Annotated in this window: 83 protein-coding genes, 3 tRNA genes, 3 rRNA genes and 1 pseudogene; 50 read left to right on the forward strand and 40 right to left on the reverse strand. The window is 46.9% G+C overall.

Translation table 11 applies throughout. The features are described 5' to 3' along the window. Window positions 1–302: 302 nt before the first annotated feature. The 21 genes from ONB37_11845 to ONB37_11945 all read left to right on the forward strand — a co-directional run bounded on the left by ONB37_11845 (window position 303) and on the right by ONB37_11945 (window position 30,463). Window positions 303–590, forward strand: a complete 288-nt coding sequence (locus tag ONB37_11845; protein ID MDZ7400850.1) for a hypothetical protein — start codon at window positions 303–305, stop codon at window positions 588–590. A 2-nt stretch (window positions 591–592) separates the two neighbouring features. Continuing rightward, window positions 593–913: a type II toxin-antitoxin system MqsA family antitoxin gene (locus ONB37_11850; GenBank protein ID MDZ7400851.1), complete on the forward strand. Its 321-nt coding sequence runs from the start codon at window positions 593–595 to the stop codon at window positions 911–913. Between the two features lie 673 nt (window positions 914–1,586). After that, window positions 1,587–3,740, forward strand: a complete 2,154-nt coding sequence (locus tag ONB37_11855; GenBank protein ID MDZ7400852.1) for a S46 family peptidase — start codon at window positions 1,587–1,589, stop codon at window positions 3,738–3,740. 213 nt (window positions 3,741–3,953) lie between these two features. Beyond that, the gene (locus ONB37_11860) at window positions 3,954–5,999 is read left to right on the forward strand and encodes a S9 family peptidase (protein ID MDZ7400853.1); all 2,046 of its coding nucleotides are present in this window, start codon (window positions 3,954–3,956) and stop codon (window positions 5,997–5,999) included. A gap of 1,185 nt (window positions 6,000–7,184) precedes the next feature. Beyond that, window positions 7,185–8,882, forward strand: a complete 1,698-nt coding sequence (locus ONB37_11865) for a type IX secretion system membrane protein PorP/SprF (GenBank protein MDZ7400854.1) — start codon at window positions 7,185–7,187, stop codon at window positions 8,880–8,882. 57 nt (window positions 8,883–8,939) lie between these two features. Further along, complete coding sequence (locus ONB37_11870; GenBank protein MDZ7400855.1) at window positions 8,940–9,854, forward strand: MotA/TolQ/ExbB proton channel family protein; 915 nt, start codon at window positions 8,940–8,942, stop codon at window positions 9,852–9,854. A gap of 210 nt (window positions 9,855–10,064) precedes the next feature. Beyond that, a complete protein-coding gene (locus tag ONB37_11875; GenBank protein MDZ7400856.1) occupies window positions 10,065–11,444 on the forward strand; it encodes a VWA domain-containing protein in 1,380 nt (459 codons plus the stop codon). Between the two features lie 88 nt (window positions 11,445–11,532). After that, on the forward strand, window positions 11,533–12,828 hold the full coding sequence (locus ONB37_11880) for a VWA domain-containing protein (GenBank protein ID MDZ7400857.1): 1,296 nt from the start codon (window positions 11,533–11,535) through the stop codon (window positions 12,826–12,828). Between the two features lie 222 nt (window positions 12,829–13,050). Beyond that, window positions 13,051–15,027, forward strand: coding sequence for a DUF3344 domain-containing protein (locus ONB37_11885; protein MDZ7400858.1), 1,977 nt, complete (start codon window positions 13,051–13,053; stop codon window positions 15,025–15,027). Between the two features lie 192 nt (window positions 15,028–15,219). After that, window positions 15,220–15,624 carry a biopolymer transporter ExbD gene (locus ONB37_11890; protein ID MDZ7400859.1) on the forward strand — a complete coding sequence of 135 codons (405 nt, stop codon included), beginning with the start codon at window positions 15,220–15,222 and terminating at the stop codon, window positions 15,622–15,624. 11 nt (window positions 15,625–15,635) lie between these two features. Next, complete coding sequence (locus ONB37_11895) at window positions 15,636–16,028, forward strand: biopolymer transporter ExbD (GenBank protein MDZ7400860.1); 393 nt, start codon at window positions 15,636–15,638, stop codon at window positions 16,026–16,028. Beyond that, window positions 16,012–17,112: a hypothetical protein gene (locus tag ONB37_11900; GenBank protein ID MDZ7400861.1), complete on the forward strand. Its 1,101-nt coding sequence runs from the start codon at window positions 16,012–16,014 to the stop codon at window positions 17,110–17,112. The genes ONB37_11895 and ONB37_11900 overlap by 17 nt, the downstream gene beginning before the upstream one ends. 230 nt (window positions 17,113–17,342) lie before the next feature. Continuing rightward, window positions 17,343–18,845, forward strand: coding sequence for a hypothetical protein (locus ONB37_11905; GenBank protein ID MDZ7400862.1), 1,503 nt, complete (start codon window positions 17,343–17,345; stop codon window positions 18,843–18,845). Continuing rightward, complete coding sequence (locus ONB37_11910; GenBank protein MDZ7400863.1) at window positions 18,838–19,491, forward strand: hypothetical protein; 654 nt, start codon at window positions 18,838–18,840, stop codon at window positions 19,489–19,491. The genes ONB37_11905 and ONB37_11910 overlap by 8 nt, the downstream gene beginning before the upstream one ends. A gap of 524 nt (window positions 19,492–20,015) precedes the next feature. After that, on the forward strand, window positions 20,016–21,305 hold the full coding sequence (locus tag ONB37_11915; protein MDZ7400864.1) for a P-loop NTPase: 1,290 nt from the start codon (window positions 20,016–20,018) through the stop codon (window positions 21,303–21,305). A 364-nt stretch (window positions 21,306–21,669) separates the two neighbouring features. Beyond that, a complete protein-coding gene (locus ONB37_11920) occupies window positions 21,670–23,013 on the forward strand; it encodes a glycerate kinase (protein ID MDZ7400865.1) in 1,344 nt (447 codons plus the stop codon). Window positions 23,014–23,451: 438 nt separating this feature from the next. Next, on the forward strand, window positions 23,452–25,812 hold the full coding sequence (gene lon, locus ONB37_11925) for an endopeptidase La (protein MDZ7400866.1): 2,361 nt from the start codon (window positions 23,452–23,454) through the stop codon (window positions 25,810–25,812). Window positions 25,813–26,193: 381 nt separating this feature from the next. Beyond that, window positions 26,194–27,174, forward strand: coding sequence for a dipeptide ABC transporter ATP-binding protein (locus ONB37_11930; GenBank protein MDZ7400867.1), 981 nt, complete (start codon window positions 26,194–26,196; stop codon window positions 27,172–27,174). A 65-nt stretch (window positions 27,175–27,239) separates the two neighbouring features. Continuing rightward, window positions 27,240–28,292 (forward strand): DHH family phosphoesterase, encoded by a 1,053-nt coding sequence (locus ONB37_11935; GenBank protein MDZ7400868.1) that lies wholly within the window; start codon window positions 27,240–27,242, stop codon window positions 28,290–28,292. Between the two features lie 4 nt (window positions 28,293–28,296). Further along, window positions 28,297–29,088, forward strand: a complete 792-nt coding sequence (locus ONB37_11940) for an inositol monophosphatase (protein ID MDZ7400869.1) — start codon at window positions 28,297–28,299, stop codon at window positions 29,086–29,088. Between the two features lie 388 nt (window positions 29,089–29,476). Continuing rightward, on the forward strand, window positions 29,477–30,463 hold the full coding sequence (locus ONB37_11945; protein MDZ7400870.1) for a peptidylprolyl isomerase: 987 nt from the start codon (window positions 29,477–29,479) through the stop codon (window positions 30,461–30,463). 129 nt (window positions 30,464–30,592) lie between these two features. Here ONB37_11945 and ONB37_11950 read toward each other — a convergent pair whose 3' ends face one another. The 6 genes from ONB37_11950 to ONB37_11975 form a co-directional block, all read right to left on the reverse strand. Then, window positions 30,593–30,832 (reverse strand): MoaD/ThiS family protein, encoded by a 240-nt coding sequence (locus ONB37_11950; GenBank protein ID MDZ7400871.1) that lies wholly within the window; start codon window positions 30,830–30,832, stop codon window positions 30,593–30,595. A 283-nt stretch (window positions 30,833–31,115) separates the two neighbouring features. Further along, window positions 31,116–31,319, reverse strand: a complete 204-nt coding sequence (locus ONB37_11955) for a hypothetical protein (GenBank protein MDZ7400872.1) — start codon at window positions 31,317–31,319, stop codon at window positions 31,116–31,118. Window positions 31,320–31,351: 32 nt separating this feature from the next. Further along, a complete protein-coding gene (locus ONB37_11960; GenBank protein MDZ7400873.1) occupies window positions 31,352–32,374 on the reverse strand; it encodes a M14 family metallopeptidase in 1,023 nt (340 codons plus the stop codon). After that, entirely contained in the window at window positions 32,371–32,823 is a 453-nt protein-coding gene (locus tag ONB37_11965; GenBank protein ID MDZ7400874.1) for a hypothetical protein, read from the reverse strand. Before ONB37_11965 ends, ONB37_11960 begins: the two co-directional genes overlap by 4 nt. Before the next feature lie 500 nt (window positions 32,824–33,323). Then, window positions 33,324–34,208: an aldo/keto reductase gene (locus ONB37_11970; protein MDZ7400875.1), complete on the reverse strand. Its 885-nt coding sequence runs from the start codon at window positions 34,206–34,208 to the stop codon at window positions 33,324–33,326. Window positions 34,209–34,434: 226 nt separating this feature from the next. After that, complete coding sequence (locus tag ONB37_11975) at window positions 34,435–35,604, reverse strand: metallophosphoesterase (protein ID MDZ7400876.1); 1,170 nt, start codon at window positions 35,602–35,604, stop codon at window positions 34,435–34,437. Window positions 35,605–35,874: 270 nt separating this feature from the next. Here ONB37_11975 and ONB37_11980 point away from each other — a divergent pair, with 270 nt between their 5' ends. The 3 genes from ONB37_11980 to ONB37_11990 all read left to right on the forward strand — a co-directional run bounded on the left by ONB37_11980 (window position 35,875) and on the right by ONB37_11990 (window position 40,198). Continuing rightward, on the forward strand, window positions 35,875–36,258 hold the full coding sequence (locus ONB37_11980) for a 4Fe-4S dicluster domain-containing protein (GenBank protein ID MDZ7400877.1): 384 nt from the start codon (window positions 35,875–35,877) through the stop codon (window positions 36,256–36,258). Between the two features lie 183 nt (window positions 36,259–36,441). Continuing rightward, entirely contained in the window at window positions 36,442–38,355 is a 1,914-nt protein-coding gene (locus ONB37_11985; GenBank protein MDZ7400878.1) for an aldehyde ferredoxin oxidoreductase family protein, read from the forward strand. Window positions 38,356–38,632: 277 nt separating this feature from the next. Continuing rightward, entirely contained in the window at window positions 38,633–40,198 is a 1,566-nt protein-coding gene (locus tag ONB37_11990) for a hypothetical protein (protein MDZ7400879.1), read from the forward strand. A gap of 457 nt (window positions 40,199–40,655) precedes the next feature. Here ONB37_11990 and ONB37_11995 read toward each other — a convergent pair whose 3' ends face one another. The 8 genes from ONB37_11995 to ONB37_12030 form a co-directional block, all read right to left on the reverse strand. Then, window positions 40,656–48,212, reverse strand: coding sequence for an SDR family NAD(P)-dependent oxidoreductase (locus ONB37_11995; protein ID MDZ7400880.1), 7,557 nt, complete (start codon window positions 48,210–48,212; stop codon window positions 40,656–40,658). Window positions 48,213–48,901: 689 nt separating this feature from the next. Beyond that, complete coding sequence (locus tag ONB37_12000; GenBank protein ID MDZ7400881.1) at window positions 48,902–50,185, reverse strand: hypothetical protein; 1,284 nt, start codon at window positions 50,183–50,185, stop codon at window positions 48,902–48,904. 35 nt (window positions 50,186–50,220) lie between these two features. Continuing rightward, complete coding sequence (locus tag ONB37_12005; protein ID MDZ7400882.1) at window positions 50,221–50,949, reverse strand: outer membrane lipoprotein-sorting protein; 729 nt, start codon at window positions 50,947–50,949, stop codon at window positions 50,221–50,223. A gap of 314 nt (window positions 50,950–51,263) precedes the next feature. Continuing rightward, window positions 51,264–52,493 (reverse strand): FtsX-like permease family protein, encoded by a 1,230-nt coding sequence (locus ONB37_12010; protein MDZ7400883.1) that lies wholly within the window; start codon window positions 52,491–52,493, stop codon window positions 51,264–51,266. Window positions 52,494–52,539: 46 nt separating this feature from the next. Further along, on the reverse strand, window positions 52,540–53,343 hold the full coding sequence (locus ONB37_12015; GenBank protein MDZ7400884.1) for an ABC transporter ATP-binding protein: 804 nt from the start codon (window positions 53,341–53,343) through the stop codon (window positions 52,540–52,542). Continuing rightward, window positions 53,340–53,996, reverse strand: a complete 657-nt coding sequence (locus ONB37_12020) for a hypothetical protein (protein ID MDZ7400885.1) — start codon at window positions 53,994–53,996, stop codon at window positions 53,340–53,342. Before ONB37_12020 ends, ONB37_12015 begins: the two co-directional genes overlap by 4 nt. Before the next feature lie 583 nt (window positions 53,997–54,579). After that, the gene (locus ONB37_12025; protein ID MDZ7400886.1) at window positions 54,580–55,422 is read right to left on the reverse strand and encodes a geranylgeranylglycerol-phosphate geranylgeranyltransferase; all 843 of its coding nucleotides are present in this window, start codon (window positions 55,420–55,422) and stop codon (window positions 54,580–54,582) included. Window positions 55,423–55,599: 177 nt separating this feature from the next. Next, complete coding sequence (locus tag ONB37_12030; protein MDZ7400887.1) at window positions 55,600–57,486, reverse strand: thioredoxin family protein; 1,887 nt, start codon at window positions 57,484–57,486, stop codon at window positions 55,600–55,602. 533 nt (window positions 57,487–58,019) lie between these two features. On the opposite strand from ONB37_12030, the gene ONB37_12035 reads away from it, so the two are divergent. From ONB37_12035 to ONB37_12105, 15 genes are all read left to right on the forward strand, one after another. Continuing rightward, window positions 58,020–58,937, forward strand: a complete 918-nt coding sequence (locus ONB37_12035) for a proline dehydrogenase family protein (GenBank protein MDZ7400888.1) — start codon at window positions 58,020–58,022, stop codon at window positions 58,935–58,937. A gap of 305 nt (window positions 58,938–59,242) precedes the next feature. Further along, on the forward strand, window positions 59,243–61,165 hold the full coding sequence (locus ONB37_12040) for a TonB-dependent receptor (GenBank protein MDZ7400889.1): 1,923 nt from the start codon (window positions 59,243–59,245) through the stop codon (window positions 61,163–61,165). A gap of 77 nt (window positions 61,166–61,242) precedes the next feature. Next, window positions 61,243–62,073, forward strand: a complete 831-nt coding sequence (locus tag ONB37_12045) for a DUF1848 domain-containing protein (protein MDZ7400890.1) — start codon at window positions 61,243–61,245, stop codon at window positions 62,071–62,073. Between the two features lie 654 nt (window positions 62,074–62,727). Then, the gene (locus tag ONB37_12050; protein ID MDZ7400891.1) at window positions 62,728–63,708 is read left to right on the forward strand and encodes a polyprenyl synthetase family protein; all 981 of its coding nucleotides are present in this window, start codon (window positions 62,728–62,730) and stop codon (window positions 63,706–63,708) included. 1 nt (window position 63,709) lies between these two features. Further along, complete coding sequence (locus ONB37_12055) at window positions 63,710–64,414, forward strand: PTS sugar transporter subunit IIC (GenBank protein ID MDZ7400892.1); 705 nt, start codon at window positions 63,710–63,712, stop codon at window positions 64,412–64,414. Window positions 64,415–64,462: 48 nt separating this feature from the next. Continuing rightward, entirely contained in the window at window positions 64,463–65,215 is a 753-nt protein-coding gene (locus ONB37_12060; protein MDZ7400893.1) for a PTS system mannose/fructose/sorbose family transporter subunit IID, read from the forward strand. 1 nt (window position 65,216) lies between these two features. After that, complete coding sequence (locus ONB37_12065) at window positions 65,217–65,483, forward strand: HPr family phosphocarrier protein (GenBank protein ID MDZ7400894.1); 267 nt, start codon at window positions 65,217–65,219, stop codon at window positions 65,481–65,483. A gap of 8 nt (window positions 65,484–65,491) precedes the next feature. Then, window positions 65,492–67,264, forward strand: a complete 1,773-nt coding sequence (ptsP, locus tag ONB37_12070) for a phosphoenolpyruvate--protein phosphotransferase (protein ID MDZ7400895.1) — start codon at window positions 65,492–65,494, stop codon at window positions 67,262–67,264. Between the two features lie 27 nt (window positions 67,265–67,291). Next, complete coding sequence (locus tag ONB37_12075; protein ID MDZ7400896.1) at window positions 67,292–68,341, forward strand: bifunctional phosphoglucose/phosphomannose isomerase; 1,050 nt, start codon at window positions 67,292–67,294, stop codon at window positions 68,339–68,341. After that, window positions 68,334–69,272, forward strand: a complete 939-nt coding sequence (locus tag ONB37_12080; protein ID MDZ7400897.1) for a hypothetical protein — start codon at window positions 68,334–68,336, stop codon at window positions 69,270–69,272. Before ONB37_12075 ends, ONB37_12080 begins: the two co-directional genes overlap by 8 nt. A gap of 130 nt (window positions 69,273–69,402) precedes the next feature. Beyond that, window positions 69,403–70,536: a methionine adenosyltransferase gene (metK, locus tag ONB37_12085; GenBank protein ID MDZ7400898.1), complete on the forward strand. Its 1,134-nt coding sequence runs from the start codon at window positions 69,403–69,405 to the stop codon at window positions 70,534–70,536. Between the two features lie 563 nt (window positions 70,537–71,099). Next, the gene (gene ahcY / locus ONB37_12090; GenBank protein MDZ7400899.1) at window positions 71,100–72,368 is read left to right on the forward strand and encodes an adenosylhomocysteinase; all 1,269 of its coding nucleotides are present in this window, start codon (window positions 71,100–71,102) and stop codon (window positions 72,366–72,368) included. Between the two features lie 73 nt (window positions 72,369–72,441). Further along, the gene (locus ONB37_12095) at window positions 72,442–72,978 is read left to right on the forward strand and encodes a hypothetical protein (GenBank protein MDZ7400900.1); all 537 of its coding nucleotides are present in this window, start codon (window positions 72,442–72,444) and stop codon (window positions 72,976–72,978) included. A gap of 101 nt (window positions 72,979–73,079) precedes the next feature. Further along, on the forward strand, window positions 73,080–74,207 hold the full coding sequence (locus ONB37_12100) for a DUF3524 domain-containing protein (GenBank protein ID MDZ7400901.1): 1,128 nt from the start codon (window positions 73,080–73,082) through the stop codon (window positions 74,205–74,207). 154 nt (window positions 74,208–74,361) lie between these two features. Beyond that, on the forward strand, window positions 74,362–76,332 hold the full coding sequence (locus ONB37_12105) for an ABC-F family ATP-binding cassette domain-containing protein (GenBank protein ID MDZ7400902.1): 1,971 nt from the start codon (window positions 74,362–74,364) through the stop codon (window positions 76,330–76,332). Between the two features lie 161 nt (window positions 76,333–76,493). Here the strand turns inward: ONB37_12105 and ONB37_12110 are convergent, their stop codons facing one another. The 7 genes from ONB37_12110 to ONB37_12140 form a co-directional block, all read right to left on the reverse strand. Beyond that, window positions 76,494–77,426 carry a DUF72 domain-containing protein gene (locus tag ONB37_12110; GenBank protein MDZ7400903.1) on the reverse strand — a complete coding sequence of 311 codons (933 nt, stop codon included), beginning with the start codon at window positions 77,424–77,426 and terminating at the stop codon, window positions 76,494–76,496. A gap of 283 nt (window positions 77,427–77,709) precedes the next feature. Beyond that, window positions 77,710–79,677, reverse strand: a complete 1,968-nt coding sequence (locus ONB37_12115) for a Na+:solute symporter (GenBank protein MDZ7400904.1) — start codon at window positions 79,675–79,677, stop codon at window positions 77,710–77,712. A 95-nt stretch (window positions 79,678–79,772) separates the two neighbouring features. Then, complete coding sequence (locus ONB37_12120; GenBank protein MDZ7400905.1) at window positions 79,773–81,638, reverse strand: MFS transporter; 1,866 nt, start codon at window positions 81,636–81,638, stop codon at window positions 79,773–79,775. Between the two features lie 628 nt (window positions 81,639–82,266). Then, window positions 82,267–82,842: a bifunctional nuclease family protein gene (locus ONB37_12125; GenBank protein MDZ7400906.1), complete on the reverse strand. Its 576-nt coding sequence runs from the start codon at window positions 82,840–82,842 to the stop codon at window positions 82,267–82,269. A 369-nt stretch (window positions 82,843–83,211) separates the two neighbouring features. Beyond that, on the reverse strand, window positions 83,212–84,111 hold the full coding sequence (locus tag ONB37_12130) for a hypothetical protein (GenBank protein MDZ7400907.1): 900 nt from the start codon (window positions 84,109–84,111) through the stop codon (window positions 83,212–83,214). 124 nt (window positions 84,112–84,235) lie between these two features. Beyond that, on the reverse strand, window positions 84,236–85,840 hold the full coding sequence (locus ONB37_12135; GenBank protein MDZ7400908.1) for a SpoIID/LytB domain-containing protein: 1,605 nt from the start codon (window positions 85,838–85,840) through the stop codon (window positions 84,236–84,238). Between the two features lie 471 nt (window positions 85,841–86,311). Next, window positions 86,312–86,394: transfer RNA gene (locus ONB37_12140), tRNA-Leu, on the reverse strand. 141 nt (window positions 86,395–86,535) lie between these two features. On the opposite strand from ONB37_12140, the gene smpB reads away from it, so the two are divergent. The 11 genes from smpB to ONB37_12195 all read left to right on the forward strand — a co-directional run bounded on the left by smpB (window position 86,536) and on the right by ONB37_12195 (window position 99,558). Continuing rightward, complete coding sequence (gene smpB, locus ONB37_12145; protein ID MDZ7400909.1) at window positions 86,536–87,003, forward strand: SsrA-binding protein SmpB; 468 nt, start codon at window positions 86,536–86,538, stop codon at window positions 87,001–87,003. 18 nt (window positions 87,004–87,021) lie between these two features. Beyond that, a complete protein-coding gene (gene tyrS, locus ONB37_12150; protein MDZ7400910.1) occupies window positions 87,022–88,257 on the forward strand; it encodes a tyrosine--tRNA ligase in 1,236 nt (411 codons plus the stop codon). A gap of 242 nt (window positions 88,258–88,499) precedes the next feature. Further along, window positions 88,500–90,061: ribosomal RNA gene (locus ONB37_12155) — 16S ribosomal RNA — on the forward strand. Window positions 90,062–90,290: 229 nt separating this feature from the next. Beyond that, window positions 90,291–90,366 (forward strand) — tRNA-Ile (locus tag ONB37_12160). Between the two features lie 101 nt (window positions 90,367–90,467). Next, window positions 90,468–90,540: transfer RNA gene (locus ONB37_12165), tRNA-Ala, on the forward strand. Between the two features lie 108 nt (window positions 90,541–90,648). Further along, window positions 90,649–93,676 (forward strand): 23S ribosomal RNA (locus ONB37_12170). Between the two features lie 80 nt (window positions 93,677–93,756). Then, a 5S ribosomal RNA gene (gene rrf / locus ONB37_12175) occupies window positions 93,757–93,873 on the forward strand. The 16S, 23S and 5S rRNA genes sit together here with 2 tRNA genes alongside, the layout of an rRNA operon. A gap of 544 nt (window positions 93,874–94,417) precedes the next feature. Next, window positions 94,418–96,583: an SUMF1/EgtB/PvdO family nonheme iron enzyme gene (locus tag ONB37_12180; GenBank protein ID MDZ7400911.1), complete on the forward strand. Its 2,166-nt coding sequence runs from the start codon at window positions 94,418–94,420 to the stop codon at window positions 96,581–96,583. 280 nt (window positions 96,584–96,863) lie between these two features. Then, a complete protein-coding gene (gene tnpA / locus ONB37_12185) occupies window positions 96,864–97,481 on the forward strand; it encodes an IS200/IS605 family transposase (GenBank protein MDZ7400912.1) in 618 nt (205 codons plus the stop codon). 164 nt (window positions 97,482–97,645) lie between these two features. After that, window positions 97,646–99,115 carry a glycosyltransferase family 39 protein gene (locus ONB37_12190; GenBank protein ID MDZ7400913.1) on the forward strand — a complete coding sequence of 490 codons (1,470 nt, stop codon included), beginning with the start codon at window positions 97,646–97,648 and terminating at the stop codon, window positions 99,113–99,115. After that, window positions 99,112–99,558 (forward strand): GtrA family protein, encoded by a 447-nt coding sequence (locus ONB37_12195; GenBank protein MDZ7400914.1) that lies wholly within the window; start codon window positions 99,112–99,114, stop codon window positions 99,556–99,558. The genes ONB37_12190 and ONB37_12195 overlap by 4 nt, the downstream gene beginning before the upstream one ends. Before the next feature lie 802 nt (window positions 99,559–100,360). Here the strand turns inward: ONB37_12195 and ONB37_12200 are convergent. The 19 genes and pseudogenes from ONB37_12200 to ONB37_12290 all read right to left on the reverse strand — a co-directional run. Beyond that, window positions 100,361–101,887, reverse strand: coding sequence for an NADH-quinone oxidoreductase subunit N (locus ONB37_12200; protein ID MDZ7400915.1), 1,527 nt, complete (start codon window positions 101,885–101,887; stop codon window positions 100,361–100,363). Between the two features lie 311 nt (window positions 101,888–102,198). Beyond that, window positions 102,199–103,818 carry an NADH-quinone oxidoreductase subunit M gene (locus tag ONB37_12205; GenBank protein ID MDZ7400916.1) on the reverse strand — a complete coding sequence of 540 codons (1,620 nt, stop codon included), beginning with the start codon at window positions 103,816–103,818 and terminating at the stop codon, window positions 102,199–102,201. A gap of 97 nt (window positions 103,819–103,915) precedes the next feature. Then, the gene (locus tag ONB37_12210; protein MDZ7400917.1) at window positions 103,916–104,182 is read right to left on the reverse strand and encodes a DUF2283 domain-containing protein; all 267 of its coding nucleotides are present in this window, start codon (window positions 104,180–104,182) and stop codon (window positions 103,916–103,918) included. Continuing rightward, entirely contained in the window at window positions 104,163–104,555 is a 393-nt protein-coding gene (locus ONB37_12215; protein MDZ7400918.1) for a type II toxin-antitoxin system VapC family toxin, read from the reverse strand. The genes ONB37_12210 and ONB37_12215 overlap by 20 nt, the downstream gene beginning before the upstream one ends. Beyond that, window positions 104,552–104,767, reverse strand: coding sequence for a hypothetical protein (locus ONB37_12220; protein MDZ7400919.1), 216 nt, complete (start codon window positions 104,765–104,767; stop codon window positions 104,552–104,554). Before ONB37_12220 ends, ONB37_12215 begins: the two co-directional genes overlap by 4 nt. Window positions 104,768–104,844: 77 nt before the next feature. After that, window positions 104,845–105,150: a DUF2442 domain-containing protein gene (locus tag ONB37_12225; GenBank protein MDZ7400920.1), complete on the reverse strand. Its 306-nt coding sequence runs from the start codon at window positions 105,148–105,150 to the stop codon at window positions 104,845–104,847. A gap of 10 nt (window positions 105,151–105,160) precedes the next feature. Further along, a pseudogene (locus tag ONB37_12230) lies at window positions 105,161–105,421 on the reverse strand (DUF4160 domain-containing protein). Window positions 105,422–105,526: 105 nt separating this feature from the next. Next, window positions 105,527–107,476: an NADH-quinone oxidoreductase subunit L gene (gene nuoL, locus ONB37_12235; protein MDZ7400921.1), complete on the reverse strand. Its 1,950-nt coding sequence runs from the start codon at window positions 107,474–107,476 to the stop codon at window positions 105,527–105,529. Between the two features lie 6 nt (window positions 107,477–107,482). Then, complete coding sequence (nuoK, locus tag ONB37_12240; protein ID MDZ7400922.1) at window positions 107,483–107,815, reverse strand: NADH-quinone oxidoreductase subunit NuoK; 333 nt, start codon at window positions 107,813–107,815, stop codon at window positions 107,483–107,485. Further along, complete coding sequence (locus ONB37_12245; GenBank protein ID MDZ7400923.1) at window positions 107,808–108,359, reverse strand: NADH-quinone oxidoreductase subunit J; 552 nt, start codon at window positions 108,357–108,359, stop codon at window positions 107,808–107,810. Before ONB37_12245 ends, nuoK begins: the two co-directional genes overlap by 8 nt. A 45-nt stretch (window positions 108,360–108,404) precedes the next feature. Next, window positions 108,405–108,782 (reverse strand): DUF5615 family PIN-like protein, encoded by a 378-nt coding sequence (locus ONB37_12250; protein MDZ7400924.1) that lies wholly within the window; start codon window positions 108,780–108,782, stop codon window positions 108,405–108,407. Continuing rightward, the gene (locus ONB37_12255) at window positions 108,779–109,021 is read right to left on the reverse strand and encodes a DUF433 domain-containing protein (protein MDZ7400925.1); all 243 of its coding nucleotides are present in this window, start codon (window positions 109,019–109,021) and stop codon (window positions 108,779–108,781) included. Before ONB37_12255 ends, ONB37_12250 begins: the two co-directional genes overlap by 4 nt. 37 nt (window positions 109,022–109,058) lie before the next feature. Next, window positions 109,059–109,235, reverse strand: coding sequence for a type II toxin-antitoxin system HicB family antitoxin (locus ONB37_12260; protein ID MDZ7400926.1), 177 nt, complete (start codon window positions 109,233–109,235; stop codon window positions 109,059–109,061). 52 nt (window positions 109,236–109,287) lie between these two features. Then, window positions 109,288–109,845, reverse strand: a complete 558-nt coding sequence (locus tag ONB37_12265; protein ID MDZ7400927.1) for an NADH-quinone oxidoreductase subunit I — start codon at window positions 109,843–109,845, stop codon at window positions 109,288–109,290. 324 nt (window positions 109,846–110,169) lie between these two features. Beyond that, the gene (locus ONB37_12270) at window positions 110,170–111,366 is read right to left on the reverse strand and encodes an NADH-quinone oxidoreductase subunit H (GenBank protein MDZ7400928.1); all 1,197 of its coding nucleotides are present in this window, start codon (window positions 111,364–111,366) and stop codon (window positions 110,170–110,172) included. Between the two features lie 22 nt (window positions 111,367–111,388). Continuing rightward, on the reverse strand, window positions 111,389–111,721 hold the full coding sequence (locus ONB37_12275) for a hypothetical protein (protein MDZ7400929.1): 333 nt from the start codon (window positions 111,719–111,721) through the stop codon (window positions 111,389–111,391). Continuing rightward, window positions 111,696–111,962, reverse strand: a complete 267-nt coding sequence (locus tag ONB37_12280) for a DUF2281 domain-containing protein (protein MDZ7400930.1) — start codon at window positions 111,960–111,962, stop codon at window positions 111,696–111,698. The genes ONB37_12275 and ONB37_12280 overlap by 26 nt, the downstream gene beginning before the upstream one ends. A gap of 51 nt (window positions 111,963–112,013) precedes the next feature. Further along, window positions 112,014–112,214 carry a DUF433 domain-containing protein gene (locus ONB37_12285; GenBank protein ID MDZ7400931.1) on the reverse strand — a complete coding sequence of 67 codons (201 nt, stop codon included), beginning with the start codon at window positions 112,212–112,214 and terminating at the stop codon, window positions 112,014–112,016. A 36-nt stretch (window positions 112,215–112,250) separates the two neighbouring features. After that, window positions 112,251–113,426, reverse strand: a 1,176-nt coding sequence (locus ONB37_12290) for a hypothetical protein (GenBank protein MDZ7400932.1), incomplete at its 5' end; no start/stop codon positions are given.

Below are 113,426 nucleotides of genomic sequence, written 5' to 3' on the forward strand. Positions count from 1 at the left end.
ACATCGTTTCCCCATTCATTCGCTTAGGTTGACGCTTATGGCCAACTGGCGGATCGAAATGACTGAGAGGTGAGTTTTCGTTCAGGCACTTGATAGCAAATACACAACCCATTCTGAACGCCGTTAGGGGTAAAATGTGATACAAATATAGAGTATGTTTGCCTGATTAACTTTTGCTTGACATTCTTTACTTTTTTTGTATATTTATAAAAGCTGAGCTTCAGATGCAGTAATACTGAGGGGTGCTTTAAATATGATAGTTGGCTATAACTATTACGTTTTAATTAAGCGAGCAAATAACATTGGAAGTACCGCTTATCATTATCAAACTTGTGGCTAAGAATAAATTTGGATTTTCTACCAAAGCGTTTAATCAGCTCTATACCGGACGATATGATCTGGAAGATTTGAAAAATTCCATACTTTATGGGAGACTCATAAAAAAAGAGCGAGATGAAACAGGATTGACCCATTATAAATATATCATTATCGGCCCGTCTAAAGCGGGGGAATTAATTTATTCCTGTGGCAAGATAATTCGTCGTGACGATATCGAATATTTTATCATTACCTTTCATGAGGTTCATTGAATATGAAGCAACAGAAGACATACAAATGTCCTTTTTGTGGACAGGGAAAAATGATTACCAAAATTATAGATCACGAAATCGTTGATGGTACTGGTAATACAGTGGTCATACCCAATATTGAAGTCGATATTTGTAATCATTGTGGTGAAAAATTTTTTGGATACGAAGCGGCATTAACGCTGGAACAGGTCAAGAAAAACGCCAATCAGGTTATATTGAATCTGAAACCAGAACTGTACCAACGAATCTCCAGCCTGGCTGAGAAGCATAAACGCAGTTTTAATGATGAAGTCAACTATCTTCTGGAATCAACGCTCTCATAAATTACAGGTTTTGTTTTGATACGTGACCGTCATCCAACAATTAGCCTTTGGCGCCAACCTAACAACCCCGAAGAGGTGAAATATTTATAGATAGTGCTGGAACGAAAACTATTAAATTTTTAGCATCCATGTCATTCCGAACGAAGTGAGGAATCTGGTTGCATTGAGATCATTTCATTTTCAGATTTCTCTCCGCCAACTGGCAATTGGCGTCGACCTAAGAGGGAAATGTCATTCTGAGCGACCGCAGGGAGCGAAGAATGCCTTGATTTATCGAAAATATGTGCGTTTCGCGAAAGGATTCTTCGTCGCTTCGCTCCTCAGAATGACATCGTTTCCCCATTCATTCGCTTAGGTTGACGCTTATGGCCAACTGGCGGATCGAAATGACTGAGAGGCGAGTTTTCGTTCAGGCACTTGATAGCAAATACACAACCCATTCTGAACCCCTTTAGGGGTGAAATGTGATCCAGATAATGATAAGATTGTGTAGATTTGTTGCAAAAATCCCGTTCAAACATGCCACTCCTACGGAGTTGAGAAGCTTAATCAAACATTTTTCTATAAACATTCTGCTCCTAACGGAGTTGAAAATCGTTGAGCCATGCTTAAGTTGACGCCAATGGCCCATTGGCGGGTAACGGTTACATTGGTCAGAAAAGAGGAGTTGCTAATGAACAAATTTTTCCCTTTCATTCTGTTGCTTTTTCTCATTTTCATCATTCCAGTCCATGCCGACGAAGGCATGTACCCCATCAGCGACATCCAGAAATTGGATTTGAAAGCCAAAGGATTGCAACTCGAGCCGCTGGACATTTTCAATCCCGATGGCATCAGTCTGGTGGATGCCATCTGCAAGGTGGATGGCGGCACTGGCTCGTTCGTCTCTCCCGACGGCCTGATTCTGACCAATCACCATATTGCATTTGGCGCGGTGCAGGCGGCCAGCACCCCGGAACACGATTATCTCAAAAATGGCTTTCTGGCGAAAAATAAAGCAGAGGAATATCCAGCTAAAGGCTTCACCGTGCGCATCACCGAATCGTATCAGGACGTATCGGACGAGGTGCTGAGCGCGGTCACCGACCAGATGGAGCTGGCTGAGCGCAGCAAAGCCATAGATAAGAAGATCAAGGAAATTGTCATCGAAGCGGAAGAGTCCAATCCTGGCAAACGGGCCGAAGTCGCTGAGATGTTCATCGGCAAGACCTATGTGCTGTTCATTTACACCTATTTGAGAGATATTCGGTTGGTCTATGCCCCGCCACGCGGCATCGGCAATTTCGGAGGCGAGGAGGATAATTGGACCTGGCCGCGTCACACCGGCGATTTCTCATTCATGCGGGCTTACGTGGCGCCAGATGGCACGCCTGCAGATTATTCGCCAGACAATGTACCCTATCGTCCCAAAAATTATTTAAAGATCGCGCCCCAGGGCGTTGATGAAGGCGATTTCGTGTTCATCCTGGGTTATCCGGGCCGAACCTATCGGCATCAGACTTCGTTTTATCTGGCCTATGAGCAGGAAGTCCGCATGCCCTACGTGGTGCAATGGTATCAATGGCAGATCGAGCTGATGCAACAGCTCAGTCGCGGCGATCGGGCGATTGCATTGAAGCACGATGGCCGCATCAAATCGCTGGCCAATGTTGAGAAGAATTATCGCGGCAAGTTGCTTGGCATGAGGCGGCTGAATCTGGTGGAGAAAAAGCGCGCCGAGGAGCGGGAACTGCAGCAATTCATCGAGGCCGATTCGACGCGAAGGGCAAAATATGGGAATCTGCTGAACGAGATCGAAGCCATCTATCAGCAGATGCGAAGTCAGGCTGAGCGAGATCTGGTATTGACCTATCTGCTGCGAAGCTCGACAGCATTGAACAATGCTTACACGGTTTACGAGGCGTCCATCGAGCGCCAAAAGAAGGACCTGGAGCGAGCCAGCTCCTATATGGATCGCAATTTTGATCGCACCAAAGAGCGGCTGTTTTTGAACCTCAGAGAATATTATGAGCCCAGCGACCGGGCGATTTTCAAAGCGATGCTGCTGCGGGCGGCCCAATTGCCAGCAGCGCAACAGATCCCAGCGATCAAGAAATTGTTCGGCACCAAGAATCCCGAGCAAGCGATCGATCGTTTTTTGGATAAAGCCTACCTGCAAACGGTGATGACCGATGAGAAAGCGCTGGCGGATTGTTTCAAACGGTCGCCGGATGAGATTAAAAAGATAGATGATCCGTTTATCAAGTTGGCGATGGACCTGTATCCTACATATAAACAGCGGGAGGAGCAGAACCGCAGCCGCCAGGGCGCTATCGACAAGCTGTACGCCCAACTGATCGATGTGAAGAAGGATTTTCTGGCCAAAGATTTCGTCCCGGATGCCAATGGCACCTTGCGGCTCACGTATGGTTACATTCGGGGCTATTCCCCGCGCGATGCCATCTATGCCGCCCCGATCACCACGGCGACTGGTATTCTGGAGAAGGCCACTGGCGAGGAGCCGTTCGATGCGCCGCAAAAATTGATCCATTTGATCAATGCACAAGATTTCGGCCGCTTTGCGCATCCGAAATTGAACAGCGTTCCTGTGGCCATTTTGTACAACATGGACACGACCGGCGGGAATTCTGGCAGTCCAGTTTTAAATGCTCGGGGTGAACTGGTAGGCCTCAATTTCGATCGAGCGTTCGAAGCGACCATCAATGACTATGCCTGGAGCGAAGCGTACAGCCGTTCCATTGCGGTGGACATCCGCTACGTGCTCTGGGTGACGGAGAAGGTAGCGGGAGCTGAGCACCTGCTACAAGAGATGCAGGTAGCGGATTGATGGAGCGAAGGATGATGCACTGGAGTTAAGCATTGGAGTTAAGCCGTAAGGCTTTTAGGAAGAACTATGAACCAAAATTTGAAGGAGCTTCACTGAAGTTAAGCCGTAAGGCTTTTAGACAGAAATATAAACTAAAATTTGAAGCAGTTTCACTGGAGTTAAGCCATAAGGCTTTTAGTCAAAAATATAAACCAAAATTTTAAGGAGTTTTCCATGCGTCGGTTTTTCTTTTCTGTACTCGTTGGAATATTTGTCACAACAACTCTGACTTGTTCGTTTGCTTCGGAAACGCATCCATTTTCGGTACACGACATGCTGGCGATGGATCGGATTTCAGAGCCCCAAGTGTCGCCCGATGGCAAATGGATCGCGTTCACGCTGCGCAAGACCGATCTGGATGCCAATCGGGGACGCACGGATGTTTGGCTGGTCGATGTTGAGGGCAAAAATTTGAAACAATTGACCTCGCATGCGGCTGGGGATTTCAATCCGCAATGGTCTTCCTGCGGGAAATATATCTGGTTTCTGTCGACCCGCTCCGGTTCATCCCAAGTATGGGGGATCGGTATTGATGGGGGGGAAGCGCGGCAGTTCACGGATTTGCCGCTGGATGTGAGCAATCTGAAGGTCTCGCCATACAGCAAGCACCTGGCATTCACCATGGAGGTGTTCGTGGGGCTATCTCCTTCGCAAACCAAAGCGCGATTGGATGAAATGGAAAATCGCAAGGCCAGCGGCCGTATTTACGATCGGCTGTTCGTTCGGCACTGGGACACCTGGAAGGATGGTCGGCGCTCGCATTGGTTTGTGATGCCCATCAGCGGCGGCGAGCCAGTCGATGTGATGGCCCAGATGGACGCGGATGCACCGTCCAAGCCGTTCGGCGGTATCGAAGAAATGGCGTTCACGCCCGATGGCAAGGGGATCGTATTTGCGGCCAAAGATGTGGGCAGGGAAGAGGCCTGGTCCACCGACTTCGATCTGTATTATGCGCCGCTGGATGGATCGCAGCCGCCGAAATGTTTGACCGAGGCCAATCTGGCCTGGGATACGCAGCCAGTCTTTTCGCCCGATGGCAAAACCATGGCCTATCTGGCCATGTCCCGTCCCGGTTATGAAGCCGATCGCTTTCGCATTGTGCTGTACAATTGGTCAGACGGCTCTACAAGGGTACTCACCGAAAGCTGGGATCGTTCGCCATCATCGATCTGTTGGTCCAGCGACGGCAAGACCATCTTCGCCACAGCGGATAATTTAGGACAGACCTCGCTGTTTGCCATCGATGTCAAAACTGGAGCGGTGAGGACCGTGGTGAGAGATGGCACGGTTGGCTCGCCCAGCGCGGCAGGGAAGCGGATCGTCTATGCGCTTGACCATCTGAAATCCCCAGTGGAGCTTTGGTCGGTCAATCCCGATGGCAGCGATGCGAAGCCGATTACTCGCATCAACGCCGAGAAACTGGCCAAAGCGCGCATGGGTGATTTCGAGCAATTCACTTTCAAAGGTTGGAACGATGAGACGGTCTATTGCTACGTAGTGAAGCCAGTCGATCTCGATCCCTCGAAGAAGTATCCGGTGGCGTTTTTGATCCATGGTGGCCCTCAAGGATCGTTCGGCAATCATTTTCATTATCGCTGGAATCCCCAGGCGTATGCTGGTGCCGGCTATGCCGCGGTAATGGTGGATTTTCACGGTTCCACAGGCTATGGTCAGGCGTTCACTGATGCGATCCGTGGCGACTGGGGGGGCAAGCCGCTGGTAGATTTGCAAAAAGGTCTGGCCGCAGCCCTGGCACGCTATCCCTGGATGGATGGCGATCGAGTCGGCGCTCTGGGCGCGTCGTTCGGCGGTTATATGATCAACTGGATCGCCGGCAACTGGAACGAGGCGTTTAAATGTCTGGTGAGCCACGACGGCAACCTGGATGAACGGATGGCCTATTTCGATACTGAGGAGCTTTGGTTCCCAGAATGGGATCATGAGGGCACGCCCTGGACCAATCCCGAAGGATATGAAAAGCATAATCCCATCAATTTTGTCAAGAATTGGAGGACGCCGATTTTGGTGATCCATGGCGCGCTGGATTTTCGCGTCGTGGAAACCCAGGGTATCTCAACATTCACTGCAGCCCAGCGATTGGGAATTCCCAGCAAGTTTCTGTATTTCCCGGATGAAAACCATTGGGTATTAAAGCCGCACAATTCGATTTTGTGGCACGAAACGGTCATTGGCTGGTTGGATCAATGGCTCAAACAATGATCGCTTCGGAGCACCATGATAATTTCTGGGATGGATTTTTGTAAGCGGGATGATTGTTTAGCTGGCGATTTTTTCAAGACGATCTATGGCAGTATGATTGCCAGCGAGATGATTCGAAGCTGATTAATTTTGCGGCAGGAACGGCGAAGAGCTTTCCTGCCGTTTTTTATTTTAAAATTGAGACTTCAACTTGTGAAAAAAATATCGAAAATCTTTATGTCAGTAATGGGAACGCTGGAGTTTTTTAATTTTGATAGATACCAGGTCAAAAGATGCCTGGTTTCGCAGGCATGACAGGTAATTTTGATGTGTTTGAGTTTTTCAGACCTCTATTAGAAAAACTAATAGAGCATTGTGCTATAAGATAAGGTCCATTGCTCTCTTTATTTTTGATGGCCGATTAATATAGCACGCAAATTGAACCTAAGGCTTTCAACCCCGCGGACTTGGAGTGGCGCTACTGTCGCCTGAAATTCCAAACTATAAAATGATCTACTCCCAATAATCCGGTCGTATCAATATCAGAATGAAGTACCCGAAAGGACGATTCGTCATGCCATTGGCGGACAGTTCTTCAAAATGACAACCTTTTCTCTCCTGCTCACCTGAAAAGTTAGTGGGATTCGCTGCGATGAATTCATTTTATGAAGCATTGGTTGTTGTGCTAAGAACGATCGATTGAGCCATTTCCAATTACCCCCTTTTCCAATTACCCGATTTTGTAATTCTACTTTCAAATTTGTGACCTGATAGGCAATTTACCACGGTATTTCCATGTTATCGCTTGCAGAACTTGGTATTATTTTCTTTCGGTAGCGGCGTTGCTAATTAATGGGATTTTTATGGCTTAATGAGGACTCAAAAAGTTATCAATTCATCATAATCTTGATCTGAGAGTCGCTGATGGCGATGTGGTATTGATCTTGCAAAGAATTGATTAGCAGCGGATCGAGATAAAAAGCCAACTTTCGATCGCGCGAATGACTGAGTTACAAAACGATTAGTTTAAAAAATAAGCTGAATTGTGGCCCTCTGAGGTTTTGACCAGCGGCTTCATTAACGTAGCACCATGGAAGGGGCATGGTCACGGGGGAAAGCAGGGCCGAAAGAAAGAACCTTGGCGTGGCGAAAGAAACGCAAAGGGGGCAACAAATTCGCCACGACCGTAATCCGAGAGAATGAACCATGAAAAACATTTTTTTCAAACGACCAGTATTTTATCTCCTGCTCTTCTATTATTTCATTGGGCTGGGAGTCCAGGGGGTTGAGGTCAGCCTGGCACAAGGGTTCAATATTTATCATCCAGCGGAGGTCATTCATCCTTGGGTATCGGAGATCAATCCTGCGGTGATTTCCGCTCAATTTACTCGAGTGGCCGTTGGGCTGAAGGTTTTTCATCTCGGTTTTCTGCCGGGACAAAGCCTTGCCATGCGAGAAAGCCGGATCAATGCCAGTTTTCCGTTCTATCTGCCGTTGGATCTAGGGACTGGCTGCGACTTGCGGTATTTTTCGGCGGGGATCTATTCTGAATTAACCGCTTCTCTAATGGTAAGTCGACGCATTCTCAGCAATCTCTCTTTGGGAATGAAGATAGGCGTGGGGCATTATGGATTTGCCAGAGAAGATTTTCATTTGGTGGACCTGAATGATCCACTCTTGGCAGGCGGTCTCGGGAAAACCAGCTTGAACCTTGGTTTCGGGCTGTTCTATAACCCGGGAAACTGGACAATGGGAATCGGTCTCGATCATTTGAATCGGCCTGATGTGGGTCGTCAGACCAGTGCGCCATTGCCCATGGAGATCAGTACCGCGGTGGGTTATCAGGTGGGGCGATTTATACCGAGCCTGCTGTTGCATCATGATGGCACCTATGTGCGCTATGGGGTTGCGATCGCTGCGCGGCAGGAACGGTTTGGGCAGGTCCGACTCTCCTTCGAAAGCACCATGCCGTTTAAAGTGGAGGCTCAGTTCCAATTGTCGCGCGACAATAGCTTGCACTATGGAGTAGACCTTCCGACCGATGAGCTCAGCAGTGTGTCGCTGGGATCGCATGAGATTGTGTTTACTCGGATCTTGGATCGAGGGCCAGACATCGGTCAACCGACAATGCGGCTTTCGACCGATTCCATGCGCATCCACGAAGAGACCGTCGTGCGCAGCATGTCCCCAGGGTTAACCTCCTGGCAGATCAGCTCTATCAGCGGCTTAGTGCCCGAGTTCTTGGATGTGAACGGTTCTGGTCAAAACATGCTGGTCATCCCCACTGGGCCTTTGAGCCGCTATGAAACCGATGCAATTCGGAAACAGCGCTATGCTCGACTGGGGCAAGAAATCAAACAGAAACTTCAGGAGCATCCTGAGGTGAGCTTGATCTTGCAAACCGATGATCAGTCACTGGGAGATGCCCGTTCTCTGAAACAATATCTTGTGCAAACCGGCATTTGCAAGGCAGAGGCGGTGGGAATCGCCCGGGTGAATTCATCAGGAAAACTGAAATTAGATGGATTTGAACCAGGGCAAATGACGCAGACGCGCAAAAAGGCGAAATGCTCCGATGAGAAATTGGTGATCAATTTAGAATTGCCCGGCAAAATCAAAAAAGTAAAAGAATGGAGCTTGTTCATCAAGAATCACAAGCAGGAGGTGGTGCGGACGATTAAGGGGATCGAACGATTGCCAGAGATGATCGAATGGGATTGGAAGGATGAATGGGGCGTTCTGGTCTCTCCCGGGCAATATAGCTGCCATCTGGTCGTGAAATCTTTGACAGGGCAGGAGCGGCTGGCTCAATCGATACCAATTCATGTATCACGGACCAGCCGTACCGTGTACCTCCGCTTCAGCCCAGAGAAATCAGTCCATGCGTCGAAATTGAATCCGTAAGATCGAACGAAGCTCTGAAAATGAGAATCAATGGAAAATGAATAGAGGAGAATAGCTGTGATTCATAAAAAAGAAATAGCAATAGGGGTAAAGGATTGGCGAAAGGCCGTCATCGCGGGGGTGATATTCATCGCAACAGGGATGCTTTGGTTGGATGTTTGGGCAGTTCCTCCGAGCCAGACACCGGCCCTGGCTTCGGCAGGTCAAATGGCCCAATCGGGATCGAGATTGGAGCGGCTGACAGCTTGGGATATCATCCAAATGAACGACTGGTTTTTATGGCCATTTGTGCTAATTACTGGAGCGGGTATCATGCTCAATGTTCATCGGGTGTTGTTTGAGTATCGCGATCGGACGCGGTCGCAGGCGCTGTTACATGGGAAAATTCAGGCCAATGGGATCCGCAATCTGGTGCAGATGGTGCGTTCCAGTCGGACTGGCAGCTCCAGCCGGGCGGCACGATTGTTCTATCAGATCATCGCCACATTTGATAAGACCAATCAGGCGCAGCCAATTAATGATGACATCAATCATTTTTTGTCCGCGGAGCGGGAGACGTTCGAGCGGTTCAGCCGAGTGAATGGCTTCCTATCAGAAGCCGCTGGGGCGCTCGGTCTGCTGGGCACGGTCTGGGGCATCTTTGTCACTTTTTACACGGCCAATTTCGATGGGCCATCGATTTTGCGAGGCATGAGCATCGCATTGGTGACGACGTTAACTGGATTGATTATCAGTCTGCTGCTCAATTTCAGCGGTACCTATTGTTATACCATGTTCAATCGGCAGATCAATTTGCTGATGAACAAGGCCGAAGAACTGCGGCAAGCTCTGCTTTATTTGGAAAAGAAGTCCAATGGCAATGGGACGCCAGCGCCGGTGAGAGAAGAGCCGGTCGGTTATCGTGTCCCAGAGCCAGATGCACCGCCAAAAAGGCCAGCCCAGGTTAGGCCGGCAATCGATTTCAGCTATTAATGAATGAGTGAAAAAGGAGGATCTGATGCTAGAATCAAAATGATGGGGGGTTCCGATGGCAAAAACGTGCTAGAACTCCTCAAATTAAGTATGCAATTTCAATGCGGAATGTGTGTTCCGAAACGGGGGTTAACAGGACATGACAGAATATTCAATTATAATCCACCAAGAATCTAAGGTTGAGATGAGCAGAAAAATCGGGTGGTCGATATGGATCGGGATAAAAAAAATATCGCAGCCGGGGGAGTCAAACGTGCGACGGGGGGAAGGAGTTATAGCTGGCGAGTTGGACCCTGGCTATCGGGTCGTATTCGATTCACCATTTTCATGGCGGTCTTGGCGCTGCTTTGCAGCCTCACTTCGGGGTCTGTTTCGGACTGCGCAGCCAGCCATTCTGGAGCGAGTAGCCAAGATAGTATTAGACTGGTTTATGATCAAATTAACGCTGGTAATTTTCCGCGGATTGTTTCCCTGGTTTCCGTGTTGAACAACGCCGGTCTGGTCATCGGCAAGCTCGATGAAAATAATTTCATCGTGCATGAGGATGGTGTCCGAGAGCTTCCCATCGAGGTGATCGAATTGCCGTATGCCAAGGATGGGATCAATGTGGTGTTGACCATTGACCGGAGCAGCAGCATGACTGGCAAGCCGCTGGCCGATGCCAAAGCGGCGGCCATCAAATTTGTTGATCTGATGCAGGGGAACGATCGATCGGCCGTGGTGAGCTTTTCCAAGACAGCCTGGACCGAGGTCGGTTTTACCAGCAATAAGGACTCACTTAAGGCGGCCATTTCAAGCCTTGTTCCGTTCAATTGGACCGCGGTTTATGATGCTGTGATCCATTCCGTGGAATTAATTACCGATGATTTGAAGAACCGGGCGATCATCCTCTTAACAGATGGAGGGGATAATTCCAGTGTTCATTCGTATCAAGAAGCGCTGAACGCTTGTTTGAACAATGAGATCCGGGTGTTTTGCATTGGCTTGGGCCTGCAGCCGAATAGCGATGCCGAGAACGTGTTAAAACATCTGGCAACAAATACGGGCGGTCTGTACTTTCGTAGCCCCACCTCGAGCGATTTGGAGGCGATTTATCAAGCTATTTCAAAATTGTTGCATCATCGGTATCAGGTGTCTTATACCACGCACAATCCGGCCAAGGATGGCACATGGCGACATGTGAAGATCACGGTTATGGTCAATACCAACACCAGTGCCGATACGGCGCGTTATTTGGCCCCCTATGAACCAGATCCAGTCGATCCCATTGACGATCCCGTGGACCCAATCGATACGGTGGTGGTTCGGCCGCCAGATCCGGTCTTTGAGGTAAAACCCAATCCATTCACTCCCAATGATGACGGTTATAACGATTATGTGGAGTTCAAAAACGGCGATGAGCCGCCGATGGAATGGAGCATCACTATTATGGATCGAAGTGGTCGATTGGTTCGGCAGCTTCTGCCAGGACAGAATGTCTGGGACGGTCGGGATAAGTCTGGTGCAATGATGCTGCCCGGAACTTATTTGTTCCTGGTTTCCAATAAAGATCAATTGATCCACCGCGGATTCATTCAATTGATTCGATAGAAAAGTGGAGTTCAAATTTGGGTAAACCAATTTTGAGAGAACAAATTGAATTTTAGAAAAAAGAAATTGATGCAAGCGGGGAATTAAGATGATTATTGAAACGAGACGATCTGGCCGTACGACGGTAAGGGCGGAAGTGACCGCAAGAGCTTTAAGCTTGATGATTAGATTGCTGCTATTTTTCACATGCTCGGTCATTTGGGCAAATCCCAAGTCACTGGGGGAGGCCGCTCAAGACAGCATGAAGCTGAATTACAACACGATTGACGCTCGGGGATTCCCGCGCATCGTTTCCATTGTTTCCATCATGAATCAATTCGGTTTTGTGGTGGGCAAGTTGGATGAGAACAATTTCATCGTTCATGAAGATGGAGTGCGAGAGCTTCCGATTGAGGTGGAACAGCTCTCTGGTGGGCAAATGGACATCAGCGTAGCGTTGGTGATCGATCGAAGCGGCAGTATGAGGGGAAAGCCGATTGAGGATGCGAAGAACGCCGCGTCGATCTTTGTGGGGCTGATGCAGCGGGAGGATCGGTCAGCGGTGGTAAGCTTTAACCACGAGCCACGAACCGACTGTCCATTCACCAAAAATATCGATTCGCTCAAGGCTGCCATTTCCAAAATTGAGTCGCTCGGCGGTACAGCGATCTTCGATGCCCTGATCCATGCGGTCTATTTGATGAATCCCAGCCTCAAGAATCGGGCGATCATTTTGTTGACCGATGGAGCGGACAAAGATAGCTATCACACTTTTCAACAAGCCCTAACGACACTGATCGCCAATGAAGTGCAGACTTTTACGATCGGTCTGGGATTGAATCAAAATAGCCCTGAGGAAAATGTGCTTAAAGAGCTGGCTTCGAGGACCGGTGGAATGTATTTCTACAGTCCCACCTCAGATGATCTGGAGGCGATCTATCGAGCGATCCACAAAATGCTGCATAGCCAGTATCGTATCACCTATACGACGCACAATCCCGCAAAAGACGGGACGTTGCGGCATGTGCAGATCGATGTGATCGTGCGTGGCAATACCAGTGCTGATACAGCCAGCTATCGCGCCCCCTATGAAGGCCGATTCGATCCAGTTGACACAGTTAAAGTTGATCATCCCAGCTTTGAAGTGGTTCCCAATCCGTTTACGCCTAACGATGATGGTTTTAATGATTATACCGAATTCAAACCAGGAGAAAGTGTTCCAGATCAGTGGACCATCACCATTTTGGATCGCAGCGGCCGGTTGATAAGACAACTAACCAATGGCGAGCGCGCCTGGAACGGTCGCGATGAGTCTGGGCAGCTTATGCTGCCAGGAACCTATCTGTATCTGGTGTTCGATCGGGACGCAGTGATCCACCGAGGCTTCATTCAGCTCATTCGATGAGCGATGGGAATAAGTGACGCAATTGATGCCTTGTATTGTAGTCTTTCATACGAAACGAATACAGGCGTCGACATCTTTAATTGTTGCGCGATGGATTGGTCAGATCATGAAATCCGATGGGTTTAAAAAATGAGGACCTTATTTCCATAGGTTGGCGGTGGGTAACAGTTGATCAATTATTAAATCACTAAATGTTGAACTAATGAATCAAGGAGAGTGCTTATGTCAAGACGGACAAAGGCAGTACCAGTGGGTCGGAAAGCTGGTAACGGACGGGGGATTTTATGGGGATTACTTATCGTTGTGTTATGTTTCTCAGCCGCCTTCGCTGATGGAAATGAAAAGTTGGCCGTTACATTGCCAATGTATCGCGGCAAGTATGATGTTGGGGTTGTGAGCCTTGGTTCCTTTGGCTTGCGGGGCGATGCCACTACTTTGATGAAAATTCCGGAAAATGCCCAGATCATCGCTGCATATGTGTATATGAGTGGCTACTCGAACCTTACTCCAGATCAACTGGGCGATATACTGGTGACCGTCAGCAATGGCCAAGATACCAAGACCAAAGCGGCTAAGTGCATTGGTTATTCGCAAGAGGGCGATAAGCAGCGGTTCACCTACCGCGCGGATGTGAGCGATGTGGTAACGATCGGCGAGAAGCGCTATCATGTGCAGAGCAAACAGTTGCCAGCTCAGCCCACCAGTGGCCGATTATACGGTGGTGGCTTGGTTGCGATTTACAGCTTGCCGAACTATCCTGAATCCGAGATCTGGATCGCGGATGGGCTGGACTTTTTTGCCGCTGGTCAAGGATATCCTGCGACCAGTACGGTGGTATTTCCATTCAGCGGGAATCGTTTTGAGCGATACGGTTCGGTGAAGATTTTTGCTGGCATGGATCAGCAGAATACCGCGTCGGCGATTTGGTATCAGGTGGGCCACGGCAATCCGCCTCAATCTGGGATCATCGATCAAACTGGTGCGGTGGATTACAACAATTCATCGAACTCCAATCCCAGCGTCGATACCGATCCCATTCAGGACGGCTTGGGCGTACGTCGCGCTTGGTCCATGGTAGAATTTATGATCCCCGTTGGCTCGGAGCAGGACTGGGCGGCGTTCCAGTTGGAATCGCAGACTGATAATTCCAACAAGCAGCCGATGAGCGGAGTTTGGAACATGGTGGCGTTCAAGCTGCCACTGGAGGAGACTGGGATCGGCGTCATCGGGGATCGGGTGTTCCACGATAAGAATAAGAACAAGGTTCGCGATCAGATGGAAGCCGGAATTCCCGCAGTGTTGGTCTCACTTTACCAAGATAATGGCGACAACACCTTCGATCCCAATAGCGATACCTTTGTCGATAGTGTCCGGACCAATCGGCTGGGCTTCTATATTTTCCAAAATTTGAAGTTTGGGACCTATTTTGTGGACATCTTCCATCCGCGGATGAATGAGAGCGGTGTTGAACTGACTACAAATAATGACCCGGCCGGTCCCATTCAAGTTGTCGATGGCAATGCGATCTTGGACGTCGATTTCGGGTTCTGCTACAGCGGGCAGCGCGGCAATCGACAATTGCAGTTCAATTCGTTTAATTTCCAGAGCGATACCAATGGGGTCTGGCTAAATTGGTCTACTTTCGCTGGCACCGAGAATCTGGGATTCGATGTGTTCCGCAGCTTATCGCAGATGGGCAACTTTACGCTCATCAATCCAGACGTCATCCCGGCGGCGAACAATCAAAATGGCTTTAATAATTACTCTTTCTTTGACCCAGATGTCGAGCCAGGCCAGACCTATTATTACAAAATCTCGGATGTAACTATTGATGGTGAGGCGACCGCGACCTACGGCCCTGTGGCTGTTACGGCTGGTACAACTCGAATTGCAGAAGAAACCTCAGCACTCAGAGCCCCTGTTGGCTATGAATTGGGAAATGCTTACCCCAATCCGTTTAATGGCCAAACCGCAATTCAGTACTCGCTGGCGAGGCCCGCTGATGTTTCGATTGCGATTTATAATTTGCAAGGCCAAAAGATTCGAACCTTATTGTCCGAACGCCAAACCGCTGGCAACCACACCGTCCATTGGAATGGCCATGATGAATTGAATCAGCCAGTCGGCAGCGGCGTTTATCTGTATCGAATCACTATTAATAACTCCAGCGAGGCAAAGCGGGTTGTCTATCTGAAATAGCTGACGTCAGAACCGATCTGGCACGGGGAATCCAGTTTTCACAAAATGAAAAATTGCAATTCGGTTTCCCTTTCGTCTGGATTCCAGCATGGGCAGAAGCCTCCCGATAGCAAAGAGCGCCGCTATCGGGAGGCTCTCCCTGATCGGACCAGCAATGAATTGACGAGACAAAACAATAAGGAGCGGTAAACAGTGGGGAAATACAATTTAATGATTCGGCTGATCGATGTGGTATTTATTTTGTTGTTCGGTTTTATTGCAATCTCGCAGATCGGCATAAGTGCTGCGATCGATCCGGCCAAGAGTTCCGAAGCGGATCAAAGCGGGCCTGATGCCCCGATCGAAGTGATCATTGGTGTCAGTTCGGATGGTAGCTATCCGGTCGAGGCGGGCAATTTGGTATTGCGGAATATCCGAGAGGTACGAGGCTATCTAGCGCAGAAGATGACCGAGGCAGCAGCGCGAGGAGTGCCGGTGGGAGTTCGAATTCGCGCAGCATGGGATTCATCGGTGGAGCACAGCCTAGCCGTGGCTCGATTGTGTCGCGAACTGGGAATTCCAAAGGGGCTGGATGTGATCAAAATGAAGACGGAATAGGAGCATGGGAGATGAATTCGAATTTAATGATCCGATTGATCGACGTGGCGCTAATTATTTTGATGGGGTTTATTGCTATCAGTCGGATACGGACCGAATATATTGATCTGCCATCTGCTGGCGAAAGCGAAACCAAGCTCCATCTGCCACATGAGGCGAAATTGGTTGTGGATAACAGCAGGTACAATTTTGAAGACAACGGTCGTCGCTGGAGTTGCAATAGCTTAAATGAGCTAGAGAGCTTTCTGGCCGACAAGAATCTTTACTATAAAGGACGAAACATGAAACTGGTGGTCACTATTCAACCGCGGCGATCGGTGATTATGCAGAACCTGGTGAATGTGTTGGATATTTGTCAACGACATCAAATTGAAAAGAATCTGGATTATGAAAACTATTATTAATTATCTGAAGAACGGTGAAGACCTGAGAACTTTATCAGGTGGAATCACCCTGGTGATTCTGTTGCTGATGTTCATTATTGCGCAGATTATAGCATTGACGAGTATGATCAATTCGCCGGTCTCCAATGAGCCGAAAATGGAACTGAAGGAGCTGGTGAGATTGGAGTTTCGGCCAAAACCAGAACGAGAAATCCCAAAGCAACTGAAGCTGGATGTCACAACGCAGCCGATTGTACCGCAACCGAAACCAGATATTCAGGCTTCGCCAGAGCCCCAGCAGCCGATAGTGGCAGCAGCAGCGGTGGCTCAAGGTTTTGATTTGAAAAAGCTATTGACCAGCGAGACCAACGCTGCAAAAAAAGGGAGTTCCAACCGATCCAATCCTCTGGTGGCCGGTGTTTCCACTGAAGTCAATCGAGCCGGCCGGACGTTGGATGATTTCGATCTGAGCGGGGTATTGGACAACCGAAATGCCTCATTTGCAGCGGGGAGACGATCAACCCCAGGCGGCTCGGATGGACCGAAGATCGGGATTGGTGGTGTCAGTGGCCTTGGCACTGGAGCCGGCTCAGGCGGAACTGGTTTGGCGCTATCGGGCCGAGGTACGAATCGCACCAGTCGGGGCGCTGGACTCGGAAATGGCAATGGCGGAGCCACGATATCTTTGCCATCCGGCAAAGGAGGCGGCAAGGCCACCTTGGATATTCACGCTTTGATCAGATGGATGAAGGCCCATCCCGGCATCATTCCCAAATTGGTCGCTTACGACATGGGTCATCAGCCTGATGATTTGTCATCAGCGGTGAATTTTACTATGAATGGACGGATTTACACGCTGTTTTTGTCCTGTAATGAGACCGAGCTGCTGTTGCGTATTTGTTTGGTTGAGGGGCAAGTGTTCACATTGCTCAAGGATAATGGTATTCGCGAAGAGAGCAACTTTTTAATCGTGGGCGATGTAGTGCGAAACGGGGCTGCCATTCAATCGCTCATTAGCTCCCGTCAGGCGCCAGGGGATCGCGCGTCTCATTTCTATCAAATCTTCTGGAGTTGGTGGCTGCAACAGCCAGAGAGCCGCAGTTAATGTCTATCACTGCTTCTTATAGGAACCTGACGACCAATGCGGCCGCGATCTCGAACCGAATATCTGGTGATCTTGGATCGTTTTGGGAGACACTTATCTTTGCTGTGAATCTTGGAGTTGAACGTCCGAGCATCAAATTTGATTTGGCGTAACCGTGGTTTCAATGGAAATTGTTCAAGGATCGCTTCAATTGCAGAGTATTAAAGTTAAAAACGAGGATGTGTAGCGATATGGGTTCGACCATGAAGTTTCGAATGGCGATTTTTGCCATGGGGGTCACAGGGCTGCTGTTGGTTGGTTGTGCGACGACCAGCCACAAATCCGCACAACGGCTGAAAGTGCCGCCCGGTCTGGATAGCACGACAGTGGTGAAATCGATTGAATTGGCCAAAAGTAGTTTTGTATCAGCGGACCAAGAGAAGCAGGCTGCTCAATTAACCACTGCTGGCAAAAAGGAATTAGATAAAGTAGACGAGTTCTGGGCTTATCTGGAACAAAGCGTCAAAAAAGGTAGCAACTTATCGGACACGGAGAAACAAGTGTTCGATCGCGAATACGATCTAGGGGCCCAGTATTTAGATCGTTTCAAAAAGCTCTCCGAGAACGGAACCAATGACAAGAAGGCTTTGGAGGTGCAAAGCTATTGCATTCAAGCCAAAGAGCATTTGGAAAAAGCAGTCACGATCAATCCGTTTGACAAGAATGCGCGGGCGCTTTTGGCCGTGGCTTATTATAATTTACAACACATGTTTGGGCTAGAGAAGCATTATGAAAAGGCCATTGAAATTTTAGAGCGGCTCACGCGGATTGAAAAAGGGGAGCACGAGCTGTTTCGATTGTTGGCAGAAAATTATCTGGCAGTGAAGGATTATGAAAAAGCATTGCAGAACATCCAGAAGGCCCAGATGGTGATGTTGAAAACGAACTTTGAGGGCGCACCGGATACATCTCGACTGTTTTATTACATGTACACCCAAGGAGATATTTACGCTCGGATGTATGATGCGGTCAAATCGTTCAAGTCGTTTCAGGTGGCTGAGAAGTTTGCCCGGACACCACAAGAAAAAGCCGATGTTGAAAATTATATTAAGTGGCTTAATTGGGATGGAGGCAATATCCGAGCCTCTGAGCTATGGGACAAAATTTTGATCCTCGAGAGCAAAAAGGACTTTGAGACAATGGCCAAGGCCTGCGACCAGTTGCTGCCCATGCTCAAGACTAAAAAAGCGAAATTGGCCGTCACTCACAAGCAGGCTGTGGTGGAATTTGAGATTTTGGGACGTAAAGCCTCAGCAGTTGAGAAAATGCGTCAAATTTATGATGCGTTTACGCAGGGCGAAATCGCTGCAAAGCCAGATGAATTTCAGCCATTCCTTAATAGCTATGGCGCCATGCTTTATCGTCTTGGCGTTGAGGCACTGCAAAAACAGGAGAAGAAATTAGCGTTGGCATACTTCACGAAAGCGGCTTCATTCGATTGGGATCAGGTGGCAAAGGCATACATTGAATTGGTAACGTTATTGTGGAACGATCCAGAAAAGGCGATCTATTATGGCAAGCGCGCCTTAGCGAAACCAAATGGCCTTTCCAATGAAGAATCGACCGAGCTATTATCGCTAATGGTGCGAGCACATAAGAGCGCTGGTTTGTACGATGAAGCACGAGAATATTACAAAAAGTGGAAACAAATGGAATCGAAGAAAACAGCAACAAGCGGAGCAGATCATGAATAACACGTCGAAAATGATGCAAATCGCTGGCACAATCCTGGCAATAGTAGTGGCTCTGATTCTCACCAAAGAGATCAAAGCGCAAACCAAAAGCGTGCTGGTAGACCAAACAATGGTTCAAACGACAACGGTTTTGAATCCGAAGCTAATTAATTTCTTTGTTGAAGAATTTATGATCCCTGAAAAGGAAGTAAAAAAGATGGTGATTTATGACTTGAACGGGGATGGTTTTGGAGATAAAGATATTGCGCGGACTTACCCTGGGGGAAGATTTTACGTGCTTTCACCCAGCAGCAAAGCGCAGAAGATCATGAATCTCTGGAGCTTTGGTGGGAACATCAAATTTACTGCCAATTCGAATGATTCCCCCGAACTGTTCGAGCATGCCCCAGATAGTGTACGGGCCCAAGGAGCGATTTTTGCTGAATTGCTGCGCGGGCTTAGGCGAAATTACAAGGGTGTTCCGTTCAAGCTGCACCTGGAACAGGATGATAAAGTGACCGCGGTCGAAATGTGGGGTTACGATCCCAATCTCATGCGCTATACGCCCCCACCCGTCAATAAAGTGCCAGAGCAAATCCCAGTCATGAAACTGATCTATCTTGAAAAGACCGTGGTCGACAGCGTTTATGTTAATCGCAATGAATAAAAGCGACCCAAAATGCTAACTGGTGCTTTGGCCAATAAGGTTTTGAGAAGACCACACAGCCTGCCCAGCGATTCAAATTCTGCGTAAGTGAATGCGCTGAATGGCGCATGAAACATTGCGCCAATCAAGTCGACCGAATAGCTTCAACCTCCAAATTGGCCCGCGAACTGGCAGACCCCATGAAAACATTAATAAAATTTTATCGGTGTAGATCTGCGCAATTCGCGGGCATTTTTGTTATGACAAATGGTGTTCAGCGGAAAGTAACCTATCTGTCTTCGACCTAATAGCCGTTTAAGGGTTTGATCCTCCAATCAGTTGTTTGCTCTCCGCAATCCAGATTGTAGTTCATTAAAAATAATGACAGGCAGTAGCCCCGTTTTTCCCATATTTAAATTTTCGACACATTGTCCGAATTTCAATGTCAGGGAACAAATGTTGCAATGTAACAGACCTTCTTTTGTTAGAGCATTGAATTGAACCAATGAAAAGTAAGGAAAATCACTAACAGAGAGGTTATACATATGCAGAATAATTTGCTGGTGCGTGTCAATGGAGAACATTTCGGACCATTCACGACATCTGAATTACGCGCTTTAGTACGAAAAGGGAAATTTAGTTTGAATGATTACGTATGGTCAGAAGATGACGATGATTGGATAAAAGCCGAGCAGTTGGATGAAGTAAGAAAACTTTTTCATCAGGAAACACTGGCTGATAGTGAACGTAAAGTGATGGCGATTGCCAGCGGCAAAGGTGGAGTGGGGAAGACAATTGTAACTGCGTCCCTGGGGGTTGGTTTGGCTGCCCTCGGCAAGGAAGTGATTCTCGTTGATGCCGATTTTGGCGGGGCGAATCTGCACACGTGTATGGGCTTTTTAGAACCCAAATATACATTTTTTGATTACTACACTATGGAGCGGGAGAGCCTCGAAGATATTGTACTAGATTCACCGATCAACAATTTGAAATTGATCAGCGGCGCGTGCGGCACGCTGGGAATCGCGAACCCCAAATACAGTCAGAAGCAGAAACTCATCCGCGATCTGAGAAATTTAAAAGCGGATTACGTCATCCTGGATTTAGGCGCAGGAACATCTTTGACGGTGATCGACTATTTTCTCGCAGTAGACATGGGGATCTTGTTGACCACTCCAGAGCCGATGGCAATTCAAGAGGCTTTTGATTTTCTCAAACTCTGCGTGTTGCGAAAGTTGCAACAGACATTTCGAAATGAGCCAGACGTGCTCAGCCTCTTGGACATCGGTGGATTTAATCAATTGACCCAACTGAACGCCCCGATGTTTGAATTACTCGATAAAGCGCGTCAGGTCAGTCCGGAGATCGCAGATCGGGTGAATGCAGAATTGGAAAGTTTCCAGCCGAAGCTGATAATGAATATGGTGATGGAACCTGATGAGGTGAGGGAGGGGATGGCGATCAAGACCGCAGCAGCAGAGTTACTGTCGATTCATGTGGATTATATCGGATACATTGAGTATGATGAAACGATGCGCCAGACCGTTAAAGAGATGCGACCATTTATTTTGAGCAACCCCCGTTCCCCGGCCTCAAGAAGCTTGGCGCGGATCATTACCATCAAGCTGCTGAACAAAAATCGGGTTGCGGCTTTATTGAAGAACTGGCAGATGCGGCGCACCGCCCGTGCGCAATCGGAAAACTATCCTATCACGGATCTCAAAGAAAGCGATATTATTTGTTCACATAAATGCTTTTATTGGGATGATTGTGAATATCAGAGCGGTGGCATGCCATGCCGAGTTCGCCATTTAGAACCGATGTTTAAATTTTAGAACAGTACCATTGCTCTTCTGATAAACTCCTCCAATTGAAATCGCCCTTTGAAACGGGGATGCCGCTTCAGTGGGCGATTGTTTTTTCTCCAAATTCCTAACCTCGTCCTGATTCTTGCTCGATATTCCAATTCGAAATGTGTCTCGAATGAACTATCTTCGATCACGGACTTTGTTATCTAGAGAGCTACGGGTTCAAAAATGGAAAAAAGAAGCTGCGATCCTTAACGCTGATCGATCAATGCACTTGAGGAAGTTAACCTTTTATCAATCCAATAAAAAAAATCTTTATTTTTACCAATTAAATGCTTAAATTAGCCGTCAAACGAAATTGGAGAAGAATTAAAAAGAGGCGAGGTCGATCATGGCAATGGATGCGGATTTGCGTGCAATGCGAAGCGATGCCCTGGAAATTTTTCAGACAGGATTGCGAGCGGTGGACCCTGTCAATGCGGTGAAGCGGTTCTTGAAGAAACAAGATCATCGGATCTTTGTAAAGGATGTCGAATATGATTTAAGGGACTATGAAGGGGTATATTTGATCGGATTCGGCAAGGCGGGTGCTTCCATGGGCCGGGCGGTTGAGGAAGTTTTGGGTGATACACTTAAGCAGGGAATTGTAACCGTCAAATATGGTCATTTGGATCGCGTATCGCCTAAGATCAAAATTTATGAGGCAGGGCACCCAGTGCCAGATAAGGCGGGTCTGGATGCCGCCAAAGAGATGGTCGATTTTTTGAGTCAGCGAAGCGCCAAAGATTTGGTCATCGCTGTGATTTCTGGTGGTGGGTCGGCGCTGTTGCCCTTGCCGGCTGAAGGGATCAGCTTATCCGAAAAACAGGAGATGACGCGATTGTTATTGGCCTGCGGAGCAGATATCAAGGAGATCAATGCCATTCGCAAGCATATATCCCAAGTGAAGGGGGGACAGTTGGCCAGGTTGGCCCAACCTGCAACATTGGTGACGCTGATCCTCTCCGATGTGATTGGAGATCCGCTCGATAGCATCGCCTCGGGACCAACTGCCCCAGATCAATCCACGTTTTCAGATTGTTGGGCGATCCTTCAGAAATATAACTTGCATGGAAAGGTTCCAGCAGCCGTCGAGCGCCACATTCAGAATGGATTAGAAGGCTTGCTTCCCGATACTCCAAAGAGCGGCGATCCTATTTTTTCGCGAACGCAGAATGTTATCGTAGCGAGCAACTGGGAGGCCGTCGCGGCTGCGCGGGCTCGAGCGCAGCAATTGGGGTATCATACCCTGATTTTGTCAACTTTTGTAGAGGGTGAAACCAAAGATGTGGCTCGGGTTCATGCCGCCATCGCCAAAGAGGTGCACAAAACTGGTAATCCGATTAAAAAACCATGTTGTATCATCTCTGGGGGCGAGACCACGGTCACGATCCATGGCAACGGCTTGGGAGGCCGAAATCAGGAATTCGTGCTTGCGGCTGCAATGGACCTGGCAGGTATGGAGAACACAGTGGTACTCAGCGCTGGTACTGATGGCAGTGACGGCCCAACCGATGCCGCCGGTGCCATTGCCGATGGTCAAACCATCGCCCGGGCCAATCAATTGCAGCTCAAAGCATTGCAATTTCTCCAGAATAACGACTCCTATCACTTTTTTGAACCGTTGGGCGATCTGATTAAGACCGGGCCAACAAATACCAATGTGATGGACATTCGAATCCTTTTGATGAAATAGCAGTTTTTTTGAGACCAGCACGTGCGGGCAAGCGTGCATTATTTAATCTCTAAACCGAGATCGGATTAAAGATGACTGATATCGTTCTTGTGGCTGGTATCGTTGCGTTTTGCTTCAGCCATAAGTCATGAAAGCGTGACCGTACCTCCAATCTAAGTGCAAAGGGGCCCGCCAATTTTCAAAATTCGTTCATTTGGCAGAACTCCATAAAATAGCCGCATGGGAATGTTAGCTGTCTGATCCTCGGTTTAACAAGTTTTTTTTTGGAGATCGATATAATTCTAATTGGGACAAATTTGAAATTTAATTTAAAATCTTTTGGGCTTTTGTTATATAGAGAATCGAGTCATTGTGAACAAATAGTTGGCGAACGGATTTTTGCAATGATTCGATTTATGTTATTCTGCCAAAGCCTGAAAAAATCCGTTGGAGTAGAATATGTTAGATGGCAATTTTGCGCGGCTTAAGGATCGGGATGAAGTTGAAAATATCGTCATTCCGGAACGGCTGCCAATCATACCGCTTCGTGATTTTATTGTTTTTCCATATATGGTCACCCCGCTGATCATCGCTCGTGCGAAATCAATGCGATTGATCGATCAAGTGATGGATGGGGATAAATTGGTGGGATTAGTTGCGCAGAAGCGTCCTGAAATTGAGGACCCTGATGCTGATAGTCTTTTTCATTTTGGGACTGCTGCCTATGTGTTGAAAGTACTGCGTTTTCCCGATGGCAGTTTGCGCGTATTGGTGCAGGGGTTATCACGGATCAAGATTTTAAAATATGTGCAGGAGAACCCCTTTTTTGTCGGTCGTGTGAAAAAACTTGAGGACCGTTTTGAGTTCAACCTCGAAGCGCAGGCGCTGCTTCGGAATATCTCTCATCAATTTCAACGGATCGCCATGTTAGTCCCCAATCTGCCAGATGAACTTCAGATTGCAGTAATGAACATGGATGATCCCAGTCGGCTCACTGATCTGTTGGCATCGAACTTGAATCTTTCACTTTTCGAGAAAGAAGATATTTTAGAGACGGTTGATGTCCGCGATCGTATGGAGAAATTGACCATTTTCTTGAATCGTGAGCTGGAGGTTCTGGAGATGGGGTCGAAAATCCAGAGCCAGGTTCAATCGGAAATGGGTAAAAATCAGCGGGAGTTTTATCTGCGCGAGCAATTGAAGGCGATCCAACGGGAGCTCGGTGAGAGCGATGAACGAACCGCTGAGATCAACGAGTTAAAGCAGCGGATCGCTGAGGCCCAAATGTCAGAGCAAGCAGAGAAAGAGGCGCTGCGAGAGCTGGACCGCCTGTCCAAAATGCCCCCTGGCGCCGCTGAATATACGGTGTCGCGCACTTATATTGATTGGTTGGTCAGCTTGCCTTGGGCTAAAACCACCGAGGACAATTTGGATATCAATGAAGCTGAGCGAATTTTGAATCAGGATCATTATGATTTGGAAAAAGTGAAAGAACGAATTCTTGAATATCTTGCGGTGAGAAAGCTGAAGCAGGATATGAAAGGGCCGATTCTCTGCTTCGTAGGCCCGCCGGGTGTGGGCAAAACCTCGTTGGGCCGCTCCATTGCGCGAGCACTGAACCGCAAGTTCATCCGAATTTCCCTGGGTGGCGTCCGCGATGAAGCTGAGATCCGAGGGCACCGACGCACCTACATCGGGGCGCTGCCCGGTCGGATCATCCAGGGGATTAAAAATGCGGGTTCTAATAACCCAGTGTTCATGCTGGACGAAATCGATAAGCTCGGAACTGATTTTCGTGGCGATCCTTCGTCGGCGTTGCTGGAAGTGCTCGACCCGGAACAAAACCATTCTTTCTCCGACCATTATCTGGATGTAGCGTTCGATCTATCGAAGGTGTTGTTCATTACTACTGCCAATTATCTCGATCCCATCCCTCCAGCGCTGCGCGATCGGATGGAGGTGATCGAGCTGCCGGGATACACCCTGGAGGAAAAACTCCAAATCGCCTTTCAATATCTCATCCCCAAGCAATTGGATGAGCACGGCCTCCCGCGCAAAAGCGTTGCATTCCAAAAGCAGGCGATCAAACATGTCATTTCAAATTACACCCGTGAAGCCGGTCTGAGAGACCTCGAGCGACAGATCGCCAAAATCTGTCGTAAAATTGCCCGACAGTTCGCTGCTGGCAACACGGATCGGGTGGTGGTTTCGAAAGCCACTATCGCCCAATTTCTTGGACCAGAAAAGTTCTTTGCGGAGGTGGCTGAGCGCATTACCGAACCTGGAATTGCCACTGGGTTGGCGTGGACGCCCTATGGCGGGGATATTTTATTTGTGGAATGCAGTCTCATCAAAGGTCAGAAAGGGCTGCTGTTGACAGGCCAATTAGGGGATGTCATGAAAGAATCGGCTCAAGCGGCAATGACCTACGTCCGCTCCCACGCTAAACAATTGGGCATTAAAAAGGATCAGTGCGATAATTGCGAGGTGCATATTCACGTTCCTGCTGGCGCTATCCCCAAGGATGGGCCGTCGGCCGGGATTACCATGGTCATTGCATTGATCTCATTACTAAAGAACGTCAAGGTCAAAAACAATCTTGCCATGAGCGGCGAGATCACATTGCGCGGCAAATTATTGCCGATCGGTGGCGTCAAAGAAAAACTGTTAGCGGCGCGACGCGCTGGGATCAAACAGGTCATTTTGCCTCGGAGAAACGAGAATGATCTCATTGAGCTCCCTGCTGAGATCAAAAATGACCTCACAATTCATTTGATCGATAACATCGACCAGGCTGTGGAAATTGTATTTGGAAGATGAACCATTTAGAATCGCAAAGTCATTTAGCCTTATTTGAACCAAGCGAAATCCCATGGTCCTCTGATTGAACAAAGATCGGTGGACCATGGAATCACGCGCAAAAATATGATTGGTCAGCTATGGCAAAGAATTGAACAAGTGACTGCTTAATTTCTCAATCGCTTTTGCAGGGCAACCCGATCAATTGATGTTATCCATATCCTATTGACGAATGCCATTCGGAACTCTCCTCGAATTTTACTTCACCAACTTGATTCCAGCCCACTCCAAGGCCGATTTTTTATTGAGCGAGCACAGAATTCTCCAGACCCATCGAACTATCGCTTGCATTTCTTAAAAAAAATGTTATATTATAAGCTCATTCATTTTTCTGGAGCCGGTATGCCAACAAAACAATCGATCCTGCTTCAAGTTCGAGATTTGAAAAAATATTTTCCCATCAAAGGGGGAATTTTCGGGTCGGTGAAAGGGTATGTCCATGCGGTGGATGGGATTAGTTTCGATTTGAAACGCGGCGAAACGTTGGGGTTAGTGGGTGAATCTGGTTGCGGCAAATCCACGGCAGCGCGATTAATTTTGCGGCTAATTGAGGCGACTTCTGGAGAGATCGTGTTCGATGGCCGAAATATTCGGGAAATGGATCACAAACAGTTGCAGCGGCTGCGCCGCGAGATGCAGATTGTGTTTCAAGACCCTTATTCGTCATTGAATCCGAGAATGACGGTGGAGGGCATCATTGGCGAAGCGCTCTCGTATCATAAGATCGCCCGTGGAACGGCGCGCCGGGATCGGGTCGTTTATCTCTTAGAGCGGGTGGGCCTCAGGCCCGAGCATCTGCGTCGTTATCCTCATGAGTTTAGCGGTGGCCAACGACAACGGATTGGCATTGCCAGAGCCCTCGCGCTCAATCCGCGGCTGATCATCGGCGATGAACCGGTTTCTGCCTTGGATGTCTCCATTCAGGCTCAGGTGTTAAATCTCCTATTGGAACTGCAGGAGGAATTTGAGCTATCCTATCTGATCATTGCCCATGATCTTCGGGTGGTTGAGCATATTTCCGATCGCGTGGCAGTGATGTATCTCGGTAAAATTGTCGAGCTGGCGAGTTCAGCCGATCTATATCGGAATCCCCAACATCCTTATACTGAGGCGCTGCTCTCCGCCATCCCAATTCCAGATCCACGGGCGAAAAAGCAGCGGATCCTGTTGCCAGGAGATCTTCCATCTCCTATTGATCCGCCAGCAGGCTGCCGATTTCATACCCGTTGCCGGTATAGAATGCCGATCTGCGAGCGGATCGAACCAGAATTTAAAATGATAGCACCTCAGCATTGGGCTGCTTGTCATTTGCGCGGAAATTAGATACAACAACTCGATATTCAACCCACAACAATTGTGTGGGTTGTATTGGCGATTGACAAATACGAATGAGTGCGATAGTCTCGAAAAAGAAAAATTCACTTGCCCGACTCACTCGGTTGCTTTCAGTTGTTCAAGGGAAAAAAAGCGCATTGATTGTCGGCCATACCAATCCAGATCCAGATTCCATCGCCAGCGCTCTGGGATTGCAATATCTGTTGCAAGAGCTTGGCAAGATCAAATCGACAATCGCTTTTGACGGAATAATTGGAAGAGCCGAGAATCGGGCATTGATCGAATATCTCGAACTGGAATACCAATTTTTAGAGAACATTCAGCCTGAGAATTGGGAGATCGTGGCCTTGATCGATACCCATACGGGCATGGGCAATAACCCTTTGCCGGCTCACGTCCCTATCACGATAGAAATCGATCATCACCCGAAAACTGGGGAACATCAGAAGGTGTTGTTCAGCGATATCCGGGAGAATTTTGGGGCGACAGCCACGATAATTGCAGATTATTTGCTTTCTGCTGGGCTAAAAATTGGGACCAAATTAGCCACGGCGCTATTTTACGCGATCAAAGCAGAGACGCAAGATTTGGGACGCGAGGCCAAATCTACCGATCGCCGCGTGTATTTGACGCTTTATCAGATCATTGATTTCCGGGCGCTCGCCAAGATTCAACGGGCGGAACTCTCGCCGCTTTATTTTCAAGATATGGGACGCGCCATCCGTCGCACCAGAATTTTTGATGATGTGGCCATTTCCGCGCCAGGAAAAGTCAATAATCCTGATATGGTCGCTGAACTTGCCGATACACTCTTGCGTTTAAAAGACATTCGTTGGGCAATTGTCATGGGGTGTTATCGGGGGAACATGTTTATCTCTGTACGATCCAATGATCCAAATCGAGATGCCGGTGAACTAATTAAAAAAGTGGTGGGGAAAATGGGCTCTGCTGGAGGCCATGAAACATTTGCCGGCGGCAGGATCCCTTGTGAAGATGATCCCAGAGCATTCTGGCGATTAAAAGAAATGATCCAGCGCCGGTTTTTAAGAGAATTGGGTTATGATCGAAGACGAAGAGGGAAAAAACTCATTTCATTAGACAGATAATACAATGACATTCAAACAATTGGCAATAGCAACAGCCAGACAGGCTGGGGCAATTCTTCGGGACAACCTCGGCCAATATGGCACATATCACGCAGAAAATAAAAGCCCGTTCGATTATGTCACTGAAGTCGACCGCACCTGCGAGCAATTCATTATCAATTCCATCACAGAGCATTTCCCAGATCACGAAATCCTTTCCGAGGAATCGGGGCGTAACAAGAATGATAATGAGTTCTGCTGGATTGTTGACCCCTTGGATGGTACAACCAATTTCATTCACGGCAATCCCCACATTGCGGTTTCCATCGCGTTGCAACATGCGGGCAAGATCATTTTGGGCGTTGTTTACGATCCATTTCGCGATGAAATGTATTCCGCCGAACGTGGGAAAGGCGCCTATTGTAACAACAAACCGATTCATGTCTCCCATTTAAATCAGATCAATCGTTGTTTGATTGCTACTGGTTTTCCGTTTCGCTGCAAAGAGCTATTGGACGAGTATTGGAAGGTGCTCTCGGCGATATTTATGGCGGTTAGTGGTATTCGACGCACTGGTTCCGCCGCTCTGGACCTCGCTTACGTGGCTTGTGGCAGATTCGATGGGTTCTGGGAACTACGGCTCAGTCCCTGGGATATTGCCGCGGGCTCGCTGCTCATCGAAGAGGCCGGGGGAAAAATCAGCGATTTCGAAGGCGAGGACAACCATATCTGGGTGGGCGATGTGGTCGCCTCAAATGGCATGATTCATGATTTCATTCTTAGTGAAGTAAAAAAAGTTTTTCCTTTGAACCCCTGACAAAAAGACCAAATTCATCAAATGCACAGCTTGAGCTCTATAGCTGGTTCGGCAGAGGGATCAATGCCGTCTTAATGACGAGCAAAGATGAATGGAGCTTCTCAAGCTAATTGCTGCGAATCTACACGACAGACGTTCATTGGATCGCGCTCATCAGTCGCCAAAATAAATCAGCAGCCTTAATATTTTATTAGCATCCATCAAATAGCCAACCTGACACGTCAGCGTTTGATTATGATCATCACGCTGATGGAAAATTTTTGGGTTCGTTGAATTTTAAAAAAGGCATTGGCATAAAAATTTATAAGATTTTTTTAGGAAATCAGGCTTTTTTTACTTATATTCGGCACATAATTCACTGGATTTTGATAGAACTCAGGAGATGTCTATGAAAAGACTCGTTGTGTTATTGTTGCTGCTTGGTGTTTGCATTTTGGCTTGTGGCAAAAAGGGTGATGTGATTAAGTTGCAGAAGGACACGCCGGCATACGCCTTGGCCAAGGCGTTGTCAGAGAAGCTGCCATTCCTCGATCCAGATAAAAACAATAAGCTAATTATCTGCAAAGCGTTCACAATAACGACCGGGGAGGTGATGCGCGCGATTTATGATAATTCTGGAAGTCGCGCTGAACAGCTTAAAAACATCGATGTGAATCGGGTCAAAGAAATCATCCTTCAAAGCGCAAGGGGGATTGCTGAGCAGAAACTGGTGCTAAATGAGATAAAGCGTTCACAGTTCGTCGCCTCCGAGCCAGAGATCGATAGCCTCATGAACATGCAATATCAACGTTACGGCGGCGAGGCCCAGTTCAAGCAATTGGTTACACAAAGTGGGGCGAACTACGAAAGCGTTAATCGCGATATGCGCAATGTATTCCTGATCGACCAGTACCTGGAATCGATCCTTGGTGACAAGCTCGATGTTTCAGAGGAAGAGGTTGCCTCGGTGAGGCACATTCTATTAAGTACTCAAGGCAAAAGCGAGGCGGAGAAGAAGGTCATTCACCAAAAAATGATGGTGGTGCTGATCCGCGCCCGCGCGGGTGAAGATTTTGCTGAACTGGTCAAAGAATACAGCGAAGACCCCGGCTCGAAGAACAATGGTGGCTTATATGAGAACTTTCCCCGAGGGACTATGGTGAAACCGTTTGAAGATGCTGCCTTTTCAGTCCCAGTGGGTGAGCTCAGCGATATCATCGAGACCAATTATGGGTATCACATCCTAAAGGTCGTCGATCGCAAGAAGATCAAAGAGCTCAATCCCCCCAATCCCGATTTGGAGGACCAGCTCAAAGCCAAAAAGAAGCCCCAATTGTTTCAAGAATATATGAAAAAGATAAAGGAAGAGCAGGGCTACAAGGAGATTGAATTTTGATCGAGATCAAAATGATCTATTCCATCAAATGAAACTGCTTGGTTTGAGCGAATTGGAGTAATGGAATTTATCATCGGGTGCATTTTAGCCGAGAAAAATCCCATTACTCCATCCGTTCAATTTTGTCGATCAGCCTCCTGAAACAGGTGGCTGCAAGGTGATCACCTGACCATCCTGCGGTTGGTAATCCAATCGCTTGAAACTTCCATCCACATAAGCAAAGGCGACCTGATCGTGAGGGATATCGAATCGCTCAAGGATTTGTTTCAGCGATAACCCTTCTTCAACCTCAATGCGTCGAGTATATTGATCGACATCGGGTTTTAGCTTCTCTCTCAGTTTTCCACCAGATTTCAGATAAATCACCATGGGTACTTTCCTGACTTACTTTGATAAAAGAAATGAACTTCAATGTTCAATTGGACTTTTTGAAAACAACCAGATAGTTTCTGAGCCGACTCGTTACTGGCGGGCGATTGTTCGTTGCATTGATCACTTGGCCCTTTATTCACTTGGTACCAATTGATCTATCCAAATATCAAATTGAATTCAACCAAAAGATCAGCAATTTCTCGGTTTTTTATTTTGGCTTCCTTTTGGATGATGGGAAATTAGTATGCAACCCAGAAGGGCGCCAAGCGATGCGTTGAAATTAATCAGATCGATCTTTTTCGTCCGTGATCACTGAGACGATCGCCTGAATATTTTTTTGAGCCAGAGATTTTTGAATCTCTTTGGCGATTTCCCGCTCAACCCGGGATTGAATATTCATGAAACGGGAGGCCAATTTAACGAGCCAGCGAGGGCGCTCTCGTTCTGCAATTTCTCGAGCATTGATAATAGTAATGGTTATCATGGCGATTTTCGAGTGAATGACTGAATTTATTTTCAATCTGCCATTGTCGTCTGATGTTGGATGGCCCAATTGATCAACGAAAGCGCTGCAGGAAGATTCTCCTCAAATGTTGGCCGGATCTCAGACTCAGGCAGTTCAAAGCCCGGATTATAGCTATCAGGACGTAATTCAATCGTGAATGCTGGGACGCCAAATAATCCATAGAGCCAATCGGTCGTATCGCCGCTGGCCAGGTACAGGGTCGAAGACTGTCCCGGCACATAATTTTTGCCATGGACAGCACGGATCTGATGGGCCAATGCGACAGCAAGGCTATCGAGCAAAGCCTTATCTGGCGCTGGTTGATTGGTAAAGCCCCACGGGTAGAGCACCAATTGGCTGTAGCTATGGTAACTGATCAGGGCCCGAGGAGATTGATGCTCCAAAAACGTCCGAATGGCCTGGGTTTCTGGCTCAGAAAAAGGAGCCGGACCGCGATAAACTTCCGAAAAAGTGTCGCCAGATGATCCAGGCCCACCCCATTGATACCCATAATTGCGGTTCAAATCCACACCGAAACTCCCATCGCCATTATTTCGGCGGTTCTTACGCCACAGCCGATCCGTCGTCACTGAGTGTTGATGCCCATCTGGGTTCACCATTGGGACCACCCAAATTTCGACTTGATCCACCAAGCGAGTCACAGTCGTATCAACACCATATTGTTCGATGAGAAACCTTGCGATCAGTAACGGGACCTCCACAGAGATCCATTCTCGTGCATGGTGGGCACCTAACAAGATTATGGCTGGTTCGGATTCATCGTTATCGACCTGATCGCTGATGTTCAGTGCCCAAAGCTCCCGGCCTTCGTGGGAGCGACCCAGGGAACTGAGCTGAGCGATAGCCGGGTGATTTTTTGCCAGATCCTGAAGTTCAGCCTCCAGTTCGGAATAAGTGTGATATAGCCCGGCATTCGGGTCTCCAGGGTTGCCATTCTGGCATAAGCTATTGCTCAGCAGAAATGCCAGCATCAGAATTAGGGACAATTTCACCAAATTAAGTCGGCGTTTCATCGAAAGTTCCCCTCCATGCTACTGGCTTTTTGGGCAATGATGTGAACCACAAATCCAGCCTCTCGAAGTCGCTCAATGTAAATATCGTAGGCCCGAGCAATAACCGTATCTCCAGCGACTTGCCAAAGATCAATTCCAGAATTAACGACCGTTTGAAGATCACTGGAATCTTTCAATAAAATCTCGACCAGTCGCTGTACCAGATCGGTTTCTTGGATGGGTTGTGGTTTGAAGCCAAAGTTCTGCACTCTTTTATCGGTCCGAATCACGACATAGTTTGGTTCCTGAACAATGATCTCGGCTCCAGCGCTGCGCAACCGCTGAATTTCTTCTGGATTCTTGTAATAGACTTTTTGCAGCCCTTGTTCCGGCGCTTGGCGCGGCTGCTGATTAGATTGGCAATAGGCCAATATTAAACATACCAGCATTAATACAGCCCCCTTCGACATAGAATAAATCCTCCCACGATAGTGTGAGCAAGTTATTTCCTTGAAAATGAGTTTCTAAATGCTCCTATGACAACGATACACAATAACAATTTACTGTCACAAGAGAAAAAATGACAAAAATTAACTAATCCCAAGTTAGACTGCACAGGTATGTCTTGATGCTTCCCTTGAAGTATTAGACCAAATATTTTGCTTCTTCAAAGATTGTTTATCTATTTGACTCAATCATAAGCTTGGTATCACAAATTTCGATCTTGTTGCTATTTTGGCTTTGACATATTCAGCGAGGATAATGACATTCCAAGCAACAAGAATCCATTTTTCGTTCCGCAACAGATCAGAAATTTTAATCATTGCTTTGAATTTTGGGCAACAGAAATTCATAATCTCACTGATTTCTATTCAGCGATCGCCCCAGCTTGCTGCATCAATGGAAAAGATGTTCAGCTAAAATTAAGCGATCAAGAAAAGCTGTTGGCGTCAAAAGGAAATTTGGAAGCTTAAGCATTGAACAACGGAATCGCACTTTGCATTTTGCTCTTCAAGGTATCCAATTCTGACTCTGTGATCGGCTCGAACTTCTGTGCAATGGTTACCGCTTTCCAGAAAAAGACATCTTCGCCAGGTGGAATTGCCGCAGTGGCGCCTTGGGATAAAGTAAATCGCAAAGCCAATGCAGCGAGCGTATCATCCTCCACTGGAAGATACCAAAGCTTTTGATATGGCTTTTGGGTTCCCGGAGGCACCGCCCCAAATGCCAATGCTTTGAGCGCCAGGATCCCCATCCCTTTTTCATGTGCGGCTGCAACGACTCGTGCACCGAAATTTCCTTTGAACCAGCACACGAAATTTATGGGGAACAGGATGGTATCGAAATCGAATTTCTGCATGGCTAAGAGCGCTGCTGTCTCGGAATGGGCTGAAAACCCTAAATAGCGTGTTTTGCCCTCCTGCCTCGCCTTGATGAGCAGCTCCATAGCACCATCTGGTCCAAACGCTCGCTCAACATCATCTTCCGTAGTCAATGCATGGAGCTGGTAGAGATCAAAGTGGTCGGTTTCTAACAATTTTAACGATTCGTTCAGCTCTCGTTCTGCCCCTTGTTTCGAGCGGTCCAAGGTTTTACACGCCAAAAAGCATCTGTTCCGATACGGTTTCAATGCAGGTCCCAATTGATATTGGGCATTGCCGTAAGTCGGCGCAATATCGAAATAATTGACCCCATGGTCAAAGGCGCGAGCAACGAGGTCGTTCGCTACGGTCTGTTCCATATTTCGCACCAGAATGCCACCAAATCCGATGATCGAAAGCATTTCTTCAGTGCGTCCTAATTTTCTTCTAGGTAATGCGACGGCTGCCTGCTTTTGCTTCGAACTACAATTCATCAATGAGAACAGTGTAAATCCCGCTCCCCCTAAAAGGCTAGTCTCAATAAACTGTCGTCGGTTCATAGCGCTCCTTTCAATTTTTGGCATTTGATTTCTGCACAACCAAAGTTTTTGTGTTGCTTTGAACAGGCCTGAAATCCAGCTCACGCAGGAGAGCAAATAACATTTTTCCCATTTCGAAGTATTTGATTAGGAGACACATCGGGCACAAGTCAGATGGCTCTCATTGATTTTTTGAACTGGATGCAAACTCCAATTTGATATCCAGAATTTCGGGTCGATTGCCAAGTCGTGCTGGCGGTCCCCAGGTGCCCACGCCACAAGAAACGTAGATGTGGGTGTTTCCTTTTTTCAAATAGCCCCAACTTTTCTCATAAACCTTTTTCGTGATATAGTTGAGTGGCCAGAGTTGACCATGATGGGTGTGCCCTGATAATTGCAGGTCAAAACCATTTTCGGCAGCTTCATTCAGTTTAAACGGCTGATGATCTAATAAAATCACTGGCAATTGTTTATTGGTTTGAGCTATCAGCTCCGCCAATTCTTTTCGCTGTCGACCAATGATGCGGTTACTACTTCGATCTTCTCGTCCAACCAGGTAGAGGCTGCTATTAACGTTAACCACACTGTCTCGCAAAACGGTCACACCATGTGCCTTGAGATATTGAACAGCGGCCTCCACACCACCGAAATATTCATGGTTCCCTGTAATGGCATAGACGCCAAGTTTGGATCGGAGATGCAGCAAAGCTTCGCCGAGATTTTCACGGATCACTGGTGCCAGATCTTCATCTACGACATCCCCGACCAATAAGATCAGATCAGGGTTCAAAGAGTTTATCTTGTTGACGATTTTACAGAAGCGCTTTCGGCCCACAATCGTTCCCAAATGAATGTCCGAAACCGCCACGATGTGAAGGCTGGTCATGTTGGTCCGCTTTGGGATCGTAAGCGCCAATTCTTTGACTCGAAAAGCACAGGCATTGATAAAGCCAGCCAGAACTATTAGCACAACAATAGCGGTCGATATTATTAGTGCTGTCTGTTTCAGTTTAACGGAATTATCTGTGATTAAATGGAAAAACGGTAGCCAATGATTGATCAGCCGGGCTAAATCTATCAGCACGACGATCAAGAAAAAGTAGAAGAACATCGCGATCCAGAAAGAGCCGATCCAGACAAGGATATCGCTGAGCAATGACAAATAGATTTTTTCAAGAAATCGTCCGATGACATAAGAAACTGCCAAAAAGATAAAAAGCACAAGATATGGAATTCTAAGTCGCGAACCCAATGGCAGCGCTTGCCAGCCACGAATGAAAATGTAATAATTCGCCGCACCGTAGATAGCAAGGACGATGCTGAAAAAGATGATAAAGTTGATAGCTTTCATACAAGTTAATGAAACGCGATTATAAAAATTCGATGTTCAAGTCAATTTTTGCAAAGCTAAAATAGCTAAAAAGAAGCAGAAAAGCAAGCAGATTTATTGAGCGGCAATTGTTCATTTTGAAAAGAATTTCCACTTGCATTTTAGTAGACGTTTTGATATATTCCTCCCCAGAACTGGCAAATGCCTTATCAGGATAGATGGTGACGATTGTTCGACGAAGGTCCTGTTATCAGCGACTTGGATAATAATTTCTGTAGTGGAGGGCGATGAATGTATATCAAAGTGAACAAAGCTGCCTGTACTGGTTGTCGGTTATGTCGTCAGATCTGTACGATTTATCATTTTAATGAGATCAACCCTCGGAAAGCCGCGCTGCGGATCGAAGCAAAATTTCCCGTTCCTGGCACTTTTCGTCCCTGGGTATGCACTCAATGCGGCAAATGTGCCGAGGCTTGTCCAGAAGATGCCATTTATGAGAAAGATGGTGTCTATTTCATCGATGAAGAAAAATGCACGCGCTGCCTCCTCTGTGTCGAGGCTTGTCCCCTTGACGTGATGTTTGTGCATGATGAAGTGAATATCCCCATCAAATGTGATTTTTGTTTCAAGTGCGTGGAGGTCTGCAACACCGGCGCTCTTGTTCGAGTGGATTGAATCGGTTTTCCATCCCGAAAGCGAGCTGCGAAAATTCTAAAATTCATTTAGTGCTACCGAGTGTCGAATAACAGCTTAAAAGATACCTAACCCCGGAAAATAGAATTTGAAGCTAAAATGCGATCCGCTTTATTTCCATTGGAGTTTCGTTTTGGTGCCGTTAAAAATTGAGGAGAATGAGCTATGTATGGCTTTGCTGGGAAAATGATGCGAATCAATCTTAGGACCCGTGAGATAACGAAACAACCGTTGCCCGAGAAGTTGGCCAAGGAATGGCTTGGTGCAAGGGGAATGGTGGCGAAAATATTGTATGATGAGGTGCCCAGGGATGCCGATCCTTTGGGACCGAAGAATAAGCTGATTGTTGCGCCTGGCGTGCTTACTGGTGCTTTTGTAGGTGCTGGATCGAAATGCGGTTTTGGGGCAATATCGCCGGCTACAAATGGGCATGCCGATTCCAGTGTCGGCGGCCATATTGGGCCAGAACTGAAATTCGCAGGATATGATTTGATCATTTTCGATGATATATCGCCTGAACCCGTGTACCTTTTTATCGAAGATGATACGGTGGAGCTTCGTTCTGCCCAACATCTGTGGGGCAAAGGCTCGATCGATACCGAGAAGCAGTTAAAGGAGGAACTGGGTGAGGATTTCGAAATCGCCACCATCGGTCCTGCTGGGGAAAATGGCGTTGTGTTCGCTTGCATCACGCATGATTTTGGTCGCAATGCCGGTCGCTGCGGGGTTGGCGCTGTGATGGGGGCCAAGAAACTCAAAGCGATCGCAGTAAAGGGGACCAAATCGATCCCTATTTATGATTTGAAATCGCTCACGCGACAAACTGAGGCTATTATCCAGCGCACCAAGTCCCATCCAAATATGGCACCGTGGCAGAAATATGGCACAGCCTTATTCGTCGGCTGGTCCAACGAACAAGCAGCGTTTCCAGCACGAAATTTTCAATCCTCTTATTATGAGAACTGGCCGAGCATCGATGGGGAGCGATTGGTGGAGGAATGCAAGGTGACCGATAAGGCATGTTTCGGCTGCTGGATGAACTGCGGCAAGTACTCCCGCGCCAAAACGAAACATGGCGATGTCTACATCGAAGGCCCAGAATATGAAACCATTGCTTTGATCGGTGGCAGTTGCGCCATGACCAGCATTCATGATGTGACTTACGCCAATTATTTATGCGATAACCTGGGAATGGATACGGAGAGCGGCGGCAGTGTCGTCGCATTTGCGATGGAATGTTATGAAAAGGGCATTATCACCAAAGCCGATCTGGATGGGCACGAACTGCGCTGGGGCAACATCGATGATTTCGAATTCCTATTGAGAAAGATAGCTTATCAAGAGGGAATCGGCAAGGTTTTCGCCAAGGGAACCAAAGGTGCAGCAGAGATTCTCGGTAAAGATTCCATTAAATTTGCCATGCAGCAGAAAGGATTGGAGAGCAGCGGCTACGAGTCCCGCTGGGCGCCGTCCATGCTACTATCATTCATGACGGCTGATATTGGCGCTCACCATAACCGCAGTTGGTCCATTACTGTTGATCTTGAATTAGGTCGAGATGCGATCAAAGGCAAGGCGCCGGTAGTGGTTTATCTCCAACACGTTCGGCCGCTTTACGACACGCTGAGCATCTGTCGGCTGTTCTGGGGCGAGCTGGATGTATTGCTCAATGAATATGCTGAATCTTTGCATTATGTCACTGGCTGGGATGCGACCGAAGCCGATCTCTTGAAAACTTCGGAAAAAATCTGGAATTTGACCCGAGCGCACTTCTTGCAGCGAAATGGCGGCCCTGGTAGAATTCACGATATGCCTCCAGCTCGCTATTACGAAGAACCGATCCCTGATGGCCCAGCCAAGGGCAAAAAGCTCACGTTGGAACAAATTAATGCCATGCTGGACGAATATTATGATGCTCGTGGCTGGGATAAAAATGGGAATCCCACCGAAGCCGTGCTGCGAGACCTAGGCTTGGATGATGTGGTCGAGGATCTAAGAAAAATTGGCCAGCTTGGAGAACCGCTGCCCCATGGCATTCCAAAAGTGAGGGGACAGAAATTGAAACCGAAAGCAATGTAAGGGCGATCGCAAGCGCTTTCTGAAGGATTTCGGGCGATTTGATCCGCCAGCCTTTGGAATCAGCCGAATGGCCGGGATAGTTACTAATTTCATCCAGGGGAATTGCTTTAAACATCTCTGATCGCGAATCTTGCTAATGGCGCCATGAACTTTAAATCAGCAAGCCTCTTGAAATCATGGGGCCCCTTAAATATCGTTCATAGCCACAAAAATGATGAGGTCTCAATTCAAGAATGTAGCGAACGTGTTCGATCGAAGCTTCAAGTCAGCTTCGTATATGTTCGCATTCGCCATTTCACTCGCGCTCCATGGGTTGGCGCTGATGCTTATTGGATTTCTCTTTCATCCGAGCGATCATTCGGAGACTCACGCAACGGCTGCGGTGTTCCAATTGATCGCAACAACCGTCGATCAACGCAATTTTATTGATGATCCAACAACGGAATTGATCGCAAAAGAGGCGATTGAGAAACATAAAACCATTGAATCCCCTCAATCCACCAAACATTCCCTTCTTGATCTGAAAGATAAATTGTTAAAGGATGACCAGATTGACAGTGATCGTGAGGCCTTTCATTCATTGCAACCCTCATCATTGGATGCTATTGAAAAACAATTAGCTCTTTTTAAGCTCAGCGCTTTCGCTGCACAAACGTTCTCTGAAGGGACCATTAGACTGCCTCGGTATGATCCAGCAACGCCCAATTTAGCGTGGCCAAAAGTACTTATTTCTGACCAGCAGCAACAAAAGTTGAAGAAGGCGATCGACAATTTGATAGAGCAAATGGCAGAAATGGGGCACACTGATACCACGTTCTATTTGACCATAGCTTCTCAGGTTTTTGCCATCAAAGTTCATCGATCCGTCCCTGCTGATCCTACAAATCTTGAAGAAGCAATTGTGGATATCCAGACCGCTCAAAATGATCTCCAGTTGGCCACTCAAATCCGCTTGCAGCGACTTGCTTTTTCACACTTTGCTCAAATGGTTGATCACTGGGACCCTCAAGTGGCCATCCATAACGATGTGGTCGAAGGCAGGTTCCACAGCAATTATCCGTTCATCGTTAGTCGCAGCGCTGGAATAACTCCACGATTTTATGGCAAAGTGACGACCGCCGCCCATGATTTTAAAGCTAACGACAATTTTCATTGGGTTGAACCCGGAGCGATTTTCCAAGCTGGAATTGAGACGGGCGTCAAGCCGATTCAATTTCCTGCTAACTCAATACCATCGCTGCCACAGGCGGATCCTCATGCTTTATTGCGGCTTTCAGAAGAGAGCTGGATCAATTTTCAGGAGAATGGCTCTATTCAATATGCGACCAAATCTAAACGGGAGGGCTCATGTCGGATCAATCATCTTTCGCAAATATTTTTAATCATTGGAGAAAATGGAGCAAAAATCCATGTGAAAGGAACCGTGAAGGGGAAAATATTGGTCTATTCAAAGGGAAACATCATTATTGATGGAAATCTGCTTTATGCTCGTCCTCCCGAGCGTTTCGCTGATTCCGAGGATTTATTGGGATTGGTCAGTGATAGAAATGTTGAAATCGCTCCTCCTGCCATTACTGGACCAGGGGATCTCATCATTTATGCGGCGATCTATGCCAAAAGATGGTTTCGCATTCCGAATTTATCTGGCTCTGCTAATGCTAAGCTTTACATTTACGGAAGCCTGGCTGCCGGGTGTGTGTCAGCCACCGAGCCACGCTATGCCACCCATGTGTGCTTTGACAGACGTTTTGAAAGCCAGCGGCCGCCATATTTTCCCGTCACAGAGCAATTTGAAATCGCGGAATGGTCACGGGAATGGAAGATCAAGCCCAACTATCCCTGAACTCTGAAAGTTTCTTTTACCCTCAGCTCTGGGTCCATCCATACAATCCAGCTTCACTCATCTGCGATTCATAGAGCACAAATGAATTAGAGTCACAAGTTCAATTGAAAAACTTTCAAACGAGATATGATTTGGTTTGGAATTGTAGCCTGGCCAAAAATCCGACCATCAACATGATAGCTAATTTGGTCCTATCATGATGATCTACCAGATCGACGGGACATAATCTTTGATTTTTTCAGGTAGATTTGCGATTTCTCGCTCCGCTCGGAATGACTGGTGCTCTAAGTTGAAGGAGTATAAAGTCAAAACTAATAATCAGGAAAAAGTCAGAGAGCGCTTGCCATGAAAATTAGAAAAGGTGCCAGTGGCTTCTTACTTATCACCAAAGGCACCTGGAAAAATTCAAGTATTGAGCTTTCGAGCTTAATTTTTATTATCCATCCAGGCTGGCAAATCAATACTTCTCACAGGCAGCAACCAAAGCTTTCAAAATGGGCTCTGGGAAGGGAATTGCTTTGGGCGCTAAAGGATCGGAGTGATCGATCCACGCCGCCTGATGGGTGCCATAGGCCAATTTGATCTCTTGACCATTCGGGAGTTGCTGGTAATATTCGAATCCTAATTCGCAGCCGTTCTCTTGGAGGCGATTCAGATACATCCGCACCACGATTTTGGCAAAGGGCATGGTATCTCGCAGATGATCGATCCGAGTCCTCAGACAACGGAGATCGGCATTAACATAGGTCTGCTGATAATGCGCGGGAAGGAGCTGATAGAAATAATTATCTCGCACGGTTCCCTGCCATTTGTAATAGTTCGAAAAATAGATATTGCCCACCATATTCGATTCCAGCAACGATGTCTCGAATATCTTTTCATGAAGCAGCGGTCCGCGCACTGGTCCATCCGGCTTTTGATAGAGCAGTTTTCCCAAAGCGAGGTTTTTTAGCCGCTCGGGAATTTTATCCAATTTTTTTGCCGAGTGCGCTGGCCGTTTCATCCGCTGGATGAATTGCTGGAAATAATCTGGGAGTTGGGTCACTTTAACTTCACCATGCCCCAGAATCTCAACGAACGATGCACGCAAATAGCCAAACGCCAGTCGCTCATAATTTGACTGTGGGGTGACTTTCTGCCAATCGTAATAAAGTTGCAGGGATGAATCTGGCATCCGATCGTCGGGCATGATCCAGAGCCGAACCTGAATGGTGTCATTGGGGTACCAGTCGCCTAGAATTTCGATTTCGCTCTCATTGGTCACCAGTCCCCATTTCCCTGTCGCCAATTGCGGCAATAATTTATCGTTGATCGGCTGGATACCAAGTTCCCGAACCATTCCCAGCCACTCCCCATAGGTCGAGAAGTAAATTCCACGAGAGAGATTGGCGGCCTCGCGAAGGGTCAACGGCCAGCGGATGATCAGGCTCATGGTTTCTTCATCTATATCCGCGTCCATCATGAAGGTTTGTGGGTCATATCCGAACTCTCGCAGCAGTTCTTCTCGCTGTTTACCCGAATTGGGTTTGAATAGGTTGAGATTGACGTTTGGATCGTTGTCGGTTTGTGGCTGCCCTTCTGGCGCTGAACTTTTTTGCCAGGCGAACGCCAGCATTCGCTCGCGGCCGAGGGTAAAAAACACTGGGAAGGTGACCACTTGAAATTCGCTGCCATTGGATTTTCCACTGAACAGAGCAAATTTGTCGATAGATTTGATGAATGAAAGTTCGATATTATCTCCATTCGCTGCCTTGAACAACGCCTCTTTAGCTGCCCAGAGCCGGCTACCCGCATATTTGGGGTGCTCTTGATTGATCAATTGGGCAAACAGCGCCTCATGCGTTGGCCCAAGCAATGCTTTCCAATCTTCCGTTGCTTTCTCATCAATCTCCATCACATCGCATCCAACTTGGGTTTGGGCTACTGATGCCAAACAGAATCGATTGTCATGAGAGATGGACAGATGGACTGGAAGGTTGAGATCGAGCTCTACCCTCGGTTTACCGTCGGGTGACCATTTAATTCTATATGCAGATCCACTGCCGGGGCTCTTTTTGCCGATGAAATCAGATACGACCTCTTCCAATACGGGTTTGATCTGTTTTCGCCGTTCGGATCGGCTCAACTGATGCAAGGCTGGTCGATTGAAGATGCGAGCGGTAGGAAAACTAAGCCCAAGCTGCTGCCTCGATTGAGTAATATATTTTTGCAATAGCTGATGATCCCTTGGATCGGGACTGGCCATCTCTTCACAAGTTGGCTCATCAGCCAGGGTCTCCAGGATGCTGAATTCGCACTGTCGCAGCCGCTCCATCATAAAACCAGATTTATCCGTCACTGTGAAGTTGCTCAGCCAGTGCTCATCGGTCCGCTCAATCAATTCCGCTATGATAATCGCCTCATCCTCCGTGGGCTCGACCGAATAGATCTCGATGCGCTCAATGCTTTTGGGCAGGGCTTTATCCCGACCTGCCACGACTTGGCCGGTTTGAAGAATCGAATCACGAAAATACGGATCGCCCAAAAGGTAGCGCTCCTGGCCGGCCTCATCACTTGCGAGAGATCTAATGCGTGCGGTACACTCAGTATAGACCGTACTCAATGCATAGAATTGGCGTAACCGCTGGAATGAAGGGCCCTGAAACAGCAAGCGGCCATAAAGATCCATTTGGGGATTGATTTGCAACGGCCCATTCGTTGGGCGCTTGCAATCGACCGGTTTTCGCTCAAGCTCAAAATCGATGGGGAGCTGAAATTCGGCTGAGAAATGATGATAGGCGAAACCGCTCTGTTCCGCGGAAATTCCCACGCGAACGTGCTCGAACTGCTCCTCACCGTCATTTTCTTCCACTATGGCATGGATCAAAATATTGGTACCATGTTCCGGATCAGCGATAATGGGCCGATCGAATTGAATATGACGGAGACTGACTGATTTAAATTGCTGCCTGCCTGTTACCAAGGCGACGGTTTGCGCCATTGCCTCTAAGCCAAACACAGCCGGGAACAAGTAACTGCCCTCATAATTATGATCGATGAGATAAGGATGACGATCCAGATTCAGATGAACTTTCACAACCGCCTCGATTCCAGGAAATAGCAAGACCACATTTTCGAGGAAGTTATTGGCCACTGGAGGCGTTGGTAATTGCGGCCGCCAATTATCCAGTCCTCCGATGCGAGCAGTAACAATCACCTGCTGCGCATTAGGATCGTTGAAGAACAGCGAAACAAATCGATCAATGCCCTCGGAGACCGGTATTGCAGAGGTACCCATAGCTGCGAGCGTATGCACACTACCCATCCGCGCTCCCATACCGACTTCATCCCAGACGCTGAAAGCAATGGCCAGGGTGCTGGTCTGCGGATGATCTTTCTGAAAACGCTGCAGTAGCAATTGCATCATTTCATTGGAAAAGGCATACCAGGCATTGCCAGGCATTCCAGTGACGCCGATGATCGATGTTAAACCAACGAACAACTTCGGAGGCTTTTGATCCAATGCGCGGCTGATGTTTAGCGTCCCAATCACCTTGGGAGCGATCTCCTGTTGCGCCGCATCTAATGGGACATTTTCAACGGTCTGCGGACGATTCATCCCTGCTCCAAAGATCACCCCAGTGATAGGACCTAATTGTTGTTCAATGGCCTGTAAGGTTTCAGTTACCTGGTGTTCCTCCGTGATGTCACAGGCAAAATATTGGCAGGTTAGATTGGCCTGCTTGTAGCGATCTAGGGTCGCCACGATTTCTCGCTGGCTCTCGCTCATTGAATCGCTTGTCGGTAACGAAGAGCTGCCGATGAGTGCCATCTTCGCGCCGGTCCGCCGAGCCACCTCAAAGGCGCATTGGGCGGTGATCCCTCGGGCGCCTCCGGTCACCAGAATCACGTCTGTTGAGTCCCATTCGATATTGCGCTTGGAATACTGGTAAGGATTCTGGAGCACTGGATGAGGAACATATCGATTTAAGTTTTTATCGTATCCAGCAACTTCAAAAACAGCATCACTCCCCAATTCTGCGATAAGCGCCTGTGCGATTTGTTCATCAGGAAGTTCATCATCAAAATCGATGCTGCGCACGTTCAGGTTCGGTCGTTCATGGTGAATACTGGCGAAAAACGACAGTGCCCCAGCTTGCTCTAACGTTCTAGGACCTTTTTCCAGGCCAAACTTACCATCAGCGAATTGGATAACCATCAGCAATGGCCGGGCTGATGGGCCATCTGATGGTTGCTGCGTCAAACCAATTCTGGCAAGCAGATGAAACCGAGCCACACTATTCATGATCCGTTCGGATGATACTTCATCAGCGCTGCTTCTGGGTAATATCCCAATGACGATCGAAAAGTCGCTGGGAAGCTGACCTTCTTCAGCAAAAAAGGTTTTCCTTTGGGCCAAACTGCCATGCTGCTCTAACGATCGAGCGATGGTAGCAGCCAGTTGTTCATCGCTTGCCTCATGAAGAATGAGGGCCTTCTTTCCAGAAAGAAGGGCCTCGCTCTGGCGCGTAAGCGGTTCTGGTGTCGGCACCATGATGAAATTGCGAACCCAGGTTTTTACCCCACTGGACTTTTCGATGTTAGCAAGCAGTTGTTGCATCGGTGTCACGGAACCAGCATCGATAGCAGCGCCTTCCTTCACGGCAATGATGGCGCTCGCGACTTGCCTGATATTGGACTGAGCCAGCTTTGCGGGATCGACCTTGCCAGCGACTCCGTATTCACGAGCTATATTCACAATCAGCTCGCCCGCCTTAATGGACTCCATATTAAGATCATTGAGCAAGTACATATCTGGGGTCAGGGTTTCTGGAGGGAACCCAGTTTTCTGTGCGATCAGTTCAATGATGCGATGCTCGAGATTGCTCTGTAAATCTACCGCTGTTTTTTCAGTAATGGCTGGCTCAACAGAAGCGGATGATTCCCGCTGCTCAGTTGGTTGTTCCAGCGCTAATGCCTCTCCCGATGGCTCAATCGGAATCTTAGAAAAATATTTAATATCCGTCTGGATGATTTCTTTTATGAATTCTCCCCGTTGGGATAGATATTGAGAGAGCGTTTCTGGGGCAATTCCAAGGTCCCCAAGGAATGAGATAGGCGAGGCCATTGGAAGCGAGACTTTTTTGCTCTCCAGCGAGGGGACCCGTAGTTCCCGCTCGCAAGGATTAACAATAAATTTGCGCTGCGAGGGAAGGATGAACGTCCGAATCAGCCGATCTTCGAACAATGCTTGCCAATGAATATTACCGCCATAGACAAAATAAGCGGCCAGAATGGCATTCAAGTCTTTGTCCGCTCCTGATCGCGATTCCACCGGCAGGCAGGGCAAAGGGCTATCTTCGAGGATCGCTCGAGTCAAATTAGAAAGAATATTCCCAGGTCCAACTTCGATAACCAGATCGCTGACAGATGCGATCGATTTTACGAGCGCGATAAAATTGACAGGATTGGTGATTTGTTGGGCAAAATGATCCCTCAGCGCGATCCCATCGACAACGAGATCCCCAGTCATTCCAGAATAGAGTTGAATTCCTCTGCTGAAATATTGCTCTGGGAGTTTTGCTTGCTCTCTCAAAATTTGTGCTGAATGATGGACGAATTTTGAATGAAAGGCATTGGAAACTGGCAATTCCACTGCCTGGATGCCTTTCGTTTTAGCCTGTTTGAGGATCTCTTGGAGCGCAATTTTTTCACCAGCGATGACAGTTTGGGTTGGGCTATTTATATTGGCGATGGTCCAATAGCCAGAGACATGAGATGCCAACGCTTGGGCCGCTGTGACGTCGCAGCCGAGGCTGATCATGGTCCCTGCTTGGTCTGAGGATGCGGACATCGCTTGACCCCGCAAAGCTGCAAGTTTTAGCAACTCTTTCTCATTTAAAGCTCCAGCAAGGTGGAATGCCGTCAACTCGCCCAAGCTATGACCAGCAACGGCTGATGGCTCGATTCCCAACCGTGCCAACTTTTTGCTCCATAACAAAGACGTCAGACAAATTGCTGGCTGAGCAATGCGAGTCTCGGTTAGTTGGCGTTTCCACTCGGCCAATTGTTGGGCATCGGCCTGATCGGTGGGGCGAAAGATATATTCGCTCAATAAGCGGTCGTTTTGTTCTCCCACCCAAGCATCGGCCTGATTCACAAGCTCCCGTAGCCAAGGATGTCGCTCTACCAACATTCGACCCATGTTCAGTTGTTGCGCGCCTTGCCCCGAACATAGAAATGCCACCCGTGGATTTTTTAAACAATTCCCAATCCAGATGTCCTTAAATGGGCTGACTCTCGTTTCGCCTGGGGCAAGAGGGCCTTCCGCGATCATTTTTGTTAATTGGTTCAATTTATCCACCAGCTCTTTGGGCCGGGAGGCAATCATCGCTGCCCGAAATCTGTGAGTTGGATTGATCTTCTGGGCTAAATCCGCAGAGAGATCTGCCATCTCTGCTAAACTAATATCCCTTGCGATACTGGATAATTTTTGCGCTTGTTCGATCATCTGGTTGACATTTTCAGCGGCGAGCACGAAAAGCTCGGTACTCTGATGGGAAGCCAGCAACGAGCGTTCATCCAGTGGCGACTTCAATTTTGGGCTGGGTGCATCGCCAGATTCCAGTGTCACATGGGTATTGATCCCACCGAATCCCATCGCTGAAACTCCTGCGCGCAACTTGGAATTGGGATCTCGAACCTCGCCAAATTGGATCGGATAAATATGATGTGCCTTTTCATTAAAAATGGGATGCGGTTCGGTGATTCCAGCAGTGGGCGGAAGCACCCGGCGGTTCACAGCGATCGTCGCCTTGATGAGCCCTCCAATGCCAGCAGCCGCTTTGGTATGCCCGATGATGGACTTAAGCGAAGTCAAACCTTTCTTCTTAGTCCGTTCTGGTATCGGCTGGTCGGCGATTTGGCTATCATCTGCTAACATGATTCCTTCGACTTCGATGGGATCGCCGACCGATGTCCCAGTGCCATGTCCTTCAACAAAATCCACGGTTCTGGGATGATAACCCGCCTTTTCGTACGCCCGTCTCAGCGCCAGGCTCTGGCCAGTGCTTGAGGGCGCAGTGATCCCCCCTCTTCCATCAGAGGAGATGCCCCAGCCTCTGATCACCGCATAGACGTAATTTTTATCTGCGCGAGCATCTTCAAGCCGTTTGAGCACAACAAATCCACAGCCCTCTCCAGGAATGAATCCTTTTCCATTTTTATCGTACACCTTCATTTCATCAGGGGTGATTGCCCCAGTTTTAGCAAAACCTATCATCTCAAAAGTGTCAATGCTGATGTCGACTCCACCAGCAAAGGCAAGGTCCAGATCGCCATGTACCAAGCAATCGGCAGCGCGACAGATGGCTAACAAGGACGACGAACACGCGCCATCTACGGTATAGCCCCCGCCTTTCAGATCGAGGTAATTGCAAATCCTACCAGCGATTGTATTGGAGAGCCCTCCTGCCAGTGTATCTTCGGTGACTTGAGGAAAGGGAGATTTGAAGCATTCTTCCAAATATTGCTCGAATTGTCGAGTAAAATCGGGAGATAGATTCAAGGCCGAGGCGGTTTTGCGTAGCGCTTTGGCCACATAAGGCCAGCGCATCCGAAAACTATTGGATCGGGTGAATTCACCAGTGAGCGTGTTGCCTAAAAGAACCCCTGTCCGTTCCTTCGGCAGTGTTGTCTTATCGTAACCAGCATCTCGCATTGCTTCCATGGCGACATCCACTGCCAACCAATGAACAATATCGGTCACTTCATAGGTCGATTTTGGGATGCGATTGCCAACCCAATCGTATTCATATCCATCAATCACCGCCGCTTGATCACCATAGGTCTTATCTGGAACTTTTGGATCCGGATCGAAATAATCGGAAAGCGGCAATCGGCAGTCTGGCATACGTCGAAATTGACGACGACGCGCAAGGATGTTTTCCCATAATTCAAGCGGATTTCTTGCGCCTGGATACCAACATGCAATGCCAATAATGGCAACTTCATTCTTATTATTTTTGATACTCACTGTGCCTCCCCAACATAATTTTGGCTAACTTTCGCCCTCAGATAGAGCTTATCAAGCTCCACATGGGCAAAGCGGAATCCTCAATATCTTTTATTTCAATACAATCGCAACGAAGGATTTACAGAAAATTTTTTGATCGGTGGATTGTTTCTCTTTCTCATGAAGCTTCTGAAACAAAAATATTTTTCTTATAAAGATGCCGATTTCCCTAATCCGCCAAAGGCTAAATAGCAGCGATCGAATAAGCTGCTTTTGACAAATATGTCGTAAAATCGATTGTTTTGAATTGAGCGAATTGGCAATGTCAGCCAATTTATTCGATCGAAAATGTCACAGCTCGGGCCAATAGGAATACACGATCAGATGAAGCTGCACCACGAACTTCAGAACATCTCCTCTGGAGAATGAAAGAACGATGAATCAGTTGAGTGTGAGGTTGATCAATTTGCAAAAGAGTATTCTCGGCGCACGCGAATTGACCCGGCAGTTACTGAGAGATTTTCATCATTTTGATGAAATCGCATCGCAGAAATGGCTCAAAATTACAGAATGCCATAAGGCCCGAAGCTCAATCACCCGATTTCATTTATCAAACGCTTTTTCCATTCAGCGAAAGATTCTCGAGTAGCCAGTTTGATTCGTTGCAAAAATGATCTGAAGTATTATGGTTCGAATTAATTGGTGTGCGATCAAAAACCATACTTTGCACCTAACAAGACAGTGCTTCTAAAAAACAATAGGCCAAATTCGGAATTGCGCTTGCCCACATAGCCCTCACCGCGTATCCAGGCGGTAAGGCCTGATGGAAAAATGTAATTGAGCGTCACAATTCCTGCACCGCTACCATCAACCAGATTCTCCAGGAGTAAAAACTCCGCGCTGGACCGCTGCATCGGCCAATAGCCGCGACAAAAAGCATAATGGCGTAAGGTGCCATATTTATCCAATGTGGATAACGCGCTATAAAAATTAACGAATGACAGCGGATCCGGTGGAAATGCGCTCATGCCGTCTGTTTGCCTGAGAATGAATTTACGCCAGCGTTGCCATTCATGATGAGTTAGTCCCTCTCTGTTATAGTAATACTCTATCATCAAATTAATCCCATTATCGAATGTGTATTGAGCTCCCAACAGCAGCTTCGGAAATAATTTTTCGCTGTTTTGATATCGAGCAATGTAGTTAGATATGCTAGAATTGGGCTGAAAATTCGGATCGCTCAGCACTCGATGATAAAGTTTATTGGTTCCCAATTGGCCAATCCATTCGCTGTGAAGCTCAATATGAGAGCCATAGGTATAGGCTGTCGTAACGCCCCATTTGAACTTATCGACTTCCTTCCAAAAAGCAAGCAACGAGAGGTCGATATCACAGATCAACGTATAAAAGCGGCTGGCTAATTCATGTTTTCCCCGGTGAAATTTGTCTTTATATCGGGCCTCGTTGGCATAAACGAGAGCAAAAGAGTGAAGATCGGAGAACGCATCGAAGGAGATGATCTGTTTACCCTGGTATCGTTCGAGGCGATCCGAAGGATCCGATGCGTGTCGAGCAGGTTCTAACACGCCACATGGGTTAAAAGCGTATCCCGTTCCCCATTTTAAAATTTTTCGACCAACAGTGACATGAAACGCCTCTCCAATCTCTCGATCAAAGTACAATTCTCGGATGATGGCACGATAGGCGCTGGCATCGCGATCAGTATACTCGGCCAGACCTTTCATTGCCGTTGTAAATGAACCATAGTTCAAAAACAGATCTGAGCTGGTGAAATTCCCATAGCGAATCTGAGGTAACCATTTATTATCCCGGTTCAGCGGCGTATCATTGAGGCGTCTGTAATAACCCTCGGTGATCAACCCAATGCGATAGTTGAGCTGACCGTCAGGCGGTGAGCAAACCGATGGAGCGGCGAAGACCAAGCAATAAACGATCAAACCTAACAATGGATTTCGGCTGATGAATTTGTCCATCGTTGCCTCTTTATTAAAATGAAATATTCAGCATGCTATTTTAATTGGGTCAAATAATTTTTATTGAAATATTTGTCTGGTAGCTCTTTCGGCTCATATTCGAGATATTCCATGATGGTATGGCTGTTGTTCCGCAAACGATCGATCAAGGTCATTTTTCGCAGCAGCCGTTTCCCATGGACGAGCTCATATTCGTCGTAGCTGACGGACTTACAGAGTTTGCCAGAGGCAAGATAGAGTTCGGCTTTGACGGGCTTCGATTCAGCCTTGGTCACCCAATATTCTGCCCGAGGATAGGTGGCGCTGGAAGTTTTCGCCGTAAGCAACAATTTATAGCAAGCCTGGTCAGCGACCTGTTCCTCGCCAAGGATTGTGGCTTGATAATCTCTCGAAAAATTCGTTCGGGCTACGTCGCCGTTCGAAGCATTGCCAGCCAATCGCTGGAGCGGCGTCACTCGGATTGGACGACGGGTATTCGGCATGTAAAGCCACATCAGATCGTCCACCATTAATAGGTATTGACCTTTTTGTTCTGAGTTGAGAAATCGAACCAGACTTTTGCCGCTCCCTTTGATCATCACTTCGAAATCAGAGCTGTCCTCAAGTTTGTCGTTTTTAAAATTTTTTATTCTGGTAAGGACAATGAAAGACTCCCAGCTATTGCGATAAAGGTCAGCAGCGCGAAGAATCTCATCTCCAGATCCCTGGGCCTGCAACAGCCCTGCTATTAAAATTGTGCAAATCAAAATCAGGAATTTTTTCATGAACCCCTCGCCTAAAATTCAAATGCTCGAAAGTGCCGGATTCACGATCTCTTATCATTTCGAAATTTTATGAACCCAGCATTCCTATTCAATTCTTTCATCCGATCATCATTTCGCTTCTTCAAACTATTGTTGAGCTCCTCATTAGCATTTTTGAAATCTAGAAAAAGGATGAGTTGTATTGTTCAAAGAAAAACGAAATCTTGTCAAGCAATGATCAAAATAGGTCCGCTTTACAGCTATGCCTTGCCTGATGTTAACAATTTTGCTGTTTGTGCCATAGATACCAAGAGCGACCGAGTTTGGTCAAACGATCAAATATGCCCCAGTGCATCGACAATTTTCATTCTAGCGGCTTTGGCAGCCGGGATGAGCGTTGAAACTATGGCGGTGATGACCATGAATATGAAGCTTCCCAAATAAATGCTCAAGACGTAATGGACATTGAGCGGATAGCCGAATGTCGATCCCGGTGGTGGTGGCATCATAATGCCAGCGTGATTGATGGCGAAAGACAAAAGAAATCCTAGCACCAGCCCAGTAACCGAGGCGATGACGCCGATGACTAATCCTTCCAATAAGAAATTTGTCAACAAGCGCCGACCTGAAGTGCCGATCGCCATGAGTGTCCCGATCTCCTTTGTCCGCTCGAAAATGGACATCATCATGGTATTGGATGAGGCTAATAGGACAACAATAAAAATCAGCACGCCCATAAATCCAAAAATGGTGTTGTAGAGTTTGACCACTGCCTGATAAAATGTGGCCAATTCGTACCACTTTTTGATTTTATAATCTGGAAGCAATTTTGAAATTTGTTCGGCAGCCAGATCGGTTATCTCCGTCGCTTTAAGCACGACCACGATTTTGGTCACGCGATCGGTCACTAACAGGTTCTGCGCGGTGGCCAGTTTAACTTTGAGCAGACGAGCATCCAATTCTGGAACGCCAGTTGAGAAGACGCCGACCAGTTTCACATCTACCGCATTGAGCGCTCCAGAGGTAGTGGTCACCATTAAGGTCAGATAATCGCCGATATTCGCCTTGAGCGCTTTCGCCAGCCCCGAGGCCAAGATCACTTCATCCTCGTCCAAATCCGATGGTTGCTCATCTAAATGATGTCCCATGTCCATGCGGATACGCGATTCGGAAAGCTGGCGCTCCTCTTTCGGCGCTATTGCTTCCCCTATGAACGCTTCGGATTTTTCACCGTTGGAGAGCAACCCCATAAAATTGATGCGCGGCATGGCAAACTGGACCGATTCAATCGATTGAATAAGCTTGATCAAACTGTCCGATCGCTCGATCCCAAATTGCAGCGGCTTATCCTCCTCCTCTTCCAGATATTGTGGATTAAACATCTGAAGATGCCCGTATTGTCCTCTGATGGCGTTTTCTCCTAAGCCCCAGAACGAATATTTCATGAATCCCCCAGCCAGAATTAACGAGATAACTCCAAACGCCATGATGAGGCCAGTGATCGTGGTGCGACGCAAATTGCGTGTGACATTTTTTAATGCAAGGATGAAAAATTTTGCTTTCATTATGCCCTCGTGTTTTGCTGTGAACGTAAGAGAACTTGTTCTGCGGTCATTTCTTACTGGAGGAAGATTTTTTTCGTCCCCCACGGCGCTGATGGTGAGAAGCCGAGGCGGTTTTCGTCCTCGGAGTCGAGACGTCGGTAGTGCCGGTGACAGAAGAGTTTTCGGGCTGGATGATGCTCTCTATTTGCCCATCGCGAAGCTGAATGATTCGTCGGGCGATTTGAACGATCTTGGGATCGTGAGTGGAGAAAATAAACGTAACGTTCTCCTCGCGATTTAATTTGGCCATCAATTTTAAAATATCTTGGGCGGTATTGGAATCGAGGTTTGCAGTGGGTTCATCAGCCAGCACGATTTTTGGTTTATTGACAAGCGCTCGAGCGATTGCCACCCGTTGACATTGGCCCCCAGAGAGCTCCCGTGGCTTATGATGCGCCAGGTCACTCAATCCCACCTCTGACAAAACCTGTTCGACACGTTTCTTCCGTTCGGTCCCAGAGAGTCCCGTAAGCAAAAGCGGATATTCCACATTCTCATAGGCACTCAATACCGGGATTAAATTGAAGGATTGAAAAATGAAACCAATATTATGAAGCCGCAGTCGGTGCAATTGTCCCAAACCGTTATAGCTGATTTTTTTGCCATCAAGGTAAATTGTTCCCTGGCTTGGTACATCAATGAGCCCGATGAGATTCAGCAACGTCGTTTTGCCGCTGCCCGATGGCCCAGAGACCGCTACAAATTCGCCCATAGTGAAATCAAGTGTGATATCTTTCAAAGCCAAGACCTGAATATTTTTCCCCATTGTGTAAATTTTCGAAACGTTTTTCAATTCAATCAGCGGAGTCATTTTGCTACCTTTCCATTTTGTGCCTTCCATTCTTGTTCGGCTTTTTTTGCCCAATCGCTTTCTGGAGCGATGGTCATCGCCTGATGAAAATATTGGGTGGCACGTTCGAGATCATCATCTTTTTTGTAAGTGAGCCCAGCTCGATAGTAGATCATGGCTTGTTGTTCCTTTGACCAGCGCCGAAAATCTGGATGCGTCATGATGTACTCAAAATCCAGCCGGCTTATTTCCAATCGCCCGAAAAATGAAGGCAAGTGATAACTATTCATCGCGCGTACCCATCGAACTGCCAGATTGTCTGGGGTCAGCGCTACTGCCCGATCGATCGAGTCAATCCCTTGTTTGGTGAGCTTCAGCTTTTTATGGACCGCGGATTCCAAATTGCCGCACCAAGTCAAAATATTTCCCAGATAGGCCAACACGATGGGATCATCGGGCTTTTGCTGATTCAATTCTCTGAAAACTTCTTTACAATCCTCTAAAGCGGATTTATCTCCAGTCTGAGCCAAATGATGATAGACAATCCCCAGTTCCAGCAGCAAGTCACCACAATCGGATTGTTGTGCCCGTTTGCGTTCCAAGCTTGTAATATAGTTAAGCAATTCGATCTTTGATAGCGTATTGAGGTGACATTCTAATGTTATGTTCTCCATAAGAGTCCGTGGCTCAATTATGATGTTCAAAATTCAACTATGTGAATGCTGAAAATTGTGATTTTTAGAATTGATTTCTGACGTTTTCGACTTCCTGGAAAGGGAAAAGGATAAGCCTTTAAGATTGTTGAATACCGAAGGATCATGTTTCACAGTATGTCCCATCGCCTTGCCCAACAATTCTATCCAATTTCAGATTCGTTATGGATAGATACGTCCATAAGGCGAAATTTGCGGAGGGACTCGGTGAAAAAACTGATGTGGAGAATTGATGGTTTTGCAATTGAGGCGGGATCGCTGCTAAAGGTAACATCTTTTTTAATAGGCGGCCGAAACAGAATCGTATGTTAGACTCAATGATCCGGTTAGCTGGCAAAAAATTAACTCAGAACGCTGAAGCAAGATTGTTCAATAAGTAGAAGTGTAATTCGAGTAGGAACAAAACTCATTTGCTGAGGCCGAATGGCATCTTCTAAATTCCAAGCTTCATCATAGGTAAATTTGAAAACAATGGTGTGGGTAAGGAGCTTGCAATATTAAGCCTGATACGACCGAAAACTGTTTTTTAAATCCTGGCGTTGGACTAAAATTTGCCAAGATAGATGGCAATCAGACCAGCGAACATATTTAGTTTCAAAATCAGGCTCAATCGGGATAAATTGGACGGGACAGGATTTTTCCACATGGCAACGAGCACATAGATAATGATCCCATCAACGACGAGGACGACCATGGCCAAATAATACGGTCCGAACACCTGGATGATATAAGGGATGAGCGTGAGCAGGATGAGGAAACAATAAATTGCTGTAGCGAGAATCAGGGCTGGCTTCTCACCATGCCGAATCGGGAGCGTTACAATCTGATCGGCACGATCGCCAGCGACGTCCTCGACATCTTTGATGATTTCTCGACCTAAATGATAAAAAAACGAAAAAAGGGCAGGGATCAGCGCCAGACGGATGCGATTAACAGCCAGACCGCCGTAGATAAAAGCCAGAGCAGTGATCAGGCTAACTGTGAGATTGCCCCATAATACAGTCCGTTTCAGGCGATAGCTATAAAAAAACAGCAGTACCGAGGCGAACAAGCTGAGAGCGAATGCTGCTGGGTTGATCAATGCGCCGATCGCGACGCCAGCGATAAACAGCACCATCGAGAAGATAAGACCTTCTTTTGGTGCGATAATTCCAGCGGCCAGGGGGCGATGAGGCTTGTTAATTTTGTCGATAGCGATATCATAATAATCGTTGATCGCATTGGCCGCTCCCGCGATGATGCCCCCAGAGAGGCTGGCATAAAGGACCTTGAGCAACGGTTGAACTGTCCCAGTGATGAACGCCCCCATAAAAATTGAGAACATGCCGATGACTACATTCAGCGGCCGAGTGAGCAACAGAAAATATTTGAATCGGTTCTTTGCCAAGATGCTCCTTTGATCAGATTTTTCAAATTTGACAGTGTTTTTTCCTTTGTTGATTAGGAAAGATAGGGGGACATCAGTCAAACAATTTGAAAATTTCTCTTACTGCTTGAGCTACAATCCTTTGGTTGTTGGCAGCGAAACGTTAAGCGCTATTTTGGGCAAATTACTGAACGGGTTCTATCGTTTTTGCAACAGCCGATCAATTTTTTCAATGAATCTATCTGGCCCGAGATACCCGATTTCTCGCATATCCATTTGTTCTTGTCCGTCTGCTGTGATAAAGACCAAGGTCGGCATCCCCGTCACGCTGAACTGCTGCATGAAACGTTTGATATTTTCATCCGGGGCAGTGCAATCAACTTTCACCATTGTTAATTGTTTAGAAATTTCGATCACACGTTCATCTCTGAAAGTGGTTCGATCCATTTCTTTGCAGGGAGCACACCAATCAGCGTAGAAATCAATAAAAATTGGTTTGCCTTCGGTTTGAAGTTCGGCCAAAGATTGGTCTGTGTAATGGACCCAATTCAGTTCTGAGGGCTTGGCGTGAATAGCACGATTGGTCAAGAAAATGCCGAATACGATCATTGCCAGTCCAAAGATAGCTCGAGCGATCTTGAACGCACGAGTATAACCTGGTGCATGATCCAAAAATCCCAAGAGCAACCCGCCAAATATGGCCAATAACCCAAAGAAGAAGCCCAGTTGATCGTAAACATGTCGAGCTTGCGGCAAGAAGAAATAAAGGGCAACGCCGATGAGCAACACTCCGAACAACTTTCGAATCCAAACCATCCACATGCCAGATTGGGGGAGTTTGCTCAACAAACTGGAAAAAGTCGCTAATATCAAATATGGCACTCCGAGCCCCAGCCCCATGACGAAGAACAATAACGTGCCCTTCGCAACGATGCCCAATTTGGCCACCAGACCGACCAAACCGATAATAATACCCGCAGCGCAGGGAGCAATGACCACCCCAACAGTTAAGCCCATGATCAATGCACCAATTGTTCCCTCACGAGATTTTCCGAGCGAACTGGATAACCACGCGGGGACGGTTATTTCAAACGCACCGAACATGCTGGCTGCCATGGCGAGAATGATGACGGTGACAGCAACCACAAACCACGGATTTTGGAATAAAAATCCCCACTGCTTACCTGCGAGGCCAGAGATCAACCCCAAAGCGGCGAAGATCAGGGCAATTCCGATCACGTAGAACAATGCCATCACGAAACTTGAACCTCGGCCCTTGCCGCTTTGCCCCCCGAAATAGCCCACTGTCAGTGGGATCACAGGATAGACACAAGGAGTAAGGTTCAAGGCCAGGCCAAAGATGAAAAATGCCAATAACGCGTAAGGCAATCCTTTTTCGATAACCTGCTTGGCTTTCAATTCATCCGAGGTAAACGCCACAGGGGCACTTGCTCTACTGGTAGTGGGCACAGATGGCTGCGCAATTGAGGCTGTCGGTTGCTCGATCACAGCAGTTTCAATTCGTTCGGTCTGGTTCGGCTCTTTAGGAGTAGCAATTTGACTGAAAGGTTTGCTCTCCCTCTCCACGCTGCCAGGCACCACTTCAATAGGGATTTCAAAGGGCTCTGACGTTGGCGCAAAACAATTATTGTCATTGCACGCTTGATAACTCACCGATCCTTTAATCGTGCTTGTTCCGATCGGAAACTGATCTGACAGCGTTAGTGAGGCTAAAAAATCTATAGTTCCCTCGTAAACCGAGAGTGGCTCCTCCGAAAATGAAAATTTGAGCAATTTCGGATCAGAATAATGGATTGCACTGAAAGAAGCATGATCCATCGGCTCGAACTTTACCACTGTCGGGATCAAATAGGGCTCGGTGGGTTGATGGGAATTGATATGAAACCCTGGTGCGATCGTCACCGAAATACTCAAATTGACTGTCATGCCTGGAGAGACCTTCTCAGGCGAAATTTTTGATGAGACGGTCAAGAATTTCATGTTCATAAAGTCTTGTGCTAATCCAGCGGACAGAAGCATGAAGGATGTAACCAAGCCTACTGATACACGACGCAAGATTTTCATTGAATCGCTCCCGAAAATTAACCCGACTAATGATTACTGCTATTTTACTCAAATTCAAAATGTCAGTTCCTAAATGCATTAGATGAACGTTACCAAACAACGATGCAATGATCTTAAAAGTTATGGTGTCAATTTCGAAATAACTATAATGATCGGCCGAGAAACAAATTGTCAATCGGATAGAGAACGGGCAGAAGAAAAGAATGATTTCAATTTTTATAGCCGGGTGCTATTTTCCAAATTATCGGATGGCGAATGAGAAATTTTGATCGATCACTTCCGCTAAAAATCAAGGGGGAGGTGTTCATTCCCTAAAATTTTGCTAATAAAATTGCTTGCTTTGAATCAAATAAATTGCTATCTTTTAGCGATGAAGGGAATTAAACTCTTGCAACAAAGCTGCATAAATTTTATCGCATTCTTGATTGCGAAAGTGCCCCTGTTTGATCCGAAGAGGATGAATCTTCTTTATTCAACCTTTCAATTATCCACAGTATATTCAATCAAACATAATAACTTTGAGGGAGGCTCAGATGATCTGGTTCAATAATCTCATTGCCAAAATTCTGCCCTATTTTCCGAAACCCTTTGTGGGAATTTTTGCCCGTCAATATATTGCTGGAGAAACGCTGGAAGATGCGGTGCGTGAAGTGAAAAATTTGAACGCTCAGGGCATTTGTGCAACAATTGATCTGTTAGGTGAAGAGAAAAAGGTAAAAGAGGATGCATTGAAAGCTGTCGAGGTGTACTTACAGGTGTTAAATGTGATCGCCCAGGAGAAATTGGATGCGAATATTTCTGTGAAACCCACCCATATGGGATTAAAATTGGACAAAGAATTTTGTTATCAAAACATCAAAAGACTGGTCGAAGCAGCCAAACAGATCAACAATTTTGTTCGAATTGATATGGAAGATTCATCATGTACCGATGATACCATTGATATTTACCTGCGCTTAAAGCAGGAGTATGATAATGTGGGTACCGTTTTCCAATCCTATTTGCGTCGCCTTGTGGGCGATCTTAATCGCGTCATTCCACATAAGGCGAATTTGCGACTGTGTAAAGGTGCCTATTATTGGGAGAAGCGGGAGGTAGTGTACAAAGACGGAGAGATTGTCAACGACTCGTTTCGCTATGCGCTGGAAAAATTGCTTTCGAATGGCTGCTATGTTGGAATTGCCACTCACGACGAAAGATTGGTCTGGGAGGGGATCAAATTGGTTGATAAGTTGCATCTGAAACGCGATGATTATGAGTTCCAGATGCTTTTAGGCGTTGATCCACAACTGCGACGCATCATTGTGGATGCCGGCCATCGGCTTCGGGTTTATGTGCCATTCGGCAAGGAATGGTTTGCCTACTCGATCAGAAGACTACGCGAAAATCCGAAGATGGTGAATTATATACTCAAAAATACAGTATTCCGAATTTTTGGAAAGCGACAGTAGTTGCTAAATAGTTCGTGCCGATCGGCTGGCGCACTGGCTCGCCAGCCGATCGACCGTTACCCAAAACAATGTGACTTTGTTAAGCCTGATGCTGATCAGGCTTTCTTTTTAATGGATCGCTTTTATTATAGAAACTTTTATGATGCCGAAAGGAAAAGCCTGGCGATCAAAATCTCAGGCTAGAACAAATTATGGGATTGTATTTTAAAATAATTTTTGTTATATTGTAAACGATGGCTCTAAATGGTTCGAGCTAAAAGGTAACCTCGGGAAGCTGATCTATGTGCAACTGGAACCGCTCTGTGATGATTAACTACCATTGGCATCTGGTAATGATATTCGTCTGGCTGATATGTATCGCGGCATGGGCAGGGGCTATTCCACAGGAGACCCTAATGGAGATCCGTCCCGATTCCATTCAGCACGATAGCTCTGCCATTGTTGTGGATTCTGTTACCACTTTTCATCAGCCTCCCTACAATAGTGCCGATTTCATATTACCGCAGCGGACTAAGACGATATGGCAAATATCACGAGCTGTAATGAATGAAATTTTTCATGAGGATTTGGGTGATATTTTGATTTATTTTCCAGGGAATTATCTGGATGATCGCGGTACCCCCGGGCAGCGGTTGCTTTTCACGCGCCACGGAGCCAGTGCAATGCAAACTCAGGTTCTATTTAATGGCGTTCCCTTATATCATCCCATATTTGGTGGAATGGATCTGAATCTGATCCCCCCAGCGATGATCGATGAGATTGCCATGGATGCCAAATTGCCTGAAAGTTGGCGCAGTACCGGTTCTGAAGCGATTTTCATGGCGCCAATTCAATATCATGAGGACCTCAGCTATTCTCGAGTTGGCTATCATAAAGCGCCATACGGTTATAGCGATGTCGATGTGATCTTCGCCAGCAAAGCCAGCCGAAAAATGACCTTAATTCTGGGCGGGATCATCAAATCTTATGAGGGAAAGACAGATATTTTTCGATTTGAGCAACAAAATTTTCGGGGCAGAGTTATGCGTCAGCTTTCGCGCCGGTGGAGCATGGATTTTTTTTGGAACAGTAACAAGCTGAAGCGGAATTTGCCCAATCCCAACTTTGCAACAGGTTCAGAGGACTATCCCCTTACTTCAGCAAATGAAAAAATCTCGCGAGCCGATTATGGGTTGAAAATCGGCGGACATCTATTTGGCGTTTCAGAACAAAATTTCGGTGCGAACCTATTTTATAGCAGCGATCGTCAGCAACTTTCCGATAAAAAGTCCACCCTGAAATGGATCGACCTAGGTCAATATGCAGGTGTCCGTCTGGATTTGCAGCGCCAGATCGGGTCGCATCAAGCGCGCGTTGGTGCAGAAGTGATCTCTGAATGGACAGAGGCCGACCAGGTGGAAGACCAACGACGCACGTCTGGTACGTTATTCGTTCACGATGACTGGCGATTCTCTCATATTCTTGATTTGAATTTGTTCAGCAATTTCCGATATCATAGCGAATATGGCGGACGGTTGCTCGGCGGATTGGGGCTCTGTTTTTTACCATCAAGCCGCGGTCGATTTAACATTCTCGCCCGGCAATCGATGCGTTATCCGGTATTTTTCGAAACCTCGGCAAAAACCAACTTCATAGGAAATCCCGGGTTGCAACCTGAATTATTCCAAACGATCGAACTGGGAACTGAGTGGCAAATGCCAACTTCGTTCACTTTCAAAGGTGGCATATATTACAAACACGCGGATCATATCATTGAGCTTTCGCCACTGGATTCACTGCGCGCCACTTTTTTGAATCAGAGAAGTGCTCACTCCTGGGGTATAGATCTCCAATCCCAGTGGTCACCTTTTCCGAAATGGCAGTGGTCTGGCATCGTTACCTATTCAGATAGGGTTCAATATAATGGGACGCCAAAAATCTGGTTGATCACCCAGGTGCAGTATACTGATAGTCTTTTTCAGGGCGACTTAAAGCCCAACTTTCGGCTTGAGCTACGCTACTTTGGACCGCGTTCTAACCAAGTTATGCATCCATTTCTGTATCGCATCGAACGCGGCAAACTGGATCCTGTTCTGGTGCTCAATGCTCAGGCGCTTTTGAATTTCGGCAATTTAAAAATATTTTTTCTGTTAGAAAACATCCTGGATCGGAAATATCAGTTGACCTATGGTTATGATATGAATCGTCGGACGTTGCATTATGGTCTGCGCTGGGAGTTTTGGGATTGAAGAAAGCAAATTCAAAACGATGGACAATTCGCCATGGATCTTTCTGATTTTAATTATTAATTGGGTACACGATCCAGATGAAACAGCAGGAAAAAATCGTCATATCCGCCAGTCGACGGATCGATATGGTGGGCACAGGGCCTGATCATCTGGCCAAGATTTTGGATCAGAAATGTCCCCCTGACCAAGTTCACACCTTGGTGATCTGGACCAAGGATGCGAGCAATCTATTTGGTCATAAGCCATTGTTTGATGCGGTTCGAAAATATCAGCAATTGTTCGTTCATTATACCGTGACAGGAATGGGAGGCTCGATTCTTGAGCCACGAGTGCCATTGCCTCATCAGGCGCTACAATGGCTGCCACGGCTGATTGAGCTAACCGGCGATCCGCGACGCATCCGATTTCGGTTCGATCCGATCGTCAATCTTCGATTGGCAAACGGGGCGGTTTATAGCAACATCGACTGGTTTGAGAAATTTGCGCCACTGGTCCAACAGTTGGGTATTACCGATGTCTCGATCAGTTGGATGGCAACCTATCGCAAGGTTGTGGCGCGGCTGAGGCGGGTGGGAATTGTACCAGTGGAAATGACTCTAGAATTCTGGCAGGAGCAATATCAAAGAGTGAGAGAGGTCGCCGATCGATATCATCTGGTACTTCATGGCTGCTGCGTGCCAGGGATGCCGCGCTCCCGATGCATCGACGGGGAACTTTTGATGGCCCTCCATCCCAATCGTGAACCTTGTTCATTACGAAAAGCTAAGGGTCAACGCAGCGATTGCGGTTGTACTGAAAGCTTCGATATCGGATGGTATTTCCATTGTTATCACGGATGCCGCTACTGCTATGCCAATCCCGAACCCATTTCACTGACCAACGCCGAGACAGAATTAAAGGAATTCTGAACTCTCAATTGCGCTGGCAGATCATATAGCCAGCCCAATATCAGGAATTTGTTAGGGACATTATCCAGCTCATCCGACACAGGCGGCAGATAAATATAGCGAAACGAAATTTGATGTCATGGTTTTTATCGATACCCAGGCGGATAAATTTATACGTTTGAAGCTAATTTCGCTCCCACCGAATGAATTATAACCTATCCAAAAAAGTTTTTCTTGATTCTAAATGGTTTTTTTTTTATCTTTAGCGAACTTGTGTGTTTAAGCATTTCGATTGCAAAGCCTGTTTTTATCTAGCAAAGCGACGGTAGAAATATTCATGCGATTAGATAGTCGTATGAAACGCGAAGCCGATGTTGTTTCAATCGATAATTAATATGCAACGCTGTTAAATAGAAGTTGTCAAGATTGCCATGAGAGAAGTACATGCAACACCCTTGGATAAATAACATCATTCATCTTCATTGGGCTATCCAATGAATGAAATTGCTTCCCCATTTAATTTTATCTAAGCTGGCTAAATGATCTTATCCTTCGGTGAGGATGGAAATAAAAATTCCAAATCGATTGAAAAGAACATTAAAACAATTTGCAGTGGGGGAATGATCACGTATGCTTTTAATTGGCAGATAGAAGAATAGAAATAGGACGTTCCGAATGGCAGCGATAAGCGATTTCCAAATACGGATGGAATATTATCGTGCCCTCATCAACGAGCGACTTTCCGCAGTGGGGCGAAAAAGCGATCCTGCTTCGTTTTATGAGCCCGTTCGATATGTACTGGAGGCTGGGGGCAAACGAATTCGACCGATATTGGTGATCCTGGCCTGTCAGGCGAGTGGCGGCAGAGTGGAATCGTGTCTGGATGCAGCGGTGGCCGTGGAGATCCTACACAATTTTACTCTGGTCCATGATGATATTATGGACAGGGATGATTTACGTCGCAACCGCATGACGGTTCATAAAAGATGGGATGAGGCCACTGCGATCCTTGCCGGGGATGGATTGGTAGCCTTGGCGTATCATTATCTATTCAAAACTGAGCATGGAGATCTCAAGACCATTGCTGATATTTTCACAAAGGGTCTTATTGAAGTATGTGAGGGACAAGCGCTGGACAAAGAATTTGAGGGTCGGTTCGATATCGGTCTCGATCAATATTTGCTGATGATTGAGAAAAAAACCGCTCGATTATTAATGATCGCATCTGAAATCGGTGCGATCATCGGTGGGGCGAACCAAAGACAACGGGCGGCATTAGTAGAATTCTCGCGCCAATTGGGGAATGCCTTTCAAATTCAGGATGATCTGCTGGACATGGAAACCACATCAGGCAAGACGTATGGCAGCGATATCAAAAGGAAAAAGCGAACATTATTATTGGTGCATGCTTTCGAGCATGCTGAGCCCAGCATCCGAAAGCAGCTCTGGCAGATCATGCACAAACCAGAGATCAGTGATGAGGATGTGCAGCAGGTTCGAGCACTATTGGATGTCAGCGGCACGCTTCGCTTTGCCAGCGAACAAGTGGAGCTTCGGATTCAGCAGGCTCGACAGGAATTAGCTGAGCTGGCCCCGTCAGATTCGCGGGATGATCTCGCATTGCTTTTGCAGTGGATTATGGAGAGGAAAGCATGACATGGAGCTATTCCCGACACTATTATTAGTCAGCTTCATTGGGGGAATAGTGGCAATGGATACGGCTGCTGCTTGGCAGATCATGATCTCCCAACCAGTGGTCGCCTGTCCTTTGCTGGGATGGTTGCTTGGCGACGTAGAACTCGGGCTTACCATCGGAATTTTATTAGAGCTTCCGTGGCTGATCAATATTCCCATGGGAGGGGTTCATGGCGCCGAGGGAAACTTGGGGGCTGTCGTGGCGACCAGCCTGAGCATTTATTTGAAAGCAGCCGGTATCAATACCGAAAATATCGTGATCATCATTTCGATCCTTTACAGTCTGCTGATCAGTCGGATTGGCATGGTGATGGTCGATTATATGCGCCAGGCGAATTTGGGGTTGTTGCATCGGGCTGATATCGCCGCTCAACAAGGTGAGCTCAGTCGGATTACCTGGTTGAACATGATGGGAGTTTTTTATTCTTTTTTAATGGGGGCAGGATTGGTGGGGATCGGTTATTGGATTGGAGTTTTGGCTGTTAAGCCAGTGGCCGCCTTTATTCACCAACAGTTCGATCCAGCCTTTGGATTGGCAAAATGGGGCTTGCTAGGTCTTGGGATTGGCGCTGTGGCGACATTGTTTGCTAGCAAAGCAACGCGATGGTATGTATTGATCCCCCTTTTCGTTGGCATCGTCGCATGGGTTGTCACATCGATCATATAGTCACATAGTCGTTTTGCGGATTCACATATTTCATCACTTGTGGGACGAATGGGTCTAATAAGAAAAACAGATCTAATTAGAGTGCTGTTGCGATCCTTTTATGTTCAGGGTAGCTGGAATCCGGAGCGATTGCTGGCGCTAGGATTTTGTTTTTGTATGATTCCCATAGCCAGAAGGCTGATGAACAGCAAAGCTGGGCTAACTGAATTTTTGCAGCGGCATCTTGATTTTTTTAACTCGCATCCCTATATGGTCACTTATGCGCTTGGTGCTGTGGCTAATATCGAGGAACAGGCGATCCTCAAACGTTGGGATGACAAACGGCCAATAACCGTCCTGAAAAATAGGATTATTGGTCCATTGGGCGCTATCGGTGATATATTGTTCTGGCAGCTCATTCGACCAGCGCTGGGATTGCTCACAATCAGTCTGTTGTGGATTTTTGGTATCGGGGCAGTCGCGTTCTATTTATTGGCTTATAATTTTGCTCACTTCACAGTGCAATTCAAAGGTTTGTTCGATAGCTATGTTAAAGGTTTCGATGTCGTCCGCATTTTGTCGATGCGGGGCTTGCAAAAATATCTGACCCCGCTCAAAAATATGTTCGCTGGGCTGATGGGTGCTGAATTCGTGGTGCTGATGAGGAAGATCCAGTTGGAGACCAATTCATGGCGCGCGGTTGCCATATTTGCGATAGCAGCGCTCGTTTCGTTTCTGGTGGTTCGGAGACAGAGAATCACGATCGATTTGCTGGTGATCATCGTAATCTGTGGTTCAATAATCATAGGATTGGTTATTTAGTGTGCTAGTTCGAAAGGTGACAATTTTAAATTCGTTGGGACTTCATGCGAGACCCTCGGCTCAATTTGTCAAGGTGGCCTCGAAATTTAAGTCGGATGTATATCTATCAAAGAACGATCGGGAGGTCAATGGGAAAAGCATCATGGGTGTAATGACACTGGCCGCAGAGATGGGAAGCACCCTCACCATTCGAGTCGATGGGGAAGATGAGGAGCTTGCTATGGAAGCCCTGGTAAACCTGGTGAATGCAAAATTCTACGAAGAGTAGCGCACGATATGGCTCGTATTAAGACAGAACATAAGCCAATGGTTAAGCTGAAGGGAATTGCGGCTTCCCCGGGCATTGCCATCGGCAAAGTTTTCCTGCTGAGCGGGGATGTAGTCAAAGTGGAAGAACGCGATATTCCAGAAGCGGAGATCGATAAGGAGATTGAAAAATTTAAGCGAGCAGTTGAGCTGACCCGACAAGAGTTGAGCGAAATTCAATCTCACGCTCGCCAGACCATGGGCAAAGAAGGTGAGCGCATTTTCGATGTGCATCAATTGCTACTATCGGACAGCGTCATTTACGAAGAGACGATCACCAAGATCCAGCGGGAATGTAAGAACGCCGATTTCGCTTATTTTCAAGTCATGCAGAAGTTCCAGGAGTCTCTCGAACAGGTCAATAATGACTATTTCCTTGGTCGTGTAGCCGATATTCGAGATGTGAAACGCCGGTTGATCCGCAACATTCAGGGCAAAGAACCACGCTATCTGAACGGAATTACCTCGCCAGCGGTGATCGTCGCCCCGGATCTGACGCCATCGGATACGGTAATGCTGGATCGTCGGAAGGTGCTGGCCTTCGCAACAAACAAAGGCGGGAAGACCTCCCACGCCGCTATTATGGCACGGTCGTTGGAAATCCCTTCAGTGGTTGGATTGGTTAATATCACCGAACATGTTCAGAATGGCGATACCGTGATCGTTGATGGCAATGAGGGGGTGGCGATTGTTCGACCCAGTTCGACTGAGATCAACAAATACGTCAAATTGCGGGCCCGGTATGATGAGGAGACCAAGGCTTTGGCTGCCATCCGGGATCTGCCGTGTCGCACACTGGATGGCAAGGATGTGGAGCTGTCAGCCAATCTCGAGTTCACAGGTGAAATCAACGCGATCCTCAATTATGGAGCCAGGGGAGTAGGATTATTTCGAACAGAAAATCTATTTTTAACCCGACTTGAGTTGCCCACAGAGCAAGAGCAATATGAAGAATATTATCTGGTGGCTGAGAAGGTCAGTCCTTATCCAGTCATTATCCGGACGCTGGATTTGGGCGGCGATAAAAAAGCACCCAGTTTGGATATTCCCGACGAAGAGAATCCTTTTCTGGGCTGGCGGGCGATACGACTTTGTCTCGAGAAAAAAGATGTATTCAAAACGCAGTTGCGAGCGATTCTCCGCGCCAGCGTCATGGGGAATGTCAAAATTATGTTTCCAATGATTTCGTGCTTGGAGGAGATTTTTCGTGCGAAAGACCTCGTGGAAGAGGCGAAAGACGAGCTTCGCGCCAAGAAGATCCCGTTCGATGAGCACATTGAAATCGGTGTAATGATTGAAATCCCATCCGCAGCCATCATGGCAGATGCCATTGCTGAGGAAGTAGACTTTCTTAGCATTGGCACCAACGATCTAATCCAATACACATTGGCGGTTGATCGCAATAACGTAAAGGTCGCCAATCTTTATAAACGGCTTCCTCCTGCTGTATTGCGGATTATCAAAGATGTCGTTCATGCTGGACATAGCAAGGGCGTATGGGTTGGTATGTGCGGCGAAATGGCGGCTGATCCACTAGCCACTCTGATCTTGTTGGGACTGGATCTTGATGAGCTAAGCGTTACGCCCTCTCGGCTGCCAGAGGTAAAAAAAATCATCCGAAATGTTTGTTTTGAGGACGCTCAAAAAATTGCCGAACGAGCATTACAGATGAAGACTTCCGAGCAAGTTGAAACGTACATGCGCAACGTGATGCTAACGCGGTACAAGATGAAAATCAATTAGGGTTCACAAAGGGATACGCAAAACAATATGGTTGCTCATATAAATCTGCAAGCATTCGACAGCGCTAACATGCTCAAGCTGCTGATTGATTTTCCGATTCAATTTCAACAGGCACGTCGCATCGGCGAGGCGTTGCGCTTTGAAATCGATAGGACCAAAATAAAAAATATTATCTTTGCTGGAATGGGCGGGTCAGCGATTGGTGGAGATCTGATCGTATCATGTCTGAATGATCAGCTCCGGATTCCTGCTATTGTGAATCGAAATTATTCGTTGCCAGGATTTGTTGATCAAAATTCGCTGGTGATCGTTTCCAGCTACTCAGGAAATACTGAAGAGGCGCTGAGCTGTTATGACCTGGCTCAATCCAAAGGGTCGGTCATCGTTGCCATTTCCTCTGGCGGAAAGTTGGCTGCTCGGGCGCAAGCTGATGGCGTTCCGCTAATCACCATCCCCGGGGGCGCACCTCCGCGGACTGCTCTCGGTTATTTGAGTGTGCCGATCTTGGTCTTGCTGAAAAATTCGGGCATGGTTACTCTCAGCCCTCGGGTATTTGATGAGACGGAAGAACTATTGCAACAGAACAATCAGCGATATTGGCCGGATGCAGCGGAGAACCCGGCACTGAATTTAGCACAGCAGTTGCGCAACAAATTTCCAATCATCTATTGTGCTGCGGATTTGTTAGCGCCAGTTGCCTTACGGTGGAAGGGTCAGTTTTCGGAAAACAGCAAAGTTCTGGCGTTCTACAACGTATTTCCTGAATTGAATCACAATGAAATTGTGGGGTGGGATCAAATTCCTCAACGGCTTCGCGATTTTCAGGTTGTTTACCTTCGCGATCGAGAAGATCATGTGAGAAATCAAAAGCGGATGCTTATCACGCGCGCAATACTCGAGCGTGTGACCGATCCAATCATCGAGCTCTATGCGGAAGGGGAATCACGGCTGGCGCGATTGATGTCCATGGTTCAATTGGGAGATTGGGTGAGCTACTATCTGGCGATTCTGGCTGGGGTCGATCCAACGCCGATCGAAAAAATTCAACTATTAAAGGATCGCTTAAGCCGTGAATAGTCCGACAAATTGCAATTGGCTATCGTTGCTGATCACGCTAGCGCAGGTGATTCGCAAAGCTGTCTATCCATGGCTCAATTCAGAATCGGCGCGCCAATTATCAGGTGTGGCCCATAGCGGCGACGTGACCTTTCAATTAGATACAATCGCAGAACAAGCGGTAGAAACCTTTTTGACTCAGCAACAAGTTCCGCTGGCTTACTACACCGAAGATCGAGGGCTGGTCTGTGTTGCAGCTTCTCCGGAGTATCTATTGATTATTGATCCTATCGATGGAACGCGACCAGGGTACAGCGGTTTTGAGGCCAGTGTGGTTTCCATCGCCATGTGCCGCTACTCAGATCAGCCGAAATTTCGAGAAATCTCTCACGCCGTGGTGCTGGAATTAAAAAGTGGCAATTTGTTCTATGCAGAAAAAGGCCGGGGAACCGTGGTGTGCAGCACTGACCCTCAGCTTGCGGTTCGACTATCAAAAAATTGTGCTCTCGATCGGCTGCGCTGGAGTTTTGAGGTGGTTGGACGACCGATCGCTGAGATCGTCAATCGGATCGGACCATTGATCGATCAGTCATCATTTCGGGGCGGCGTGTATCTGTTCAACAGTTCTGCGTTCGCACTGACGCGGCTGGTGACAGGACAATTAGATGCCTATATTGATATAACTGGACGAAGGGGAGAGGAGGTGCCTCAGCGCAATCGAAACCTGCCAAGGTCACCCCATCAACCGATCATGGGATTGTTCGCTTATGATATCGCTGCGGCTTATCTGATTCTAAAAGAAGCGCAATGTTGGATTTCCGATGACTGCGGTGAATCATTGGACGATCGCTCCCTGATCAGCAGTGCCACACTCTCCTGTGTTGCTGCCAGCAATCTCGATTTACACAAAAAGCTTATTGATTGGCTCACTGCCAAAAACGAGCTCAGGTAACGAAATGAACTTTCAGGCTGAACTTTTGGCAATTCCCCCAGAATGGATGGGAGGAAGGCGAGTTCAGCATTTTTATAATTGATGTGATTGAATTGTTATTCGTTGACTATTTAAGCCAAGGAGCAGAAACATGAGATCCTATTTATTCACCTCAGAGTCTGTGACGGAAGGACACCCAGATAAATTGGCGGATCAAATTTCAGACTCGGTTCTTGATGCGATTTTCCAAGAAGATCCATTCGGTCGCGTGGCATGTGAAACCCTCGTGACCACAGGTTTGGCCATCGTGGGCGGAGAAATTACCACTAAATGTTACGTGGATATCCCTAAGATCGTTCGCGAATTAATCCGAGATGTGGGCTATATCGATGCAAGTTATGGCTTCGATTGGCAGACGTGCGGTATTTTGACAACGATCGATCAGCAATCGCCTGATATCGCCATGGGTGTAGATCGCGAAGGCGCTGGAGATCAGGGGATGATGTTCGGTTTCGCCATTGATGAAACCGAGGAGCTAATGCCAATGCCAATTTTGTTAGCCCATAAATTAACCAAGCGCCTCGCTGAAGTGCGCAAGAAAAATATCCTGCCTTATTTGCGTCCGGATGGAAAATCCCAGGTGACCATCGAATATGTGGATGGAAAACCGCGTTGGGTCAATACGGTCGTGATTGCCGCGCAACACAGCCCTGAGGTAAAATTGGTCGATCTTCGCCATGACATCATTCAGCATGTCATTAAACCAGTGTTGCCGCCTCATATGGTCAATGATCATGAGATTATTTATCATATTAATCCAACTGGACGATTTGTGATCGGCGGTCCGCAGGGAGATGCGGGATTGACCGGTCGAAAGATCATCGTTGATACCTATGGAGGCTATGCGCCTCATGGTGGCGGTGCATTCTCTGGCAAAGATCCAACCAAAGTGGATCGCTCTGCCTCCTACGCAGCTCGATATGTGGCGAAAAATATTGTTGCGGCCAAATTGGCCACCAAATGCACCATCCAGTTGGCATATGCTATTGGCGTGGCTGAGCCAGTATCGATTATGGTCGATACGCACGGTACCGGCGTGATCCCTGATGAAGAGATCATGAAGTTGGTCGTAAAGCATTTTGATCTAACGCCAAAAGGCATTATCGAAAAGCTCATGCTACGCCGGCCGATCTATCGTAAGACAGCAGCTTACGGCCATTTCGGACGAAACGAACCCACATTTACCTGGGAGAAAACCGATATGGTGGACGTCCTGGCGCGGTGACCAGTAACTTAACGAAAAGACTTGACAGCTATTTAGCACCTGAACGAAAACCATTAAATTTGAATTAAAAATGTCATTCCGAACGAAGACACGAATCTGGTTCCCCTGAGATTATTTCATCTACAGATTTCTTGTTACGGTCGAAATGAAAGAGGAGAGTTTTCGCCCAGACACTAATTCGTGTCCGAAAGAAAACCTGTAGAATTTATAATTTTGAGGGGAGCGAAGCGGAAATCAAGGAATCTGGTAGTGCCAATAAATTAGGGTTCATCAGATTCCTTGCTTCGTTTGGAATGACAAAACAAGATTTTTCGTTCAAAAACCAATTAGCAGGTTATGAGAAGCCTGTCCGGCATTGTGTGGATGGCAGGACACCAAAATTGTAAATCCAATTTGATGCTCTGTCTGTCTGCCGATTGGTGAACGGTCAGAAATGAATATCAATTTTTTAAAGGATCAGTTGTGAGTTTCAGGGGAAGGCAGTTCAACGATAGCTTGATCCTCAGAAGCTAAAATTTTCGTGCTACAGAACGATGATATCAATTTCGGATAGGAGGTTGGGTGTGAAATACGATATTAAAGATATTGGGCTGGCCGAATTGGGGAGGAAACGGATCGAATGGGCCGATCATGATATGCCAGTATTACAACAGGTTCGAGAGCGCTTTGCCCAGACGCGACCTTTGGCTGGTTTGCGAATGTCAGCCTGTCTTCACATCACGGCTGAGACGGCCAATTTGGCACGAACGCTGCAAGCGGGCGGTGCGGATTTGGTGTTGTGTGCCTCGAACCCATTGTCGACCCAGGATGACGTTGCAGCAGCACTAGTGAAAGAATATGGCATTGCCGTCTTTGCGATCAAAGGCGAAGATACCGAGACCTATTACCAGCATATCGATGCAGCCATTGCCCATTCGCCACAGGTGACCATGGATGACGGAGCTGATTTGGTTTCGACCATCCATTTCGATCATCCTGAATTATGGGATAAGGTGTTAGGCAGTATGGAAGAGACTACCACCGGTGTGATCCGATTGCGCGCGATGGAACGCGACGGCGCGTTGAAATTCCCAGTCATTGCAGTGAACGATGCGCTGACGAAAAATTTGTTCGACAATCGCTATGGCACCGGTCAATCGACAGTAGATGGCATTATTCGGGCGACCGATATCTTGTTGGCAGGTAAAACCGTGGTAGTGGCTGGCTACGGCTGGTGTGGGCGCGGATTTGCGATGCGTTGCAAGGGAATGGGGGCCAATGTCGTCATCACCGAAGTGAACCCTATTCGGGCGCTGGAAGCGGCCATGGATGGCTATCGCGTGATGAAAATGGAACAGGCAGCTAAAATCGGCGATCTGTTCTGCACCCTGACCGGTGATATTCATGTGATCCGTCCCGAGCATTTCGAATTAATGAAAGACGGTGCGATTGTCGCAAATTCGGGACATTTTAATGTTGAGATCGATATCCCCGGGCTGGAACAAATGGCAGTCGACGTGCGCCGCCAGGTCAGAAATTTCGTGGACCAGTATGTACTGAAGGATGGTCGACGCATCAATCTGCTGGCTGAGGGGCGACTGATCAATTTGGCGGCTGCTGAGGGGCATCCAGCTTCTGTGATGGATATGAGTTTTGCGACCCAGGCGCTGACCACCGAATGGGTGGTCAAAAATTCTGAACAATTGAAGGCCAAGGGACCTAAGGTGTATAATGTCCCTTCAGAAATCGAAGATTGGGTTTCACGATTGAAACTGAAATCGATGAATATCGAGATCGATGAATTGACTGAGGAACAGAAACAATATCTGGCTTCATGGCAGATGGGGACCTAACCATTGGCCTCTGCCTTGCAATTCCACAAAGCAAATGGAAAGTTAGCTACATGAACGATGGAGAGGTGTGAAGATGACTAAAAAATATAATGAAATTTTTTGGCTGCTAATGGTTTGGTTCACCCTAATGTGGGGCTGCGGCAAAAAGGATGAGTCAAAAGTTGGGGAATTGAAGTCCAAAGAATTAGTAGCCGATAGCAGCAGCGATGCCTGGACCATCAAGCCAAAAGCATTGAATTATGATTCGCTATTAGTTGTCCTCAGCGACATAGTCGAAGCTATTCGAGAGAATCCAACTGATTTGGATTATCGCCACCAATTGGTAGCCGCTGGCTATGATAGTGTTTGGGGAACGATCGTTTCCCCGGGATTTGGCAGGCCACAATCGGATGCTGAGAGTGGCTCGCTCGCTGAGAAATATGCAGAACGCGCCGCCATTGCAGATGCCCTCCGCTGGGCTGCCTGGATTAAGCGTTGGTCAGAAAACCCCAACGCCCCGCTGGACACACTTCAAGTAGAAATCCAGCAACATAGGATCGTCGCAAAGAAAGTGCTGCCCGATCATAGCGTTTCCGTATTGATCGAAGTCCATCGCTCCCATATTTTATGAAAGCAGATGATCGTCTTGGTTTCATCGTGCCAGATATAGGATTTTGGGCCTGAAATGAACTCTGGTGCGATTTGATAGCCTGGAAAGACCGTTTGCAAAAGATGAAAATTCTGATCCTCGAACCTTACTTTATTGGCTCTCATGCTGCCTGGGCTGAAGGATATCAGCGTCACAGTCAGCATGAAGTTGCCATTATGAGTTTGCCTGGTCAATTTTGGAAATGGCGCATCCAGGGCGGGGCGATCGCGCTGGCGCGCCAATTCCTGACCAACTCGCTAAATCCTGATCTGATCATCGCCACCGATATGTTGAACCTGCCAGTGTTTCTGGCTCTGACGCGACATCGCATTGCAACCATTCCCATTGCTATCTATTTTCATGAAAATCAGCTTGGCTATCCCTGGGCGCCCAGAGATCGGGATTTCTTGCACCAGCGCCATGACCATTATGGATTCATCAATTATGCCTCGGCCCTGGTCAGCGATGCGGTGTTCTTCAATTCAAAATTCCATCAAACGACCTTCTTGGACGATCTGCCTCGTTTCCTCAAAAGATTTCCCGATTATCGCGAATTAGACACCATACCCAAGATCGCTGCCAAAAGTCAGGTGCTCCCCCTCGGTCTGGATTTGCAACGTTTTAGACAAATGCAGCCCACCTTGCCATTAAAAGGTGATGGTCCCCCGCTGCTACTTTGGAACCATCGCTGGGAGCATGATAAGAACCCCGAGGAATTTTTTCGGGCGCTTTCCGTGCTTCAACAGCGAAAACTGGATTTCCGCGTCGCTATTTTGGGGCAAAATTTTCGGAAATCGCCGCTCGAATTCGAACAGGCCCGCCAACTACTAAAGGACAAGATCATTCAGTTCGGCTTTGTTGAAGAAATTCAGAACTATGTCCAGTGGCTCTATCGAGCGGATATTGTGCCTGTCACCTCGCAGCACGATTTCTTTGGCGCCAGTGTCGTAGAAGCGATCTATTGCGGTTGCTATCCATTCTTGCCCAAACGATTGGCATATCCAGAAATCCTCCCCATCGAACATTTTCAAGAAAATTATTATAGCTGTTTCGATGAGTTGGTCGAAAAACTATCGCGATCGATCATAAATATTGATTCTATCAGGAAACAAAACTTATCGGCTGTTGTAGAAAAGTACGATTGGAACAATATGGCAAAAATATATGATGAACAATTTGCCAAGGTCGAACTTCATAGCGATAGGATTTAGATGGAATGAGAACAAGGCTGTTACCAGTTTGAAAATCGCTTTGTCCAATTATCGCAAACGAAAATAAGGAAATTTTAGCCCAGTTTTCCAGTTGGGGTGAAAAGAAAGCATAAATTTTAGGACGTCTCATTTTAAAGATAGAACTTTTCAGTGCATGGTACAGATAAGAGAACTCTGCTATTCGATCGGCGCTCGGGAATTACTAACGAATATCACATGGAACATTCAGCCGCACCAGCGAGTGGCGCTGATCGGTCCCAATGGCGCAGGAAAAACCACTCTTTTGAAAATCATCCATGGAGATCTCAAATGTCACAGTGGCAGCATCATTAAGCCGCGTGGCTATAGGATTGGCTATCTGCCGCAAGAGGAAATTGTCTTGAACCGCGGCACGGTTCTGGATGTCACGTTGGAAGGGCAGCCTCAAATCCTCGAATTGGAGACAAAGATAAGCGAGATTCACCACGCTCTGACCAAGGATCGTTCAGACGGAGCGGCGCTTTTGAAGCAACTGGGAGAGTTGGAGCAACGCTACGAGGCGATGCAGGGGTATCAATTAGAGGCCAAGGCGAAAGCAATTCTCTCAGGCTTCGGGTTCTCGACGAGTGATTTCTCACGCCCGATTGCCGAATTCAGTGGTGGATGGCGCATGCGAGCCTACTTGGCGCGTCTACTTCTCCAAAATCCTGACCTGCTCCTATTGGATGAACCCACCAATCATCTTGACCTTCCATCATTAGAATGGTTGGAGCAATACTTATTGGACTTCCCAGGCAGTATCGTGTTAGTTTCGCATGACCGTTTCTTTATCGATCGGCTGGCACAAGAAATCTACGAACTTGAGCGAGGCAAGCTAGAACATTACCCTGGAAACTACCATTATTATGAAAAACAGAAGCAATTAAAGCAGAGACAACTTGAAGAGCGCTACGAACAATTAAAGGACGAACGCGAAAGACAGCAACGTTTCATCGAACGATTTCGTTATAAAGCCACCAAAGCGGCTCAGGTCCAAAGTCGCATCAAACGGTTGGAAAAGTTGGAGCAAATCGAGCTACCAACATCCGCTCCGAAATTTAAATTTCGATTATCAGTGCCGTTCCATAGCTATAAAGATGTGGTTCAAATAAAAGATATGGCTTTTCGCTATAATGGCGATTGGGTTTTTAAAAATGTCCAGCTCAATATTTATCGGGGCGAGCGATTAGCCCTGGTCGGTCCTAATGGGGCCGGTAAGACCACGCTCACCCGGCTGATTGCTGGCGAGCTGAAACCACAGCTCGGGTCAATTGAAATTGGCAAGGCCACCACCATTGGCTATTACGCTCAACACCAGATCGATGCGCTGAATTTAAAAGCTACAATTTATGATGAAGTGGCATCAGTTACCCCTATGGACCGAATTCCGTACATCCGTAACGCACTAGGCATTTTTCAGTTTCACGATGATGACGTGTTCAAGCCTATCGAGGTCCTTTCTGGGGGTGAGAAAGCTCGGGTATCACTGGCGAAAATTTTGCTTTCTGCAGTCAATTTTCTGATTATGGACGAGCCAACCAATCATCTGGATATCGCCTCACGAGATGCACTGGAACAAGCGCTGTCTGACTATGACGGAACATTGTTGATTATCTCGCACGATCGATATTTTCTCGATAAATTGGTGCATCGGGTGATCGAAATCAAAGCAGGGGCTTTGAAAATTTATGAAGGGAATTACTCTGATTATTTGGCACGCCGGGCTGAAGAAGCTGGGCTTTCAGAGTCACCGGCAAAAAGATCCAAACCTACGAGCCAGCCACTCGGTCCAAAAACTAAAGAACAACGCCGGCGTGAAGCCGAGGCGCGACAGGCGATCAGCAAAGACCGGAACCGGTTGACCCGTCAGATTGAATTATTGGAACAGAAGATCGCTGCGCTCGAATCTCGCAAAACCGAGATCGAATCCCTCATGGCAGATCCAGCCACGTACAAGGATCCCGCCTTAGCCGCCTCCCTGCCGTATGAATACTCGCAGATTAAAGATGAATTGGCGACCTGTTATGATCAATGGGAGCAGGCGCAATTAGAACTGGAGCAGGTTTTAGAAAGCATCGCTTTAAAGGTTCGCGAAGGTGAAAAATAGTTAACGCACTCTGTGACAAAAATATTATCTCTATTAATCTTCCTTTATAGCAAACTACCCGCCATTAGAAAATCTTGATGGATTAAGATTGTCTCGCTCTTTGGATAATAAAATCGCATTCATACTGCCAATCAAAATCTCGATTCCTTTCAAGATGTGTGCTATGGGAGAGAAGATTCTGACTGGCTATTTGTTTGGGTAAGCCGCAGTCGCTCTTCAATCATCTTCTGAAGCGCGGCGATGGTTAATGGCGCACATCCTTCTGCCCGGTTATTGATCAACAAATAGGCGATCTTGCGGGATTGGATCGCAATTTCCACCAGCTTCATGATATCGGCGCGCATTTCAGGCAGCGGAGCGATAACTTTATCGTACGGCTCGAATTTTTGGACCGTGGCCTCGTAACCCATGCCCAATGGCGTTAAAATTCGTGCTACGATGAAATCGGCCGTCACACTGTCATATTTTAGCTGCTCTGAAATGGGGGGCATATAAGACCAATGATTGAACACGTGAGCCACTCCGTGAGCCCGCAATACATCAAAATAGGCCGGGGCAAGGAAATTTTTATTTCGGATTTCAACGCTATATTCAAAATCTTTGGGCAATGCAGAAAAAAAACGGTCCAGATCCTCGCTAAATTGACTAACGTTTTTTTCACCAGTTTTAATGTATTGAAACTCAAAAATAAATGGCCCAGTGTGATCGCGAAAGACCTGTTGATAGGGAGGCAGGACAGTGCTAATGAACAGCTCAGGATTCAAAAAGTTGGGATTAAGCTGGCCTTTCAAATTGCCATAGCGCACCTGATTGGGAAAGCGATAAATAGTGAGTTGCTCCCAGACCTTGCTGCAAGCTTTAAAACCGGAGGGAAGTTGTTTCGCGTAATGTTCCAACAATGCAATAGTAGGGGGTTGATAGAAAAACAGGTCCATTCCCACTGTTGAAAAGCGTGGGTCAGCAGCATACTCTGCAAGGCAATCCCTTTTAAAGTTGTTCGGCGAGTAATCTTTAAAATAAACGATCCCCTTCCAGCCTTCGAACGCCCAGGAGGAACTCCCAAAACGGATGTAGTATCGATAATTGTCGCGCATGTTTTCCTCAATTTGATTTTTTATTCTGAGTGCCTTTCCAGCGAAAAAATTGTCACGATTTTTAGACTTGAAGGGCACAACAAAATGAGAGGCAAATATGGTCTATTGTTGGTTTCAGCCTGGATCTGCAAATGTGGTTGAAGCCACAAGCTTTTTACGCGGCAATTGATTAGGTTTTGTTCAATCGAACACATTTGTCCCCTGAAAATGGATTGAGGCGGCAGCTTAAAAGCAATTCAAACCGCCAGACCCTGTGCGTTGCAAATTTTTTATAGGCAGATATTCAAGCCTGCCACTGCTGAGAAGACAAATATCGAAGCACCATCATAATGCTAAAACATAGAACTCCAATTAAAAGCATTCCGACCCACTTATTTCCAACCAGGAAATTGCCGACACTCAACAGAGCGGAGAGAACCGCGGCGATGGCAAATAGCGCTCCGAACATGTTTTTACGGGTAAATAGTGACCCAGTAATAATGGTACTTGAAGGCAGTTTTTCAGCTATCCGTTTCCAGCCAGGACCGCCCGGCTGGACGCGAGAGTAAAAAGCGATTAGTTTCGATTCATCAACCGGCGCTGTTAGCATCGTGACAGTAAGCCAAACCACCGATGAAATTGGTACGGTATAGATGAGAGTCCAAGGAAATTTTTTCTCGGGCAAGGTAATGATCAGTACAACAACGATCGCTACAATGGCTAAAAATATGATGAAAAACGATGATTTGATATATTGGCGTCGCCATTGTTTGCAACATAATCCCAAAGAGAAGAGCGCTCCAAGGCAAACCAATGGGATCGTTATCAGAGATGCCTTTAATATGATTTCAGAACGAATGAATAAAATTAGAGCAACAGAAGCGATAATGGAAGATATTGCTGAGATTTCAGACCAGGCATTAATGCGCCACCAATACCAGCGAGCGATATAAACGATGCCGATGCCTGCGTTGATTGCGGAAAATAACAACCAGCCAACAAAGATATCATTCATAAAAAAAGAAATCACTCCACCAAGTACAGCCATGAGGATTGTCGTGGCGATTGACACAACAACATAATGCCGTTCGCTGGCGTTTTTATTAATAAATGGTCGGTAAAAGTCATTAATGAGGTAAGAAGCCCCCCAATTAATTTGGGTGGAGATGGTGGACATGAAAGCGGCTAAAAACGAAGCCAGCATCATTCCTAGCAACCCTGGTTTCAAAAAGGTCAGCATGCTGGCGATATAACCCAATTCTGGGTCAGGTTCCAATTTTCCAGTTAGCGGGTTTTTTGAAGCAATGCCGGGGAAGTAAACCGCAGCAACCATTCCTACCACGATCCAGGGCCAAGGTCGCAAACAGAAATGGGCAATATTGAACCAGAGATAGCCTAAAAAAGAGTGCTTTTCATTTTTGGCGGCAATCATTCGCTGAGCGAAATACGCGCCACCATCGGTGTTGCCAACAGTCCACCAAAGCAGCAAAAGGTAAACGAGAAAGATTGTGAAACCATGGTTTGGAGCCTGGATCGAAGGGATGATTGAAATCATCGAACTGGCGCGGTCTGGACCGTACAGCTCTGGAAGCTTATTCAAAATAGCGGTCATCCCTCCAACTGCTTGAACCGAAACTACTGCCAATACGATCGCCATCCCCATAGCGAAAAAAAACTGAAAGAAATCGGTGGCCATAACCCCCCAGAGGCCAGAGACTGAGCAGTAGGCACCAGTGATCAAGATGCAAATCATTACTGCCCAAATTTTGGGGAGCTGAAAGGTCAATCCCATGATTTTGGTCATGGATAAATTCACCCAGCCCATAATGAGGCAATTATAAGGCAATGCGAAATAAATCGCTCGAAAGCAGCGCAAAATTTTGGCGGGCCGACCAGAGTAACGCAGCTCCACCAGCTCCGTGTCGGTTAAAATTTGTGCTCTGCGCCAAAGCCTCGAAAAAAAATAAACGCCGAGCACAAACATGGGGATCTGAGACCACCAGAACCAATTCCCCCAGATGCCCTGTTTAATTACCAATCCACTGATGGCCAAAGGGGTATCCGCTGCAAAAGTCGTTGCGACCATGGAAGTGCCCAACAGCCACCAGCTTGACCCCTGGCCCGAAGCAAAATATTCGCGAATATTTTTCGTCCCTCGCCTGCTGAAATAAACCCCAATTCCAATTGAGATAACAATAAAAAGAACGATGACGCACCAGTCAATCATCGCCAATTGGTTTTTGAGCGCGTATTCCACTGGCTCGATGTTCATTCAAAAACCTCATCTTTCATGACGACTTCGTAATTATGCCATAGGGTAAAACGCCAGCTCTATTACTGAATTTATGGTTCAAATCCGCGGCGAGGTTATTTCTTTTTGCCAAATTCAGGATCAATGGGCAACAGTTTGACGATGATGAAGCCTGGAATCGTACAAAACATGACCCAGATAAAAAATTTCTCATAGCCGATGATCTCCTGAAGCCAGCCGCTGATCATGCCAGGGAGCATCATGCCGAGCGCCATAAAACCGGTGGTTATAGCAAAATGAGCAGTTTTATATTTGCCCTCAGAGATATAGATCATATACAGCGTGTAAGCGGTGAAGCCAAATCCATAGCCCAACTGTTCGATTCCTACACAAAGGTTAATAATCCAGAAAGAGTCTGGTTGGGCATGGGCCATATAGACGTAAACCAGATCTGGCACATTGATGGCGATCACCATTAGCCAGATCCATCTTTTAAGTCCATCGCGGGCGGCCAGAAAACCACCGATTAAACCGCCTACTGTGAGCATTGCTAGTCCGACAGTGCCATAAACAAATCCGATCTGCCCCGTGGTCAGTGCAATACCGCCTGCTTCCTGCCGATCTAATAGAAATGGAGAGGCCAGCTTCACCAATTGCGCTTCGGCCAAACGATAAAGCAATAGAAACGCCAGGGCAATGGCGATATTTTCTTTCTTAAAGAATGAGATGAACGGATCGATAAAATTTTTTAGAAATGTTTTGAGACTGGGAATGGAGCGCGCCTCATCTTCAGCCGGATAGGGCAATATAATCCGATGATAGATCGCGAATAAAATGAAAAGCCCAGCCAGGAATAGAAAGGTGATGGTCCATGAAAGGGGAACATTGCCAGCGCGAGTTACGAAGCGCGCCTCAGCAGGGACTTTCAGTTTCGCATCCAGTTGGATGGCGGCCATCACTGGCTTGTTCCAATTTTCGGCGGTGAACTCAAAGCGGCTCCCCTCTACCAGAGAAATATTTTTATCCCCAGATTCTCGGCCAAACGTCACAACAATCTTCTTGTTTGGAGGGGGCTGATCAGATAAATGGATATAGACAGCGCCAAAGTTTCCGGTATCGGCCTTCTGTTGCGAGCTCACTGATTCGATTCTAAATATTTTCCTTATGATCTCCTTCAATGGGTTGCTTATATGCTGCTGCCACCAGGAGACTTTTTTCGGTTGTTGAGTTGGCAATTCGATCTTTTGTCCCTGCGCCCTATTCCACTCCCGAACATGGGCAAGAAATTGGCTGAATTGCTGATTGCCCACCGTTTTCAATGGGATTTCCAATTTCGCAGGCGTCACCACGACCCTGAGTTTCCCAGGTTGCGGAATGACCATCAGGCTTTCAGGCCCAACCCACGTGGGACTGGTCTGAGCGATGTGAACAGCCGATACAGGTACTGTCACTGGTGGCAGACCAGAATGGCTTTCGACATACCCTGCCAAGATCACCAATAGCCCCTGACCGGTGAGCATGGCAAACCGATAAAAGGTACTACGAATGCCGACAAACCATGCCTGGTCATGCTGGCTGAGCCCCAACATATAAAAACCATCGGCTGCGATGTCGTGGGTGGCAGAACTGAAGGCCAATAGCCAGAAAAAGGCGAGAGTGAACTGGAAAAACTTCGAGAGCGGAATGGTCAAAGCAACGCTGGCCAAACCAGCTCCGATTAACAATTGCATGGTCGGAATCCAAAAGCGTTTTGTTTTTAACAGATCCACCACTGGGCTCCAAAGCGGTTTAATCACCCATGGCAAATAGAGCCAACTGGTGTATAGCGCAATGTCCGTGTTTGAAATCCCCAAACGCTTGTACATAATTACCGATACCGTCATCACTACAATGTAGGGGATCCCCTCGGCGAAATATAAGCTTGGAACCCAGAACCAGGGAGAGATTTTTTTGGTTGCAAGGTCATGCACTGAAGCTGCCATTTAGTAGGTCTCCATTTTGACTCTTTGGATGAGAAATTGAGGATGCACAAATCATAAAATGATGAATACTCTTTGAGCACAAAAATTGATTAAGATTTAACAATACATCCCAAATTACAAGTCAACTGATGATTTCTTTTATGGGAAAGCAATAAATCTTTCACCGAGCTGGAAAATTTAAGCCTAATATAACCCATCTTGTCCTATTTTGCAAGCAAAATATCAATCTTGTTGAATCAAATTGTGAGGGAAGATCGCATGCAATTTTTGTGGCAACAATGATTCAGAATTCGATTTGGACCAGAGCTATTTTTTGAGCCATTGAGAATTATAATTGAAGAAGTGGCCGTCGAGCAAACAATCGGGCAAAAAAGAAGATAGTTAAAAAATCAACCACAGCTTCGGAGAGTCACATAAAAAGCTTGAACAAATCCGACCCGACAAACCCATTTGAGAAAGGCAATCGTTGGGATTTTTATGAAGGATGAGCTCTTTTGAAGATTGATTTATCGATTATCAATGAGAAAAGGCGTAACAAGAATCTCGCTACTGCCATAAAAGAATCTAAGCATATTGGAAACGGTGGTAACCAGTGTCCCCGAAAATGTTCTTAACTTAAACTGATGGGTCAAGATTGATGACGTTCGTTTTTGAGCATCAAAATCTCATCTCGGATTTTTGCAGCGTCTTCGAAACGTTCCTCACGGACTGCTTTTTGAAGTTTAATGTTTAACTCTTCCATGAGATCTACATCACTCACTGGGCGATCATAGCTATCTTCCCCAAATTGAGGCTCTGGGAGTTGTTCTAAAATCGCAGCCCGTTTCATTACACTTTCCTCGACGAAGATGGGAGCTTGAACGCGGAGGGCGAGCGCAATGGCATCGCTTGGACGGGCATCGATTTCCTTTACAGTCCCATTTGTTTTAACCGTGATGGCCGCATAATAGGTATTTTCGCGAAGATCATTCACGACGATTCGGGTCACAATCACTTTTATCGAATCCAAGATATTTTTGATGAGGTCATGCGTGAGAGGACGGGGCGGGCTAATTTTTTCCAATTGAAGCGCAATCGCCTGGGCTTCATTTGAACCCACCACAATCGGAAGCCAGCGATTATGAATATCATCTTTAAGGATCACGACGAACCGATTGGTCGATGTATCCAAGGTGACTCGATCAACTCTTACTGCTACCAACATCTTTTTAAACCTCCTCTCCTAATCAGAGATTGTTGAAAATTATGCTGTGGTGAGTCAATGTCATTCTTTTTGACCCTTGTCTGGAAATATTATATAAAATTTATTAACAACTGTCAAGTAAAATTTTAAAAATATTCATCCACAAAGTGCTCGAAATTGCAATACAGATCCTCTCAAAAGACCATTTTGCAACTGCGAAAAAAAGCTTCACAATAAGACTGGCAAGCGCTTAGATGAGATTTTTTTTGTGTCCAATACAGAATAGCAAACCACTTTGCGGAAGGCATTGACTTTATAAATATAAAAAAATGTTTGAATGAATTGTCTAAGTATCGAAAATTGGATAACGCAGCAAATTCTAGAAATCATTTAATGTTGACCATTGATCAGTTCCAATAACGCTGGCGTAATGTCCACCAAAGATTCACTTTTTGAAAGCAATTCATGGTTGTATTTTCCCCACGCTAATAAAGGGACTGGATGATTGGTATGGGTTTTTATCGACAGATCCTCGATGTTTCCATGATCACTGGTGACGACAAAGAGTGTCTCGGTCAAATCGATATTGGCGAGTATTGTCATAAGAAACCGCTCTAATTGGAGTAGAATTTGTGTAGCGAGCTCCAGATTCTGCGCGTGTCCAGCCCAGTCAGTGATAAAATATTCGTACAAACAAAAGTCGTAATGCTGGCTGGTCTGGGCTAAGATCAAGCCGGCTTCTTCCGCTGAAAACAATGGGATATTAAAACCCATCTTTATGAGCTCAAAATTGGTAAAATCATGGTAGATTGCCTGCTTCGCGAGCAGATGATCCAGATCAAAAAACTGGAGACCGGCTCGCCAATTGGCGATGCTGGTCACGGATAAAAACGGCAATAACGCATCTGGTCCACGTTCAAAAAAAATTGGGCGGTAAACATTGATGAAAACCGGTCTCTTACCTCGATCTTTGAGCTTTTTATGGATAGAATGATTGGCGACTAAATCGCGTAAGATCTGGTTCGGAAAACCGCTCAGATGTCGATTTAATAATTTGGCCGCATTCTCGCCAGTAAATAGGGCTGCCTGGCCGGTCGCGCTTTGTGGGATTCCTGGTATCCCCAATTGAGCATCAATCGGCTTACAAATTCCATCAAAAGGAAGTGCTTTGACAAATTTATCGGTTAAAAAACAATTGAACAATTGAATAGTTGGCTGGGCACACGGATTGATGCCCTGATCCTGTTTACCAATTCCCAGTCCATCAATAAAAATGAATATTATCCTCACAGAACATATCCTTCGATCACTTCGATACTTGGCAAATAAGCAAACAAAATTTTCTTGAGATTTCAAATTAGCTCGGCGATTGCTGAACTCCAAACTCAACTTGTCATCTAAAAGATGGCCGAGGTTAGTAGATCCTGACCAGTTTTGATCCATGATAATAATGATCTAAGATAGCACGATAATCGAAACCTCTTAAGGCCATCGCCCCAGCCCCAGTCTGACACATTCCGACCCCATGTCCCCATCCAGCACCTTTCAAAATGAAATTTTCTCCTTGACGATCAACCACAAAGCATGAGCTATAAAGATAATTGCGAGATAAGACGTTTCTAATTTGAAGCTCATTTTCAATCACGAGGGATCTCAAAGAGCCGCGAAGTTCAATCTTCTTTAGCCTACCCGAAACTCCACGTTCGAGGGGAACTATCTCGTTAAGCAATCCGATATTTTGACCAGTTTTTTGATTGATAATCTGGCTTAATTCAGATCTGGAATATTGCTCAGTCCACCGAAAATATTTTTTTGTATAGGCAAGTGCGTCGGGAATGGGTATTTTGAGCGTGTTACAGAACACGTCGGGAGTACTCTCAATCCAGCGCCGTACAGTAGATTCGTCCGATAAATTAGATACCGATCGGGCAGATCTGGTGTCAGGACGCCCGCGAAGATAGGGTTGCGGCGTACCAACCCAAACATTTTCGTTGTTCTCTGAATGTCCCCCGCACACAGCAGCATACCGCGTATCGCAGATTTGATCTTTATAAATGAGGACCTGACCACGGGTTTTCATAACAGCCTCAGTAACTGATTCTGCCTCACGCTCAACCCCCCCATAAACATGGCAATGAACTTCATCGCAGAGATCAAAAGGTGCCATCCGATGGAGTTTGTCTAACATCCCAATGGTAAATCCACGGGCGGTAACCGCTTGCGCTTTTAAGGCCTCCATCGGAAAACCTTGGTTCATCTCCGATCCAACCACACCCCGCAAGTAGATTTCAATCGGCAATTGATTGACAACCGTGACGCCTCCATATTGGTCGATCCAAAATTCTAAATGATTCCGATAAGTTCGCTGTTGCGCCCGCTCAAAATGAAAATTCTTGCCAGTTATAGTTGTTAGCTTAAAAAGGTTGCCCATGACACGAATCATGGTCGAAGATTCGAAACGTGCCCCATTAGATATATTGGTCAAAATAATTTTTCCAGCAGGTCGTGCTTTAAAGAAGGGCAGGATCGTGGTCGATAGTTGCGGTTGAATCTGGCGTTGATATTGCCGAGCTTCAGCTTCGGAATCAAAAAATGGTTTCAATAAAACTTGATAAAATATGATTTCCCTTAATTGGCCGTTCCGAAATACCCTCTTTTTGATTTGTTTGATCTTGCTTGAGAAATTAGCCCGCTCTAAATTCGAGGTCAATTGTTGGGCAACAAGAGCATCTTCAGTTTCGCGATAGAGCAATCCATAGCCCAGTGGGGCGGGTGCGGCATTCTGTAAAGTTACCTGCCAGCGCTTGCCCAGAATTGATTCAGCCAGCAATTTCTCATCTGAGTTAAATACATCGATAGTACCATCACTTTCAAATTCGATCGTTGCTAAATTTTCTGCTATTCCAATTCGAATCTCAGGACCGAATTCGGAGATCGGTGCTGGGGGAAGAGGAAGATAAGCGCATCGGCAGATAGTTAAAATCAATAATGCAATTATTATCGTAGCTATTCTGTTCAATTTATGGTTCTCCAGAAATTATGCGAGAATCGTTTTTGTTCCATCTTTGATTTTCGGAATGGGGCCGAATCAAATCAATAATAGAGCAAAATGAGGAAAAAATCAAGGGAAAAAATTATTGAACCCCATCATTTCACATGTTGACTTAAAAATTAATGAGCCTTGAGAGCTAAAGCTCGGTCGCATGAACTTTCTGAGAATTTCAAGGAGAAGGATTGAAATTTGAAAACGTAGCTTGTAACATTGCTTCGTCGAAAAATTTTCATTGATACAAGAGGATTGAAAAAATTAGGGGCGAATCGATCAATAAATTGGTTTTTTCAGATATCCATGAACTTTTATCGGACAGATGTCTAACGAGATTTTAGATCGGCACAAATGTGAAGTGCAATCGCTCGTACAGAGATTGTGGAGGTGAGAAGAAAAAAATAGGCAAGTCAAGCTTGCCTATGATAAAAAATGTTAAGTGAGTGCCGAAGGTGGGATTCGAACCCACACGGGCGGTGCCCACACGGCCCTGAACCGTGCGCGTCTGCCAGTTTCACCACTTCGGCATTTTGCATAATAAAATAAGAATAAAAATAAAAAAAGTCAAGCACTTTGTTTTGTTCTTGACTTTTATTTTTAAAACTCTTATTTTTGGCCGTTTAAAAAGGATGGTCTTCAATGAGATTCGAATTTGATGGAACAAATTTATGAGCCAAAAGGTTACAATCGCGAACAAAAAGGCAAGGTTTCAATACGAGATCCTTGAGACGTTCGAAGCCGGGATTGTATTGCAAGGTACCGAAGTTAAATCTTTGCGCCTCGGCAAGGGAAATATTCAGGATAGCTATGCAACGATTAAGGATGGAGAGGCATTTATTTATAATATGCATATTAGCCCTTATGAACAAGGCAATATATATAACCACGATCCAGACCGAATCCGGAAATTATTGTTGCATAAGCAAGAAATAAAACGATTGACCGGAAAAGTCTTGGAGCGGGGGCTTACGCTTGTTCCGTTAAAAATTTATTTTAAAAAAGGCAAGGTAAAAGTTGAATTGGGATTGGCACGAGGGAAATCAATTGTAGATCGAAGAAAAGATATCGCTTGGCGTGACGAGCAGCGAATTATGGAGCGCGAATTTAAAGAGAAAGGTAAATTTAGAATCAAATAAACAGGCAGAGGTGTTATTTTGGAACATGATAATGTATTGGATATCTTAAAAGAGCGGGGTTTCGTCCAACAAATAACTGATGAAGCTGCTCTATCCAAGATACTTGCACAAGAGAAAATCGCCGCCTACATTGGATTTGATCCGACAGCCGATAGCCTTCATGCTGGCAGCTTAATTCCGATTATGGCTTTGATGCATTTTCAACGGCAAGGTCATTTCCCAATCGTGGTTTTGGGCGATGGAACCGCTATGATTGGTGATCCCAGCGGAAAAACGGAAATGCGGCAAATGCTTTATGAAGATCAAATTCGAAACAATTGTGAAAAAATAAAATCGCAATTAAATCGTTTTCTCAAGTTTGATGAGGGAAAAGCTGCTTTGGTTCAGAATGGCGATTGGTTATTGAAGCTGAACTATATCAGTTTTCTCAGAGAGATTGGTCGGCATTTTAGTGTTAATCGAATGCTGGCGGCAGAGACATATAGACTTCGATTAGAAACTGGCTTGTCGTTTTTAGAATTCAATTATCAACTGTTGCAGGCGTATGATTTTTTGGTGCTATTTCAAAATCATCGCTGTATTTTACAAATGGGGGGTGATGATCAGTGGGGCAATATCGTGGCTGGAATCGATTTAATTCGAAGGATCGAAGGAAAAGAAGCTTATGGTCTAACTTTTCCGCTGTTAGTAGCAGCCGGTGGGCACAAAATGGGCAAGACAGCACGTGGTGCGCTTTGGCTGGATCCAGAAAAAACGACGCCGTATGAGTATTATCAATATTGGGTGAATATCGATGATAGAGACGTGAAGCGATTTTTGGCATATTTTACGTTTCTTCCGATGGAGGAAGTCAATCGATTAGGAGCGTTACAGGGTGCTGATCTTCGAGAGGCCAAGCGGATTTTGGCTTATGAGGCGACCAAATTAACGCATGGTGAAGCTGCGGCCAATTCGGCAGAACAAGCATCTCGAGCAATTTTTGGATCCAAACAGGGCGAGCTGGACGGTATGCCGACAACATATATCACCAAAGTGCAAATAGAACGTGGGATAAATGTCGTCGATTTATTTCACCAGGTAGGGCTTGTCAAATCGAAAAGTGATGGACGAAGGTTAATTCAGCAAGGTGGCTGCTATGTGAATGATCGCAAAGTGACGTCAATAGAACAAGATATCACAAAAGATTATTTAAAAAATTCATATATCATCCTGCGGGTGGGTCAAAAGAGATATCATCGAGTGGTGGTTGAATAAAAATTTGGGACAGAATAAAATATTCAAAAAAGTACTTGACAAAGAGAAAAAAAATGTTATATTATAGCCCGCCAGATGAAATTCTGGCAATGGGAGAGCAAAAAAAATTAAATTTTTTGCTTGACTTTTTGAGATGAATTGATTATATTTGCATTCGCGATTTAGATGTTCTTTAAAAAATAGTAACGCGTGCATGGGCCTGGTCAATTCAGTAAGGTTGCTCAAAAGTTGAGAAAAATCTTACAACGAAGAGTTTGATCCTGGCTCAGGACGAACGCTGGCGGCGTGCTTAACACATGCAAGTCAAGGAGAAAGGGAATCTTCGGAATCCCGAGTAAACTGGCGAACGGGTGAGTAACACGTAGGTAACCTGCCCATTAGTTTAGGATAACCCTGCTAACGCGGGGCTAATACTGAATGATGTTCATGATCCGCATGGATTATGAATCAAAGCTGTCTTCGGATAGCGCTAATGGATGGACCTGCGTCCCATTAGCTAGTTGGTAGGGTAACGGCCTACCAAGGCGACGATGGGTAGCCGGCCTGAGAGGGTGTACGGCCACACTGGGACTGAGATACGGCCCAGACTCCTACGGGAGGCAGCAGTGAGGAATATTGCGCAATGGGCGAAAGCCTGACGCAGCAACGCCGCGTGGACGATGAAGCTCTAAGGAGTGTAAAGTCCTGTTAGGAGGGAAGAAACGTATTTATTCGCTGAGGATAAATACCTGACGGTACCTCCAGAGAAAGCCCCGGCTAACTCCGTGCCAGCAGCCGCGGTAATACGGGGGGGGCAAGCGTTGTCCGGAATCATTGGGCGTAAAGGGCGCGTAGGCGGGATTGTAAGTCAGAGGTGAAAACCATGGGCTTAACTCATGGCCTGCCTTTGAAACTGCAGTTCTTGAGTGCGGCAGAGGGAAACGGAATTCCTGGTGTAGCGGTGAAATGCGTAGATATCAGGAAGAACACCGGTAGCGAAGGCGGTTTCCTGGGCCGTAACTGACGCTGAGGCGCGAAAGTGTGGGGAGCAAACAGGATTAGATACCCTGGTAGTCCACACCGTAAACGATGGGCACTAGGTGTTGGTTCGTTTCAAAAGCGGATCAGTGCCGCAGCTAACGCATTAAGTGCCCCGCCTGGGGAGTACGATCGCAAGGTTGAAACTCAAAGGAATTGACGGGGGCCCGCACAAGCGGTGGAGCATGTGGTTTAATTCGATGCAACGCGAAGAACCTTACCTGGGCTTGAAGTGCAGACGAAATTCGCCGAAAGGCGAACCTCCTTCGGGACGGCTGCAGAGGTGCTGCATGGCTGTCGTCAGCTCGTGCCGTGAGGTGTTGGGTTAAGTCCCGCAACGAGCGCAACCCTTGCCCTTAGTTGCCATCAGGTCATGCTGGGCACTCTAAGGGGACTGCCCCGTATAACGGGGAGGAAGGTGGGGATGACGTCAAGTCCTCATGGCCCTTACGTCCAGGGCTACACACGTGCTACAATGGCAAGTACAACGGGAAGCAATACCGCGAGGTGGAGCAAATCCCTAAAAACTTGTCTCAGTTCGGATTGCAGTCTGCAACTCGACTGCATGAAGTCGGAATCGCTAGTAATCGCGGATCAGCATGCCGCGGTGAATACGTTCCCGGGCCTTGTACACACCGCCCGTCACGCCATGGAAGTCGGGAGCACCCGAAGCCAGTGGCCCAATCCGCTTCCCAGCGGAAGGGAGCTGTCGAAGGTGAGACCGATGACTGGGGCGAAGTCGTAACAAGGTAGCCGTACCGGAAGGTGCGGCTGGATCACCTCCTTTCTATGGAGCACTGGCTGAGCTCGTTAAGGGGCGCAGCTAACAAGACCTTGCTGAAACCGACCATGCACGCTCTTACTATTTTTTTAGCCTCAGGAATCTGTTTAAAAACTGAGGTTTTTCGTCTAAGAAAACGAGCTGAGCAGGCTGTCGTTAACCACTAAACCTTTGCGGTGCGAGCTGAAAACTGAGTTGCAGTTTAGGCGCCCCGAAATTTTCATTTTTAATATCTGGGCCTATAGCTCAGTCGCGGTTAGAGCGCACGCCTGATAAGCGTGAGGTCACTGGTTCAACTCCAGTTAGGCCCACCGCTGGGATTAATAAGATCTGATGTCAATAAATTGCAGGCATCAGATAGTTGTGGTGAGTTGAATCAGACGATCGAGATGCGCTTTATAGGTTTTAAAAAGGGGCTGTAGCTCAGTTGGGAGAGCGCCGCCCTTGCAAGGCGGAGGTCGTCGGTTCGACTCCGATCAGCTCCACGAAGCAAAGATTTATTGTTCTTTGTCAATTTGAATGAAGGGTAACCAAAGAAGATGGATTCAATGGCTAAAAGAGCCAGTAACCATCTGCTGTCCATTAGAGGCTTTTGGTAAGTTACTAAGAGCACATGGTGGATGCCTTGGCACGAGTAGGCGATGAAGGACGTGGTAAGCTGCGATAAGCTACGGGTAGGTGCAAACAACCTGAGACCCGTGGATCTCCGAATGGGGTAACCTGTTCCGAGTAATGTCGGAACACTTCCTGCTGAATATATAGGCAGGAAAGGGCGAACGTGGGGAACTGAAACATCTAAGTACCCATAGGAAAAGAAAGCAAAAGCGATTCCCTGAGTAGCGGCGAGCGAAAGGGGAGAAGCCTAAATCTGCTCTATGTTAAAGCCTGCACGCGTTGTAGAGTGGAGGTTGCGGGATTTAGTCGGGCGAAAGTGCAGTTTCGCCGGGAAGTCAAAAATTATCTCCTTAGTCGAACGTCTCTGGAAAGATCGGCCAAAGAGGGTGATAGCCCCGTAGACGAAAAGCGAGGTAACTTCCTGGACTAAACTCCCAAGTATTGCGGGACACGTGGAATCCCGTGAGAATCTGGGTAGACCACTACCTAAGGCTAAATACTCACTCGTGACCGATAGCGAACTAGTACCGTGAGGGAAAGGTGAAAAGTACCGGGGAACCGGAGTGAAATAGTACCTGAAACCATGTGCTTACAAACAGTCGGAGTCCGTCGCAAGGCGGATGACGGCGTGCCTTTTGCATAATGAACTGGCGAGTTACTCGCATGTTGCGAGGTTAATCCGCTCTGCGGGGTAGCCGTAGCGAAAGCAAGTCCGAAATGGGCGATGAGTAACATGCGGTAGACGCGAAACTGGGTGATCTATCCATGGTCAGGATGAAGCGATCGTAAAAGGTCGTGAAGGTCCGAACCCACCAGAGTTGAAAATCTGGGGGATGAACTGTGGATAGGGGTGAAAGGCCAATCAAACTCAGAGATAGCTCGTTCTCCCCGAAATAGCTTTAGGGCTAGCCTCGTAATAAAGAGTGACGGAGGTAGAGCACTGATAGGGCTAGGGCCCTTACAAGGGTACCAACCCCTGACAAACTCCGAATGCCGTGCACTTGTTTTACGGGAGTCAGGCTGTGGGGGATAAGCTTCATAGCCGAGAGGGAAACAACCCAGACCGTCAGTTAAGGTCCCTAAATATGGGCTAAGTGATAAAGGATGTGCGATTGCTCAGACAACCAGGATGTTGGCTTAGAAGCAGCCATCATTTAAAGAGTGCGTAATAGCTCACTGGTCAAGTGAGCGCGCGCCGACAATAATCGGGACTCAAGCCCATTACCGAAACTGCGGATCCTTTGCCGCAAGGTGGAGGATGGTAGGGGAGCGTTCCATTAACCTGCGAAGGTGTTCCGCGAGGAATGCTGGAGGAGATGGAAATGAGGATGCCAGTATGAGTAGCGATAAATTCCGTGAGAAACGGAATCACCAAAAGTCTAAGGTTTCCTGAGTAAAGTTAATCTGCTCAGGGTTAGTCGGAACCTAAGCCGAGTCCGCTTTCGGCGGAGTAGGTGATGGAAAACAGGTTTAATATTCCTGTACCATCTGTAAATCGCCTGAGCTATGGGGTGACGCAGAAGTGACAGGTCAGCCGGACACTGGATTGCCGGTCCAAGTGCGTAGGAGGATCGAGCAGGCAAATCCGCTCGGTCATAACTCCGAGACACGAAGGGGAGGGCCTAGCCCATAAACTGACCGTAATCATGCTGCCGAGAAAAACCTCTACGCGAGATTTACAGATGACCGTACCGCAAACCGACACAGGTAGATGGGGTGAGAATCCTAAGGTGCTCGAGATAACTCTGGTTAAGGAACTAGGCAAAATGGCCCCGTAACTTCGGGAGAAGGGGCGTCCTGAGTATGTGAATCCACTTGCTGGAGGAGCAGAAAGGGACCTCAGTGAAAAGGCCTGGGCGACTGTTTACTAAAAACACAGGTCTCTGCTAAGTCGTAAGACGATGTATAGGGACTGACACCTGCCCGGTGCTGGAAGGTTAAGGGGACGTGTCAACCAACGTAAGGCGGTGAAGCACTGAACCGAAGCCCCAGTAAACGGCGGCCGTAACTATAACGGTCCTAAGGTAGCGAAATTCCTTGTCGGGTAAGTTCCGACCTGCACGAATGGTGTAACGACTTGGGCGCTGTCTCGACCAGAGGCTCGGCGAAATTGTAGCACCGGTGAAGATGCCGGTTACCCGCGACGGGACGGAAAGACCCCGTGAACCTTTACTACAGCTTAGTATTGGGTTTTGGTATTGCATGTGTAGGATAGGTGGGAGACTGTGAAGTGGCAACGCAAGTTGTCATGGAGTCGCCGTTGAAATACCACCCTTGTTCTACTGAAATCCTAACTCAGAACCGTGAATCCGGTTCGAGGACCATGCTAGGCGGGTAGTTTGACTGGGGCGGTCGCCTCCCAAAAAGTAACGGAGGCGCTCAAAGGTTCCCTCAGCACGGTCGGTAATCGTGCGTAGAGTGTAAAGGCATAAGGGAGCTTAACTGCGAGACACACAGGTCGAGCAGGTGCGAAAGCAGGACTTAGTGACCCGGCGGTTGAGAGTGGAATTGCCGTCGATCAACGGATAAAAGGTACTCCGGGGATAACAGGCTGATCAGGCCCAAGAGTTCACATCGACGGCCTGGTTTGGCACCTCGATGTCGGCTCATCGCATCCTGGGGCTGGAGAAGGTCCCAAGGGTTTGGCTGTTCGCCAATTAAAGCGGTACGTGAGCTGGGTTTAGAACGTCGTGAGACAGTTCGGTCCCTATCTGTCGCGGGCGTAGGATATTTGAGAGGAGCTGCTCGTAGTACGAGAGGACCCGAGTGGACGAACCTCTAGTGCGCCAGTTGTCGCGCCAGCGGCACAGCTGGGTAGCTATGTTCGGAAGGGAAAAGCGCTGAAAGCATCTAAGCGCGAAGCCCACCTCAAGATAAGATATCCCCTCCTCTGTCGCAAGACAGAGGGCTAAAGGCTCCTTGAAGATGACAAGGTGATAGGCCACAGGTGTAAGTACGGCAACGTATTCAGCCGAGTGGTACTAATAAGCCGTGCGACTTACCTGCCGCCTCTATGGCAGCAGATGGTTAGTGGCTTTAAGCTAATATGAATCCAATCTCTTTTACCCTCTAAATTGACAAAAAATTCCGGTGACCATAGCGGAGGGGAAACACCTCTTCCCATTCCGAACAGAGAAGTTAAGCCCTCCAGCGCCGATGGTACTGTCCTGGGAACGGGGCGGGAGAGTAGGTCGTTGCCGGGAATTAATTGATAAAGCCTCAGTCGATGAGATTGAGGCTTTTTTTATTTCATTCACGGATGAGGCGGATAGCGCCGAAGGTACTGTCCGCCAGTTGGCCTTTGGCGTCAACCTAAGCTCAAAAATGTTAAAACCGTTAAAACGGTTATTGATAGTAATACGAGTTTATCATTGACGCCCGAATTAATTCGGGCGTCAATATGATAAATTAAACAGAGTTGCTGACCGCTTCAGCGGTCTCTGCGAAAAAAATATCTTATGTGGACGCTAATAGGCATTTGCTGGATCGCCCAGAATAATATTCTTCTCTTAGGTTGACGCTTATGGCCAGTTAGCGGATGGGAGAGTAGGTCGCTGCTATCAATTAATAAAGCCTCAATCCAAAACAGATCGAGGCTTTTTTATTTATTGTTCTAAACCTCTGAGGCTTCGATTTACTGCTTGACAATTAGCTGAATATTTTGTATTTTCCTCTCAAAAAATAAAGTCCCATCATCCAAGATTCACGCATACCACAAACACAGTTCTCTGGAGGAGGAACGTGAAAATGAGATACATTCTGATTTTGGTCGCAATCCTGATCATTACAACCTCTCTATTCTCGCAGTATTATGAACCGCTAAGCCCTTTGGTCTTCGACAGAACCTCTATTGAAAAAAACGCCATCAGTCGCAAGATCGCTGCCACCAGAAAACTTTATACTCCCATCGATATCGAGGAGTTAAAAATTCAAATTAAAAAGAACAACAATGCCGTGGACAACCAGATTGCGCTCATCAAAAATCAGATGACTGGCGTGTTCATGGATAAGCAGGAGCTGCTGAAGCTGGTCGATATCAAAAAGATGGAGGAGCAAATTGCGCTCAAAGAAAAGAGCCGTAGCGAAATCAAAGCGCAGATCCAGCAGGATCTGGCAAATATTGTGTATTACGGCTTGTACCTGGTGGTGCTGAACGATATCGACCCGTTTGCCTCCAAAGAACAGCTCTCGAGCCAGGCGGAAAAATTATTGGCGCCCATCGCCATCGAGGATTTGAACGGCGTGTTTGTCTCCAGTTTGACCGTGGTGCAGGATAATAAATTGTTGTTCGACCAGATCAAAGCCACCATCAGCGGCGAAATGGGCATTGAAAAACAATACATCTCCCGCATCATTGCCAATCGCACCAAGTTTCTCTATCTGGTGAAGGTCAATGTGGCGCCGCTCAAAAAAGCGCTGGCCGCCACCACGCCCTACCTGCCGACGGGTAGCAACCATGTGACGGTCAATTTCCTGACCGAATATGATTTTCAAGCCCGTTTGAAACTGGCGGGCATACCCGAGGCTGAAATTAAAGAAATCGAAGCGGAGGTGAGCTCGGCTCGGGAAGTGGTCAATAGCTCCAACGCCATGTCCACCCGCCGCCAGCAGCAGATTATGGCACAGGGCAATGCCAACCTGAAAAAGGTGGATGACGAGATCGCTGAATTGAAAAACAGCCTGGCCAATCGCAGCCGCCTGCTGAAAGAGACCATCGAGGGCAAAACCGATGTCATCTACAATTCCCAGGATATTGCAGGTTGTATCAATCGAGCGTTGAGCTATTTTGATCGGAAGATCAAAGAGCTGCAGGACCAGATGATTGCGGCCAAAGAAAAAGAGCTGATATTGAAAGAGATGGTCAATGTCACGGCCGAGGGCAAGCCCGAAGAGGATATTGCCAAGACCGCCGTAGATGTCTGCGGCCAGATCAAACAGAGCTACTCCAAGGTGGAGCAGTTTATCCACGAGACCGAGGTGGTCAATTACATGCTGGCGTCCGATAAAACGGGCAGCGCCAAGGACATTTTTCGGGAGGTGGACAAGATCTGGCTCTATCCTGTGCCAGGCAGCAGTGATAATTTTCTGTTGACCGTGGTCGCTCGGTTTAAAATCTCTGCCCTGAAGGATCACCAGCCAGCGGCTGCAGGCGATAGAAGCGTGACAGCTCCTTCATTACCCAGCTCTACCCCGCCTGCGACCATTGTGGTGAATGGCATTGAACTGGTGTTCATTAAAGGCGGCACCTTTGACATGGGCGATACGTTTAATGAAGGGGAGGGTGATGAACAGCCCGTGCATTCGGTGACGGTGTCGGATTTTTACCTAGGCAAGACCGAGGTGACCCAGCAGCAGTGGGTGGAGATCATGGGAAGCAATCCATCTTCCTTTAAAGGTGATAACCTGCCAGTTGAAACTGTCTCCTGGAATGACGTGCAGGAGTTCATCCGCAAATTGAATGCGAGAACAGGTGGCAATTTTCGGCTGCCCACCGAGGCGGAGTGGGAGTATGCAGCTCGAGAGGGCGGCAAGCGAGTCCGCTTTGGCAATGGCAAAAATATTGCGGATCCGAGGGAGATTAATTTTGATCCAAGCGAAAAATATTCGTATTCAGTAGCTGGTGTTTATCGGCGGCAAACTACGCCCGTGGCGAGCTTTGCGCCCAATGCGCTGGGCTTGTACGATATGTCGGGGAATGTCTGGGAGTGGTGCGCCGATTGGTATGATGAAAACTATTACAGTAAAAGCCCTCCGAATAATCCCACGGGACCTGCGACAGGCGCCGACCGTGTGATCCGTGGCGGTAGCTGGAGCAGTTACGCCAGGTACGTACGGTGTGCGGATCGGGACTACTACGCTCCCGATCACCGCTACGACTACTTGGGCTTTCGCCTGTGCAGGGCTGCGCAGTGACAGAGGACGATGATGAGATACAGCATGGTGAGAGAGACCATGAGGATGGGCAGGATGATGATAGGCACTATGACGATGGACCTGATGACGATAGACACGATGATGATAGGAGCACCATGATGGTAGGCACTATGATGATCGGGGCACCGTGATGGTAGGGGACACCATGATGAACACCATGATGAATCATGGTGTTCTTACAAGCGGGATAGGGTAGTGCCCTTGTTGTAGGAACACCATGATTTATCATGGTGGAGTGAGAGTGTAGTGCAGGGTCGAGATGCAGCGCAGCATCGTGGAGGAGTGCAGCGTCGAGATGCAGTGCAGCATCGTGGTGCAGTGCCGCATCGAGGCGCAGCGCATCATCGTGGAGCTGCATAGCAAGTCAGAGCCCCATAACTCATGGTGCGGTCGAGAGTGTCAACTGCTAATCCTAACTCAGGGAGGAGGCATGGCCATCCACTCCAAAGTCAGAATATACGTGCATCTGATCTGGGGAACGTATGAGCGCCAGCGGATCTTAACTCCAGAGTTGCGGTTGAAGATATTTCGCCATCTGGTGGAGCGAGCGAAAGAATTGGACATCATTATCGTCAAGATGAACATTCAGCCCGACCACGTTCATATTTTGTTCATCCTGCCGTCCAACAAGACGCTTGCGGAAATTGTGCAGAATCTAAAGGGGGAATGTTCGAACTGGATCAACGAATGCAATTTGATCCAGGGAAAATTTGCCTGGCAGCGGGGCTATGGCGCATTCTCTGTCAGCGCTTCCCAGCTTATGAGGGTGGAGAATTATATCAAGAATCAAGATGCGCATCATCGGCGGAAGTCGTTTCAGGAAGAATATAAGGGGTGGGCGGTTCGATATGGGGTGTGGGATGAGGAGGATGGGTAGGAGCGGGAGGGGGCTCGAGGGCGCTGCTTGCATCATGATAGGGATACAGCATGATGGGGCACTATCTCCTACCACCCTACCATTATCTTCTCCCATCCTACCATTCTCCTAGCCCACCATGATAAATCATGGTGTTGTTACAATTTTTAAAGGTAGTTGCAGGTATGACTGATCATTTCAAGAGACTCATTATCTTTATTGTGCTGATCACGGTATTTCGGTTGGTCTATGTCAACTTCGTCCCGCTGGTCCCTCAGGAAGCCTACTACTGGAAATACGCCAAGCACCTGGCGCTGAGCTATTTTGATCATCCGCCGATGACGGCGTATATCATCGCTTTCTTTACCTGGATCGGTGGGGACAGTGTGTTCTTTATTCGCTTGGGCAGCATTGTTTTTTCCATCGGGCTGATGCTGGTGCTCTATTCTATCACCCGACGACTGTTTGGCAATGAGCGTTGGGCGTTGCTGTCGGTCATCGCCATGAATTGCACAGTGATGTTCTCCATCGGGTCGATGATCATCACGCCCGATGTGCCGTTTCTGTTCTTCTGGGCGCTGATTGTGTATAGCCTGGTGCGGCTGCGGGAATCGGATCAGTGGCAATGGTGGTATCTGGCAGGAGCGGCGCTGGGATTTGGATTATTGAGCAAATATACGGCGATTTTAATTGTGCCTGGCATTTTCGTTTACTTGCTTTTATCGGCTTCGCAACGAAAGTGGCTGTTGTCGGTTCATCCCTATCTGGGATTGGTGCTGGCATTGGTCATTTTCAGCCCTGTGATTATCTGGAATTCGCAGCACGAGTGGGCGTCCTTCTTGTTCCAATCGTCCAGCCGATTTTCGCAGATGCGGCGGCTGCGGCTGGATTATTTCTTCCAACTCATCGGCTCGCAATTGGGGATGCTGACACCCTATCTGTTTTTTCTGGTACTGGTCGGCTGGGCGCAGAGCGGCTGGCGCAGCTTCAAAACAAAAGATGACAGACATTCCCTGCTGTTCTGGATCGCCCTGCCTGTCTATTTGATTTTTACGCTATCGAGTTTTCGCAGCCTGGTGAAGATGAACTGGTTGGCGCCTGCATATATCACATCGATCATCGCCAGCATCGCCTGGATCCAATCGGCGCAGACCCGCTGGTCGGAGCGATTCAAAAAATGGTTCACGCCAGGGCTCATCCTCGGATTGGTGATCGTTCTGTTCATGCACCTGATGCCCATCGTTCCCATCTTCCCCAGCCGCAAGGGCGATACCTGGACGGGTTGGCAGGAATTGTCAGCACGGGTCATGCAAATTAAACAGGAAATGGGCGAGGACACATTTATTTTCGGGCACGAATACAAGATCCCCAGTGAGATCACTTTTTACACGCCCCATCATGAGCCGACCCATGCGGGCGAGATCATCGGCGAAAAGGGCTTGCAGTACACCTATTGGACAAATTTTAATGAATTGATCGGCAAAAACGCCATCTTCATCACCAGCGATGCCCAGCGTTATCGCAATATGGATAATGTCCGAAAATATTTTGATTCGGTGGTAGAAGAGCCGCCATTGCAGATCATCCATCGGGGGCGGGTGTTCAGGGTGTTTTACATTTATCGCTGTTACAACTACAAAGGGCCTGCCGCATGAACTCGGTTCTAACAAAATTTTCTGAAAAACTCGGCTTCGATGTCGTTCGCTTCGCCAAATTTGGCATTGTGGGCGGGAGCGGAATCTTTGTCAATATGGGCGGGCTTTGGTTTTTCACTGAGGTCGTGGGGCTTTATTATTTGATCTCCAGCGTGCTGGCCATTGCCCTGGCGATGATCAGCAATTTCATCTGGAACGATCTCTGGACCTGGCGGGATCGGGGCGAGCCAGGCGTAAGGGCGTACTTAACCCGAATGGCGAAATTCATTTTGGTGAGCAGTATTGCGGCTTATATTGGGAATCTGGGAATCTTGTGGGTTCTCACTCATTTTTTTCATGTCTATTATTTGATCTCGAATTTAATCGGGATTGCGGTGGGGACGATTTTGAATTATTCGGTGAATAATTTCTGGACGTTCAGGGAGGAGAAAGCTGAAAGGTGATTCTTCGGGATTTTCTTCCCACAGAATTGGAATCTCACAGAAATGAAAATGGAAGGGAATTGGTCTCAGAAATGAAAGGTCACAGAAATGTTTTCTGAGACTGAATTTTTGGGTGAAATTTTTGACCGCCAATTCCGCCAATTGATCGAATTGCGCCAATTGGATTTCTCTTTGAAGCAATCTTGGGAATGATTTGCATACAGAAATGAAAGGTCTCAAAAATGTTTTCTGAGACTGAATTTTTGGGTGAAATTTTTGACCGCTAATTCCGCTAATTGATCGAATTGCGCCAATTGGATTTCTCTTTGAAGCAATCTTGGGAATGATTTGCATTCAGAAGGGAAAGGTCTCAAAAATGTTTTCTGAGACTGAATTTTTGGGTGAAATTTTTGACCGCCAATTCCGCCAATTGATCGAATTCCGCCAATTGGATTTCTCTTTGAAGCAATCGTGGGAATGATTTGCATACAGAAGGAGAAAGGCTCATAAAAATATTTTCTGAGGCCTTTCAATTCTGAGGCCACATTTTTTGGTCACTCTAGATTTTTAATCATCGATTTGACCTCGAAAAATAAAAAATCCCCAGAGCGGGGATTTCGTGTTTTTGGGATGTCTAAGATATAGATTGCTTTGCTTCCATGCTGTCTGATCTTGCTGTCATTCTGAACGGAGCGCAGCGTAGTGAGGAATCTATATATCTTGTGCTTTAATCAGATTCCTCGCTTCGCTCGGAATGACATTCACAGAATATATTCAACATTTTCGCACAGCCTATTCGCTCGCAATGACGGTTAATTCACTTTTAAAACAGCGCTTCAGCCCATTTCAATGACCAGTTCAATAACGGCGATGGCAGCACGCCCAGGATGATCACAAAGATCGCTGCTAATCCTAACGATAGCCACATTGGGATCAAACCCTGCTTTCCGATATCTTCAATTTCTTTCTCGGGCTCTTTCATGTACATCACCACCAGCACATTGATGTAGAAATAAAGGGCGACCAGGCTGAAAATCAAAGCGATCACGGCGGTGACGTACATCTGGCCTTCCAATAGTTGCAGAAAGATTTGCACTTTTCCGACAAAGCCGACCGCAGGCGGAAGCCCAGCCAGAGAGAACATGGCGACCACCATCATGGCGGCGGCACCAGGATATTTTCGGGCCACGCCCTTCAAATCGTCCAACGTTTCACAATATTGGTTTTTATGAGTGAGATAGACCAGCACGCCGAAGGCCAGCATGTTCATGGCAATATAGCCGATACCGTAAAACAACACGGCTTGAACCGCTTCGATTTTATGGCTCATGGGCGCCAGGGCTAATCCCATATATCCCGCATGGGCGATGGACGAATACGCCAACATGCGTTTCACATTTTTCTGAACGATGGCGACAGAATTGCCGTAGATAACGGTAATCAGGGCGAAAAATCCGAAGATCACTTGAAAGACAGAGTCAAATTTTCCGAAAGAAACCGAGCCAGCAAATATTTTCAAGATCACGGCGAAGGCGGCTAATTTGACTGCGACGCTCATGAAAGCGGTGATCGGTGTGGCTGCGCCCTCGTACACATCGGGCGTCCAGGCGTGGAAGGGGACCATGGAGACCTTGAACGCCAATCCAATGAACAGAAAGATCAACCCCAGGCCTGATAACAACGAATCGGTTGTGACGGCAGTGAAGGACAGATTGGACATGACCTCGGAGACGACCAGGCTGCCCGTTGTGCCGTACAGAAACGAAATGCCAAGTAATAAAAAGGCTGAAGAAAATCCGCCCAATAGCAAATATTTCATGGCCGATTCGCCTGCACGGGGATTGTATTTTTTCAGCCCGACCAGGGCGTAAATGGGGATGGACATCATTTCCAGGCAGAGGAAGATCATGAGAAAATTTTCAGCGGCGATCAGAGTTAATGCGCCCAACAGCGAAAAACACAGCAGCAGATAATAGTCGATAGCAGGGATGGCCTGGCTCAAGGTATAGCGGGCGGACATTAGAATGGCTAATAAACCTGCTCCGATCAGCGCCAGTTTGCCAATATAAACCCCACCACCAGAACTAAGCGAGTGATTCAATAACAAAACCCGTTCGCCCGACGTGGCTGTGCCGAAGATAAAATACAAAATGCCGACGAGGATCAGGCCAATACCCGCCAGCCAGCTCGATTGTCGGTTGCGATTTTCCAGGGCAACGGTTGGCTGATCTTCCTTGAACAGAGCAAAAATGGGGCGCTGCAGGGCATCGACCAGGGTTAGAATGACGATCAGGGCGACCAGGCTGATTTCTCCAATTAGAAATGAAAGTTGAAATGATGTCTCAGTCATAAGCGATTCCAGATATGATATTTGATTGTATCTTATTTTCTCGAACTGATAGAAACAACCCAACGGATGAGAAGCCCCTGGGTAAAATCCGTTGGGTTGTTTCAGTCCGTTGGAAAAAATTATTAAGCTATTTGTATTTTACACTGCTTATTTAGATTATTAAAATTGATCAGTAAATGCAGGTCATTTCGAGCGAAGCGAGAAATCTGTTTATCAAGCCGACCTGTTTTAAAATATAAAGATTCCCCACTCCGCTTCGTTCGGAATGACGCACTTCACTTTCGTCTGATTAAACAGCACAAAAATCTAATCTAATGGGTTTCATGAATAATGGTTTGGTCTTCAGTTCGTATCTCTTTTATTTCAGGCTGCTGAATTTTGACCATCTCTTGTTTCAAAACCTCTGGCTGATATTGCGCAACGTAATGAGCAACCGAGGTGTGCATCTTATTCAAATAAGTCTTCGGATAAATGCCGATCCAGAACACGAAAATGATAAACGGCAACAACACGATCATTTCTCGCAGACTCAGATCTTTTAGATTTTTATTCTTTTCATTTTTCAATGGACCAAAGAAAACCCGTTGCACCATCCAGAGCATGTAATAGGCGCCGAGGATCACACCTGAGGTGGCGAAGACCATCAGCACCAATCGGAACGCCCCTTGATTAGCGACGAAATGCGCCCAAGCGCTCTTGAAGCTGCCCAACAAGATCAAAAATTCACCGACAAATCCGTTAGTGCCTGGCAGAGCGATTGATGATAGGGTAATAATCATGAATGCGACGGCGAACAACGGCAGCCGATAGGCCAAACCGCCGAACTCAGCAATTTCACGGGTGTGGCGGCGTTCATAAATTATTCCGACCAGAATAAAGAGTGCCCCTGTGGAAACACCGTGATTGACCATTTGGAGGATCGAGCCTTCGATGGCTTCGGGCGTCAGGGCAAAAAGTCCCAACATGACGTAGCCCAGATGGCTGATAGAGGAATAGGCGACCAATTTTTTCAAGTCAGATTGGGCCAGAGCCAGGCAGGCGCCATAAACAATGCCGATCACGGCCAGAGTTTGCATCAAGGGAGCGGCTTTGATCGCTGCTTCGCCAAATAGCGGAATCCCCAAGCGGACGAAACCGTAGCCGCCCATTTTTAGCAGCACACCCGCCAGGATGACCGATCCAGCCGTCGGGGCTTCCACGTGGGCATCGGGCAGCCAGGTGTGGAACGGGAACATGGGCACTTTAATGGCGAAAGCCAGTGCAAAGGCAGCGAAAAGCCAGAGCTGGGTTTGTACAGGAATATCCAATTGCAGCAGTTGCTCGAATTCAAAAGTAAAGGCGCCGAAATGCTGTCGGGCCTGAATGGCCAGATAGATGATGCCCGCCAGCATCATGAGTGAGCCGACCACGGTGAACAAGACGAATTTGATGGTGGCATAGATCCTTCTCGGCCCGCCCCAGATGCCGATCAAAAAGAACATAGGGATCAGCATCAATTCCCAGAAAATGTAAAAGATGAACAGGTTGAGCGCTACGAAAGCGCCGAGCATGGAGAATTCCAGGAACAGCAGCCAGATGTAATATTCTTTTTTCCGCTTCTCGATATATTTGTAGGAACTCAGCACGGTGAATGGCATCATGATGGTGGTTAACATAAACAGCAAAATCGAAATGCCATCGATGCCGACATGATAGTTCAACCCAAATTGGGGGATCCACTCGGCTTGTTCCACGAATTGATAATTCACGATCGAATTATCAAATCCCGCCACGATGAAGAACGAGACGATCATGGCGAGGGAAGAGACCACCAGGGCGATCCAGCCAAATTTCGATGCGCCAGATTTTTCGTCAGCTTTGCTGCTTGGGATAAACATCATCAAAACTGCGCCGAGCAGGGGGATGAAGAGTGTCCAGGATATTAAACCCATTTATGACTCCGAACTTAAATTTTCATATTTTTGGTATGAATATATTGGATCAGATTTTTTATTTTTTTATCCAACGGATTGAAACAACCCAAGGGATTTAATGGTCTGCGACTTTTAACACAGGTTCATTTTCCACTGAATAATAGTTGATCCTATCAGGCGATTCGACTTTTTTAGATGCATTTAAAATTTCCAGCGAAACCAATAATCCTTCTTCATCAAAATCGGCAATCACCCCTGGTCTTATTTCCTCTGTATCCTCGATGTCAGTATGACGGAAAATAATGACCAGGCTGTCGGTTTCTTTGTCATATTTAAAATTCACTTCATTTAGTCCATTAATTTCACGATACCGTTTTAACATGTGAATAACGGAGTATCTTAATATCAGATGTAACTAATGGACAATGATAAATTCTGGCAGTTGCAACAATCATTTGATCTGCTGGATCACGATGAAATTTGCCAGGCAATTGTGTTGACTCAATCGCTATTTCGGGTGTTAGTTCCAAGACACGAATTCCAGGATAGCTCAAAGCTTGCTCAAACCAGTCGCTTATCTCACAGGGAATTTCAAGCCGCTTTAGCTCTATGAGCTTTGCCACTTCCCAACAGGAGATTGCACTGACGCCAATGATGTTATCTTCGTTTGCCTTAATTATTTCGATTTGTGTGGAGGTGAGCTTTGTGTCGTCGTGAACCCACCATACCCAGATATGTGTGTCGAGCACTATCATTTCAAAGTTTCCCAATCTTCTTCCGCCACGCTCTCGAAAGGATTAATATATCTTATCTGCGTGCCACGCAATGGATAACGTCCATTTAGCTTTGGTTTCGGCTGTTGCGGACGGATGACAACCTCTACTTTATCTCCAGCTTCAAAAGGCAAACCTTTAATCAATATGCTTCCGTCCTTTAAAACAACAGTTTCTGAGCGATAAATCTGCATGGTTCAACCTATAAAACTGATTTAAAAATTTCGCACATTTTCAGGGTTTTACAATTTCTTTGTTATCAATTAAAGCATCAATGGTCAGCTACTTTCAGCACAGGTTCCTCTTCTTGTTCCATCCAGGCAGGTGTTAAGCCATAATAGAGAACATCTGGATCAATATCAGCGCCATTGTCCCACACAATTGTTCCCATGTGAGGATCAACTTTTACTGATCGAAACATCAGAGGATTGTTCTTTATTGGCTGAAAAATTGGGCCGTGTAGAAATGGTTCCAGGTCAATTTCCTTTTGAGTTCCATCGGTGAACTCTAGGCGAACCCAAAAATCTTTTAATACTGTCACGGATTTGATTCGAATTAATTTATTAAATTTTATCATTTCCTTATCCCTATTCAAGTGGTTCGATATCGATTAAAGCTAATCCTCGTCGTGCTCTCTGCCAGTTTTCCATCAGTTCGTAACGATGCAAGTCAGCCCATTCGATGACGAGATTATGAGCTCGACGTGGAAGATATCCTGCATAAATGCGCAGCGTCTCAATTTCATATAAAGCTTCATTACCTCAATATTCAGCTTGAAAATGAGGCGGTGTGTGATCGTTAAAATACATATAAATGGCGATTCCAAAAAAATGACTGACACAAGGCATATAACCTTCCTGTATAAATCTCATAATGGCATCATTCAATTTTGTTTTTCGCCTCCGCTAAATTGTTTTAGACAAATTTACATAAAGATTATACTGAAATTCAATTTAAAACACATACAACGCCACCACCACTGCCACCGCAATCCCCACGATCATATAAAACCCATACGCCTGCATATTTCCCGTCTGGAGCTTAGCAAATAGACTGGAAGCTTTGCGCCAGCCCAAGGCGGAACCATCGGCGGCACCGTCGATGATTTTCTTGTCGGAAATATTCAAAAAGATATTGGTCGATAAATATTTCAGCGGCCGAACGATGATCGCATCGTAGATCTCGTCCACCCAGTATTTGTTCCAGAGCATTTTGGGCACGCCAGTATAGGTGCTGGGATCGGGCAGCTCTCGTTTGAGGTCACGAAAGATGGTCTGTGCCAGGTACCAGCCAATGACAGCGATCAAAACCGAGAGGCCCATCAGCGAAAATTCAGTGGCATGGCTGTAATGGCCGACTTCGACATGGCCGTATTTTGTGACGGCGGGTTCCAAAAAGTCATGAAAGAAATTGGGAATGGCGCCGCCAGAGAGCAACTTGGGAATGCCGATCCAGCCGCCGACCAGGGAGAGAGCGCCCAGAATCATCAGCGGAACGGTCATGGTCTTCGGCGATTCATGGAGGTGATGCTCCTGTTCGTGCGTGCCCCTGAATTTGCCGAAGAAGGTCAGATAGACCAATCGGAACATGTAGAACGCCGTGCACAGCGCAGCGATGGCTCCGATGATCCAGACCAGTTTGTTGCCATGATGCGAGGCGAAGACGTTCCAGAGGATCTCATCTTTGGAGAAAAAGCCTGCAAACGGCGGAAAGCCCGCTATTGCCAGTGTCGCCAGCAAAAAGGTTGTATAGGTGACAGGCATGTGCTTTTTCAAGCCGCCCATGAAGCGAATGTCCTGCTGACCGCCCATAGCGTGAATGACGCTGCCCGAGCCCAAAAATAGGCAGGCTTTGAAAAAGGCGTGGGTCATCAAATGGAAAATGGCGATCACAAATGCGCCTGCCCCTGCCGCCATGAACATGAATCCCAACTGGCTGACCGTGGAATAGGCCAGCACTTTTTTGATATCGTTCTGATAAAGGGCAATAGTAGCCGAGAAAATGGCCGTCAGTGCGCCGACCCAGAGCACGACATTCAGCGCAATTGGGGCAGCCAGATACAGTCCATGAAAGCGACAGACCATGTACACTCCTGCCGTCACCATTGTTGCCGCATGGATGAGTGCCGATACAGGAGTTGGGCCCGCCATGGCATCGGGCAACCAGACATAGAGCGGCAATTGCGCTGATTTGCCCGTAGCGCCGATAAAAAGGCAGATCGCAGCCACATTGGTCCAGAACGGCGTTAAGGTATTATGGTGATGGAAGAATTCATTGACATCGGCGATGGTCAGTGAGCCGACATTGGCAAAGATCAAAAACATTCCCAGCAGAAATCCAAAATCGCCGATGCGATTGACGATAAAGGCTTTCTTCCCTGCAATCGCTTTTTCTTCATCTTTGTACCAGAACCCGATCAATAGATAGCTGCACAGGCCGACGCCTTCCCAGCCAACGAACATCACGGGCATGGAGTTGCCCAGAATCAACACCAGCATGGCGAACACGAACAGGTTCAAATAGGAAAAATAGCGCACGCTGGATTCGTCGCCGTGCATGTAGCCGATGGAATAAAAATGAATGACGGCGCTGACGCCCGTAACCACCAACAGCATGACGGCGGAGAGATGGTCGATGAGAAATGTCAGGCTGATTTTCAATCCGCCCGAAGTGACCCATTCATAAGGCGTGCAACTGATCGCCTCGACGCCTGCCAGTTTCACAAATACGGCATAGAGCGAAAGGACAAAAGAAGTGGCCACGGTCGAAAAAGCGAGATAGCCAGCGAATTTTTCGCCCCAAATTTGTTTTTTTCTATATGCATTGGTCGCTGCCACAATGCCATTTAGCGCAGCACCGATAAGCGGCAAGATTACGATAACAAGAATCAGGCTGTTCTCCATAAACCATTAGCCCCTTTCTGAAGTGTATGCGTCAACGCTGATCGTGCCCGTTCGTTTGAACAGGTGCACGATGATGGCGATGCCCAGCGCCACCTCGCAGGCCGCCACCACAAAGATCATCAACGAAAAAATCTGGCCGTCATGATTCTGATGCACTCGGGAGAAATAGATCAGGCTCAGATTGACGGCGTTGAGCATCAGTTCCACGGCCATTAGCATGTGCAGCAGAGTGCGCCGAAACAAAAATGTAACGCTGCCGATGGCAAACAGTAAAATCACAATCGAGAGGGTGAAAAATCCTCCAGTTCCAAATATAAAATCAGTCAGCGGATTACTCATTCTTGCGACCTTTCCAATCCAGTTGAACGATCGAAATCACTGCCACGATGGCAGCGAACAATAATGTCGAGACGTATTCAAAGGCGAACAGATATTTGGTCATCAGGTTTTTCGAAAAGATTTTAATGCCTCCGAACTCATGAGCCGATTGCTCGGGCACCAAATTGGGATTTAGATTGGCGAAGGGTTGGGCTTCGCCGCTAATAGTGATGTACAATTTATAGATGAAAAAGATGGCCAGCAGAGCGAGGAGCGGCTCACCAATCCAGTACAATTTTGAAAATGGGCGCAAATAATCTTCGCTCTTGATATCCAATAGCATGATGAAATAGATGATCAAGACCATAATGGCGCCAGCATAGATGATCAGTTGAAAGATGGCGATGCTGTGCGCCTGAAGGATGGCGTACATGCCCGCCAGCGCCACCATGCTCGCCAAAAGTCCCATAGCGCCTCGGATGGGATGTTTAGCGAACAGCAGCACCAACCCGCCAGCAATGGCGACGATTCCAAAAGCGTAGTACATGAGGATGTTGAAATCCATTTAAAAATCCTTTGAATTGTTATGCTCCAATGAGAATAGATAGCCCTAAGATTCATCTTCATTTTCAGTTTGATGAATCCGAATTCGCCCTACCTCCACGATCCACAATTCTTTTGTCACAGGCATTCTTTTATTCGCTTCGATAAATTGTTTTATCAATCTTTCTAACAGGGGCAGACTCGGATTTCGTGGCACACGAATTACCACAATTCCACCAGATTTATCAGGTGGAAAATGAATAGGGTCTGCAAAGTCTAAATCCAGCGTTACGAGACAAATATTTTCAAAACAGCATACGTCATAAAGTTGTCGATCCGAGCAACCTTCTAATCCTTGATCCCGAACCGTTTGTACTTCATATCCTGCTGCACGAAAGATATTTTGGGTTCGGGTGCCAAAATTCTCATCGAGCTTGAATTTCATGCAGCGACCTCAGCAGGGATTTCCACATATCGTTGACGGGACATTTCTGCACCATAAGCGATGGCTGCTCGAATATCCTCCTCTGTTAGGTGCGGATATTCCTCAAGAATTTCTGCTATTGTCATCCCATTTGCCAAAAAATCCAAAATCAGCGACACCCAAATTCGAGTACCACGAATACAGGGCTTGCCGAAACAGACATTTGGGTCTATAGTTATTCGTTTGAGAAGTGGGTTCATTTTTTTGCTTAAGTTGAATTTATTTTTAATGCAATTCTTATGCTTTTATTATCACTGTGCCAAAAGTCTCAATATGAAAACGAATGGCAGATTTAACATCCATCAATGCTTCTTCATAAGTGTCACCTTCGCCAACGACGATGCCCTTTAAACCAAGAGGATAGGCGACATAACCATCAGGATGTTTTTCGACTACGATTTTAAATTTATGCATAGTATCTTGCCCCCATTAATGAAATAAATGAAAAAATAGAACGGATGCAAAATCATGGATTATACCCATGCACCACATCATCGCTCACCACAGGGTGCCAATTCAAAAGCGTGTCCCGATCATAAACCATTTTGAAACGATTATAGCCCACCAGCTTCTCCGTTGTCGGCAACATCCGAATGGCGTCCACGGGACAGGCTTCAACACAGAAGCCACAGAAGATACAGCGGCTGACATCGATGTTAAAAATTTTGGGCCGCTTTTGAATGATCGGATCCTCGCTTTCTTCAGCCTCGATAGTAATGCAGGACGCTGGGCAGATGGTGGCGCACATCTGACAGGCCACGCAGCGGGGCGAGCCGTTGGTGCGTTGCACCAGAACATGTCTCCCTCGATTATTGGGCGATAAATCGGGTCGTTGTTCTTCGGGATAATAGACAACTACACCACCCCTGCGGAAGGTGAACCATTTGAATAAATTTCGGAACAAATGCTTCGATGTGATCCAGACGCCTCGGCCAATTTCCTTTACATAAAGCTGATCCAGCAGCGTTCGTTTCTTGCGATCGTAATATTTCATGTCGGGCAGGTCTGGTAATTGGTAACTCATATTTAAAATCTCCTCATTCTCAATACCTGGAAAAAATAGGCCATACGGTATCAGACAACTTTTTGACCGCTAATTGCGCTAATTATTCTTATTTCGTTAATTGGTGCTTGAATGAAAACTCACCTTTCTGCCATTTCCAGCCGCCAGTTGGCGGGGGAGAAATCTGGAAGTCCAACTATCTCAATGTCACCAGATTCCTCACTTCGTTCGGAATGACACTTTTATTTAAAATTCACTGCTTTTCGTTCAGGTACTAATTAATAATTAGCGTAATTTGTCAAATTCGTGTAATTGGCGGTCAAGATGGTGGTGATAGAAACACAATTAAAACCCACCAACCGCTACAATAATAATCGTCACAATCAAATTTAAAATGGACAGCGGCAACAAAATCTGCCAGCCCAATTTCATCAATTGGTCATAACGAAATCGGGGTAAACTCCACCGCATCTGCTGCAACAGCCAGCAGAAGAAAAAGACCTTTAACGTGAACGACAGTAATTCCAGAATCACCACCGTCGCATGGGAGAGCGGGGTAAATCCGCCCCAGGGCCAATGAAACCCATCGGCCATGAGATAGGGCACGGAATAGCCGCCAAAGAACAGGGTCGTCACAATGACCGCCACAAAGGCGATGGTGATAAATTCAGCGAACATGAACAGCAGCATTTTGAAGCCCGAGTATTCGGTGAAATAGCCTGAGATAATTTCCGACTCGGCTTCGGGCAAATCGAATGGGATGCGCTTGTTTTCGGCGATGGCGGCAAACAGAAATAGGAAGAAAGCGACAGGCTGCAAGAAAATGCCCCATTTCGGCAGCCAGCCCCAGGCCAACTGTCGCTGGGCTTGCACCAATTCCCAAATATCCACTTGCTGGTAAATGAAAATTAAGCCCAGCAGTGATAAACCCATGCTGATTTCGTACGAGATCATCTGAGAGGCGCCCCGCATGCCGCCCATCATGGAGAACTTATTGTTGGACGACCAGCCCGCCAGGATGGCGCCGAAAATATTCAGTCCGCTAATAGCAAAAATATAGAGCAAACCGACGTTCAAATCAGCGACCTGCACCCGAAAGCTAAAATCAGGCAGGTGATTGGCAAAATATTCGGGCAGCCAGGGGATCCATTTCAGATACCAGGCTTGGAAGAATTCGGCGGGTCGCAACTCCCCCGCAAATGGAACTACCGCCGCTGTAATTGTCGCAGGCACGAAAGCGAAAAAGATGGCCAGATTGTACATCAAGAAATCATACGCTCGGGGCTTGAAATCTTCTTTGACCAACGTCTTGATAGCATCAGCCAGGTTATTGATGAACCCCCACAGCGCCAGCTTTTTCCCACCAGGTAGGGGAATAGCCGCCCGATTCGCCCCGATGCGATCCTGCAGCACAGCCGATTGTTTTCGTTCCGACCAGCTCATCAATGCGCCCATGGTGAACATAAACAAAAATACAGCGCTGGCTAATAGGAAACTCGTGATAAAATTGACGGTATTAATGCCTAAAAAAGTGGATTCCATTTAATCTACCTTTGATAAATTTTTAGATAATGCCCTCTGCTTTTAATATTTGCAAAATTTCTTCCTTTCGCACATCTCCGATTTTTGTCTTTGCATAAATTGTCAAAAGCCGAACCACTTGCTCTTCATCTTTTACATAGCTGATAACACGATAGCCACTGCGTTTTCCTTTCGAAATATCAGTGCATCTCAATCGAATTTTATAAATGTTGCTTCCTAACGACGCTCCTGCTCGCTCATTTTCATTTAAAATCCGATTCAGTTCTTTTAAGTCCGACCAAATATGAGGATAGTTTTTGCTCAGTTCCAAAACATCTTTCTTGAAGCGATTAGTTGGAACGATTCGAAAACTCATTAATGAATTCCTCTAATGTCTCTTGGGACTGAATTCCAGCTTCTTGTTCTATGATATCACGGCAGGCTTCACGAATATTATTCAAAATGCGATGCTTTTCCTTCATCGATAAAAAATCTTCGTCTGTTAGACTTTTTTCCATAAGGTAGCTTATAAAATCGTATACTACGATTAGCTTGTTCTCTGGTAATTCATCAATCAAATTGTGGATCTCATTTTTAATGGCAGCTGTTGCGGACATGGTCAAAAATTTCCTCCCAAAAATTTGTTTTGTTATGGTTAGTTCCAGATCCTAAATTCGCCAGGCTGCATAAGTGAGCGCCTCCTGGATATCTTCTCTTTCCAGATATGGATAAGCCTTGAGAATATCACTTATCGAATATCCAGAAGCGACCAGTCCAACGATCATCCCAACGGTAACACGCATACCACGAATGCAGGGCTTGCCGCCCATAACATTCGGATCAAAAGTTATTCGTGTTAAATTTTTCATGAGATTTACTCTTAAATTTAAAAGCCAATTTGAATGTTAAAATGATTTCCGAACTTCTTCTACCGTCCGCCCCATCGGCTGAACCCCAAGCTCCTTCAACACATCCACAAACAACGTCAACTCATCAAAATTATTTTCGCCTTTGATCGCTCTGCGGAAGGATTGCACATAGCCATCGATATTGGTGAACGAACCATGCTTCTCGGTCGAAATTCGGCCTGCTATCGACCATTTTGCCTTCTCGAAAACCTGATCTTTAATGGCAGAAAGAGCGATAAGCTGTAACCCTGCCAATTTTTCCATCGGGGCATTTTGTCCCCAGACAAAAGCGTACTGGTAATCGCTGAGTACCAATTTTGAAATATCCTGAGCGCTGGGGAACGTTTTTTTCACACCAGCCATATTGGGCGTTTTATCTTCGGTGACCAGAATATCATCGCTTCTCACCTCACAGGTCTTTTCGTCCCAGACCCGATCGGCTTTGAAGAAAACGCCCGTTATCCCTATTGCTTCGACCAACTGCTGGGCCAACGCCAGTTCCTCATTAGTGGCATAAGAGGAAACGACAAAAGCCATCTGCTTGCCATGATCTTTGAATAGAGCGGCAACTTCCTTCACAAAATTTTTGTAATCGACTGGTTTGTGATTGATCTGCACCCCAGTTGCTCGGTTTTTAATCGGATTCATATAATAGATCCTGGCGAAATCGCACATCCAGGATTTGTTGACATTGGGATTTTCACGAGGTCGAACCCGATAAATTTTGTTGTTCTTGGTCTCAATGATGATGTTGCAGCCCCTGGAACAGCCTGCACAAATGGAATCGGTTTTATGCAGATTCCACACTCGCTCTTTGAATCGAAATTGGCGACTGGTCAAAGCACCCACAGGACAGATATCGGTGACGCAATAGCTGTATGGATCATCAAACGTATCGCCTGGCGCCAAAGACACATAAGTTTTATCGCCCCTTTCGACCAATCCCAATTTATTGGTCTTCGACACTTCTCTGGTAAACCGAACACAGCGGGAACAGGCGATGCAGCGTTCGGCATCATAAATAATGCGATCGCTGAAAATATAAAGCTTTTCTTTGGCGACCTTTTCTTCATTGAAGCGGGATTTGTCCCCCGAGAACATCATGTATTGATCCTGCAGCATGCACTCGCCCGCCTTATCGCAAATGGGGCAATCCAGCGGATGATTGATCAA

It is taken from the genome of candidate division KSB1 bacterium, assembly GCA_034506395.1.
GTDB lineage: Bacteria > Zhuqueibacterota > Zhuqueibacteria > Thermofontimicrobiales > Thermofontimicrobiaceae > Thermofontimicrobium.

What these genes read in the sequence shown, in the direction of transcription:
- ONB37_11850 (MDZ7400851.1), top strand. Translation starts at nt 593, where the DNA reads ATGAAGCAACAGAAGACATACAAATGTCCTTTTTGTGGACAGGGAAAA.
- ONB37_11855 (MDZ7400852.1), top strand. Translation starts at nt 1,587, where the DNA reads ATGAACAAATTTTTCCCTTTCATTCTGTTGCTTTTTCTCATTTTCATC.
- ONB37_11860 (MDZ7400853.1), top strand. Translation starts at nt 3,954, where the DNA reads ATGCGTCGGTTTTTCTTTTCTGTACTCGTTGGAATATTTGTCACAACA.
- ONB37_11865 (MDZ7400854.1), top strand. Translation starts at nt 7,185, where the DNA reads ATGAAAAACATTTTTTTCAAACGACCAGTATTTTATCTCCTGCTCTTC.
- ONB37_11875 (MDZ7400856.1), top strand. Translation starts at nt 10,065, where the DNA reads ATGGATCGGGATAAAAAAAATATCGCAGCCGGGGGAGTCAAACGTGCG.
- ONB37_11880 (MDZ7400857.1), top strand. Translation starts at nt 11,533, where the DNA reads ATGATTATTGAAACGAGACGATCTGGCCGTACGACGGTAAGGGCGGAA.
- ONB37_11885 (MDZ7400858.1), top strand. Translation starts at nt 13,051, where the DNA reads ATGTCAAGACGGACAAAGGCAGTACCAGTGGGTCGGAAAGCTGGTAAC.
- ONB37_11895 (MDZ7400860.1), top strand. Translation starts at nt 15,636, where the DNA reads ATGAATTCGAATTTAATGATCCGATTGATCGACGTGGCGCTAATTATT.
- ONB37_11900 (MDZ7400861.1), top strand. Translation starts at nt 16,012, where the DNA reads ATGAAAACTATTATTAATTATCTGAAGAACGGTGAAGACCTGAGAACT.
- ONB37_11905 (MDZ7400862.1), top strand. Translation starts at nt 17,343, where the DNA reads ATGGGTTCGACCATGAAGTTTCGAATGGCGATTTTTGCCATGGGGGTC.
- ONB37_11910 (MDZ7400863.1), top strand. Translation starts at nt 18,838, where the DNA reads ATGAATAACACGTCGAAAATGATGCAAATCGCTGGCACAATCCTGGCA.
- ONB37_11915 (MDZ7400864.1), top strand. Translation starts at nt 20,016, where the DNA reads ATGCAGAATAATTTGCTGGTGCGTGTCAATGGAGAACATTTCGGACCA.
- ONB37_11920 (MDZ7400865.1), top strand. Translation starts at nt 21,670, where the DNA reads ATGGCAATGGATGCGGATTTGCGTGCAATGCGAAGCGATGCCCTGGAA.
- lon (MDZ7400866.1), top strand. Translation starts at nt 23,452, where the DNA reads ATGTTAGATGGCAATTTTGCGCGGCTTAAGGATCGGGATGAAGTTGAA.
- ONB37_11930 (MDZ7400867.1), top strand. Translation starts at nt 26,194, where the DNA reads ATGCCAACAAAACAATCGATCCTGCTTCAAGTTCGAGATTTGAAAAAA.
- ONB37_11935 (MDZ7400868.1), top strand. Translation starts at nt 27,240, where the DNA reads ATGAGTGCGATAGTCTCGAAAAAGAAAAATTCACTTGCCCGACTCACT.
- ONB37_11940 (MDZ7400869.1), top strand. Translation starts at nt 28,297, where the DNA reads ATGACATTCAAACAATTGGCAATAGCAACAGCCAGACAGGCTGGGGCA.
- ONB37_11945 (MDZ7400870.1), top strand. Translation starts at nt 29,477, where the DNA reads ATGAAAAGACTCGTTGTGTTATTGTTGCTGCTTGGTGTTTGCATTTTG.
- ONB37_11950 (MDZ7400871.1), bottom strand. Translation starts at nt 30,832, where the DNA reads ATGGTGATTTATCTGAAATCTGGTGGAAAACTGAGAGAGAAGCTAAAA.
- ONB37_11955 (MDZ7400872.1), bottom strand. Translation starts at nt 31,319, where the DNA reads ATGATAACCATTACTATTATCAATGCTCGAGAAATTGCAGAACGAGAG.
- ONB37_11960 (MDZ7400873.1), bottom strand. Translation starts at nt 32,374, where the DNA reads ATGAAACGCCGACTTAATTTGGTGAAATTGTCCCTAATTCTGATGCTG.
- ONB37_11965 (MDZ7400874.1), bottom strand. Translation starts at nt 32,823, where the DNA reads ATGTCGAAGGGGGCTGTATTAATGCTGGTATGTTTAATATTGGCCTAT.
- ONB37_11970 (MDZ7400875.1), bottom strand. Translation starts at nt 34,208, where the DNA reads ATGAATTGTAGTTCGAAGCAAAAGCAGGCAGCCGTCGCATTACCTAGA.
- ONB37_11975 (MDZ7400876.1), bottom strand. Translation starts at nt 35,604, where the DNA reads ATGAAAGCTATCAACTTTATCATCTTTTTCAGCATCGTCCTTGCTATC.
- ONB37_11980 (MDZ7400877.1), top strand. Translation starts at nt 35,875, where the DNA reads ATGTATATCAAAGTGAACAAAGCTGCCTGTACTGGTTGTCGGTTATGT.
- ONB37_11985 (MDZ7400878.1), top strand. Translation starts at nt 36,442, where the DNA reads ATGTATGGCTTTGCTGGGAAAATGATGCGAATCAATCTTAGGACCCGT.
- ONB37_11990 (MDZ7400879.1), top strand. Translation starts at nt 38,633, where the DNA reads ATGTTCGCATTCGCCATTTCACTCGCGCTCCATGGGTTGGCGCTGATG.
- ONB37_12000 (MDZ7400881.1), bottom strand. Translation starts at nt 50,185, where the DNA reads ATGGACAAATTCATCAGCCGAAATCCATTGTTAGGTTTGATCGTTTAT.
- ONB37_12005 (MDZ7400882.1), bottom strand. Translation starts at nt 50,949, where the DNA reads ATGAAAAAATTCCTGATTTTGATTTGCACAATTTTAATAGCAGGGCTG.
- ONB37_12010 (MDZ7400883.1), bottom strand. Translation starts at nt 52,493, where the DNA reads ATGAAAGCAAAATTTTTCATCCTTGCATTAAAAAATGTCACACGCAAT.
- ONB37_12015 (MDZ7400884.1), bottom strand. Translation starts at nt 53,343, where the DNA reads ATGACTCCGCTGATTGAATTGAAAAACGTTTCGAAAATTTACACAATG.
- ONB37_12020 (MDZ7400885.1), bottom strand. Translation starts at nt 53,996, where the DNA reads ATGGAGAACATAACATTAGAATGTCACCTCAATACGCTATCAAAGATC.
- ONB37_12030 (MDZ7400887.1), bottom strand. Translation starts at nt 57,486, where the DNA reads ATGAAAATCTTGCGTCGTGTATCAGTAGGCTTGGTTACATCCTTCATG.
- ONB37_12035 (MDZ7400888.1), top strand. Translation starts at nt 58,020, where the DNA reads ATGATCTGGTTCAATAATCTCATTGCCAAAATTCTGCCCTATTTTCCG.
- ONB37_12040 (MDZ7400889.1), top strand. Translation starts at nt 59,243, where the DNA reads ATGATTAACTACCATTGGCATCTGGTAATGATATTCGTCTGGCTGATA.
- ONB37_12045 (MDZ7400890.1), top strand. Translation starts at nt 61,243, where the DNA reads ATGAAACAGCAGGAAAAAATCGTCATATCCGCCAGTCGACGGATCGAT.
- ONB37_12050 (MDZ7400891.1), top strand. Translation starts at nt 62,728, where the DNA reads ATGGCAGCGATAAGCGATTTCCAAATACGGATGGAATATTATCGTGCC.
- ONB37_12055 (MDZ7400892.1), top strand. Translation starts at nt 63,710, where the DNA reads ATGGAGCTATTCCCGACACTATTATTAGTCAGCTTCATTGGGGGAATA.
- ONB37_12060 (MDZ7400893.1), top strand. Translation starts at nt 64,463, where the DNA reads ATGGGTCTAATAAGAAAAACAGATCTAATTAGAGTGCTGTTGCGATCC.
- ptsP (MDZ7400895.1), top strand. Translation starts at nt 65,492, where the DNA reads ATGGCTCGTATTAAGACAGAACATAAGCCAATGGTTAAGCTGAAGGGA.
- ONB37_12075 (MDZ7400896.1), top strand. Translation starts at nt 67,292, where the DNA reads ATGGTTGCTCATATAAATCTGCAAGCATTCGACAGCGCTAACATGCTC.
- metK (MDZ7400898.1), top strand. Translation starts at nt 69,403, where the DNA reads ATGAGATCCTATTTATTCACCTCAGAGTCTGTGACGGAAGGACACCCA.
- ONB37_12095 (MDZ7400900.1), top strand. Translation starts at nt 72,442, where the DNA reads ATGACTAAAAAATATAATGAAATTTTTTGGCTGCTAATGGTTTGGTTC.
- ONB37_12100 (MDZ7400901.1), top strand. Translation starts at nt 73,080, where the DNA reads ATGAAAATTCTGATCCTCGAACCTTACTTTATTGGCTCTCATGCTGCC.
- ONB37_12105 (MDZ7400902.1), top strand. Translation starts at nt 74,362, where the DNA reads ATGGTACAGATAAGAGAACTCTGCTATTCGATCGGCGCTCGGGAATTA.
- ONB37_12110 (MDZ7400903.1), bottom strand. Translation starts at nt 77,426, where the DNA reads ATGCGCGACAATTATCGATACTACATCCGTTTTGGGAGTTCCTCCTGG.
- ONB37_12115 (MDZ7400904.1), bottom strand. Translation starts at nt 79,677, where the DNA reads ATGAACATCGAGCCAGTGGAATACGCGCTCAAAAACCAATTGGCGATG.
- ONB37_12120 (MDZ7400905.1), bottom strand. Translation starts at nt 81,638, where the DNA reads ATGGCAGCTTCAGTGCATGACCTTGCAACCAAAAAAATCTCTCCCTGG.
- ONB37_12125 (MDZ7400906.1), bottom strand. Translation starts at nt 82,842, where the DNA reads ATGTTGGTAGCAGTAAGAGTTGATCGAGTCACCTTGGATACATCGACC.
- smpB (MDZ7400909.1), top strand. Translation starts at nt 86,536, where the DNA reads ATGAGCCAAAAGGTTACAATCGCGAACAAAAAGGCAAGGTTTCAATAC.
- ONB37_12180 (MDZ7400911.1), top strand. Translation starts at nt 94,418, where the DNA reads ATGAGATACATTCTGATTTTGGTCGCAATCCTGATCATTACAACCTCT.
- tnpA (MDZ7400912.1), top strand. Translation starts at nt 96,864, where the DNA reads ATGCAGCGCAGCATCGTGGAGGAGTGCAGCGTCGAGATGCAGTGCAGC.
- ONB37_12190 (MDZ7400913.1), top strand. Translation starts at nt 97,646, where the DNA reads ATGACTGATCATTTCAAGAGACTCATTATCTTTATTGTGCTGATCACG.
- ONB37_12195 (MDZ7400914.1), top strand. Translation starts at nt 99,112, where the DNA reads ATGAACTCGGTTCTAACAAAATTTTCTGAAAAACTCGGCTTCGATGTC.
- ONB37_12200 (MDZ7400915.1), bottom strand. Translation starts at nt 101,887, where the DNA reads ATGACTGAGACATCATTTCAACTTTCATTTCTAATTGGAGAAATCAGC.
- ONB37_12205 (MDZ7400916.1), bottom strand. Translation starts at nt 103,818, where the DNA reads ATGGGTTTAATATCCTGGACACTCTTCATCCCCCTGCTCGGCGCAGTT.
- ONB37_12210 (MDZ7400917.1), bottom strand. Translation starts at nt 104,182, where the DNA reads ATGTTAAAACGGTATCGTGAAATTAATGGACTAAATGAAGTGAATTTT.
- ONB37_12215 (MDZ7400918.1), bottom strand. Translation starts at nt 104,555, where the DNA reads ATGATAGTGCTCGACACACATATCTGGGTATGGTGGGTTCACGACGAC.
- ONB37_12220 (MDZ7400919.1), bottom strand. Translation starts at nt 104,767, where the DNA reads ATGCAGATTTATCGCTCAGAAACTGTTGTTTTAAAGGACGGAAGCATA.
- ONB37_12225 (MDZ7400920.1), bottom strand. Translation starts at nt 105,150, where the DNA reads ATGATAAAATTTAATAAATTAATTCGAATCAAATCCGTGACAGTATTA.
- nuoL (MDZ7400921.1), bottom strand. Translation starts at nt 107,476, where the DNA reads ATGGAGAACAGCCTGATTCTTGTTATCGTAATCTTGCCGCTTATCGGT.
- nuoK (MDZ7400922.1), bottom strand. Translation starts at nt 107,815, where the DNA reads ATGAGTAATCCGCTGACTGATTTTATATTTGGAACTGGAGGATTTTTC.
- ONB37_12245 (MDZ7400923.1), bottom strand. Translation starts at nt 108,359, where the DNA reads ATGGATTTCAACATCCTCATGTACTACGCTTTTGGAATCGTCGCCATT.
- ONB37_12250 (MDZ7400924.1), bottom strand. Translation starts at nt 108,782, where the DNA reads ATGAAATTCAAGCTCGATGAGAATTTTGGCACCCGAACCCAAAATATC.
- ONB37_12255 (MDZ7400925.1), bottom strand. Translation starts at nt 109,021, where the DNA reads ATGAACCCACTTCTCAAACGAATAACTATAGACCCAAATGTCTGTTTC.
- ONB37_12260 (MDZ7400926.1), bottom strand. Translation starts at nt 109,235, where the DNA reads ATGCATAAATTTAAAATCGTAGTCGAAAAACATCCTGATGGTTATGTC.
- ONB37_12265 (MDZ7400927.1), bottom strand. Translation starts at nt 109,845, where the DNA reads ATGAGTTACCAATTACCAGACCTGCCCGACATGAAATATTACGATCGC.
- ONB37_12270 (MDZ7400928.1), bottom strand. Translation starts at nt 111,366, where the DNA reads ATGGAATCCACTTTTTTAGGCATTAATACCGTCAATTTTATCACGAGT.
- ONB37_12275 (MDZ7400929.1), bottom strand. Translation starts at nt 111,721, where the DNA reads ATGAGTTTTCGAATCGTTCCAACTAATCGCTTCAAGAAAGATGTTTTG.
- ONB37_12280 (MDZ7400930.1), bottom strand. Translation starts at nt 111,962, where the DNA reads ATGTCCGCAACAGCTGCCATTAAAAATGAGATCCACAATTTGATTGAT.
- ONB37_12285 (MDZ7400931.1), bottom strand. Translation starts at nt 112,214, where the DNA reads ATGAAAAATTTAACACGAATAACTTTTGATCCGAATGTTATGGGCGGC.